This is a genomic window from Streptomyces sp. G-G2, assembly GCF_030063135.1.
Classification (GTDB): Bacteria; Actinomycetota; Actinomycetes; order Streptomycetales; family Streptomycetaceae; genus Streptomyces.
The window spans coordinates 1-98473 of sequence record NZ_JASISO010000033.1; the positions used below are offsets into that span (position 1 = coordinate 1).

Below are 98473 nucleotides of genomic sequence, written 5' to 3' on the forward strand. Positions count from 1 at the left end.
CTGTGCCGGATCCTCGCACTCACGGCGGCGATCTGGCACAACGACAAGACTGGGCAGCCGGTCAAGCGGTCACTGATCGCCTACGACCACTGACCGCAACGACACCCCTTGGACTCATTCATCTAGAGTCGGAGCATGAGCTCCGTAGACGCAGTAGAGGTCGCAGGCACGAACGAAGACCGGGAGCTCCTCCCCTCGACACGGAGGGCGCTGCTGCACCGCATCGCCGTCGCGCAGCGCGAGGGACGGGCCCCGTCGCTCGTGGCGGCCGTGGCCCGGGGCGGCGAGATCGTCTGGGAGGGCTCCCGCAGCTGCGTGGACGGCCACGGCCCCGACGGTGACGTGCAGTACCGGGTGGGTTCGATCAGCAAGACCTTCACCGCGGTTCTGGTGATGCGGCTGCGGGATGAAGGCCTGCTGGACCTCGAGGATTCGCTGGAGAAGCACCTGCCGGGCACCGGGGCAGGTGAGGTGACCGTCGCTCAGCTCCTCGCCCACACGGCCGGGCTGGCCGCCGAGACGCCGGGCCAGTGGTGGGAGCGCACCCCCGGGTCGCTGCGGCCCGGGCTGGAGGACGTACTGGGTGATGAGCCGTTCCGGCACGTCACCGGGCGGCGTCACCACTATTCCAACCCGGGCTACGCCCTGCTGGGTTCGCTGGTGGAGGCGGTCCGCGGGAAGCCGTGGGAGGAGGTCCTCCGGGCCGAGGTGCTGGAGCCCCTGTCCCTGGAACGGACCACCGTGGAGCCCCGGGCACCGCACGCGGGCGGCTGGGCGGTGCACCCCTGGGCCGATGTGATGATGCCGGAGCCGGCCGAGCACCTGGGCCTGATGGCGCCGGCCGGACAACTCTGGTCCACCGCCCGGGACCTGGCCCGCTTCGCGGTCTTCCTCACCCGGGGCGACGAACGGGTCCTGGGCGCCGACTCGGTACGCGAGATGCGTACGGCGGCCTCGCCGCCGGAGCCGGGCGTCGCCGAAGGCGGGTACGGGCTGGGCATGCAGCTGACGACGGCCGGGGGCCGGGCCCTGGCCGGCCACAGCGGCTCGCTCCCGGGGTTCGTCGCGTGTCTGTGGCTGAGCGAGACGGAGGACGTCGCCGCGGTCGTGCTGGCCAACTGCACCTCCGGTCTGCCTGCCGCGGCGCTGGCGTCGGACCTCGTGGGGATCGTGGCGGAGGCGGAGCCGCGGATCCCGGAGCCCTGGAAGCCGTTCCGGGAAACCGATGAAGTGGCGCTGGAGCTGACCGGACCCTGGTACTGGGGGACGGCCCCGCACGTGCTCAGGTTGAACGCGGACGGGGACATGCTCCTCGCCACCGTGGCGGCGACCGGACGGGCGGCCCGGTTCCGGGCGGCCGGGGACGGCAACTGGACCGGGCTGTCCGGCTATTTCGCGGGCGAGACCTTGCGGGCGGTGCGGCGTGCGGACGGTTCGGTCGGCCACCTCGACGTCGGCTCCTTCGTGTTCACCCGGGAGCCCTACGACGCGGGCGCCCCGGTCCCCGGGGGCGTGGACCCCCAGGGGTGGCGGGGCATCGGCTGATCAGGCGACGAGTTCGCGCTCCAGCGGGGTGCGGAACCGGGGTGTGACACGGGCGTCGCCCACCCACCGGGCCAACTGCTGAGCCTCGGCGGAGATCACCTTGGCGGCATCGCCCCCGGGGTCGCCCAGCAGGCGCCAGACGATCTCCCCGTCGGCCCGCTGCGCCCAGCCGCCGACGATCTCGCCGTTCCACCACACTGTGGGGCCGACGTTCCCGGCGTAGTCGAAGAGGGCCGCCCGGTGAGCGGGATCGAGCTGGAAGCCGCGGTCGGTCCAGCCCATGGCACTGGGGTCCAGGCACGGCAGCAGGGCGGCCCAGGGTTCGGGCGGGAGTTCGGGCCCGGTATCCCCGGGGCCGACCAGTGCGGTGGCGCCGCCGTCGAGGCGGACCTCCTCGGCTCCGGCGGCGGCGAGGGCCTTGCGGACATCGGTGAGGTTCCAGCCCGTCCACCACTTGAGGTCGGCCTCGGTGGCCGGCCCGTAGGAGTGCAGCCAGCGCCGGGCCAGTTCGGCGCGGGCCTCCGCGGCGGGTACCGGGGCCCAGGGGGCGGTGTGGACCCAGCGGTACTGGCTGGAGGTCCAGGCGCCCCGGGGCCGGTCCCGGCGGATACGGCCGTCGGCCGCCAGCAGGCGGATGACCCGGGTCGCCACGCCGGTCTCCGCCTCGTACTTCTTGCCGCGCCCGATGGTGATCTTCTGCCGCAGGGCCGGCACCGCGGCGGACAGCTGGCTTCCGGTCGTCGGACCCTTCGCGTCCAGGGCGTCGAGGGCGTCGGCCTCCGCCCGGGCGAGCCAGTCGGCATCCAGACCCCGGCCGTCCTCCGCGAGGTGCTTGAGCAGGGTGCGCCGTTCCTTCAGCGCGATCGCCCGCGCGGTGGAGGAGTCGACGAAGGGAGCCGTCTCCCGCGAGACGGCGAAGAGGGTATTGCGCATGCTGAGCAGCCGGACGAGGCTCACATCCTGGTAGAGCGCCTGCTCGATGACGGCGGGGTCGCTGTCGGTGAGCCGCGCGCGGGCGGAGAGGAACACGGTCGCGGCGTCGGTGGCGTGCAGTGCCACGACCGCGTCGGCGGCCTCGGGCACGGTGGCTGCCCGGGCCGAGGGGGCCAGGCGGTGCCGACGGCCGAGCCGGTGACGACGGTCGGCGGTGGTGACGAGAGGGAGGCTGCGGCTCATCCTCCGGATCGTAGGCCGGGCCACTGCCAGTGGCCCGGCCCACGAGGCGATCCTGAGCGAATCAGAGCTGGAACTTGAAGCCGACGTGGGATGCCGTGAACCCGAGCCGCTCGTAGAACCGGTGGGCATCGGTACGAGTCACGTCGGAGGTGAGCTGCACCAACTGGCAGTTCTCCGCACGGGACGTCTCGATGGCCCACTCGATGAACCGGGTGCCCAGCCCACTGCCGCGCTCATCGGCGTGCACACGGACGCCTTCGATGATGGAGCGGGTCGAACCCTTGCGCGACAGACCCGGGATGATGGTCAGCTGGAGGGTGCCCACGACCCGGTCCCCGCGAACAGCGACCACGACATGCTGATGAGGGTCGTCGGTGAGCCGCTTGAGGGCCGCGACGTACGGGGTGAGGTCGTCCGGGGACTCGCGTGTGGCCCCGAGCGGATCGTCGGCGAGCATGGCCACGATGTCGGGCAGATCGGCCTCGGTGGCGGGGCGGATGTCCAGCTGGGGGAGGTCGGTCATGGGTGGTGTTCCTTTCTCAGCCCGCGGCCACGGTGAGCGGGGCCCAGCGGCGGGTCCAGTCTCCGGGGAGACCGGAGAGGTCCCGGGTCATGACGGTATTGAAGGTCACGGAGCCCAGTCCGCGTTCCTTGAGCCAGTCGAGCAGCTCTTCGTGGCGTACGTCGATGTCCGTACGCAGTGGCCGGCCGGTGGTGGCCGCGAGAGCGCTGATCAGCAGCTTGGCGACAGTCGTGTCGCGTGCGATCAGCGGTCCGACGACATGGGTCTCCATGTTGGGCCAGAGGGCGGCGTAGCCGACGAGTTCACCGGAGTGGTCCTCGGCGACGACCAGCCGGTCCGCGAAGGCGGGCAGTCGGGTGATCAGGTGGGTCCGGTCGGCACCGAAGGCCTCGGTATCCAGCCGCAGGATCCGCATGAGGTCCTCGGCGGTGGCGGGACGCACCGAGGCGGCATCGGACCCGGGGGCCGCGGGGCCGGGACGGAAGGTACCCCTGAGCATTTCGCCGCGGCCCGCGGTGTCGAAGCCGAGTTCCTCGTAGAGCGGGCGTCCGAACGGGGTGGCGTTCAGGGTGAGCGGGACGCCCTTGAGGAGGTCGTCGCACACGTACGCCATCAGGCGGCGGCCCAGGCCCTGGCGGGAGTACCGCTCGGCGATGAGGACCATGCCGATGGCGGCCAGTTCCGGGTGCTCGTACGAGTGCCCGTAGCGGGTGACGACGCAGGCGGCGGCGAGCCCGCGCCCGTCGGGAGCATCCACTCCGTAGCCGTCCCCGGCTGCGAGGAGCAAACCCCATTTGTGGTCCTCCCGGGGCCAGCCCCGGTCTTCGGACAGGTCGGCGCAGTGCCGGAGATCGTCCAGGGTCAGTGCGCGGATCGGTGAATCGCTGAGTTGTGGTGGTGTCACCGGCCCAGCCTGGATCACCGGCTGGGGTCAGTCCAGAGGTTTTGGAGGCGGATGTTTCACGTGAAACCGGCCGTTGTTTCACGTGAAACCCGCTGTTTCACGTGAAACCGACGGGCTAGCCTCGGCTCTCATGACGCGCCTGCACCTCTTCGACCTCGACGGCACACTGATGTTCGGTTCGGCCGCCCCGGTCGAGATCTCGAGGCAGCTGGGACTGAGCGCCGAGATCGCCGAGCTGGAGCGGGCCTTCAGCGCGCGGGAGATCGGGCCGCACGAATTCTCGGTGGGGGTGCACGCCTTGTGGGCGGAGCTGACGCCGGGGCACGTCCGAGCGGCGTTCGACGGCGCGCCCTGGGTGGCGGGTATCCGCGAGGTGTGGCAGGAGATCCGTGAACGCGGTGAATACTGCGCGGTGATCTCGCTGTCACCGTCGTTCTTCGTGGAACTGCTGCTGGAGTGGGGTGCGCACGCCGCCCACGGTTCGGTCTTCCCTGAGGTGCCGTTCACCGGGCCCGTCGATGTGGCGGGGATCCTGACCCCGGAGGGCAAGCTGGAGGTGGCGGACCGGCTCTGCGCCCGGTTCGGGCTGAGCCGGAGCGATTGCGTCGCCTATGGGGATTCCATGACGGACGCGGTGCTGTTCGGGGCGGTGCCGGTATCGGTGGCGGTCAACGCGCGGCCCCACGTGGCGGCCCTCGCGACGCATGTGTACGAAGGCCGGGACCTTCGGGAGGCGTACCGCCTCGCGGGGGTGCTCCGCCCGGCAGCCGAGGCATCTTAAGCGGAGCGTGTCTCGAACTGCGGATTTTCCGCATTTCCCCGCAAGCCGCTCCCCCGGCTGCCATGCTGCGAAGCCCGGAACCACGGATTCAAGGCCGTGGCGTGTGCAGACCGACCGAGATGCTCGAAGCGAGGCACCCCATGGACGCTCCGCCCACCAGATCGGACAGACGGAGGACCGCCCACATACCCTCCGGGGGCAGCGCGAACGAGCCCTCCCCCGATGCCGTGCTCATCCGTAAGACCCTTGCCGAGATCGGTCCCATCGCAGGCAAGGTCACCTCGTACTTCTACGCCCTGTTCTTCACCGGGCACCCGGAATTACGGGCGATGTTCCCCGTGGCCATGGACGTACAGCGGGACCGGCTGCTGAAGGCCCTGCTCACGGCCGCCGAGCACATCGACGATCCGCAGGTGCTCACTCCCTTTCTGCGGCAACTGGGCACCGGGCACCGCAAGTACGGGACGATGGCCGGTCACTACCCGGCCGTCGGTGAGGCCCTCATTGGAGCGCTGGCCCGGTACGCGGAGCAGACCTGGGGGCCGGCAGCGGAAGCCGCCTGGGTGCGGGCGTACACCGCGATCTCCCAGATCATGATCGACGCGGCGGCGGAGGACGAGGTGAAGTCCCCTGCCTTCTGGCAGGCCGAGGTGGTCTCCCACGACCTGCGCACCCCGGACATCGCCGTGCTGACGGTCCGCCCCGACCAGCCGTACGCGTTCCTGGCGGGCCAGTACACGAGCCTGGAGACCCCGTGGTGGCCGCGGGTGTGGCGGCACTACTCCTTCGCCTCGGCTCCGCGCGCCGACGGGCTGCTGTCCTTCCACGTCAAGGCGGTGCCCGCGGGCTGGGTTTCCAACGCCCTCGTACGCCATGCCCGGCCGGGAGACGTACTGCGCCTGGGGCCGCCCGCCGGGTCGATGGTGGTCGACCACAGTACGGACAACGGAATGCTGTGTCTGGGCGGCGGCACCGGGATAGCCCCGATCAAGGCGCTGATCGAGGACGTCGCCGGACACGGTCAGCGTCGCCCGATGGAAGTGTTCTTCGGAGCGCGCAGGGATGACGACCTCTACGACAAGGACACCCTGCTGGGCCTCCAGCGCTCGCACCCGTGGCTGTCGGTGCGGCCGGTGGTGTGCGACGGGCTGGCCGGACAACTCCCGCAGGCGGCTGGCGAGTACGGTCCGTGGAACTCGTACGACGCGTTCATATCGGGGCCGCCCGGGATGATCCGCAGTGGTGTGGACGCGCTTAAGCGGATCGGGATCCCCGGCGACCGGATCCGGTACGACGCGGTGGAGGGACTGGCGGGGGTCTCCGGCTGAACCGCAGTCCCCCGCCAGGTCGGTTCAGCCCAGGTCGGATGCGTGCATGGCGCGGACGCCCTCGATGTTGCCGTCGAGGTAGTGCCGCAGGGACAGCGGGACGAGATGGACGGCGGCGATGCCGACCCGGCTGAACGGCACCCTGACGATCTCGTACTCGCCTTCGGGCTGATCGATCTCGGGTCCGTGCCGCAGGCTGGTGTCCATCGATTCGAGGTGGCAGACGAAGAAGTGCTGCACCTTGACGCCGGTCACGCCGGCTTCGGCGATGTGCTCGACCGTGTCGACGAAACAGGGCACCACATCGGTGATCTTGGCTCCGAGTTCCTCGTGGACTTCTCGGTGCAGGGCGTCGACGACGGTGGCGTCCGAGGACTCCACACCCCCGCCTGGGGTGAGCCAGTACGGGTCGATACCGGGCTTGGTGCGCTTGATCAGGATCAGATCGCCACCGTCGAGCAGGATCGCGCGGGCGGTGCGTTTGACCACAGGGCGTTCGGTCATGGGAGAAGCGTGGCCCAGTACTCCGGTTCTGAAACGCGCACCGCGCAGAATCCGGTCACCATTGCGGCGCGGCGCGCACCAGCTGGCCTTGTCCGCGTGGTGCGTCACGCGGAACCCGGGCCGTCCGAACCGTCGGGGAGGGGCTCGGACCGCCCGGGCGTGAGCGGATCAGGATTCCGCCGCCGCGCGATCGAGGGCGCGCAGCACGTCCGCGACGAGGTCTTCGGTGTCCTCGGCGCCCGCGGAGAAACGGATGAAACCGTCCGGCACGGCGTCACCGCCCCAGCGCCCCCGCCGTTCGGCGGTGGAGCGGACGCCGCCGAAACTCGTGGCGTCCTCCACCAGGTGCAGGGCGCTCATGAACCGTTCGGCGTGTGCCCGGTCGGGCAGGGTGAAGGAGACCACCGAGCCGTAGCCGGACATCTGCCGGGTCGCCGTCTTGTGCGAGGGGTCGGTGGGCAGCCCCGGGTAGCGCAGCCCGGTGACGTCGGCGCGGTCCGTGAGGGCTTCGGCGAGCGCCAGGGCGTTGTCCCACTGCCGAAGGGTGCGCAACTGCAGGGTGGCCAGGGAGCGGTGGGCCAGCCAGGCCTCCATGGGCCCAGGGACCGCGCCGACGACCTTGCGCCACTGGCGGACCCGGCCGGCGAGAGCGGCGTCGCGGCAGGCGACGTAGCCGAGCAGCAGGTCGCCGTGGCCGGTGAGCCCCTTGGTCCCGCTGGCGACGGAGAAGTCCGCGCCGAGGGCCAGCGGCCGCTGCCCGAGCGGGGTGGCGAGGGTGTTGTCCACCGCGACCAGGGCGCCGCCCGCATGGGCCGCCTCCACCAGGCGCCGGATGTCGCAGACGTCGAGCCCCGGGTTGGAGGGGCTCTCGATCCACAGCAGCCGGGCCCCTTCGAGCACTGCCAGTTGGGCTTCCCCGCCGGTCGGGGCCGTGCGCACGTGGACTCCGTACGCCTCCAGCTGGTCCCGTACGAGCGGCAGGGCCTGGTAGCCGTCGTCGGGCAGGACCACGGTGTCCCCGGCCCGGGCCTGGGAGAGCAGGACCGCGGAGACGGCGGCCATGCCGGAGGCGAAGACGACGGTGTCCACGCCTTCCTCACCCGGCGCCTCCAGCTCCCCGATGGCCCGTTCGAGCAGGGTCCAGGTGGGGTTGGTGTCGCGGCCGTAGGTGTACGGCCCCTCGACATCGCCGGGCAGGTGGAAATGGGCGGCGAACACCGGTCCGGGCATGGTCGGTTCGTTCTTGACGGGGTCGGGCAGCCCGGCGCGTACGGCCCGGGTGCCCTCCCCGACGCGGGGGCGGTCGTCGGTGTCGTCGTTCACGCGGTGTGCTCCTTCAGCGCGGTGCGGACGGCCGCGAGCAGGCCGGGTCCGGCCGCCTCGACCAGCTCCAGGCACTCCTCGAACCCGTCCTGGGGGCCGTAGTACGGATCCGGTACGTCGAGGTCCGGACCGGCGGCCGGATCGTAGGACCGCAGCAGGCGGATCTTGGCGACGTCCTCGGGGGCCGGGGCCATCGCGCGCAGGTCCCGCAGGTGCTCGGCGTCCAGCGCGATCACGAGGTCGAGGTGCTCGAACCAGGACGCACGGAACCGGCGTGCCCGGTGGTCCTGTTCGTATCCGGCGGCCGCCAGTACGGAGGCGGCGCGCGGATCGGCGCCGTCGCCCTCGTGCCAGCCCCCGGTACCGGCACTGTCCACCTCGATCCGGTCGCTCAGCCCCGCCTCGGCGACCTGGGCGCGGAAGACGGACTCGGCCATGGGCGAGCGGCAGATGTTGCCGGTGCACACGAAGCACACGCGGTACATGGGCGGCCCGCTCAGTTCTTGTCGGGCAGGACCATGTTCATGGCCCAGGAGACGATGGAGATGATCAGGGCGCCGACGACCGCGGTCCAGAAGCCCTCGACGTGGAAGCTGAGGTCGAGCTTTCCGGCCAGCCATGAGGTCAGGAGCAGCATCAGGGCGTTCACGACGAGGGTGAACAAGCCCAGGGTGAGGATGAACAGGGGCAGGGACAGCAGCTTCACCACGGGCTTGACGATGAAGTTGACCAGGCCGAAGACCAGGGCGACCAGGATCAGCGTGAGGGTCCTGCGCCCCATGCTGCTGCCGTCGTTGAGGGTGATGTCAGCGACCAGCCAGATCGCCACGGCCAGGGCCGCCGCGTTGGCGAGCGTCTTGACTACGAAATTCGTCATGTGTCTGATCGTTGCAGAGAAGATCCCGCGGGGACATCGGCACAACAGCGGATGCCAGCGCACGCAAGAGCACAAGGGGCGTATCGACTATGAAGGCATTCCGGCTGGACGAACTCGAGGCCGAGCGGCTGGCCAATGACGGCGCCTATCTGCAGTTCCTGCGCGAACGGAACATGTCGGTCGGGCTGTACGCGCTGGACGCCGGACAGACCGACCCTCAGCAGCCGCACGCGCAGGACGAGGTGTACTTCGTCGTCAGCGGGCGGGCCTCGATCACCGTGGGAGAGGAGACGACGACGGTCGCCCGCGGTGGAGTGATCTATGTCCCCGCCGGGGCCCCGCACAAGTTCCACCACATCACCGAGGACTTGAAGGTGCTGGTGGTGTTCTCCCCGCCGGAGGGCTGACCGGCCAGGGGCGTCGGCGGTCCCCTGACACACGTGGCCCCTGTCCGGCTCCGCCCCCTAGGGGGTGGGTCAGGGGAGTCCAAGGGACTCAGGGCCCCCGTTCCGTTTCCCCGGCTCCTAGCATCGGAGTCAGGAAGCAACGGACCAGGAAGAGGTTGAGGACATGGACGGCATCCGGGAGATATTCGCAGGTATGCCTTGGTGGGTTAAGTGGGTTGCGGTTCCGCTGCTGGCACTGATCGTCTTCGGCGGTGTCATCGCCAGTGTCATCGGCACGCTGATCGGCCTGATCTTCAAGGTGCTGCTCTTCGCCGCCCTCGTCGGTGGTCTGATCTTCATCGTCAAGAAGGTCACCGGCAGCGGATCCAAGTCCTCCTCCAACGACTGGTAGGAGTCGGCGGCACAGGTGATTAACCCAGGCGGGGGAACATTGCGGGAAAGACCGCTCACATCGCTGGAATCGGTGGATAGAGTGGCATTCTGTGCCGCTCCCTGGGCACCGAAGCCGGTAATCCGCTCTGACCCGCGGTGATCACAAGCACCAGCCGAGCACGACCCCCAGGTGGCGCGGACGCGCGGGGGCGGCCCCCGCAGGCGGGCCCGCCCCACGGTCCGCCGTCAGGCCTGGGGGTGCGCTTTGCCATCGGTTCACAACGCCGGTGCGCCGACTCTGATCGGTTCGGTGCAAAGGGCGCTGAGGCTGCTCGAAGCGGTGGGTTCCCATAGTGCGGGGGCGCCGGCGAAGCAACTGGCACGAGAAGCCGGGCTTCCCCTCCCCACCGCGTACCACCTGCTGCGGACCCTGACCCACGAGGGCTATCTGCGCCGTGAGAGCGGGGTCTTCGTCCTGGGGGACGCCGCTGAGCGACTGGCCGGTGGCGCGCTTCAGCAGAAACGTCGCACCATGATCCTCGACTCGCTCGCGCACTTTCGTGAGTCGGTCGGGGCTCCGGTCTATTTCGCCGTGTACCGCGAGGGTGAGATCGAGGTCGTGGGCGTCTCGGACACCCCGGCCGGACCGGCCTGCGAGGAGTGGGCCGCTTTCCGCGAGACCGGCCACGCGCACGCCATCGGGCAGTGCCTGCTGGGCCAGCTCGACGAGAAGACGCGCAGGGACCACTATGACCGCCATCCGGTCGAGCCCGTCACCCCGTACACCGTTTCGGACATGCACGCTCTGGAGCAGCGGATCGGTGCATTGGGCCGGATGCAGCCGGTTACGGAGCGTCAGGAGTACTCTCTCGGCACCGTATGTGCCGCAATCCCCATTACGGCCGGGGATACCGCTGCAACCATGGCGATTTCACTACCTTTGCACCAAGAAGGTCGGTTGCTCTATGCGGTCAATCGACTACGGAGTGAAGTAGGCGCGCTGTTGAGCACCCTCTCGTTCTCTATCAGTATCTGAAAACTCACTCCTTGTGATCTGCAAGCGCTTACACCACTCTTGTCAAGAGGGCCTTGAGGGACCATTCCTGGCCACTTCCACTACAGCGGGGTAGTCAATGCGCGAGTCGGTACAGGCAGAGGTCATGATGAGCTTCCTCGTTTCCGAGGAGCTCTCGTTCCGGATCCCGGTGGAACTCCGGTACGAAGCACGGGATCCCTACGCGGTGCGCCTGACGTTCCACCTTCCCGGAGACGCGCCCGTGACCTGGGCGTTCGGCCGGGAGCTGCTCCTCGACGGCATCAACAAGCCGTGCGGTGACGGCGATGTTCACATCGCCCCCACCGACCCGGAGGAACTCTCCGACGTGCACATCAGGCTTCAGGTCGGCGGTGACCGTGCCTTGTTCCGGGCGAGCGCGGCGCCGCTGGTGGCGTTCCTCGACCGGACCGACCGGATCGTGCCGCTCGGTCAGGAGCGCAATCTCGGTGACTTCGAGGGAAACCTCGAGGAGGCCCTGGACAAGATCCTGGCCGAGGCCCGGCAGAACGAGCAGAACGCGGGCTGATCCGGCCGGGACACCGGCTCGGCCCGCCCCTGCTCTGCGCGTCAGCGCTTACGACGACGACCGCGCCCGCCACGCAGCGGCCCCTGGGCCGCCGCGGCGGACGGGGATCCGGGCCGGTCGGCGGAGACCACCAGCGCGGCGAGGGCCGTGGTCACCGGAACCGAGGCGACGAGACCGATCGAGCCCACGAGGGTCCGTACGATCTCCTCGGCGACCAGCTCGCTGTTGGCCACCGTCCCCACACTGCTGTTCGCGATCGAGAAGAGCAGCAGGAGCGGCAACGCGGCGCCCGCGTAAGCCAGTACCAGGGTGTTGACCACGGACGCGATGTGGTCGCGTCCGATCCGGATGCCCGCCCGGTACAGGGCGCGCGGTCCCATCGTCGGGTCGGCCTGGTGGAGTTCCCAGACCGCCGAGGTCTGGGTGACCGTCACGTCGTCGAGCACGCCGAGCGATCCGATGATCACGCCCGCGAGCAGCAGGCCGCTCATGTCGATGTGCGGGTACAGCCCGTGGATCAGTCCGGTGTTGTCGTCGGTGTTGCCGCTGAGGGACGCCCAGCTGATGAACACCGAGCCCAGCAGCCCGATCAGCAGCAGTGAAGCCAGTGTGCCGAGTACGGCGACCGAGGTGCGGGCGGTCAGGCCATGGCACATGTAGAGCGCGATGAGCATGATCGCGCTGGCTCCGACGACCCCGACGACCAGCGGGTTCGAGCCCTGGAGGATGGCCGGGAGGATGAAGAGCGTCAGGACGGAGAAACTGACGGCGAGCGCGATCAGCGCGAACAGCCCGCGCATCCGGCCCACCACGACCACCGCGACGGCGAAGATTCCGGCCAGCAACGCCATCGGGAACTTACGGTTCACGTCGATGACGGAGTACTGGAGATCGAGCGGGGCCTTGGGAGCGTAGGCGACCACCACGTCCTGACCGTCCTTCAACTGCCGTGGCGCGCCCGGCTGGATGATCTCCCCGAAGGTACGTCCCCGGTCCGGTCCGGTGGTGACCTTGATCGAGGCCTTCTTGCAGTCCCCGGCCCCGGCCCCGGCCGCCTTCGGCTCGCCGCCCTGGGCGGACGGCATCTGCGCGGCGTTGACCGATGCGCAGTCGACCTGCTCGACGGACACGACCGTGCCCTGCTGGGTCTGGCGGTCGAAGCCGACCCCGGTGCGCTCGTGCGCGGGAGCGCCGCCGGGCCAGAGGACCACCATGCCGACGAAGACGGCGGCGGCGAAGGGGATCAGGACAGCCGCGATGACCTTGCGCAGGTGCTTCGAAACCGGGGCTGCCGGCCCGTGGCTGTGGGAGTGGGAGTGCCCGTGGGACGGCTCGGGAGGCGACCCGTGGGGGGAGTGTCCATGACCCGTGTGATCGGTGGGATCCGTGGGACCGGTGGGGGGCTGCGGCGAGGACGTCACCGACTGATCATCGCAAGAGATGAGGGGGCCCACTGTTCAGCACGCCAGGGATGACGCTAGCGTGGGGGCACCTTTGCACAACGCGGGAGCTCGGAGCACCGGGCTGAGAGGGCGCTGATCACCGTACGTGGACACGTACGGGAAGAGGCTGCGCCGACCGCCGAACCTGTTACCGGGTAATGCCGGCGTAGGGAGATAGGTCTTATGACCATTCAGGACGCACAGACGCCTGCCGTCAGCCAGGACAGCGACAGCCAGGAAAAGCGCAAGCCCGGTTGGCACAAGGGGTACGTTGCGGGCTCCCGCCCCGACCTCCGTGTGCCGGTTCGCCAGGTCCACCTCACCAACGGCAAGGACGTCACGCTCTACGACACGTCCGGCCCGTACACCGACCCGCTGATCGAGACCGACGTCCGCCGCGGCCTGGCGCCGCTGCGCGAGAACTGGATCATCGGCCGTGGGGACACCGAGGAGTACGCGGGCCGTCCCGTGCGCCCCGAGGACGACGGCATCAAGCACACCTCGCCGCGCGGCGGGCTCAAGAACCTCGACGCGGTGTTCCCGGGCCGTCCCCGGCAGCCCCGCCGGGGGCGCGGCGGTCAGGCCGTGACCCAGCTCGCGTACGCCCGCCGCGGTGAGATCACCCCGGAGATGGAGTACGTCGCGATCCGCGAGAACGTCTCCTCCGAGATCGTCCGCGAGGAGATCGCGGCGGGTCGCGCGGTCCTCCCGGCGAACGTGAACCACCCGGAGATCGAGCCGATGATCATCGGCAAGCGCTTCCTGGTGAAGGTCAACGCCAACATCGGCAACTCCGCCGTCACCTCCTCGATCGAGGAGGAGGTGGACAAGATGACCTGGGCCACCAAGTGGGGCGCGGATACGGTCATGGACCTGTCCACCGGCCGCAACATCCACACCACCCGCGAATGGGTGCTGCGCAACTCCCCCGTCCCGATCGGGACCGTCCCGCTCTACCAGGCGCTGGAGAAGGTGGACGGCCGCGCCGAGGAACTGACCTGGGAGATCTACAAGGACACGGTCGTCGAGCAGGCCGAGCAGGGCGTGGACTACATGACCGTCCACGCCGGCGTGCTGCTGCCCTACGTGCCGCTGACCGCGCGCCGCAAGACTGGCATCGTCTCGCGCGGCGGTTCGATCATGGCCGCCTGGTGCCTCGCGCACCACAAGGAGAACTTCCTCTACACGAACTTCGAGGAGCTCTGCGACATCCTGGCCGCGTACGACGTCACGTACTCGCTGGGTGACGGCCTGCGCCCCGGTTCCATCGCCGACGCCAACGACGCGGCGCAGTTCGCGGAGCTGAAGACGCTGGGCGAGCTGAACACGATCGCCAAGCGCCACAACGTGCAGACCATGATCGAGGGCCCGGGCCACGTCCCGATGCACAAGATCAAGGAGAACATCGACCTCCAGCAGGAGATCTGCGAGGAGGCCCCGTTCTACACCCTGGGCCCGCTGACCACGGACGTCGCGCCCGCCTACGACCACATCACCTCGGGCATCGGCGCCGCGATGATCGCCTGGTGGGGCACCGCGATGCTCTGCTACGTGACGCCCAAGGAGCACCTGGGCCTGCCCAACCGTGACGACGTCAAGACCGGCGTCATCACGTACAAGATCGCCGCGCACGCCGCCGACCTGGCCAAGGGTCACCCGGGCGCGCAGGAGTGGGACGACGCGCTGTCGGACGCGCGCTTCGAATTCCGCTGGGAGGACCAGTTCAACCTGGCCCTGGACCCCGACACGGCGCGTGAGTTCCACGACGAGACCCTCCCGGCCGAGCCTGCCAAGACCGCGCACTTCTGCTCCATGTGCGGTCCGAAGTTCTGCTCGATGAAGATCTCCCACGACATCCGCCGCGAACACGGCGGGGATCTGAAGGCCGACGAGATCCAGGCGGGCATGGCGGAGAAGTCCGCCGAGTTCGCGGCCGGGGGGAACCGGGTCTACCTGCCGCTGGCCGACTGATCCGGCACGGAGGTGCCGTTCCGGAGGGCCGTCCCCCTCCAGGACTGCTCCGCGTGCGGATCAGACCGGGGCGGGGGCTCGGCGCCGTTCCCGGGCTGGTGAAATCGGGCGGGCTGTACCCGAGTTGGGGGATCCTCCTGGGCTGGCGGCGCGCCACCGGGGATCCACCTCCGGCGCTGGGGTCGGCCAGCGCGTCCCGCAGGAACGGCATGATGCCCCGCTCCAGCAGGGCGTGCCGCCATGCCTCGCGAGCCCGCTGGACCTCGTCCGGAACGGCTTCCGCCACGTTCACCGTCACCTCGGTCGCGCTGTTGCGTACGGCGGTGACCAGGAGTCCGATGGCGGCGAACAGGATCGCCACCACCGTGAGGCCGCCGAAGAGCCAGCCCGCCGTCAGCATGGTGTTGGCGAAGGCCGGTTCGGGTTCGATCATCTTCAGGATGTAGCCCACCAGCAGGAAGATCAGCATGGCGGTACCGGCCAGGACCGGCGCGAGGACCGCCACCACGGCGCTCACGCCCGCGCCGCCGACGCCCGGGTCGTCCTCACCCATGGTCTCGGAGCCGGCCACTGTCCCGTCGCGCAGTTCCTCGCGGACCTTGACGTAGTGGTCGTACTCGGCCGCGGCGGCGGCCGTGAGCAGTGCGCCCGCGTCCATGGCCATGGTGCGCAGCTGTTCGGCGTTCAGCCGTTCGCCCAGAGTCGCGAGTTCGGGCCGTTCGTGTGCGGTGCGCAACGCCTCGTCGAGGAGCCGGTCGAACTCCGGCCGGTCTTCGGTCAGCAGGTGCGGAGCGCTGGTCATGTGCATCCCCCGATGCTCCGTGCAGACCGGTTGGCCCGCGTAGACCGGGCACCGGCACAAACGGAGGAGAGCCTGCTACGGATAGTGCGATGGTAGAACGCCCACGGCACGCGGTGACAGGGGCTTTCCGGAAATACCCCGCCCCAGGACCGCTCAGTCGTTCAACGGGAGTTGTACGACCAGCAGTTTCCCGGCCATAGTGACCCCGCCGTCCATCGCGATGGCGAGGCCGTTGGCGTACACGTGGGGGCCGTCGATGGCCTCCGGACCCTGGGTGTTCTCCCCGTCCTCGGTGCCCACGTCGCCCAGCAGGTACGGGATGGGGCTGTGCCCGTGCACGACGCGGCTGCCGCCGTAGGTGTCGAGGAGTTCGCGCACCGCTTGCGGGCCGGTCTCCTGGTCGCGGAAGGCGAAGCGCTTGGTGAACTTGCGGAACAGGTCCCAGGTCTCGTCGGCGTCGTGCTGGTTGAGCAGCTCGTGGACCTTGTCGTTGACGTCCTCGATGGAGTCGCCGTAGTCGAGGTAGGCGGTGGTGTCGGAGTGGAGCAGCAGGTGCCCGTCTTCCAGGGCGGTCGCGTCCAGCCGGGACATCCACTGCAGGTGTACGTCCTGCAGGCGCTCCATGTCGGTGCGCTGGCCGCCGTTGAGGAGCCAGGCGGCCTGGAAGGTGGCGGTGCCCGCGCCGGAGACGACGGGAGTGTCGCCGAACCGCTTGGCGCCGATGAGCAGGAGTTCGTGATTGCCCATCAGGGCCTTGCAGTAGCCGCCCGCGGCGGCGGCCTCGGCGGACAGCCGCATGACGAGGTCGATCACCCCGATGCCGTCGGGTCCGCGGTCGGTGAAGTCACCGAGGAACCAGAGCCGGGCATTGCCCGCCGCCCACCGGCCGTCGGCGTCGATGAGGCGCTGGGCGTGGAGTTCGGTGATCAGCTCGTCGAGGTAGCCGTGCACGTCGCCGACCACGAAGAGCGGCCCGGGGCCGTCGGCGGGCGCGTCCTGGGGGACGTACTGGACCTGGACGGTGTCGCCCGGGCCGCCGCGGCTGATGATGGGGAGGTCGCGCTGGGTGGGGGTGTAGTCCTCCGACCCCCCGGCAGGATCGGCGTAGCCGGGGTGCTCGGCGGGCTCGGGTTCGGTCGTGCCGAGTGGCACGCCGGGGCCCGGTACCTGCGCCGGTGAGGGCGCGTAGGCGGGCCGCGGTGGGGGCACGGGTGCGCCCTGGTCGTAGTACGCGGGGTACTCGCCGTAGACGGGTACGTCCCCGGGGACCGCGGCCGCGGCCGTGTCCGTGACGTACGGGACGGGCTCGACGACCGGTACTCGGAAGTCCCGCAGCGTCTCCGTCCGCATCGCGGGTCCCTGACCGGCCCCCTGAGTCATCGACCCCTCCACCACCGTCGCGCTGCCGTACATCTGCGGACCCTCCTGACCTCCAGGGTTGGAGGGTCCGTGATGTCGTGCGCCCATCATAGGAATGCGGCTCGCGCTCTGTGACGCACCAGGGGTGGTGAATCCTGGCCGGGACCGACTCTTCCTACCATTTTGTGCCGATATGGGTGTTGCTGAATCCTCGGAGGTCAGTCTCCTGCCGGGGATCGGGGCGGGCTGACGGTGGTGCGCGGCTGCCTGCGCTGTGAGGAAGTCCTGACGATCAGTTCGGTCGGAACCACTTGTTCGAGGGGACCTTCGGTGTCCACACCCTCGATCGCGTCGATGAGAAGCTGGACGACGGCCGTGCCGATACGGCGCGGTTTGAGGGAGAGGGTGGTGATGGGGGGTTCGGTGGTGGCGTACACGGTGGACTCGCTGCAGCACACCAGCAGCAGGTCCTCGGGGACCCGCAGCCCGTAGCGCCGGGCGGCGGCGAGCAGATCGGTGCCGTTGGGGTCGAAGAGCCCGTAGACGGCGTCGGGGCGGTCGGGCCGGGCGAGCAGCCGGTCGGCGGCCACGGCTCCGGCGCAGGGGTCGTGGGCGGGGTAGGACTCGTAGACGGGATCCTGCCCGACCCGTTCGCACCAGCTGAGGTAGGCGGTGGTGGAGAGGCGGGTGTAGGTGTCGGTGGTGGTGCCGGTGAGGAGGCCGATCCGGCGGGCCCCCGCCGCGGCGAGGTGGTCGAGCAGGTTGAGTACGGCGGCCTCGTGGTCGTTGTCGACCCAGGCCGTGACGGGGAGGGACCCGGCGGGACGCCCGTCGGAGACCACCGGCAGGCCCTGGCGGACCAGCTCGGTGACGACGGGATCGTGGTCGGAGGGGTCGATGACGACAGTGCCGTCGAGGGCGACGTTCGACCACACGTCGTGCCGGGAGGTGGCGGGGAGGATGACCAGGGCGTAGCCGCGCGCGAGCGCGGCGGAGGTGGCGGCCCTGGCCATTTCGGCGAAGTACGCGAATTCGGTGAAGGTGAAAGGTTCATCCCCGTACGTCGTCACCGTCAGGCCGATGAGGCCCGACTTGCCGGTACGGAGGGTGCGGGCGGCTGCGGAAGGGCGATAGCCCAGCCGGTCGGCCACCTCGCGGACATGGCGGCGGGTGGCGTCCGGGAGCCGCCCCTTGCCATTGAGCGCGTCGGAGACGGTTGTGATCGAGACGCCGGCCGCGGCGGCCACATCCCTGATACCCGCTCGGCCCGGACGGCCCGCGGTCCGCCGGGGGGTCTCGGTCCGGCTCACCTGATGCTTCCCTGCTGCTGTCATGGCGAGCCGATAGTAGGGCTCGGTGGGGTGGTTGGTCCGGATGCATATGCAGGCGTTGACAGGCACGATTCTGCACGGTTCGCCACCCCCAATGACCTTGGAAACAAAGGCATTTAGTGATCAAGATCAGCCATGGGGCTTGTCGTCGGGTACGTGCATGCCAAAGTGATGAGGTCTCGGGCCGGTCTCAACTCACACGTACGGGGGACGCGCGCCACGGCGCAGGCCACCGGCGCACGCATATATGCAGGCGCTCCCCCTCATTCCTGGCGCCCTCCATTCTCGGGAGCGAGGAATCCTCATAAGGTGAGCAGTATTGAGTTGGACGGGACGGTCGAGGAGGACCTGCGGTGAGCGAGAAGAGCCCGAGGCTGCGTGCCGAGCTGGATGGCATCCCCACCTACAAGCCGGGGAAGCCCGCTGCCGCCGGAGGCCCGGTGGCGTACAAGCTGTCCTCCAACGAGAACCCCTACCCGCCCCTGCCGGGCGTCCTCGAGAGGGTCGTCGCGGCCGCCGGTGACTTCAACCGCTACCCCGACATGGCGTGCACGGGGCTGGTGAACGAGATCGCCGAGCGCTTCGGCGTCCCCGTGGAGCACGTGGCCACCGGCACCGGCTCGGTCGGGGTCGCGCAGTCGCTGATCCAGTCGACGGCCGGTCCGGGCGACGAGGTCATGTACGCCTGGCGCTCCTTCGAGGCGTACCCGATCATCGCCCAGATCTCCGGCGCCACCTCGGTGAAGGTGCCGCTGACCTCGGGTGATGTGCACGACCTGGACGCGATGGCCGACGCGGTCACCGAGCGGACCCGGCTGATCTTCGTCTGCAACCCCAACAACCCCACCGGTACCGCCGTGCGGCGCGCGGAGCTGGAGCGGTTCCTGGACCGGGTGCCCTCGGACGTCCTGGTGGTGCTGGACGAGGCGTACCGCGAGTTCGTGCGCGACGCCGAGGTCCCGGACGGGATGGAGATCTACCGGGACCGGCCGAACGTGGCGGTCCTGCGGACCTTCTCCAAGGCGTACGGTCTGGCCGGCCTGCGGGTCGGGTTCGCCGTGGCGCACGAGCCGGTGGCCGCGGCGCTGCGCAAGACCGCGGTTCCCTTCGGTGTCAGCCAGCTCGCCCAGGACGCGGCGATCGCCTCGCTGCGCGCCGAGGACGAGCTGATGGGCCGCGTCGGGTCGCTGCTCGGCGAGCGCGCGCGGGTGTACGAGACGCTGGTCGCGCAGGGCTGGACGGTGCCCGAGACGCAGGCGAACTTCGTGTGGATGCGGCTGGGGGAGCGCACCGCCGACTTCGCGGCGGCCTGCGAGAAGGCCGGTGTGGTGGTCCGGCCCTTCGCGGGTGAGGGCCTGCGGGTCACGATCGGTGAGACCGAGGCGAACGACCTGTTCCTGCACACGGCAGAGGCGTTCCTCAAGGAGCTGTAGCTCGGGTGCCCGTGGGGGAGCTGTTACGCCAGCTCCACGCGGATGGGGTCGCCGTCGCGGACGGTGGCCAGCAGGCGGGGGTCGCCGTCGAACGAGCCGAGGACGTTGCACGGGCTCGCCAGGCGGCTCTCGCCTCCCCGCGATATGGGGGTCGGGCCGTAGGGGAGCGCGAGCGCGTCGCCCTCGGTCCAGAAGGCGACCGTGCCCGGGTCGACGACCTGCTGGGCGTCGTCCTCCAGTGCCACCGAGACGCCGGTGTCGAAGTAGACCTCCTCGCCCCAGGTGTTGGCGGAGGCGGATATCGGCAGGGCCTCGCCCAGGGCCTTGGCCGTCGGCGTGTCGCCGAGGGTCGCGGTGAGCTGGCCGGAGGGCCAGGAGATTCGTATCTGCATGGCCCGCATTCAACAATCTGTTGAATGTCTTGGCTAGGGGGACCCCGCCCGGATGACGCCGACAGCGGTAGGACATAATGCTTGTGAATGTGAACGCGTTCACAAGCGTGCCCATTTCATCCCTGATTGGGTGGGTTGTAAGGGGCAAACTGCGGCTGTGACCACGGCGACGCGAAGGAGAAGACGACGTGGACCTCGCTTTGGCGCCAGAGACCCTGGCGCGATGGCAGTTCGGCATTACCACCGTCTACCACTTCCTCTTCGTCCCCCTGACGATCTCGCTCGCCGCCCTCGTCGCGGTGCTGCAGACGGCCTGGGTGCGGACGGAGAAGGAGAAGTACCTCAAGGCCACGAAGTTCTGGGGCAAGCTCTTCCTGATCAACATCGCGATGGGTGTCGTCACCGGCATCGTCCAGGAGTTCCAGTTCGGCATGAACTGGTCCGACTACTCGCGCTTCGTCGGTGACGTCTTCGGGGCGCCCCTGGCCTTCGAGGCCCTGATCGCCTTCTTCTTCGAGTCGACCTTCATCGGTCTGTGGATCTTCGGCTGGGACAAGCTGCCGAAGAAGATCCACCTCGCCTGCATCTGGATGGTGTCGATCGGCACCATCCTCTCCGCCTACTTCATCCTCGCGGCCAATTCCTGGATGCAGCACCCCGTCGGGTACCGCCTCAACAAGGAGACCGGCCGCGCCGAGCTGACCGACTTCTGGCTCGTACTGACCCAGAACACGGCGCTCGCCCAGGTCTTCCACACGCTGACGGCCGCCCTGCTGACCGGTGGCGCCTTCATGGCGGGCATCGCCGCCTTCCACCTGCTGCGCAAGAAGCACATCCCGGTGATGCGCACCTCGCTGCGGCTCGGGCTGGTCGCCGTGCTCATCGGCGGACTGCTCACCGCGATCAGTGGCGACACCCTCGCCAAGGTTATGTTCAAGCAGCAGCCGATGAAGATGGCCGCCGCCGAGGCCCTGTGGGACGGCGAGAAGGGCGCGCCCTTCTCGATCTTCGCCTACGGAGACGTCGACAAGGGCCACAACAAGGTCGCCATCGAGGTCCCCGGAATACTGTCCTTCCTCGCGGACAGCGACTTCAACTCCTTCGTTCCGGGCATCAACGACGTCAACAAGTCCGAGCAGGAGAAGTACGGCCCCGGCGACTACCGGCCCGCGATCCCCGTCGCGTACTGGGGCTTCCGCTGGATGATCGGCTTCGGCATGGCCTCCTTCGCCATCGGTGCGCTGGGGCTGTGGCTGACGCGGCGGAAGTTCCTGCTGCCACCGGGGCTGCGGACCGGCGAGGACGAGCGGCCCCACCTGGTGCTGTTCAAGAGCGCCCTCAGTCCCCGGCTGACCCGCCTGTACTGGCTCACCGCGATCTGGACGGTCGGCTTCCCGCTGATCGCCAACTCCTGGGGCTGGATCTTCACCGAGATGGGCCGCCAGCCCTGGGCCGTCTACGGCGTCCTGCGCACCGCCGACGCCGTCTCGCCCACCGCCTCCCAGGGCGAGGTGATCACCTCGATGGCCGTGTTCACCGCCCTTTACGCCGTGCTCGCCGTGATCGAGGTCAAGCTCCTCGTGAAGTACGTCAAGGCGGGTCCGCCGGAGCTGACCGAAGCCGACCTCAACCCGCCCACCAAGATCGGCGGCGACGACACTGACGCCGACCGGCCGATGGCCTTCTCGTACTGAGGCTGGGGAGACCACATCATGCAACTCCACGACGTCTGGTTCGTGCTCATCGCCGTCCTGTGGATCGGCTACTTCTTCCTGGAGGGCTTCGACTTCGGAGTCGGCGTACTCACCAAGCTGCTGGCCCGCGACCGCAAGGAGAAGCGGGTCCTGATCAATACGATCGGCCCGGTCTGGGACGGCAACGAGGTCTGGCTGCTCACCGCGGGCGGCGCGACCTTCGCCGCCTTCCCCGACTGGTACGCCACGCTCTTCTCCGGCTTCTACCTGCCGCTGCTGCTCATCCTGGTCTGCCTCATCATCCGGGGCGTGGCCTTCGAATACCGGCACAAGCGGCCCGAGGACAAGTGGCAGAAGAACTGGGAACACGCCATCTTCTGGACCTCGCTGATCCCCGCCTTCATGTGGGGCGTCGCCTTCGCCAACATCACGCGGGGCGTGAAGATCGACGCGCACAAGGAGTACGTCGGAAACCTCTTCGACCTGCTCAACGTCTACTCGATCCTCGGCGGCCTGGTCACCCTCACCCTCTTCACCTTCCACGGCGCGGTGTTCACCTCGCTCAAGACGGTCGGTGACATCCGGGACCGCTCGCGCAAGCTGGCCACCCAGCTCGGCGTGGTGACCGCGGTACTGGCGCTGGTCTTCCTGATCTGGACCCAGGTCTCCAAGGGCGACGGCAGGAGCCTGGTCGCGATGGTCGTCGCGGTACTCGCTCTCGTCGGAGCGCTCGGCTTCAACCTGGCGGGCCGCGAGGGATGGTCGTTCGCGCTGTCCGGGATCACCATCGCGGCCGCCGTCGCGATGCTCTTCCTGACGCTCTTCCCGAACGTCATGCCCTCCTCGCTGAACGAGGCCTGGAACCTCACGGTCACCAACGCCTCCTCCACCCCCTACACCCTCAAGATCATGACCTGGTGCGCGGGCGTGGCGACTCCGGTCGTCCTGCTCTACCAGGGCTGGACCTACTGGGTGTTCCGCAAGCGCATCGGTACGCAGCACATCGCCGACGCGCACTGAGACCGGGCCGTCCGGATCATCCGGGCGACCCTCCCGTCCGACCCTGCCCTGGGGGATGTTTCACGTGAAACCGATCGACCCGCGCCTGCTCCGGTACGCCCGTGCCACCCGCCTCTTCCTGGGGGCCGTGGTGGCCCTCGGGCTGGCCGGGGCGGGGCTGGTCGTCGGTCAGGCGATGCTGATCGCCGAGATCGTGGTCGGCGCCTTCGAGGACGGGCTGGACGGCCATGCCCTGCGGACTCCCCTGCTGCTGCTCGGCGCGGTCGCTCTGGGGCGCGCCCTGGTGGCCTGGCTCACCGAACTGGCCGCCCACCGGGCCGGCGCCGCGGTCAAGTCCGAGCTGCGCGGCCGGCTCCTGGACCGGGCCGCCGACCTCGGCCCGTCCTGGCTCAGCGGGCAGCGGACCGGATCCCTGGTGGCCCTGGCCACCCGGGGCGTGGACGCGCTCGACGACTACTTCTCCCGGTACCTGCCGCAACTCGGACTCGCGGTCGTCGTCCCGGTGGCGGTCCTCGCCCGGATTGTCACGGAGGACTGGGTGTCGGCGGCCATCATCGTCCTCACCCTGCCGCTGATCCCCCTCTTCATGATCCTCATCGGCTGGGCCACCCAGTCCCGGATGGACCGCCAGTGGCGGCTGCTGTCCCGGCTGTCGGGGCACTTCCTCGACGTGGTCGCGGGGCTGCCGACCCTCAAGGTCTTCGGCCGGGCCAAGGCGCAGGCCGAGTCGATCCGGACCATCACGGACGACTACCGGCGGGCCACCCTGCGCACGCTGCGCATCGCATTCCTCTCCTCCTTCGCGCTGGAACTGCTCGCCACCCTGTCGGTGGCCGTGGTCGCCGTCACCATCGGCATGCGGCTCGTGCACGGCGACCTCGACCTGTACACCGGCCTGGTCATCCTCATCCTGGCGCCCGAGGCGTACTTGCCGCTGAGGCAGGTCGGGGCGCAGTACCACGCGGCCGCCGAGGGACTCGCGGCCGCGGAGGAGATCTTCGAGGTCCTCGAAACACCGGTACCCGGCACGGGCGGTACGGCGGCGGTGCCCGCCGCGCAGTCCGCCGGGCTGAGCTTCGAGGGCGTCTCGGTCCGCTACCCGGGCCGCGCCGAGTCCTCGCCGGGATCCGTCTCGCTGACGGTCGCACCGGGGGAGTGCGTGGCGCTCACCGGACCGAGCGGGGCCGGCAAGTCCACCCTTCTGCAGGTGCTGCTCGGGTTCGTGGCGCCGACCGGAGGCCGGGTGCGGATCGGCGGCGTGGACCTGTCCGAGCTCTCCCTGGAGCAGTGGCGCGAGCGGATCGCGTGGGTACCGCAGCGGCCGCACCTGTTCGCCGGGACCATCGCGGAGAACGTACGGCTGGCCCGCCCGGAGGCCTCGGACGCGGAGGTCGCGCGGGCGCTGCGGGACGCGGGCGCCGGGGAGTTCGTGGACGCGCTGCCGCGCGGGGCGCGGACCCGGCTGGGCGAAGGCGGGTCCGGGCTGTCCGCCGGACAGCGCCAGCGGCTCGCGCTGTCCCGGGCGTTCCTGGCGGACCGGCCGGTGCTGCTGCTGGACGAGCCGACGGCCGCGCTGGACGGGGAGACCGAGGCCGCGGTGGTGGAGGCCGTACGGCGACTGGCCGCCGGGCGGACGGTGCTGCTGGTGGTGCACCGGCCCGCGCTGCTGGCCGTGGCGGACCGCGTGGTGGCCGTGGGGGTGGGGGACGCCGACGCGGCGGGCGTGGAAGGGCTGCTCCCCCACCCGGCCCCGGCCCCCGCTGGAACCGGCGCCGCGCCGGAGCCCGCGACCCCGGCGCCGACGGAGCCGCACAGCGAACCCGGGGGCTGGATCCTGGGTGAGTTCGCTGAGAGCGACGCGACGGGCCCGGCCCGCCGTGGCAGGGGCGGAAGGCATCCGCTCACCCGGGTGCGGGCGACCGCCGCGCGGTGGCAGGGCCGGTTCCGGCTCGGGCTGCTGCTCGGAGCACTGGCCGTCGGGTGCGGGGTCGGCCTGATGGCCGTCTCCGGCTGGCTCATCTCCCGGGCCTCCGAACAGCCCCCGGTGCTCTATCTGATGGTGGCCGTCACCGCGACCCGGGCCTTCGGGATCGGACGCGCCGTCTTCCGTTACGCGGAGCGGCTGGTCTCGCACGACGCCGTGCTGCGGATGCTCGCGGAGCTGCGGGTCTCCGTCTACCGGCGGCTGGAGCGGATCGCGCCCGGGGGGCTGCGCGAGCGGCGCCGCGGGGACCTGCTGACCCGGCTGGTCGCCGACGCCGACGCCCTGCAGGACTACTGGCTGCGCTGGCTGCTGCCGGTCGGCACCGCCGTGCTGGTCGGGCTCGGCTCGGTCGCGTTCACGGCCTGGCTGCTGCCGGAGGCCGGGGCCGCGCTCGCCGTCGGGCTGCTCACGGCGGGGATCGGGGTGCCGCTGATCAGCGGGGCCTGTGCGCGCCGTGCGGAGCGCAGGCTCGCGCCGGCCCGGGGCGAGCTGGCCACCCGGGTGGCCGACCTGCTCTCCGGCACGGCCGAGCTGACGGTCGCGGGCGCGCTGGCCGGACGTAAGGAACGGGCCCGGGAGAGCGACGGGGTCCTCACCCGGATCGCGGCCCGCGGGGCCGTGGCCACCGGCATCGGCGGCGGGCTGTCGGCCCTGATCTGCGGGCTGACCGTGGTGGCCGCCGCCGCGGTCGCCGCGGACGCGGTGCACGACGGGCGCCTCGGCGGAGTGGCGATGGCCGTCGCCGTGCTCACCCCGCTGGCCGCGTTCGAGGCGGTCAACGGGCTGCCGCTGGCCGTCCAGTACCGCCAGCGGGTCCGGCGCAGCGCCGAGCGGGTCTACGAGGTGATCGACGCTCCGGTGCCGGTCGCCGAACCGGAACGGCCCGCCGGGGCCCCCGCCTCTCCCTTCCCGCTGCGGCTGACCGGGCTCACCGCCCGGCACCTCGGGCAGGATCGGGACGCGCTGCGGGGCATCGACCTGACCCTCGAAGCGGGCCGCCGGGTCGCGGTGGTGGGGCTCTCCGGTTCGGGCAAGACCACCTTGGCGCAGGTGCTGCTGCGGTTCCTGGACCCGGGTGAGGGCTCCTACACCGTCGCGGGGGCCGACGTACGCACGCTGGACGGGGACGACGTACGCCGGTTCGTGGGCCTGTGCGCCCAGGACGCGCACATCTTCGACAGCTCGGTGCGGGAGAACCTGCGCCTGGCGCGGACCGGGGCGGCCGAGGGCGAGCTGCGCGAGGCGCTCGCCGCCGCCCGGCTGCTGGACTGGGCGGACGGGCTGCCCGACGGGCTGGACACGCTCGTCGGCGAGCACGGCGAACGGATCTCCGGCGGCCAGCGCCAGCGGCTGGCCCTGGCCAGGGCGCTGCTGGCCGATTTCCCGGTCCTGGTCCTGGACGAGCCCGCCGAGCACCTGGACGTGGTGACGGCGGACGCGCTGACGGCGGACCTGCTCAGGGCCACCGAGGGACGGACCACGCTGCTGATCACGCACCGGCTCGCCGGTCTCGACGCGGTGGACGAGATCCTCGTACTGGACGGGGGCAGGGTCGTGCAGCGCGGTCCGTACGAGGTGCTCGCGGGCGCCGAGGGGCCGCTGCGGCGGATGCTGGAACGGGAGCGCGTAGGCGACCTGGCCGGAGCGGACCGGCGCGCGGTCGCCGCGCGTAAGTAGGAGCCGGTGCGTACCGCTGGGAGCCGGTGCCCACGCTGGGGATCGGCGTGATCGGGTGGCGGGAAGGCTGGTTCCGACTTTCCCCAGCAAAAGGGACTAACTAGTCTCAAGGGCATGTCAGTGCAGGAGTCGCAGGAATCGCCGGACCCGCTGGACGCCGCCACTCAGGCCACGCGGAGTCTCCAGGGTCTGTCCACCGAGCTCACCGCCCGTGTGCCGCAGCTGCTGGAGGCGATGCGGTCGGTCGGTACCGGTCTCGAGCTGCACTCCACGCTGGACCGCATCTGTGAGACCGCCGCGGAGCTGGCGGACGCCCGGTACGCGGCGATCGGTGTCGTGGACACGGAGGGCCGCGGGCTCTCCGATTTCGTCACCTACGGCGTCGACGCCGAAACCGCCCTGCGCATCGGGCACCGTCCCGACGGGGAACGGGGCCTGCTCGGAGCGCTGATCCAGCACCCGGACACGGTCCGGCTCACCGACCTGACGAAGGATCCGCGCTCGGCCGGGTTCCCGGCGGGGCATCCTCCGATGAAGACCTTCCTCGGGGTGCCGATCCGGGTGCAGGGCGAGATCTTCGGCAATCTGTACCTCGCCGAGAAGCACGGTGGCGTCCAGTTCAACGATTACGACGTCCACATGGTCCGGGTCCTGGCGACCGAGGCGGGCATCGCGATCGGCAACGCCCGCCTCTACGAGGCCGCCACCCAGCGCGAACGCTGGATCGACGGCTCCGTGGCCGTCACCACCGCGCTGCTGTCGGGCGGGGACGCGGACGACGCGCTCGCCGTCGTCGCCGAACAGGCCCGGCGGCTGGCCGACTCGGCCGCGGGGATCGTGATGCTGCCCGCCGAGGACGGCGGCATGGAGATCGTCGCCGTCTCCGCCGAGAATCCGGCCACCTCGCTCGGCGTACTCATCCCGGGGGAGAGCCCGGTGGTGGAAAAGCTCCTCCAGGGCGAGCCCGTCTTCGTGGACGACGCCTCCTCGGACCCCCGCATGATAAGCCGCCTGACCAGCCAGTACGGGCCCTGCATGATGCTCCCGCTGCACAGCGGCGGGCGGGTGCTGGGCGCGTTGGTGACCCCCCGGGCGCGCGGGAAGCGGCCGTTCACCGAGGCCGAGCGGACCCTGGCCACGCAGTTCGCCTCGCAGGCGGCGCTCGCGCTGATGATGGCCGAGGCACAGCGCGACCGGGAGCGGCTCGCGGTGTTCGAGGACCGTGACCGGATCGCCCGCGACCTGCACGACCTGGTCATCCAGCGGCTGTTCGCCACCGGGATGATGCTGGAGGGCGCGCAGCGCCGTTCCATCGTTCCCGAGGTCCGCGACGGGGTCGGCAAGGCCGTCGACGAGCTGGACGTGACGATCCAGGAGATCCGGACCGCGATCTTCGCGTTGCAGCAGGGGCCGGCCGAGGCCCCGTCCGGGCTGCGCACGCGGGTGCTCCGCGAGATCAACATGGCGGCGGTGCCACTCGGGTTCAAGCCCGCGCACCGGTTCCTGGGGCCGATCGACGCGGTGGTGGGCGAGCTGGTCGGCAAGAACCTGATCGCCGCGCTGCGCGAGGCGCTGTCCAACGCCTTCCGGCACTCCGAGGCGGCCCGGATCGAGGTGGTGGTGGACTCGACGATCACGCTGGCGGACGGGCGGCCCGGGGTCCGCCTTGAGGTGGCCGACGACGGGGTGGGCATCCCCGAGGGCGGGCGCCGCAGCGGTCTGCGGAACCTGCGGCGCCGGGCGGAGTCGCTGGGCGGATCGAGTTCGTACGGGCCGGGCATCGGGGAGGGCGGTGGCGGGACGACTCTGGTGTGGGAGGCCCCGCTCTAGGCCGTCCCTGTCCCGTCGGGCCCGGGCCTTCCCGTATGTTCGGGCTCCCTCGTCGGTTCGGGATCTCCGGTCGACTGGGGATCTCCCGTCGGTTCGGGATTTCCGGTCGGCTCCGGCTCTCCCGTCCGTTCCGGATCCCGCCCGGCCACGGGGTCCGGTGTCAGGACCGGAGGTCCGCCAGGATCCGTTCGATGACGACGGCGACCCCGTCCTCGTTGTTGGCGGCCGTACGGGCGGACGCCGCCGCGATCACATCGGGGTGGGCGTTGCCCATCGCGTACGAGGTGCCCGCCCAGCTCAGCATCTCGATGTCGTTGGGCATGTCCCCGAAGGCGACCACCTCGGCCGGGGAGATGCCGCGCTCGGCGCAGCACCGCTCCAGCGTGCTGGCCTTGGACACACCGAGACCGCTGACTTCGAGGAGCGCGGTCGGGCTGGAGCGGGTGATGGAACCGTGTACCCCCGCCGCGGCGCGGGCCAGGGTCAGGAACGCGTCCGGCGCCAGCTCGGGGTGGTGGGCGAGCAGCTTCAGCGCGGGCGCGGCCAGCCCGGTCGGGTCCTCTTCCAGGAGCTTCTCGGCGGTGGCCACGGTGGCACCCGGGTCCTGGTAGAAGGGCGGGTACGTGGGCTCGTAGTGGATCCCGGTGGTCAGCTCCACGGCGAACGAGGAGCCGGGGGCGGCGGCGCGCAGGGCGTGTACGACGGCCAGGGCGTCGGCCCTCGGCAGCTCCCGGACCTGGACGAACTCCCGCCCCGCGTGCAGGTCGACCACCGCGGCGCCGTTCGCGCAGATGGCGAGGCCGTGGCCGTGCACGTGCGCGCTGACGACGTCCATCCAGCGGGCCGGACGGCCGGTGACGAAGAAGACCTCGATCCCTGCCTCCTCGGCGGCGGCGAGCGCGGCGACGGTGCGGTCCGACACGGACTTGTCGTCGTGCAGCAGCGTGCCGTCGAGGTCGGTGGCGATGAGGCGGGGCGAGGGGGTTGGCCCGTCCGGGCGCTGGGGAGCCGAGGTCACGGCTCCATCTTCGCCCATGGGCCCGGCCGACCAGACCAGCGCGGGGGGCGGGGGCGCGGAGCCGACGGTGGGCGGGGACGCGGAGCCGAACGGGGTGAGGACGCGGAGCCGAGGGGGGTGGGGGCGCGTGGTTGCGTGTACGGGGCCGTTACCCGGTCCGCCGTAGGCTCTGGGCATGAGTCTGCGCCTGAGCACTGTGATTCTTCCGGTACGTCGTTGGCACGAGGGCGGCCGCGACCAGTGGGTACGAGCCGAGGAACTCGGCTTCCACACCGCCTACACCTACGACCACCTCTCCTGGCGGACCTTTCGGGAGGGGCCGTGGTTCGGCGCGGTGCCCACCCTGACGGCGGCCGCCACCGCTACCCGGCGGATGCGCCTGGGCACCCTGGTGACCTCGCCGAACTTCCGGCACCCGGTGACCCTGGCCAAGGACCTCATGTCGCTGGACGACATCTCCGGCGGCCGGATCACCCTGGGCATCGGCGCGGGCGGCAACGGCTTCGATGCCACTGCGCTCGGCCAGGAGGCCTGGACCCCGCGCGAGCGGGCCGACCGCTTCGCCGAGTTCGTACCGCTGCTGGACCGCCTGCTGACCGAAGAGTCCGTGACGCAGGAGGGCACTTTCTACTCCGCCGACGAGGCCCGGAACATCCCCGGCTGCGTCCAGCGGCCGAGGCTGCCGTTCGCCGTGGCCGCGAACGGGCCGCGCGGGTTGAAGCTGGTCGCGCGCCATGGCCAGGCCTGGGTGACCACGGGCGACCCGAAGCTGTTCGCCGAGGGCACCCCGGAGCAGTCGGTCGAGGCGCTCCGGATCCAGATCGAGAAGCTGGGCAAGGCGTGCGCCGAGATCGGCCGGGACCCGGGGTCGGTGGAGAAGATCCTCCTGACCGGGTTCACCCCGGAGGCCAACACGCTCCTGCGCTCCGTCGACGCGTTCGTGGACTTCGTGGGGCGCCACCGCGAGCTGGGCTTCGAGGAACTGGTGATCCACGCGCCGATCCCGGACTCCGACTTCGCCGCCGACCAGGACGTGTTCGAGAAGGTCGCCACCGAGGGGCTCGCGCAGCTGGCGTAGCCGGTGGCGGGTGGCGGGTGGCGGGTGGCCGGTGGGTCGCGGCGCGGCTGGGGGCCGGGGGGCCGGGAGCTGGAGACGTCCGACTCCCGCCCCCGCCCCGCCCGCGGTCAGCCCGTCAGTTCGCCCAGCGCGGTTTCGGCCTGGCCCAGCAGCCAGTGCGGCGCCGCGCCTTCCGGCAGGACGCGGACCTCCTCGATCAGCGCGCTCATGCGCGCCCCGGCCCGCTCCACCCGGCCGACCTCGTGGTCGGCGAAGGAGGCACCGCTCACGCACCAGAAGCGCTGGCTCAGGTGCTCGGGGCCGAGGTCGGCGTAGCGCGCTCCCGGTCGTCCTGCGCAGCTCCAGCGCCCGGTGTACGCGGCGGCCGCCTCCTCGCGCATTCCGGCACCCGACAGGGCGTCGGCCGCGACTGCGCGAGGTGGGCCCGGGCCCGCTGGTCCGCCCGGTCCTTGGTGAGGTCGGCGGCCAGCAGGTACTGCTCGGCCGCTCCCGCTGGGTCGTGCAACTCGGCCGGCAGATCACCGAGCAGCTCCCGGGCCTGCACCTCCATGTGCTCCCCGTGCCCGGCCAGGTCCGCCAGCGCCGACTGGAGCACCTCCAGCGCCTCGGCCTGGCGCCCGGTCGCCGCGTAGGCGCGCGAGAGCAGCAGCCTGGCCCGCGCCCCGCCCGCTCGCCTCGCGTGTGCAGGGATGGTCGCGCTGATCGTGAGGTGCCCCCTCACCGATCGTGCGTACCAGGTTAGGCGTCGACTCTGACAATCTCCCCTGGAACGGGCGTGTTTCGTGGGCGCCGCCCGGGTCGCCCCGCCCCGCTACCGCAGGCGCAGGAACCGCGGCGGTACGGCGTCCACCAGCCACACCCCGTTCGCGCTGATCCGGAACACGTGTCCGGCCGCCCGCATCGCCCCCGCGTCCACGCTGATCACGACCGGCCGCCCGCGGCGCGCGCCCACCCGGGTCGCGGTCTCCCGGTCGGGGGACAGGTGCACGTGGTGGCGGCGCATGGGGAGCAGTCCCTCGGCGTGGATCGGGTCCAGGGCCGCGGCGACGGTGCCGTGGTAGAGGTACGCGGGCGGCTCGGCCTCGGGGAGGTCCAGATCGACCGCGACGGTGTGGCCCTGGCTGGCCCGGATGCGGGTGGCCTCCACCGCGAAGCGCTGCTTGTCGTTGGTGGCGACGACGTGGTCGAGTTCGGCCCGGGTGAAGGGGAACCGGTGGTCCGCGGCGGCGCGCAGGAGATCGTCGATCTCCACCCAGCCGTGCGGATCGAGCACCAGTCCGATTCGTTCCGGCTGATGTCTGAGGTGTTTCGAGACGTATTTGGACACCTTCACGGTGCGTTTCGCGTCCATGGACGTCAGCGTGCCTGGCGGAGAAACGGAAGCCAAAGGCTTTACGTTCCCTTGGATCTTGCTGAGGCCCCTCTACCGTGTTTTCGGTATACGGAATATGTTTTCCGTTCCACTCGACCTGGGGGAGAACCATGACCGCATCAGCCATAGCCGACGCCTCTCTGCCACGCCGCGCGGCGGCCGAACTCATCGGCACGGCCGGGCTTCTCGTCGTCGTGATCGGCTCCGGAATCCAGGCCGCCGCACTGAGCCGGGACGCGGGCGTCGCTTTGATCGCCAACTCGCTGGCCTCGGCGATCGGTCTCGGTCTGATCATCACCTTGCTGGGCCCGCTGTCCGGGGCGCACCTCAACCCCGTGGTCAGCCTGACCTCCTGGTGGGCCCGGCGCACCGGGGGTGAGGGCCTGGGCGGGCGTGAGGCGCTCGTCTACACGGCGGCCCAGACCGTGGGCGCGATCGGTGGCGCGGTGCTCGCCGAGACCATGTTCGGGCGGATACCGGGCACGTTCGCCACCCAGGTCCGCGGCGGCGGGCACCTGCTGGTGGGTGAGGTCGTCGCCACCGCCGGGCTGGTCCTCGTGATCCAGGGGCTCGGGCGGATCGGGCGGGCGAGGCTGATCCCGGTCGCGGTCGCCGGGTACATCGCCGCCGCGATCTGGTTCACCTCCTCGGGGTCCTTCGCCAACCCGGCCGGAACCGTCGGGCGCGCCTTCAGCGATTCCTTCACCGGAATCGCGCCGCAGTCACTGCCCGGGTTCGTCGCCGCGCAGCTGGTCGGCGGCGGGCTCGGCCTGGCCCTCGCGGCCCTGCTCTACGGCGGCCGGCGCGCTGCCGCCGCGCCGGCGGACCCGGCCCCCGAGGCTCTCGCCGGGGTAGCCGCCGTAGCCGCTGTCGCCCCGGTGAACGCGACCGCCGTCACCGACCCGGGCCCCGGCTACGTGCGCGCCGGATGACCTGTCCACAGGGAAAGCCCACTTGTCCACAGCTGGTTCGGTGGGGTTTGTCGGCAAACGGGTGACTGCCCTGTGGAAACTAACCGCCGCGCCGTGCGAGCTCGTTCATCGTCCGCGCCTGCAATTCCCTCTCCGTCGCGGCCCGTACGAACGCCGCCACGTTCTCGGCGCCGACCAGCTCCTGCACCGCCCGTACGGTCTCGGCGGGCAGCGCCACCGGAGAGGGCCCCGGCGGCTGCGGCGGACCGGCCGCCCCCAGGTGCCGTTGCAGATGCCGGGTCGCCAGCACCCGCATCGCCCGCGCCAGCTCCGCGTCCACGGTCTGCTGGGCCAGCGGGCGCAGCCGGCGCACCATCGCGGCCGCGGCGGTCGCCGCCGCGTCGGTCAGTGTCAGCTCCACCGCGCACGCGGGATCGATGGCGGCGGTCGCCTCGGTGTGGTGGCCGAGGTAGCGGGCGAAGACGTGCTCGGTGGTGAACTCCAGGAAACGCGAGGCGATGTGCTCCACCTGACCGCGCAGCTCGCGCAGGTGCCCGGTGATCGCCGCCAGCGGGACCCCGGCCGCGTACAGCTCCGCGGCCACCGCCAGCTCCTGGGGCGACGGGACCAGGAACTCGTCCTCGCGCCCCGGGATGCGCTCCAGCACGCCCAGTTCGCAGGCCTCGTCCACCGCCGTGTCGTCCGATGTGCCGCCGAACCGCTCGTTCAGCTCGGCCCGGCTGATCCGGTCCGCCTCCTCGTCCGTCCACGGCCCGTGCACCTCGGCGACCAGCCCGAGTACGCCGCCCAGCCCGCGCCCGGCGTCCCAGGCCTCCAGCAGCTCCTTGATGGAGGCCAGGGTGTAGCCGCGGTCGAGCAGGTCGGCGATCTGGCGCAACCGCGCCAGATGGGTGTCCCGGTACACGTTGGACCGGCCGCGCCGCTCCGGCTTCGGCAGCAGGCCGCGGTCCTGGTACGCCCGGATCGTGCGCACCGTCGCCCCGCTGTGGTGCGCCAGATCCTCGATCCGGTACTCGGCTACTGCCTGATCGGACAAACCCACTCCCTACGACAGGCCCTGCGCGGGGCCCGCAACAGGCCCTACGACATGGCGGCTCGGCCGACCGCGCCCGCCGCGGCGCGAGCGGCAGGCGAGGTCGTCAGGTACTCGACCGCCCTGCGCAGCGAGCCCTCCTGCGAGGGATGGTACGACCGCCGGAAGTAGCGGGGTATGGCCGCGCCCAGCTCTCTCCAGGTCGGCAGCAGCCCCTTGGCCACGGCCTCGTTGTGGGAGCGCAGCGAATAGCGGGCCCGCCCGGCGAGTTCCGGGTCGTTGCGTATGAGGTACGCCGTCCCCCACACCCACAGCCCGGCCAGCACCGGGGCGACCACGGCCATGCCCTCGATCCGGCGCGCGTACCGGGCGGCGCCGGTGCCCCCGCAGTGCTGGTACATGTCGAAGGCGACGGAGCGGTGCTCCACCTCCTCCGCGCCGTGCCAGCGCAGCAGGTCCAGCATGACCTCGTCCGCGCCCGCCCGGTCGAGGCCCTCGGCGCGCAGCACCCAGTCCCCGAGCACCGCGGTGAACTGCTCGATCGCGGCGATCAGCGAGAGCCGGAAACGCAGCCACTCCTGGGCGGGCACCGGTGCGCCGAGCGGTGGGCTCTCGCCGAGCAGCTTCTCGAAGAGGAAGTCCACGTACTTCGTGAATTCCTCGGTCGGGAGCCGCTGCTCGGCGAGGTGGTCCAGTACGTAGGAGTGCTGGACGCTGTGCGTGGCCTCCTGGCCCATGAACCCCTTGACCTCCTTGCGCAGCCCGGGGTCGGTGACCTGCGGCAGGGCCTCCTTGAAGACCTTGACGAACCACCGCTCCCCGGCGGGCAGCAGCAGATGGAGCACATTGATCACATGGGTGGCGGTGGGCTCGTCCGGTATCCAGTGCAGCGGGGTGGTCCGCCAGTCGAAGGCCACCCGGCGCGGGGCGATCGCGTACGCCCCGCTCACAACCGGGGCTCCAGCTTCGCGAAGGCCCGCAGCGCGCCGGGCGCGAAGCGGGACATCCACAGGGCGCCCTTGGACTCGGGCGTCACCGGGACCACCGCCTGGTTCCTCACCACGGCCAGCAGGATCGCGTCGGCGACCTTCTCCGGCGGGAAGTTGCGCAGCCCGTAGAGCCGTGAGGACTTCTGCTGGCGGCGCTTCTCCTCGGCCGCGTCCACCCCGGCGAACCGGGAGGTGGCGGTGATGTTGGTGTTGACGATGCCGGGGCAGATCGCGGAGACCCCGATCGACTTGCCCGCCAGCTCGGCGCGCAGGCACTCGGACAGCATCAGGACCGCCGCTTTGGAGGTGCTGTAGGCGGGCAGGGTCTTGCTGGGCAGGTAGGCGGCGGCGGAGGCGGTGTTGACGATGTGTCCGCCCTGCCCGCGCTCGGCCATCTGCTTGCCGAAGATCCGGCAGCCGTGGATGACGCCCCACAGGTTCACGTCGAGGACCTTCTTCCAGTCCTCCGAGGTGGTCTCCAGGAAGGGCCCGGACAGGCCGATGCCCGCGTTGTTGACCAGCACGTCGACGATGCCGTACTCGGCGGCGACCTTCACCGCGAGCTTCTCCATCGCCTGCTCGTCACTGACGTCCACGCATTCGCCCCAGGCCTGCGGGGCGCCCACCAGACGGGCCATCTCGGCCGTCCGGACGGCCCCTTCGCCGTCGCGGTCGACGGCCACCACCCGGGCGCCCGCCTCGGCGAACGCGAAGGCGGTGGCCCGCCCGATGCCGCTGGCGGCGCCGGTGACCAGGACGAGCTGTCCGCCGAACCGGTCGGCGTGCCTGCCCGGGGCGCGGTGCTCCGGCACCCGGGTCGCGGGCTCCTCCCGCGCGGTGACGAACTCCCCGATCCACGCGGCCAGCTGGTCCGGCCGGGAGCGGGGTACCCAGTGCCGGGCGGGCAGCGTCCGGCGCAGCAGATCGGGGGCCCACCGCTCGATGTCGTCGTAGAGCCGCTCCGACAGGAACGCGTCCCCGGTCGGCGTGATCAGCTGGACGGGTACGTGCGCGTACGCGTCGGCGCGCGGGTGGCGCAGCCTCGCCCGGACGTTGTCCCGGTAGAGCCAGGCCCCGTGCGCCGCGTCCGAGGGCAGCGAGGCCGTCGGGTAGTCGTCGGCCGGAACCCCCTCCAGCCGCTCCAGGATCCTGGGCCACCGCTTGCCGAGCGGCCCGCGCCAGGCCAGCTCGGGCAGCACGGGGGTGTGCAGCATGTACACGTACCAGGACTTGACGCCCTGCCCCAGCAGCTGCGCGGCGCGACGCGGGGTCGGCCGGGTCATCCGCTTCTTGATCCAGTGCCCGAAGTGGTCCAGGGACGGCCCCGACATCGACGTGAAGGAGGCGATCCGCCCCTCCGTACGCCGGACGGTCGCGAACTCCCAGCCCTGTACGGAACCCCAGTCGTGCCCGACCACGTGCACCGGCCGGTCCGGGCTCACGGCGTCCGCCACCGCGAGGAAGTCATCGGTCAGCTTCTCCAGCGTGAACCCGCCGCGCAGGGGGACCGGCGCCGACGACTTGCCGTGCCCGCGCACGTCGTAGAGCACCACGTGGAAGTGCTCCGCCAACTGCTCGGCGACCGCCGTCCAGACTTCCTTGGAGTCCGGGTACCCGTGCACCAGCACCACCGTCGGCCGGTCCGGCTCGCCCAGCTCCACGACGCACAGCTCGACCCCGCCGGTGCCGACCCGGCGCTCCCTCGCTCCTGCCAGTCGCATCTCGCTCACGCCGCCCTCTCCTCCGCCCAGCGCCGCACGTGCGGCAGATCGTCATCAAGCCAGAACGCGCTCTCCTCGGGATCCCGGGAGTCGGTGACGACCAGGATCTCCTCGAACTTCGCGCCGGTGCCCCGGAACCCCAGGTGCGGCTCCACCGCCCACAGACCGGGCTGCGGCGGATGGTCGGAGAAGCCGTAGGGGCTCCACAACGGGGACCATCCTTCACGGTGCCCGTGCAGGACGTCACCGGCCAGCCCCTTCAGGGCCTGGGTGCCGAAACCGAAGGCGGTCGGCGACCAGCGCCGCTCGGCGACCCGGTCCACCTTGTGGGCGATCACGCCGAAGGGATAGGCGCGGTGCCGGTTGGCGTACCCCTGCCGGATCATCAGCCGCTCGACGTCCTCGTAGATGTCGCGCAGCGAACGCCGCGCGCGCACCTGTTCCAGGATCAGCTCGCGGTGCGCCCGGAGATCGGCGAGCAGCCGGTCGTGCACGGGGTTGAGCCCGAGACAGCCGGAGTACCCGATGTCGGCCGTGTACCCCTTGTAGACGGGCGCCATGTCGAGGATGAACGGCATCCCCGGCTCCAGCTTCCGGTTCGTGGGGAAGAACTGGAGCGGTATCCGGAAGTTTACGAACGCCGTCCGGTCCCCGAACCAGGCGAACGGCAGGTGGAACCAGTCCCGCACCCCGCGCTCGCGCAGCCACTCGCGCTGCATCCGCGCCGCCTCGCGCTCGGTCACCCCCGGCCGCAGCTGCGCCGCGACCGCCTCCGCGCATGCGTAGGACAGGCGCTGTACTTCCCTGAAACCGTCGAGGTCGGCGGCCCCTCGGCCGACCGCTCCCGCGGTGCCCCGTCGCTTGGTGTCCCCTGCCATGCCAGCCGTCCGTCCGTGTAGCCGTACGCGTCCGTAACTTGACACTGATGAATGTGACAATGCTTGGAGATCACGTCAAGGGCCGTGCACCGACCTGTGGAAAAGTTCTGGGATGTGGATACTCGCGTCAGCCTTCCGGCAGGGCCCGTACGCCTGAAGGCGGAGACAGGAGCACGCTCCAGGTCTGACGATCCGCGCGGCCCCGCGCACTAACGTCGCTTCCGTGACTGTCATCGCGACCGAAAGCCTGAGCAAGCGGTACCCCCGAGTGACCGCCCTCGACCGGCTCTCCCTGGACATCGGGCCCGGCGTAACCGGACTCGTGGGCGCCAACGGAGCCGGCAAGTCCACGCTGATCAAGATTCTGCTGGGACTGTCCCCCGCCACCGAGGGCCGTGCCGCCGTGCTCGGGCTCGACGTCGCCACGCATGGCGGTGCCATCCGTGAACGCGTCGGCTACATGCCCGAACACGACTGCCTGCCACCCGACGTCTCGGCCACTGAGTTCGTCGTGCACATGGCCCGCATGTCGGGGCTGCCGCCGACCGCCGCCCGTGAGCGGACCGCCGACACCCTGCGCCACGTCGGGCTCTACGAAGAGCGCTACCGGCCCATCGGCGGCTACTCCACCGGCATGAAGCAGCGCGTCAAGCTGGCCCAGGCGCTGGTGCACGACCCCCAGCTGGTCCTCCTCGACGAGCCCACCAACGGCCTCGACCCGGTCGGCCGCGACGAGATGCTCGACCTGATCCGCCGCGTCCACACCGACTTCGGGATCTCCGTCCTGGTCACCTCCCACCTCCTCGGAGAGCTGGAGCGGACCTGCGACCACGTGGTCGTCATCGACGGCGGCACGCTGCTGCGCTCCAGTTCCACCAGCGACTTCACCCAGACCACCGCGACCCTCGCCGTGGAGGTCACCGACACCGAGACCCACCCCGACGGGACCGCCACCCTGCGCAAGGCGCTCACCGAGGCGGGCCTCACGCTCCACGCGGGCGAGGAGCAGGGGCTGCCCGGCGCGGGTCACATCCTGCTCGTCGAGGCCACCGGCGAGGAGACCAACGACGCCATCCGCGACATCGTGGCCGGTCTCGGCCTCGGCCTGGTCCGCATGGAGCAGCGCCGCCACCACATCGCGGAGGTCTTCCGCGACCACGACCAGCAGAAGGGAGCCGGTTCCGATGGCGCCTGACACCTCGACCCAGATCCACAACATCGGCTACCGGTCCTACGAGGGCTCCCGGCTCGGCCGCGCGTACGCGCGCACGTCGCTGTACTCGCAGTCCCTGCGGGGTTCCTACGGGCTCGGCCGCTCCGCCAAGTCCAAGGTCCTCCCGATGATCCTCTTCGCGGTGATGTGCATTCCCGCGCTGATCATCGTCGCGGTCGCGATCGCGGTGCCGGGCAATACCGACCTGCCGATCAAGTACACGACGTACGCCCTCACCACTCAGGTGATCATCGGGCTGTACCTCGCGTCGCAGGCCCCGCAGTCGGTCTCCCGGGACCTGCGCTTCAAGACGGTCCCGCTGTACTTCTCGCGGCCCATCGAGCGCGTCGACTACGTCCTCGCGAAATTCGCGGCGATGGCCTCCGCGCTCTTCATCCTCACGGCCGTCCCGCTGCTGATCATGTTCATCGGCGCGCTGCTGGCCAAGTTCGACTTCGCCCACCAGGCGAAGGGATTCGGGCAGGGTCTGGTGTCCGTACTGCTGCTTTCGCTGCTGTTCGCCGGTCTCGGACTGGTCATGGCAGCGCTCACCCCGCGGCGCGGGTTCGGCGTCGCCGCCGTCATCGGGATGCTGATCATCCCCTACGGCGCCGTCACCGCGGTGCAGGCCGTCGCCTACAACACCGGTTCCACGGACGCCATCCAGTGGATGGGGCTGTTCTCCCCGATCACCCTCATCGACGGCGTGCAGACCGCGTTCCTCGGCGGCGCCTCGGCCTTCCCCGGCAACGAAGGACCCACGGCGGGCATCGGCTTCGTCTACCTGTTGGTCGTACTTGGCCTCATCGCCGGCTCCTACGCCGCGCTGATGGCCCGCTACCGGAAGGCCGGGCTGTGAGCATCATCGACATCGACCACACCTCCCGTTGGTTCGGGAACGTCGTCGCCGTGAACGACGTGACCATGCGCATCGGTCCCGGCGTGACCGGGCTGCTGGGCCCCAACGGCGCCGGGAAGTCCACCCTCATCAACATGATGGGCGGCTTCCTCGCCCCGTCCACCGGCACTGTCACCCTCGACGGCGCACCGATCTGGCGCAACGAGCAGATCTACAAGAACGTCGGTGTCGTGCCCGAGCGCGAGGCCATGTACGACTTCCTCACCGGCCGCGAGTTCGTCGTCGCCAACGCCGAACTGCACGGCCTGGACGACGCGGCCGCCCAGCGGGCCCTGGCCACCGTCGAGATGGAGTCCGCCCAGGACCGCAAGATCTCGACGTACTCCAAGGGCATGCGCCAGCGCGTGAAGATGGCGTCCGCCCTCGTCCACGACCCGTCGGTCCTGCTCCTCGACGAGCCCTTCAACGGCATGGACCCCCGTCAGCGCATGCAGCTCATGGAGCTGCTGCGGCGCATGGGCCACGAGGGCCGCACCGTCCTCTTCTCCTCCCACATCCTGGAGGAGGTCGAACAGCTCGCCTCCCACATCGAGGTCGTCGTCGCCGGCCGGCACGCCGCCTCCGGCGACTTCCGCAAGATCCGCCGTCTGATGACGGACCGCCCGCACCGCTACCTGGTCCGTTCCTCCGACGACCGGGCGCTCGCCGCGGCCCTGATCGCCGACCCGTCCACGGCCGGGATCGAGGTCGACCTCAAGGAGGGCGCCCTGCGCATCCAGGCCGTCGACTTCGGGCGCTTCACCGAGCTGCTGCCGCGGGTCGCCCGTGAACACGGCATCCGACTGATGACGGTCTCGCCCTCCGACGAGTCCCTCGAATCGGTCTTCTCCTACCTCGTCGCGGCCTGAAAGGAGCTGGCACCCGATGTACAACCCCACCGTTGCCCGGCTCACCTACCGAGCCCTGCTCGGCCGCCGCCGCGCGCTGATCCTCTTCGCGCTGCCCGCCCTGCTGATCGTCATCTCCATCGCCGTCCGCTCCTTCACGGGGGTGGACGACAAGGTCGCGGCCGACCTGCTCGGCGGCTTCGGCCTCGCCACGATGGTGCCGCTGATCGGCGTCATCGCCGGTACCGGTGCGATCGGCCCGGAGATCGACGACGGCTCGATCGTCTATCTGCTCGCCAAGCCGGTGAAGCGGCCCACGATCATCATGACCAAGCTGATCGTGGCGATCGCCGTCACCATGGCCTTCTCCGCGATCCCCACCCTGATCGCCGGGTTCATCCTCAACGGCAACGGCCAGCAGATCGCCGTCGCCTACACCGTTGCCGCGCTCGCCGCCTCGATCGCCTACAGCGCGCTGTTCCTGCTGCTCGGCACCGTCAGCAGGCACGCGGTCGTCTTCGGCCTGGTCTACGCCCTGATCTGGGAATCGCTCTTCGGCAGCCTGGTCTCCGGCGCCAAGACCCTGAGCGTCCAGCAGTGGGCGCTGGCCCTGGCCGAGAAGGTGAGTGGTCCCGGGTTCGTCGACTCCTCCGTCTCCCTGCCCACCGCGGTCACCCTGCTCGCCGTCGTCACCGTCGGCGCCACCCTCTACGCGGGCCAGAAGCTGCGCCGTCTGACCCTGGCGGGCGAGGAGTAGGAACCGCCGCCACCAGCACGACGATCCACGTGCCCCGCCCGGCCCACATGCCAGGCGGGGCACGGCTTTGCGCGTCATGATCGGGGCATGCTGCCGCACACCGAGCCCGAGCCCTCCAGGCCTTTGCGGTCCTGGATACGGGCCTCGCCCGGCACTCACATCTGGTTGCTGATCATTGCCGTCACCAGCGTGATCGTGGCCCTCGCCCCCGAAGGGGTCGACCACTTCCTCTTCCACCGCAACAGCAGCAACATCCAGCAGCTCGTCAAGCACCCCTTCCAGGCGCTGGTGGGCAGCGCCTTCTGGATCGAGAACCCGGCTTCGCTGGCCCTGTACGCCGTGCTGTTCGAGGTGTTCCACGCCTCGGTGGAACGCTGGCTCGGCACCGTGCGCTGGCTGGCGATCGTCGCGAGCGCCCATGTCGTCGCCACCCTGATCAGCCAGCGGCTCGTCCTCGCCGCGATCCAGGACCACCGGGCGCCGCGCAGCATGGCGCACGTGGTCGACATCGGCGTCAGCTATGGCCTCGCCGCTGCCGTCGGAGTCCTCACCTACCGGCTGCCGAACCCCTGGCGGTGGTTCTACCTCGCCGGAGCCGTCGCCTTCTTCGGCATCCCGCTGGCCACTGGAGGGACCTTCACGGACGCGGGCCACGCCATCGCGCTCTCCATCGGCCTGCTGGCCTGGCCGCTCACCCGCCACCCGCACCCCCATCACCACGAGTACGACGAGCACTACGGACAGGACGACGAGCACTACGGACAGGACCACGAGCACCACGGACAGGACCACGATGGTCATGTTTCACGTGAAACGTGACGAGGGCCGTCCCGCGGCGGGCCGAGCGAAATTCGCTGGTAAGGGCCTCGGCACGGGGGCAGAGTGAGGGGTGCGGGGAGCAACAAAAAGGTCGGGGGCGGCCACTTCGAGCGCGCCTCGCGGCGCGGGCCGTCCCGGACCTTCCCTCAGATCGTCGCGCTCAGGCGGCGCCGAGCAGACGCTCCAGCACCACGGCGATCCCGTCGGCCTGGTTCGACGTCGTCACCTCGTCGGCCACCGCCTTCAGCTCCGCATGAGCGTTGGCCATGGCCACACCGTGCGCGGCCCATCCGAACATCGGGATGTCGTTGGGCATGTCTCCGAAGGCGATCGTCTCCGCCGCCTTCACCCCCAGCCGACGCGCGGCCAGCGACAGGCCGGTGGCCTTGCTCAGCCCGAGCGGCAGGATCTCCACGACACCCGGCCCGGCCATCACCACGTCCACCAGGCTGCCCACCGTAGCCCGCGCCACCTGGACGAGTTCGTCGTCGTCGAGCCCCGGGTGCTGGATGTAGAGCTTGTTCAGCGGAGCCGTCCAGAGCGCGGCGGTGTCCTGCAGGTACACCGCGGGCAGGCCCTCCTGCACCCGGTAACCCGGGCCGAAGAGCACCTCCCCGTCTATCCCGTCGCGGCTCGCCGCGAGGGCCAGCGGTCCGACCTCGGCCTCGATCTTGGAGAGCGCGAGACCTGCGAGCTGCCGGTCCAGCGTCACCGAGGTGAGCAGCCGGCGCGATCCGGCGTCGTAGAGCTGAGCACCCTGCCCGCACACCGCGATCCCCTTGTAGCCGAGGTCGTCCAGCACGTGCCGGGTCCAGGGCACGGACCGGCCGGTGACGATGATGTGCGCCGCACCCGCCGCGGTCGCCGCGATCAGTGCTTCGCGGGTGCGCTCCGAGACCGTGTCGTCGTCACGCAGGAGCGTGCCGTCGAGATCGGTCGCGACGAGCTTGTACGGGAAGGGTGCCGCGCTCACTTGTTGATCGGCTCCAGCACTTCACGGCCACCCAGGTAGGGACGGAGGACCGGAGGCACCCGCACCGTGCCGTCGGCCTGCTGGTGGTTCTCCAGGATCGCCACGATCGTGCGGGGTACGGCGCACAGGGTGCCGTTCAGCGTGGACAGCGGCCGCATGACCTTCTTGCCGTCCTTGGTCTCCCGCATGCGCACCGACAGGCGGCGGGCCTGGAACCCGTCGCAGTTCGAGGCGGAGGTCAGCTCGCGGTACTTGCCCTGGGTCGGGATCCAGGCTTCGCAGTCGAACTTGCGGGAGGCCGAGGAGCCGAGGTCGCCGGTGGCGACGTCGATCACCTGGAACGGCAGCTCCAGGCCGGTGAGCCACTGCTTCTCCCACTCCAGGAGGCGCTGGTGCTCGGCTTCGGCCTCCTCCGGAGCGACGTACGAGAACATCTCGACCTTGTCGAACTGGTGCACGCGGAAGATGCCGCGGGTGTCCTTGCCGTAGGTACCGGCCTCACGGCGGAAGCACGGCGAGAACCCGGCGTAGCGCAGCGGCAGCTGGTCCGCCTCCAGGATCTCGTCCATGTGGTATGCGGCGAGGGGCACCTCGGAGGTGCCGACGAGGTAGTAGTCGTCCTTCTCCAGGTGGTACACGTTCTCCGCGGCCTGGCCGAGGAAACCGGTGCCCTCCATGGCGCGCGGGCGGACCAGCGCGGGGGTGAGCATCGGGATGAACCCGGCCTCGCCCGCCTGCGCGATCGCCGCGTTCACCAGCGCGAGTTCCAGCAGGGCGCCGACGCCGGTGAGGTAGTAGAAGCGCGAACCGGAGACCTTCGCGCCGCGCTCGACGTCGATGGCGCCGAGGGACTCGCCGAGTTCCAGGTGGTCCTTCGGCTCGAAGCCCTCGGCGGCGAAGTCGCGGATCGTGCCGTGGGTCTCCAGGACGGTGAAGTCCTCTTCCCCGCCGACCGGTACGTCCGGGTGCACGATGTTGCCGAGCTGGAGCAGCAGCCGCTTGGCGGTCTCGTCCGCCTCGTTCTGCTCGGCCTCGGCGGCCTTCACATCCGTCTTCAGCTGCTCGGCCTTCTTCAGCAGCTCGGCGCGCTCTTCGGGAGAGGCCTTGGGGATCAGCTTGCCCAGGGACTTCTGCTCATTGCGCAGCTCGTCGAATCGGGAGCCGGAGGACCTACGGCGCTCGTCGGCGGAGAGCAGTGCGTCGACGAGGTCGACGTCCTCTCCACGGGCGCGCTGCGAGGCGCGGACACGGTCAGGGTCTTCACGGAGCAGCCGAAGGTCAATCACCCCACCAGGCTACCGGGCTGGGTTCCGGCCCTCGAACCGATATAACGCTGCGTGTCGCTATGTCCCAATTGCCGCGAATGGAAAACTACGCGGGCGTGGCCGGAACTGGTCCTTCCGGTCGGGCCGGTCCGGGCCCGACCGGGAGTCGATCCAGCGGCGATAAGCGTGTCTGAATCCCGGAAAAGGGGCACATCGTCCGGCGCGGGACGGCGGGCTGAGCAGCGGTGAAGCGCTCCTTTGTCCACAGGAATTGGGATCCTGGCGGGCTTATCCACAGGCTGTGCGTCGTATCTGTGGACACGAAAAGAGATCATTACCGAGCGCTTCGAGGGCGGAGCGTTTCAGGGTTCAAACCGCCCTCACACACTCATTCGGGTGGGAATGACTCGCCCCAAAGAGTTGATCAGCGATACAGGGGTGACGCCGTTCACCTTCCGCTCCCCAGCGCGAAACCTGGGTCGCCCGACCGATTTGTCGACCTTGTCGTGCCGCACTGTCGACTTGTCCCCAGGTCTCCACGGCTGCCTGTGGATAACTATGTGGATAGTGGGCGCCGCCCCGGGGCCGTGGCCGGACCAGCGCTAGGCCCGGCCGTCCAGGCAGCGGGTCAGCCAGTCGGAAGCGGCTGTGAAATCGCCATCGGAGGTGCCCGGCCGGGGGGCGCGAATCTCACTCAGAGCGACGCCCGCCCGCGGATAGGAACCGAGGAAGCGGACCTGCGGGCAGGTGCGCTTCAGCCCCATCAGGGCCTCGCTGACCCGGCGGTCGGAAATGTGGCCTTCGGCGTCCACCGCGAAGCAGTAGTTGCCGATGCCCTCGCCCGTGGGCCGGGACTGGATGAGCATCAGGTTGACCCCGCGCACGGCGAACTCCTGGAGGAGTTCGAGGAGGGCACCGGGGTGGTCCTCGCCGAGCCACAGCACCACGGAGGTCTTGTCGGCGCCGGTGGGAGCGGCGGGCCGGGCCGGGCGGCCGACCAGCACGAAACGGGTCTCCGCGTTCTCCGCGTCATGGATCTCGGTGACCAGCGGCACCAGCCCGTAGGTGGCGGCCGCGAACTCACCCGCGAAGGCGGCGTCGTAGCGGCCCTCCTGCACGAGCCGGGCGCCGTCCGCGTTGGAGGCGGCCGATTCCCACACCGCGTCGGGCAGGTTGGCGCGCAGCCAGTTGCGGACCTGCGGCTGGGCGACCGGGTGCCCGGTGACGGTCTTGACGTCCGAGAGCTTGGTCCCGGGCCGTACGAGCAGCGCGAACGCGATGGGCAGCAGCACCTCGCGGTAGATCATCAACGGCTCGCCGGAGGACAGCTCGTCCAGGGTGGCGGTGACCCCGCCCTCCACCGAGTTCTCGATCGGCACCAGTGCCGCCGCCGCCTCCCCGCTCCGTACGGCGTCGAGTGCCGCCGGAACCGACACCATGGGAACGAGTTCCCGGGTCGCGGCTTCCGGCAGCGTGCGGAGGGCGGCTTCGGTGAAGGTGCCCTCGGGACCGAGATAGGTGAAGCGAGTGGCCGACATGTGATCAGCCTAATGCCGCTGCCCCGTGCCCCGAAGGGCTGTTCATCCTTCGAGCAGCGGCTGTCCCACGTACTCCTCGGTGCGCGGTCCGCGCGGCACGGCGTACAGCCCGCTCGTCTCGTGACGGATGAAGGCGGACAGGGCGTCACCGCGGTCGAGCTTGCGCTGGACGGGGACGAATCCGCGCAGTGGGTCGGCCTGCCAGCAGATGAACAGGAGACCGGCGTCGGGGACGCCGTCGGGTCCGATCCCGTCGTGGAAGGAGAAGGGACGGCGCAGCATGGCGGCTCCGCCGTTCTGCGCGGGGGCGGAGATCCGGGCGTGAGCGTTGGAGGGGATGACCGGCTTCCCGTCGGCGCCGAACGCGTCGAGGTCGAGCTTCGTGGTCTCGGTCCCGCCGCTCAGGGGCGCCCCGCCGGCCTTCTTGCGGCCGATGACCTGCTCCTGCTTGGCGAGGGGCTGCTTGTCCCAGTCGTCGAGCAGCATCCGGATGCGCCGGACGACCGCGTACGAGCCCCCGGCCATCCACGCGTGCTCGGCGGGCCCGGGTCCGCCGTCGGGAACGAAGATCCGCTTGTCGAAGTCGGCTTCGGTGGGCTTGGGGTTGTTGGTGCCGTCGACCTGGCCCATCAGATTGCGGGCCGTCATCGGGGTGGCCGTGGCCCCCGGGGTCCGGTTGAAGCCGTTCATCTGCCAGCGCACGCGGGCGGCCTCCCCGGCCTCCTTCTGCAGGGTGCGCAGCGCGTGGAAGGCGACCAGTCCGTCGTTGGCGCCGATCTGGACCCACAGGTCGCCGTTTCCGCGCTGCGGGTCGAGCCGGTCGGCGGAGAACTCCGGCAGCGGGTCGAGCGCGTCGGGCCGCCGGGCGGTGAGCCCCGTGCGGTCGAAGAAGGAATGACCGAAGCCGAAGGTGACGGTGAGCGAGCACGGTCCGGAGTCCAGGGCGATCCCGGAGTCGGCGGCCCCCGCGGCTTCACCGGCCATCAGCCGACGGGCGCTGTCGGACCAGCGCCGCATCAGGGCGACGGCCTCCTTCAAGCCCGCGCCGGGGGCGAGGTCGAAGGCCATGACATGGCCCTTGGCCTGGAGGGGCGTGGTGATGCCCGCCTGGTGCCCGGCGTGGAACTCGACCGCGGTGGAGCCGAGGGCGGCCGGAGATCCGGGTGCGCCGCCGCTCCCGTCCGATCCGGCGATCGCGGAATGGACCAGGGCGCCGCCGGTGGCGCCGAGGGCGAGCCCGGCGGCGCCAGCGGCACCTACGGTGCCCAGCAGTCGGCGCCGGGAGATCTCGATGTCGGGGTTGCTGTCGGTCACGCTGTTCAGCCGATCTTGACGGTCTTCTGGACGGTCGTCTGGTCGATGTCGGAGGTCCGCACGCTCACGTCGATGCGCCATTCGCCCGACAGTGGCAGCTGGACGCCGGAAGCGCTCCAGTGTCCCGGGGCGGCGTGATCGGGGGCGAGCGGCAAGGGCCCGATGTCCTTGGCGGGGAGGGTGAAGGCGACCTTCACCTCGGGGATGTCGAAGGGCTGCCCGTCCGGGGAGTCCACCCAGACATGGAGGGTGTTGGCGCCCACCCGGCCCGGGTCGAGTCCGATCCGGACCGTGCCCTTGCCGTTCGGGCCGCCGGTGTCGAACGGCAGGGTGATCTTGACGGCCCGGTTCGGCACGGCGGTGACCGCGCGGCCGCTCTCCAGCTCGGCGGCCCGTCCCGGTTCCGTGCCGGTCAGCAGGGTGGCGACGGCGAGCAGGACGACGGCGACCCCGGCCTCGGCGAGGACGGAGCGACGCAGTCCCGCCCGGTCGGGATCGGCGTCCCGCACTCGCTGTTCGCGGGCGCTCTCCCGGGCGGCCCGCTGCCGGGCGAGCTGGGCGGCCCGCTTGGCACTCGGGGGGACGGTGACGGCAGCTTCTGTTTCACGTGAAACATCGCGTTGAGCGACGACGGGCGCGGTCCGCGCCACCGTGCTCTCGGCCAGCCGGCCGGTCCACTTCCGGGAGACCGAGGCGATCGCGATCAGCACGGCGACCAGGCCCACCTTGACGAGCAGGTACCGCCCGTACTCCGTCCCGGTCAGCGCGGACCAGCTGCCGAGCTGGCGCCACGACTGGAAGACCCCAGTGGCGGTGAGGGCGAGGACGCTGACGAAGGCGACTCGGGAGAACCGCCGGATCGCCTCGCGTTCGATGTCCGGGACCTTGTGCAGAGCGACCAGCAGCGCGGCCAGCCCGCCGAGCCAGGTGGCGACGGCCAGCAGGTGGACGATGTCGACCGGCATGGCGATGCCCGGCTGGATCCCGGTGGAGGCGTGCTCGGACAGCGACCAGGTCGCCGCGATGCCCGCAGAGACCACCGCGCCGCCGATGGCGAGTCCGAAGGTCAGGTCACTGGTGTCCTTGGCCTCCTCCTCGCTTCCGTCGCCGCCGCGCACCTTGCGGGCGAAAGCGCCGAAGAGCACTGCCATGAAGAGGGCGACGGCGCCCAGCAGGAGCAGGCGGGAGACCAGGGAGGCGCCGGTCTTCGTCGCCAGGACGGCTTTGAGCCCGCTGAGGTCGAAGACGTCGGAGAAGTTGCCCGACCCGGTGTAGGCGTTGCGCAGCACCAGCATGGCGAGGGTGGCCGCGGTCAGCGTGACCCAGGCACGCAGGACGAGCTTCTGCAGGGGCCGCTCGCCGGCGCCTCGGCGCCAGCACCCCAGGATGAAGGCGGCGCCGCCGACGAGCACGGTGAAACCGCCGTACGCGGCGTAGCGCGCGATGTTGTAGGCGATGCCCACGGGCCCGCCACCCGCCACCTGGGAGGGCAGCGAGACATTGGTCGCCGAGGGGGCGCCGATGGAGAAGGTGAAGGCACCGGAGACCGGGTGGCTGTCGGCCGAGACCGCCTGCCAGGCCACCGTGTACGTGCCGTTGGGCAGCCCGGTGTGCAGCGCGGTGCCGTAGCGGATGGTGGAGCCGCTGCACATGTCGCGCAGCTCTCCCGTGTCGACCCGCTTCCCCTGGGGGTCCATGACCCGGATGGAGTCGCCGTTCAGGGCGACGGCTTCGGAGAAGGAGAGGGTGACCTGGGCGGGAGCCGTGGCGACCACCGCCCCGTCCTTGGGGTCGCTCGCGGTGAGCGCGGCATGTGCCGCGGCCGGACCGGCCGCGGTGAACAGGGCCGCGACCAGGGCCGCGAGGACCAGCAGGAGCCGCGGCAGCGATGCCGTCGCGGCCGTGCGGGCCGTGGAGGGGGCGGGGGCGGTGGCCGTCATGGCGTGTCAGTACCTCGGTCCGTCAGCGGGCGTTCTGCGGGTTGTACGTGCGTTCCTTCACGTCCAGCTCGACCTTGACGGGCTCGGCCTTCTCGAAGCGCAGCTCGACGGTGACCTTGTCGCCGACCTTCGGCTGGTTCTTCAGCCCCATGAACATGACGTGGTCGCCGCCGCGTGCCAGCTTCAGCTCGCCGTTGGCCGGTACGTCCAGAGCCTGGACCTGCTGCATCTTCTGGTCTTTGGTCTGGTGGATCGTCACGTCGCCGGAGAGTGCGCTCGTGACGGCGGTGAGCTTGTCCGCCGTCTTGGACGCGTTCTTGATGACCATGAAGGCGCCGGCCATCTTGTCGTTGACCGGTTCGGGCATGTAGCCGCCGCTGACGGACAGCTGGGGCTTGCCGTCGTCCGGGCCGGAGTCCGAGGAGCAGCCGGATATGGCGAGCGCTGCCGTCAGGGAGAGAGCGGCGGCGAGGGTGCGGGTGGTGCGGCGGTTCACGGGTTCTCTCCCTTGATGATCTTCGGCAGATCCTTGGTGTAGTCCTCGGCGGTGGTCGACTCCCCGTAGAGGACGTAGCCCTCGTCGGTCTTCGGGGAGAAGGCGATGACCTGCGCGCCGTGCATGGAGACGACGCTGCCGTCGGCCTCCTTCTTGGCGGCCTCGATGCCGATGCCGAGGGTGCGGGCGCCCGCCTGGATCGTGGCGAAGTCCCCGGTGAGCCCGATGAAAGCCGGGTCCTGGGCCTTGAGCCACTTGCCGAGGGACTCGGGAGTGTCCCGGTCGGGGTCGGTCGTGACGAAGACGACCTGGAGGTTGTCCTGGTCCGCCTTGGACAGTGCCTTCCTGGCGACGGCGAGATTGCTCATCGTCAGCGGGCAGACGTCCGGGCAGTTGGTGTAGCCGAAGTAGATGAGCGTCGGCTTGCCCTTGGTCTGCTCGCGCAGGCTCCACGGCTTGCCGTTGGTGTCCGTGAGCACCAGGTCCGGCTTGTCGAAGGGGCGGTCGAGGACGGTACCGGGCTTGGTGCTGGCGGGGGCGTTGACCTCCGCGAACGGCTTGCTCTTGCCGGTGTCGCCGCCACAGGCGGTGAGGGCGAGCGAGGCCGCCGCCACGAGGGCGGCGACCGTCACACGTGCGATGCGCATGGGGTGTCCCTGGGATCGGGGGTGGTTCGGATGGCTGCGGACGGCGGTCAGGACGTACGGCGGCGCGAGGCGACGCCGAAGGCGACACCGCCGAGGCCGACGACGATGCCCGCGATGCCGAGGGCACGCGCGGTGTTGTCGGAGCCGGACGCCGCGGTGTTCTTGGCGCCGTCCTCGTGCTCGGTGTTCTTGGCCTCGCCCGAATTCTTGTCGGCGTCGTCGTCGTGGTGGTCGTCGGCGGACGCGGCGGCGGTCAGCTTCAGCACGGGCGCCGGGTTCTGCGGCTCCGCGGCGCCGTCCTTGGCCTCTTCGATCCAGCGGACGACCTCGTTGTTGTCGTACGTCTGGATCGCCTTGAAGACCAGCTTGTCGGTGTCACTGGGCAGCTGACCGATCGAGAGCGGGAACTGCTGGAACTTGCCGGCCTCGATCTTGCCGCCGGTCCAGGTCACCTTGGTGACGGCCTCGTTGATCTGCTTGCCGTGGACCGTGAGCGGCTTGTCGAGCTTGCTCTTCTCGACGCTGACCGTCCAGCCCGGGACGTCCTGCGGCATGACGGACGAGAGCGGGTGGTCGGTCGGGAAGCTGACCTCGAGCTTGGTGGTCGAGGCGTTGTCACGCTCGTTCGGGACCTTGAAGTTGATGGTCGCGTAGCCGCCCTTGGCGGCCTCGCCCGGCTGGATGCCCACGTGGGCGAAAGCCGTGCCGGACAGAACGAGGACGCTACCGGCGGCCAGGGCGGCGACGAAGGAGACGCGAGAGGTCTTCATGGCAGGAACACTCCACGGGAAGCAGGGGTGACGGTGGCTCCGGGCACAGGCGCGCGCGGAGTTCGCGGCACCGGTGCTCCCGTGTGTGTCCTGGGGAGTCGAGGTGCCGCGTCAGGCGGCGAGGGCGAAGGTCACCGGTGGCCCACGCCTGATCACCGTGTGCTGGAGTGCCTCCCGGCCGGGGGCCGCGGCCCGGTCGGGGGTGGTGCGCCGCGCCCGCGGGGTACGTCCGGGCGCACCCGGAAGTCCGCTGCCCAGGGCGCGTACGAGGGCCAGGGCCGTGCGCAGCGCGCGGACCGGCGCGGCCGGGCCGGAGCGCCGTGACAGTTCGACGAGCCGGAACAGGGCCGCGTCGCCGCGGCTCAGCAGCCAGCCCGCGGCCAGCGCGGCCAGTACGTGCCCCAGCAGCATCGGCAGGCTGAACAGACCGCTCGCGGGTTCCGCCGCGGCCTGCGCCATGTGCGCGTGGGCTTCGTGTGCCGGAGCGCTCATCGCGGCCGGGTTCAGCCCCGCGGTCTCCAGGACCCGCCGGGCATCGGCCGGGCTGAGCGGAACGGAGTTGCCCCCGCAGATCAGCCGGGCGGCGAGGGCCGCGAGCGAGGTGTCGGAGCCCGGCTGCGCGGAGACGGCCGAGGAGGACGCGGCGGCGCCGTGCTGGCCGAGGCCGAACAGCGCGTGCAGCGCCAACTGCCCCACGGTGAGCCCGGCGGCGAGGCCGGGCAGGCTGCGGCGTCGGCCCGCGAGCGGGGCGGCGACCGCGAAGACGGCCAGGAAGCCCGCCGCGAGCGTCCACCAGGGCACGGTGGCGCAGGAGGCCAGGGCGTGTCCGAGGGCGGACAGCACGACACAGACCGCGGTGAACACCGCGGTCCGCAGGAGCCGGAGCCCGGTTCCTGCACGCATCGTGTGGGGGGCAGTCATGGCCGGGCCATCATCGCACTGCGCTTAGGCCTTCCATACGGCAGGTCCGGAAGGTCCCTTGAGTCCCCCTGGACGCAGTCCTGTCGGCACGGCCCCGGCCGCGGCGCGAATGCCGCGCACCACCGCATACACCGGTGTCCGGGCGGGTCGCATCGGCCGAACGAGCGCTCTGGCGGCCGCTGGGGGCTTACACCGGGCCCAAGGCGGCAATAGGTATCGGTATGAGCATCTGGTGGTCTCTCCACTTGAGGCGCGAGGCCGCGAGCGTCCCGCTCGCCAGACGGCTGCTGCTGGGGACGATGGAGACCGCGGGGGTGGACCCCGACATCTCCTTCGACCTGTCGGTGGCGCTGAGCGAGGCGTGCGCGAACGCGGTGGAGCACGGCGGGCCGGTGGCCGAGGCCCCGGCCACCGGCGGCGTCGAGGGCGACGGTCCGGCTCCCCCGCATTCGGCGGCCTGTGCGGCGTACCGCGTCACGGCATATCTCGACGGCGACCGCTGCCGGATCGAGGTGAGCGACTCGGGGCCGGGTTTCCCGCCCGCGACGGTCGCCCGGCGCAGACCGGTGCTGGCGGAGCACGGCCGGGGCCTCTCGCTGATCGTCGAGCTGGCCGATCACGCCCGGTTCCGCAACCGGCCCGGCCGGGGCGCCGTGGTCAGCTTCGACAAGATCCTCAAGTGGCGCGACGGAGCGCTGCTGAAGGTGTCCTGAACGGCCGATGGGCGGGGTCCCGGTACAGGGGACCCCGCCCATCGGCGGTGGCAGGCCGCCGCGCGGCGGCGTACGGGCGGCGCGGATCAGCCGTTCAGCGCGGCCATCCAGCTCTCGACCTCGTCGGACCGGCGCGGCAGGGCCGCGGACAGGTTCCGGTTGCCGTCCTCGGTGACGAGGATGTCGTCCTCGATCCGTACGCCGATGCCGCGGTACTCCTCCGGCACGCTCAGGTCGTCGGCCTGGAAGTACAGACCGGGCTCGACGGTGAGGCAGACGCCGGGCTCCAGGGTGCCGTCCACGTACGCCTCGGTGCGGGCGGCCGCGCAGTCGTGGACGTCCATGCCGAGCATGTGACCGGTGCCGTGGAGGGTCCAGCGGCGCTGGAGGCCCAGCTCCAGGACCCGCTCGACCGGACCTTCCACCAGGCCCCACTCGACGAGCTTCTCGGCGAGCACGTGCTGCGAGGCGTCGTGGAAGTCGCGGAACTTGCCACCCGGCTGCACGGCGGCGATGCCGGCCTCCTGGGCCTCGTACACCGCGTCGTAGATCTTGCGCTGGATCTCGGTGAACCGGCCGTTGATCGGCAGGGTGCGCGTGACGTCGGCGGTGTAGAGGGACTGGGTCTCCACGCCCGCGTCCAGCAGCAGCAGGTCGCCCGAGCGGACGGGGCCGTCGTTGCGGACCCAGTGCAGGGTGCAGGCGTGCGGACCGGCGGCGCAGATCGAGCCGTAGCCGACGTCGTTGCCGTCGACGCGGGCGCGCAGGAAGAAGGTGCCCTCGATGTAGCGCTCACTGGTGGCCTCGGCCTTGTCGAGGACCTTCACGCAGTCCTCGAAACCGCGGACGGTGGAGTCGACGGCCTTCTGCAGCTCGCCGATCTCGAAATCGTCCTTGACCACGCGGGCCTCGGAGAGGTTCACGCGCAGCTCGCCGTCACGCTCGGCGGTGACCTTGTCGGTCAGGGCCGCCTCGACGACCGCGTCGTGGCCGCGGACGACCCGGACCGGACCGGTGGCCTCGGTCAGGGCCTCGGCCAGGGTGCGGACGTCCTTCGCCGGGATGCCCAGGAGCTGCTCGGCCTCGGTCAGGGAGTGGCGGCGGCCGACCCACAGCTCGCCCTGGCCGGACAGCCAGAACTCGCCGTTCTCGCGGTCGGAGCGCGGCAGCAGGTAGATGGTCGCGGTGTGGCCCGTCCCGCCGGTGGGCTCCAGGACCAGGACGCCGTTCTCGCTCTGGTCGCCGGTCAGGTAGGCGTACTCGGTGGAGGCACGGAAGGGGTACTCCGTGTCGTTCGAGCGCGTCTTGAGGCGGCCCGCGGGGATGACGAGGCGCTCACCGGGGAAGCTCGCGGACAGCGTCGCGCGGCGGGCGGCCGTGTGCGCGGCCTGGGCGATCGGCTCCAGACCGTGCAGCTCGGTGTCCGCCCAGCCGGTGCGCATGTTCTCGGCGAGTTCATCGCTGAGGCCGGGGTAGAGCCCGTTCTTGCGCTGTTTGTGCGTCTTCTTGGGCTGCTCTTCTTCCGGGGTCTCCGGGGTGAGCTCGTCAGCCACGTCATCTCCTCAGCTACGACAGGACCGGGTACGGACCCCGTCCATCGTATGTGCGAGAGGAAGTGGCCCCGACGGGCTGTGACAAATCAGTCGAAACGGGCGGCCAGTACGACGATGTCCTCGGCGGACTCCGCGGTGAAGTCCTCCTCCGGCAACACCATCCGCAGCACGTGATCGACGATCGCGGCCGGGTCCTCGCGGGCGGCGCGCGGTACGCCCGCGGCGGCCGCGTGCAGCCGTGCGTAGGCGCGGTCCATGGCGTCCCCGGTGCGGCGCAGCAGTCCGTCGGTGTAGAGCAGCACCGTTTCTCCGGCGGCTGGCTCGATCTCCACACTGGGCGCTTCCCAGCAGGCGAGCATGCCGAGCGGCGCGGACAGCGTGGTCTCGATGTACTCCGTGCGGTGCTCGCCGATGAGCAGCGGCGGGGTGTGTCCGGCGCCCGCCAGGATGATCTTTCGGGAGCCCGGCTCGCAGTAGGCGAACAGAGCTGTCGCCGACCGCGCGGGTTCGGTGAGCCGCAGCAGCAGCTCCAGGTCGGAGAGGACCGCGACCGGGTCCTCGCCCTCCATCACCGCGTACGCGCGCAGCGAGGCCCGCAGCCGTCCCATCGCGGCGATCGCGCCGGGACCGGCGCCGGTGACCGAGCCGACGGCCAGCCCGAGGGCGCCCTCCGGCAGCGGCAGGGCGTCGTACCAGTCGCCGCCGCCGAGCGGTCCGGTGTGGTGACGGGCGGCCAGCTGGACCCCGGGCACCCTTGGCAGCCTGCTGGGCAGCAGCTCCTCGGCGACGGTGGCCAGCCGGGTCCGGGCGCGCTGGGCCTCCAGTACGCGGGCCAGGTGCTCGGCCGCGTGCCGTACGTAGAGGCCGACCAGGTCGCGCTGGCGCTCGCTGGGCTCGACCTGGTCGTCGTAGAGCCAGACCACGGCGCCGAGTCTGCCGGGAGCCTGGGCCGTCAACGGGAGCGTGTAGCTGGCGCAGTAGCCCAGGCGCGCGGCCACCTCGCGGTGGCGGGGGTCGATCGGGGCCGTGCAGCCGCCGGAGGCGGGCTCTTCGCCCGCCCGGGGCAGGATCTCGGAGCCGCCGACGGCGTCGGCCAGTCCGTCGAGGATGCGGCCGTACGAGGTGGAGCCGCGCGGCACGGTCTCGATGTGGCCCAGGTCGGCGCGGCCCAGGCCCAGCCCGAGGGTGGTGACCGGGCCGAGCCGGTCGGCGGGTTCCAGCACGATCAGACCGCGCCGGGCGCCGACGAGTGCGGCGCCCGCGCGCAGGAATTCCTCCAGGCAGGAGTCGACGTCGACGGATCGGGCGAGGCGTTCGGTCAGCTCGTTGAGGGTGGTCAGGTCGGAGACCATGCCCGCCAGCCGGTCCTGGATCAGGGTGCTGGGGGCGGGTACCGGGGCCGGTGCGGGAGCGGTGCGCGGGGGCACGGGTGCCGCAGTGTGCAGGGAAGCCGTAACTACTGAATCGATTCCAGCCACTTTCGGCGGATGCGGGGCGCTCATGGCGTCCGGCTTTCCACCTGGTGCGATTCGCCGAATAGCATCGCAAACCCCCAGATCGTTCTGCGCCGCCATCAATGGATCCACATCTACACGCACACATGGAGCGATGTCCAGCATTGCCCAGGTGGGAATCCTGGTGTCCGTGGGACGACAACTCACCGTCCAGCCAAGGGTAAAACTTGGCCGGAAAAGGGTGGAAGGGATCCCTTTTTGCGGTCGACTGGGCGGGCGTCACCGTGGGTCCGGGTACGTAATCGGTGGTGCACGGGGTGAGTTGGCGCCATCCCGGACCCGCCGGGAACCGCCCGGTACGGCTCGCCGTCCTTAACGGCGGCGGCCGGGCCCGGCCCGTCGCGGGTGCGTACCACCTCTGCCGGACGTTCCATGGACCCGTACGAAAACTGCACGAACCGTGTGAACCTGCTTCTAGCGGACAGTGACGCGAAACGTGTACGTGTGGTGAAACACCGCATACATGGTGTGATGTGGCCCTCGGCGTTCAACGGAAAGGAACGAGCGCTCATGCGCGAGATCCTCGGAAGGCGTCTCCAGCGGCTCCGTAGTTCCCTCCAGTCCCTTCAGCCTCTCCAGGCCCTTCAGTCCCTCCACCCCCTCCGGTTCGCTCAGCGGCGTGCCGGCATCAAGCCCGGCGCCGCCCCCGCCCTCCCGCAGCCCCTCGACGCCGCGTTGACCTGTGCCACCGCCTGGGAATGGCCCGTGCTCCCCGGCGTGGGCCGGGCGGGCGCGGACAGCGCTCGCTGCGCGTGCCCCGACCCGGACTGCGTGGTTCCCGGTGCGCACCCCTTCGACCCGGGCCTCCTCGCGGCCACCACCGATCCCCGGATGGTGAGCTGGTGGTGGGCCAACCGGCCCGCCGCGCCGCTGCTCCTGGCCACCGGCGGGGCCGCTCCTTGCGCGGTGAGCCTGCCCGCCACCGCGGCGGCGCGGGCGCTGGTCCGGCTGGACCAGCGGGGCATGCGCCTCGGCCCGGTGGTCGCGACGCCCACGCGCTGGTCGCTGCTGGTGGCGCCGTACTCGCTCGAACGCCTCGGTGAACTCCTCTACGCCAAGGACCACGTGCCCTCCTCGCTACGGTTCCACGGCGAGGGCGGCTATCTGCTGCTGCCGCCCTCCGCCGCGTCCGGCGGCGGTCAGGTGCGCTGGGAGCGGGAGCCGTCGGCGGCGGCCGGGCGGCCCTGGCTGCCGGAGATCGAGGCGGTCGTGGACGCGTTGGTGGAGGCGAGCAGCGGAGCGCCGGGCGGCGGAAGCCGACTCGCGTACTGACGCCCGTACCGCCCCGTCAGTTCTCCCGGATCACTCGAACGGGTGTCACCGGGGCGGGTTTCCAAGGGAATTGGGCGCGGGGATCTCCGCGCCCCATTCCCGCGTCGCTATCGTCGGCGAATGAATCTCCGCCTGATCGGTATCGGTGCCGGTGTACTGATCATCTTGTCGCTCCCCCTCGCGGGCGCGATCGCCGGACCGGATTTCGCCGTTCGGGACGACGGCAAGGGCGGCGGACTGCTTACCTCGCTGGGCCTGTCGGAGTCCTCCGGCCGGCCCTCCGGGGCGAAACCGGCGCCCCCGGGTCCCCCCGAACAGCCCCGCACCGACGCGCGCTGCGGCCCCGAACTCTCCTCCCCCCAGGGCGTCGAGGCGCAGACGTGCGTCCTGACGGGCGACGGGCAGAGTTGGGGGCGGAGCTACTACCGCAACACGAGCGGGCGGCCCCTGGAGTCCGTACTGACCGTGATGGGTCCGGCCGGCCGGACCGTGCAGATCCGTTGCGCGATCGGGGCGGGGGACGAGCCGGGACTGTGCGAAACACCCCGTGAGCACTCCATGGGAACCCCGGACCGGTACGCGGCAGTAGCGGAGTTTGCAGTTCCGGATGCTGAAGGGCCCCTGCTCCTGCGGTCCGGGAGCAACTCACCGGCACCGACCGGCGGTTGAGCACCGCCGGAAATGGAAGGGCCCGGTCGCTGGCGACGGGGGATGCACCAGCGACCGGGCTACAAGAACGGTAACAAGAGATCGCCTGTTCGCAAATTCGATCTCTGATATTCAGACAGCGATTTGCAGACGATTAGCGGGAGTTGTGACTCCGGTCACCCGCCGTGGCGGGGGTCCGGACCGGCCCGGCGGGCGGCCGGGGGCCGGGGGCCGCCCGGGGCCGGTCGCCCGTCAGTTGAGGGTCACCTGGCGGTTGGTGAGCCCGCCGCGCGCCCGGCGCTCCTCCGTGGTCAGCGGAGCGTCCATGGCCAGAGCCTTGTCGAGGCGCTCCGCGAGCCGGGCCGCGGGCTCTTCCACATCGGCGGCCGAGACGCCGACGGGCAGGTCCCAGACCGGGACCATCAGCCCGTGCGCGCGGAAGGAACCGACGAGCTTGGTGCCCTCGCCGAGCGAGGACTCGCCCGCCGCGGTCAGCCGCGCGAGGGCGTCGAGGAGCTTCTCCTCGGGGTGCGGCATGACCCAGCGCAGGTGGTTCTTCTCCGGGGTCTCGCACCAGTAGGCCGCGTCGACGCCGGTGAGTTTGACCGTCGGGATGGCCGCCGCGTTGGCGCGCTCCAGCGACGCGGCGATCTCCGGGGAGGCGGCCTGAGCGCTCTCCGTATCCGGAATCCAGAATTCGAAGCCGCTGTGCACAACAGGCTCGAAAACGCCGTCCGGGTCCAGGAGATCCTGAAGCCGGGTGCCCTCGGCGGGCACACGACGGGCCGGCACCGGATTGCCGGGCTCCGCGACGAGCGCGCGCTCCAGGGTGTCGGCGAGGTCGCGGGCGAGGTTGCCGCTACTGGACTCGTTCTGCAGGCCGAGGAGGACGGAGCCGTCCTCGCGGCGCAGCGCGGGCCAGGCCATGGGCAGTACGGTCACCAGCGTGACGGACGGTACGCCCTCGGGCAGACCGCCCTTGAGGGTGAGCGGGATGGTGGCCGCGGGCACCAGTTCGCGCAGCGCCACCCAGTCGCACTCGGAGGGCAGACCCTCGAAGGGGCGCTGCACGTGGTCGGTGACGGCGTGCGAGGCGGCGGCGCCGTGGCAGGCCTTGTAGCGGCGCCCGGATCCGCAGGGGCAGGGCTCGCGGGCGCCCACCACGGGGATCTCCCCGTCCTTGAGCTGCGGCTTTGCAGTCTTCGCTGCGGGGCGCTTCTTGGCCATCGTGGGTGTCTCCCGGTTGCGGCGGTGCGTACGTCGTTACGTGACGGCGAGCCTAGCCGTTCGTACCGCCGGAACCGGGTGGGTGCGGCCGGGAGCGCGGTCGGCGTGCGCTCCCGGACGGCCGCGGGTGTCGTCGATGGCCGGTCGTCGGGTCGGGGATCCGGTCCGGGACCGTGGTCGGGATCCCGTCAGGGATCCAGGTCGTCGAAGGGGGCGCTGAAGTCGATCGCCGGCGCGGCGACGCGCGTAGCGAAATCGTCGTACCGGGCCCCGCACGCGACCGTCACCCACACGGTGACCTCGCCGCCCGCTCCGTCCCGGACACCCCAGTCCTGGGCGAGGGCGCTGATGATGTTCAGCCCCCGGCCGCCGCGCGCGGTGACGGAGGGCGTGGCCGGAACTGGACGGGTGGGCCCGCCTCCGTCCGTGACCTCGACCGTCAGTCGCCCCGCCTTGTCGACGCGCCACGCGGCGCGTATGTCTCCGTCGCCGATCTCCCGCGCGCCCAGGGGCCTGCCGTGTCGGCAGGCGTTGCTGAGCAGTTCGGAAAGGATCAGGACGGCATCGTCCACGATAGATTCGGGCACTCCGCTGATACGCAACTGCTCACGCATGCGATGCCTCGCCGCGCCCACGCCCGCAGGGCCATGCGGTACAGCCATGCACGACGACGTGGGCAACTCCTGTGCCACCACCAACGCCACCCCCGGAACCTCCTTAGCCCCACGCCATGGTCTGAATGCCCCATTGGCCTGGACCGGAAACCGCCACGGCGGGGCCCTCTGACGCATTCATGACGACTGAATGCGGAACGGATGCGCCGGTGCACACCCTGTAACGGGAGGTGAAGGGGTGTCGGATGGGCAAACCGGGGCGTCAGCGCCCAAGTTGTGACAGAACTTGGCGCGGTCGGTTCGTGATGATCGCTTCTACACCCAGATCAGCGCAGAGCTGAACGTCTTCCGGCTCGTTCACCGTCCACACGTGGACGGGGTACCCGGCCGCCTGGAGTTTGCGGATGAAGCCCGGATGGCTACGGACGATCCGCATGCCCGGTCCGGCGATCCGCACACCGGCGGGCAGCCGCCCGTCCCGCATCCGGGGCGAGACGAACTGCATCAGATAGACGGTCGGGATCGTCGGCGCGGCCGCGCGCACCCGGTGCAGGGAGCGGGCCGAGAAGCTCATGATCCGCACCGGGTGGGGGCCCTCGGTGGACGGCGAGTCCAGCCCGAAGCGCTTGAGGAGGAAGAGGAGCCGCTCCTCCACCTGCCCGGCCCAGCGGGTCGGGTGCTTCGTCTCGATCGCGAGTTCCACCGGTCGGCCGGCGTCCGCGACCAGCTCCAGCAGCCGCTCCAGGGTGAGCACGGCGGTGCGCTCGGGATCGGGCTCCTTGCCGTACTCGCCCGCCGCTCCCGCGCCCGCGTCCCAGTCCGGGGACTCGTCGCGGTCTTTCCAGGACCCGAAGTCGAGGGCGGCGAGGTCGGCCAGTTCGAGGGCCGATACCGCGCCGCGGCCGTTGGAGGTGCGGTTCACCCGGCGGTCGTGCACCAGCACGAGATGGCCGTCGGCGGTGAGCCGGACATCGCATTCGAGGGCGTCGGCGCCGTCCTCGACGGCTTTGCGGTAGGCGGCCAGGGTGTGCTCGGGGGCGTCCTCCGAGGCGCCGCGGTGGGCGACGATCTGGATGGGGCGCGGCGTTGCGTGGGTCACCGGGTCATGGTGCCATCGCGCGGGCCCCCGCAGTGGGGGCGGATCCTGAAGACGCGTCCGAAATGCCCGGGATAAAGGATGGGGTGCGGACGCACAGGTCCGGCTTACAGTGCTCTGACGGTGAATGGGAAAGGCTTGCCCAGGAACTTGTATGACCGGTCGAACGTTCACCCGGACCGATATCCCGCTGGATGTCCCGTCCGACATCCAGCACGTCGTGTGTGACGAGGAGAGAGCGCTGTGAGCACCGAGAACGAGGGCACCGCGGCCCCGAAGCCCCCCGCGGCCCCGTCCGCACCTCCCGTGCCGGTGGCCGCGCCGACCCCCGAGCCGGTCGCCGTACCGGCTGCTCCGGTCGACGCGCGCCGGGCGGACGCGCCCGAGGCCGGCGCGCGCGAGAGCGCCGCGCCCGCCGTGGAGATGGGCAAGGCGCCGGGCGGTGCCGACCATGGGTACGTCGCCGCTTCCGCGCCGGCCGAGCACGTGACCCGGCAGCTGCCGACGACCTCGGCGCCCGGCGCCGAGGCCGCCCAGCAAGTGCCCCCGACTCCCGCGGCCCCGTACGGGGCGCCGCCTGCCACGACCGGGTACGAATCCCCCGGCGCTGCTCCGTACGGCGCTCCGGACGAGGGCGCGCCCGCGCTCTCGTACGGCGCTCCGGCCGGACCTCCCCCGGGCCACGGCGCGCACGGCGCACCCGGCGCCGAGGCCTGGCCGCCGCCCCCGCCCGCGGTTCCGGCGTACGGAGCCCAGGGACACGAGGGCGGCAACGGCGGCGGTGTCTGGGGCGCGCCCCTGGCCGCCGACGCCCCGCAGCCCAAGCCGAAGGGCCGGGGCGGCCTGATCGTGGCCGTGCTGGCGGCCGCCCTGCTCGCGGGTGGCGTCGGCGGCGGCATCGGCTACAAGCTCGCCGACGGCGGGTTCGACGGCTCCGGCTCGACCACGGTCAGCTCCGGTGAGACGCCCAAGGACCTCAAGCGCGAGTCCGGCTCGGTCGCGGGCCTGGCCGCCAAGGCACTGCCGAGCGTGGTCACCATCGAGGCACAGGGCGGCGACGGCGAGGGCGGTACGGGCACCGGCTTCGTCTACGACCAGCAGGGCCACATCCTCACCAACAACCACGTGGTGGCTTCCGCGGCGAGCGGCGGCAAGCTCTCCGCCACCTTCTCCAACGGCAAGAAGTACGACGCCGAGGTCGTGGGCCGGGCCCAGGGCTACGACGTGGCGGTACTGAAGCTGAAGAACCCGCCGGCGGGGCTCAACCCGCTCGCACTGGGCGACTCGGACAAGGTCGCGGTCGGCGACACGACCATCGCGATCGGCGCCCCCTTCGGTCTGTCGAACACGGTGACGACCGGCATCGTCAGCGCCAAGAACCGCCCGGTCGCCTCCGGTGACGGGGCCAGCAACAAGAACTCGTACATGAGCGCCCTCCAGACGGACGCCTCGATCAACCCGGGCAACTCCGGCGGTCCGCTGCTGGACGGGCGCGGCGCGGTCATCGGCATCAACTCCGCCATCCAGTCGGCGGGCAACGGCGGCTTCGGCGGCGGCCAGGCCGGTTCCATCGGCCTCGGTTTCGCCATCCCGGTCAACCAGGCGAAGAACGTCGCCGAGCAGCTGATCAAGACGGGCAAGCCGACCTACCCGGTGATCGGTGTCTCCGTGGACCTCCAGTCCAAGACGGACGGCGCGAAGATCTCCGAGCAGGGCGCCGCCGCCAACGAGCTGGTCGACCCGGCCGGTCCGGCGGGCAAGGCGGGCCTCAAGCCCGGCGATGTGATCACCCAGTTCGGCGACAAGCCCGTCGACAGCGGTCCGACCCTCATCAGTGAGATCTGGACGTACAAGCCCGGCGACACGGTGAAGCTGACCTACCTGCGGGGCGGCAAGCCGACCACGGTCGACATCACGCTCGGCTCGCGCGTCGGCGACAAGTAGTTCCACCGACGGTTAGTCCCACCGACGGGTAGTTCCACCGACGAGTCGCTCCACTCGGCGGGTAGTTCCACGGGCTCGGCGGGTGGTGCCACGGGGCGATGGGGAGGGGCCGTAGACGGGATTCCGGCTACGGCCCCTCCCAACGTCCGCTTATGCTTCGCAGGTGTTCGATTCGCGGCACATACGGACGTTTCACGAGGTGGTCGCCTCCGGGTCGTACTCGGCGGCCGCCCGCGTCCTGGGATATACGCAGCCCGCGATCACTCAGCAGATGAAGGCCCTGGAGCGGGCCGTCGGCACTCCCCTGTTCACCCGGGTCGGCCGCCGTATGCAGCTCACCGAGGCGGGCAACTCCCTGGTCCGGCACGCGGAGTCGATCCTCGGCAGCCTTTCCGCCGCCGAGGCGCAGATGAAGGCGTACGCCCGGCTGCGGGCCGGTCGGGTGCGGCTGTGCGGGTTCCCCAGCGTCAACGTCACCCTCGTCCCGGAGGCCCTGAGCGGGCTAGCCAAGGACCATCCCGGGGTCCAGGTGGAGCTGCTGGAGGGTGAGCCCCCGGACTCGTTGCGCAGGCTGGAGCGCGGGGAGTGCGACATCACCCTCGCCTTCACCTATCCCGGGCTGCACGAGGAGATACCGGACGAGGTGGCCGAGGTGCGGCTGCTGGAGGACCAGCTGACGGTGCTGCTGCCGACCGGCCACCCGCTGGCTCGGCGCCGGGCCGTGCACCTGGTGGACCTGGCCGAGGAGCGGTGGATCGCGGGCTGTCCGCGCTGCCGGGCGAACCTGCTGCACGAGTGCGCCGAGCTGGGCTTCGTCCCCGACATCCGGTTCTCCACCGACGACAACCTGGTCGTGCAGAGCCTGGTCGCGCAGGGGCTGGGGGTGGCGATGATGCCCGCGCTGGTACTGCCGTCACTCTCCCTGAGCAAGGTCTGCGGGCGGGCCCTGGAGCCGGTCGCCCGCCGCCACATCGCCGCCTACGTCTACCGCGACCATCTGCGGATCCCGGCGACCGTCGCCGTTCTTGACGAACTGAAGCGGGTGGCGGCCAACCGCGTCGGCTGCTGACCGACCCGGCGGCCCTTCTCCCCCATCCATAAGACAGGCTTGGGATTTCGGGTCAAAACTGTCGTTGGACGTGATGGATCGGCTGCCGGACGCTGCCGGTATGACCACCACCACACCGGCCCGAACCACCGCGAGGATGGCCGCCCTCGTCGCTGAGATCCGTACGGTCGTGGACCGGGGTCTTGCCCCCGACCTCACCGCCTACCTGATCGGCGAGCGCGTCGCGCCCCAGCTGGGTACGCCCGACCTGCTGACCGCCGAACAGTGCGAGGGTCACCCGGACCGGTACCGGCAGCACGTCCTGCACGCCGAAGCGGACGGCAGCTTCTCGGTGGTGGCACTGGTGTGGCTGCCCGGCCAGGAGACGGCCATCCACGATCACGTCTCGTGGTGCGTGGCCGGGGTGCACGAGGGTGCGGAGAGCGAGCTGCGGTACCGGCTCGCCCCGGCCACGGGTAAGGAGGGCGCCCGTCTGGTGGCCACCGAGCAGATCGTCAACGGCCCCGGGGACGTCTGCGGGTTCGCACCCCCCGGAGACATCCACAAGGTCCGCAACTCCTGTCGCACGAAGGCGATATCCCTGCACGTCTACGGCGCCGACGTGGAGCGCCTGGGCAGCAGCGTCCGCCGGGTCTACACGCTCCCCACCGACTGATGGCGCTGCTGCACCGGTCCACTCCGCGTACGGGTGGGGACCGGCCTGTTTCACGTGAAACATCCGCCCCGTGGCCCGGACTGGCCACCACCGTGCTCGGCGCGGCGATCGCATGGGCCGTGCACTGGGTCGTGCCCGCCGTGCCCTGGCTGACGGCCTCGGTGGTGCTGGGTATCGCCGCCGCGCACCTGCCCCGGATACGCACCTTCGTCCGCGGCGCGGCGAGGCCCGGCCTGTCGCTGGCCGGGCGGCGGCTGATGCGGATCGGCATCGTGCTACTGGGCCTGGGACTGGGCCTCGACCAAGTAATGGGCCTGGGCTGGGCCACGGTGGCCATGGTGGTCGCCGTGGTGGCCGCGACCTTCTTGGGGACGCTGTGGCTGGGCCGACGGCTCGGGCTGCGTGGTGACCAGCCGCTGCTGATCGCCACCGGGTACTCGATCTGCGGTGCCTCGGCGATAGGTGCGGTCAGCGAGGTCTCCGGCAGCGACGAGGAGGACGTGGCGGCCTCCGTGGCGCTGGTGACCCTGTGCGGGACCCTCGCGATCGCGGTACTCCCGCTGCTCCAGGGCCCGTTGGGGCTCACCGACCCGGAATTCGGGCGCTGGGTGGGGGCCAGCGTGCACGATGTCGGCCAGGTGGTGGCCACCGCGCAGACCGCCGGTCCCGACGCGCTCGGGGATGCCGTGCTCGTCAAGCTGATGCGGGTGGCGCTGCTGGCCCCGTTGGTAGCCGCGGTGGCGTTCTCGGTACGGGCCCGGCGGCGCGGGGTGCGGACGGCCTCGGGGCGGCGGCCGACCCCGGTCCCGCTGTTCGTAGCCGGCTTCCTGGCCGCGGCCGCGCTCCGGGCCACCGGGGTGATCCCGGACGCGGCGCTGGAGTGGGCGCACGCCGCCCAGGAGGCCCTGCTGGCGGCGGCGTTGTTCGGTCTGGGGAGCGCGGTGCACCTGCCGACCCTGGCCCGGACGGGCGGCCGGGCCGCCGTGCTCGGGCTCAGCTCCTGGGTGGTGGTGGCGGGAGTCTCGTACGCGGGAGTCCTGCTGACCATGTAGCGCACCCCGCCCCGCCCAAGGCCCCCGCCCGCCCCACCTGCCCGGTACTCTGTACCCGCCAGGTGGGTTGCCCGAGCGGCCTAAGGGAACGGTCTTGAAAACCGTCGTGGCAGCGATGTCACCGTGGGTTCAAATCCCACACCCACCGCCGGTGGGGCTCAGGCCCTGCGGAAGAGGGTGCCACCGACGCGGTGGCACCCTCTTCGGCGTATGTGGGGGGCAGCTATCCGTCCCGACCTCGGCGAGCGAGGCTGTGGGGTCGCCGCAGCGGTAGGGGACGCGCTTCGTGAGGCCGTGCGGGCTCCGGTTGAAATCGACGCGCAGGATCTCGGCGTCATCGCCCTCGCGGGTACCGAGGTGTCGCCGTGCACAGGGGTGGCCTGCTTGCCCGCGGCGTTGACGATGGGGCTGTCCCGGCTGCTCCGCAAGCGGGGATGGGCCGACCGAGTGGTGTTTGTCGGAAGAACGGCGCGGGCGTGGGGCTCGGCGCGGTTGCGGTCACATCATGACGAATGTATGCAGATCCGCCCGTCGGAACATCCCGGAATAAGGGGTCGTCATGGCTAGCAGCAACACCTTCACGTCGATCTGGACCACTGTCCTCGCCACCCTGGTGGCACTGTTCGCAGCTCTCGGTTTCGGCGGCGGCGCCACCGTCGCGGCCGCCGCTTCCACGGCCGCCCCCGCTGCTCCCGCCGTGCCGGCCGGTTCCGTGGCGAGGAGGATGGCCGTGCAGGCCCGGCGGAGCTGGAGGGCGATGATGCGCGGCGGTGCGCTGCCGCCCACGATCGCCCAGCGGATCCGCGCCGAGGCCCACGGCTCGACCCCGTCCGTACGCCGCCGCTCCACGACCGCCGCCGCCCACGCCCAGTCGGGCCACTCCTTGGACGAGCTGGATCTCGCGGCCTGAGGTTCCCCAGGCATCTGGCATTCGGCAGGTCCGAGGAGCAGCAGGTTCGCGGCTCAGCAGCTCAGCAGCTCAGAGAGTCAGCAGCTCAGAGAGTCAGCAGGTCAGAGGGTCAGAGGGTCAGAGGGGCATCAGGGCAGAGGCTCAGAGGCTCAGAGGGTCATCAGGTCAGAGCGTCAGAGACTCGGCAGGTCAGAGGGTCAGTAGATCGTCAGTACGTCAGTACATCAGTACGTCGGTTCGTCATCGGTACGTCGGTATGCAGGTACGCCCGTAGGGCAGTCGGTTCGGCTGTTGATCGGTTCATTGGTTCGTTGGTTCGTGGGTTCGTTCGCTGGTTGGTGAGTAGGCCCGGCACGGTTCCGGGTGGCGGTGCGCGGACAAGCCGTCGTTCAAGCAGAGGTTCGTGAAGAAGTCAGGTCGGCGAGAGCGCCCATGGGGGCGTACCGCTCGGCCGCCCCGGCGAGCGCCGGGGGCGCGCAAGGGGCGCGCAGGCGTGTGTGCAGGACCGCAGGCCCGGGAGACGGTGGGGTTCCCGGATGGAGCGGTCCTCTTTGGCATGCCCGGGACCGGTGGGATTGGTGGAACGCTTCGCCTCTTGTGCGCCAAGGGTTTCGCCTGGGGTGCGTGGGGTGAGCTGGGGCATTGGGGGCGCGAATGAGGTTTATCAGATGTTGCTCATGCTTGCGGGGGAATTGCCTGATGCAGGGTGGTTCGCCGGGGATTCGGTGGGCAACTCTGGTGCAGCGACGTCGTCACCACCGAACGACCGAGGCGGTCGGCCAACTGCCTGGGCAACACCCCTATTTCGGGTTCTCTGGAGGATTCAGACATGGCAAGCATTCGTACCGCCCGCGTCATCGCCACCGTCGCCGCGCTCCCCTTCGCCCTCGCGCTCTTCGGCGGAGTGGCCCAGGCGGACAATGGCGGTCTCGCGAACGGCGGATCCAATACGAGCGTGGCCAGCATCATCGGCAGTGGTGTGGGCGGGAACAACAACGGCAATTCCGCCACTACGCAGCAGGTGGCCACCGGTGCCGGTGCGTCCAACCAGAACAACTCCGCGCAGGCCAACGGCTCTGCCTTCACGCAGATCCATCAGTCGAACAGCAGCATCGCGGTCAACTTCCATCCTTGGTGGTAGATGTTCCTCAGTGATGAGGGCGCCTGTGCGACCGGACCGGCTGGGGTCCGGTAGCGCAGGCGCCCTCGCGCGTTCCCGGCCTTGACATCGACACGGAATCTGACGGACAGTCAGGTTCACTTGATGATGTGATGCCGGGAGGCCCGCACCGTGCACCTCGCCCCCACCGACGAGCAGTTGAGACTCCGCGCCGAACTGCGTTCCTACTTCGCGGACTTGCTGCCGGACGGAGCGCCAAGAGATCCTGACGACCAGCGCGCGGTGCTGCGCCGGATCGGCGCGGACGGCCTCCTCGGGCTCGGCTGGCCCGTCGAGTACGGCGGCCAAGGCCGCGGCCCTGAAGAGCAGTTCGTCTTCTTTGACGAGGCCTACCGGGCGGGCGCCCCGGTCTCGATGGTCACGCTCAACACCGTCGGCCCCACGCTGATGCGCTACGGAACCCAGGAGCAGAAGGACTTCTTCCTCCCCCGGATCCTCAAGGGAGAGATCGTTTTCGCGATCGGCTACTCGGAGCCCGAGGCCGGGACCGACCTCGCCTCCCTGCGCACCAAGGCCGTACGCCGCCCCGGTACGGGGGACCCGGAAGGTGACGGTGACTGGCTGGTCGACGGGCAGAAGATCTTCACGTCGAACGCTCAGAACGCCGACTGGATCTGGCTCGCCTGCCGCACCGACCCCGAGGCGCCCAAGCACAAAGGCATTTCGATCATCCTCGTCCCCACCGACGCGCCGGGCTTCTCGTGGACACCGATCCATACCGTCGGCGGCCTGACGACCACCTCGACGTACTACGACGGCATCCGCGTCCCCGCCGGGAACCTCGTCGGACCCGAGCACGGTGGCTGGGGCCTCATCACCAACCAGCTCAACCACGAGCGGGTCGCCCTCGCCGCCATCGGCATGCAGGCCGAGGACTTCTACGATGCGGCCCTCGCCCACGCCCGCACCCCCGACCCCGCTACCGGCGAGCGCCCGGCAGACCGCCCCTGGGTGCGGTCCCGGCTCGCCGAGGTGCACGCGCGGCTGGCCGCCGTACGCCTCCTGAACTGGCGCCTCGTTCAGGACGTGGGCGCGGGCAGCCTCGCCCCGGGCGACGCGAGCGGGGTGAAGTTCCTCGGCACCGAGTCCACCGTCGAGGTGTACCGGATGTGCCAGGAGGTGGTGGGCGAGGAGGCGCTGGTACGGGGCCCCACGGCCTTCGCGGGCGGTGAGCTGGAGCGGATGAACCGGGCCGCGCAGATCAACACCTTCGGCGGCGGGGTCAGCGAGGTCCAGCGCGAGATCGTCGCCATGATGCGGCTCGGGATGAAGGGGAGGAAGCGGTGACCGCTACACCACGGGGCGAGGGCCGGGGCCCGGCCGGGGCGCACGGCCCCGACGAGCTGTACGCCCTGCTCCAGGCCTTCGAAGGGCGGGCCGCGGCCACCTCGGGCCTCGGCAAGGATCCCGTCAACGAGCCGATGATCCGCCACTGGTGCGAGGCCATGGGCGACGCCAACCCCGCCTACAGCGGCCCGGACGCGATCGCTCCTCCGACCATGCTCCAGGCCTGGACGATGGGCGGGCTCTCCGGTCACACCGACCGCTCCTCCGCCTACGACCAGCTGTTCGTCCTCCTCGACGGCGCCGGATACACCTCGGTGGTCGCCACCGACTGCGAGCAGGAGTACCTGCGCCCGCTGCGCCCCGGAAACAAGGTCACCTACGACGCCGTGATCGAGTCGGTGTCCCCCCGCAAGACCACCAAACTGGGCACCGGCCACTTCGTGACCACCCGCATGGACGTCCACGCCGACGGCGAACTCGCCGGAACCCACCGCTTCCGCATCCTCAAGTACGCCCCCGCCGCACGCGCCCTGGCCGCCCCGGAAACCGGGGAGGAGCAACCCCAAGCCCCTGCGAGGCCGAAGGCCGCCCGGCGCCCCCGCCCCGTCATCAACCGCGACAACCAGGGCTTCTGGGACGGGGTCCAGGACCACCGGCTCCTCATCCAGCGCTGCGCCTCCTGCGGGGCCCTCCGCTTCCCGTGGCTCCCGGGCTGCAACGACTGCGCCTCCCTGGAGTGGGACACCGTCGAGGCCTCCGGCGCCGGGACGGTGTTCAGCTACGTGGTGGTGCACCATCCGCCCTTTCCGGCCTTCTCGCCTCCGTACGCGGTGGCGGTCGTCGAACTCGCCGAAGGCGTCCGGATGGTCACCAACGTCACCGGCGTCCCCCACGACGAGGTGCGCATCGGCATGCCCGTCCAGCTGGAGTTCCTGCGCGTGGACGAGGAACTGGAACTGCCCGTCTTCCGTGGGAGCGCAGACTGATGGACTTCCGCCCCACCGAGGACCAGGCGGCCGCCGCCGGTCTCGCCGCGCAGATCTTCGGCGATCTGGCCACCCACGAGCGTCTCACCGCCGCGGGCGGCGGCACCGACGCCGAACTATGGAAGGCGCTCACGGGCTCCGGCCTGGTCGCCGCCGTCGAGGACATCGGCCTGCTGGGCCTGGTACTGCTGCTGGAGGAACAGGGCCGCACCACCGCACAGGTCCCCTTCGCCGCCACCTGCGTGTACGGGCTGCTCGCGGTCGCCGCCCACGGCACCGAGGAGCAGCGGGCCAGGCTGCTGCCCGCGTTCGGCTCGGGTGAGGCCGTGGCCACCGGCGCCTTTCCGGCGCGCGGCCGCTTCACGGTGGACGCGCGCGGCCGTCTCACCGGTACGGCCCCGGTCGTCCCGTGGCTGCGCGACGCCACGCACGTCCTGGTCCCGGACGCGGACCGGGCGCTGTGGCTCGTACGGACGGACGCGCCCGGGGCCGCCACGGCGGAGGTGGACACCACCGCCCCGTGGTCGGCCGGACACCTGACCCTGACCGGCGCCGAGGGGGAACGCCTCGCGTCCGCGGACGGCCGGGCCTACGCAGAGGTGCTGGCCGGGGCCCGTACCGCCTTCGCCGGACTCCAGGCGGGCGTCTGCGCGGGCTCCCTGTCCCGGGCCGTCGACTACAGCGGCACCCGCGAGCAGTTCGGCCGTCCTCTCTCCACCAACCAGGGGGTCATGCTGCGCGCCGCCGACGCGTACATGGACACCGAGGCGATCCGGGTGACGGCGTACGAGGCGGCCTGGCGGATCGACCAGGGACTCCCGGCGGCCGAGCACGCGCTGACCGCCGCCTGGTGGGCATCGGAAGCGGGCAAGCGGGTCGTGCACGCGGGCCAGCACCTGCACGGCGGGATGGGGGCCGATCTGGACCACCCCGTCCACCGGCACTTCCTGTGGGGGCGCCAGCTGGACGCGTACCTCGGCTGTGGCAGCGAACTACTGGCGGAACTGGGCGCCGTACTGGCGCGGGAGGTCTGAGGGATGAGAGCCGACGGGATCAAGGCGGGCGACAGCCTGCCGCCGCTGGAGATACCGGTCACGCGCACGCTGATCGTCGCGGGCGCGATCGCCTCCCGTGACTACCAGGACGTGCACCACGACGCGTCGCTGGCGCGCGAGAAGGGCTCCCCGGACATCTTCATGAACATCCTGACCACGAACGGGCTGGTCGGCCGGTACATCACCGATCACTTCGGGCCGCGGACGGTGCTGCGCAAGGTCGCCATCCGCCTCGGCGCACCCAACTACCCGGGCGACACGATGACCCTGACCGGCACCGTCGAGTCCGTCGTCGGATCCGCGGCCGGGAACACCGTCGAGATCAGGGTCGTCGGTGCCAACCGCATCGGCCATCACGTGACCGGCACTGTCACGGCCACCCTGGCGCCCGCGGCCCGGCCCGAGCCGGGAGCCGTGGCTCCCACCGCGCTCCGGGCCGGTCAGGAGGGCGGGGCATGAGCGTCCGGACCCGTGATGCGCTCGGCGGCCGCGCCGCCATCGCTGGGATCGGCGCGACGGAGTTCTCCAAGGACTCCGGCCGCAGCGAGCTGCGTCTCGCCGTCGAGGCCGTGCAGGCCGCCCTCGCCGACGCCGGGCTCACCCCTGCCGACGTCGACGGCATGGTGACCTTCACGATGGACACCAGCCCCGAGATCACCGTCGCTCAGGCCGCCGGGATCGGGGACCTCTCCTTCTTCTCCCGCATCCACTACGGCGGCGGCGCGGCCTGCGCCACCGTCCAGCAGGCCGCCCTGGCCGTCGCCACGGGCGTCGCCGAGGTCGTCGTCTGTTACCGCGCCTTCAACGAGCGCTCCGGCCGGCGCTTCGGCTCCGGGGTCCAGCAGCGCGAAGCCTCGGCGGAGGGGGCGGCCCTCGGCTGGTCGCTGCCCTGGGGGCTGCTCACCCCGGCCTCCTGGGTGGCGATGGCCGCCCAGCGTTACCTGTACGCCTACGGTCTGACCCCCGAGGCCTTCGGGCACGTGGCCGTCACCGGGCGCCGGTACGCCGCCACCAATCCGGCCGCCTGGTTCCACGGCAAGCCCATCACCCTCGCCGATCACGCCGCATCGCGGTGGATCGTCGAACCACTGCGGCTCCTGGACTGCTGCCAGGAGACCGACGGCGGTCAGGCCATCGTCGTCACCAGCGTCGAGCGGGCCCGGGACCTGCGCCGGGCACCCGCCGTGATCACGGCGGCGGCTCAGGGGGCGGGGCGCCGCCAAGAGGCGATGACCAGCTTCTACCGCGACGACCTGACCGGGCTGCCGGAGATGGACGTGGTCGCCCGCCAGCTGTGGCGGACCAGCGGGCTGCGCCCCTCCGACATCGACGTCGGCATCCTCTACGACCACTTCACCCCCTTCGTGCTGATGCAGCTGGAGGAGTTCGGCTTCTGCAAGCCGGGCGAGGCCGCCGACTTCGTCGCCGCCGACGCGCTCCCCCTCAACACCCACGGCGGCCAGCTCGGCGAGGCCTACCTGCACGGTATGAACGGCATCGCCGAGGCCGTACGCCAACTGCGCGGCAGCTCGGTCAACCAGATCGCGGGCGCGGCCCATGCCCTGGTCACAGCGGGGACCGGGGTGCCGACCTCCGGTCTGATCCTGGGCGCCGACCGCTAGGGGGAGTCCGCCCGGCGAGCGCCCGGGCGGGCCCGCGGTCCCTCCGCCCCCTCCACCTTCAGGAGGTGGGGGAAACCCCCGTCCTACAACCTGAGAGGGACGCGGTGTCGGCACCTGCGGCCGATCCCCGACGCCATCACCGCTCCTAGCGTGGAGGCATGACCACGCCAGTGTGCACGTACGCGTCGAACCAGTCGCCGTACCCCTCTTCGTACCCGTCGTTCTCGTCGTACGTACGGACACGAGGGACCTCGCTGCTGCGCACGGCACGCTCACTGACCGCCAACCCCTGCGACGCCGAGGACCTGCTCCAGACGGCTCTCGCCAAGACGTACGTCGCCTGGGACCGGATCGAGGACCACCGGGCCCTCGACGGTTACGTCCGGCGGACCCTGGTCAACACCCGCACCTCCCAGTGGCGCAAGCGCAAGATCGACGAGTTCGCCTGCGACGAGCTGCCGGAGACGGACCAGGCTCCCGCCGCCGACCCCGCCGAGGCGCAGGCACTCCACGACGCCATGTGGCGTGCGGTGACCCGGCTGCCCGACCGGCAGCGGGCCATGGTGGTGCTCCGCTACTACGAGGACCTGAGCGAGGCCCAGACCGCCGAGCTGCTCGGGGTCTCGATCGGCACGGTCAAGAGCGCCGTCTCCCGTGCCCTGGTCAAGCTGCGCGAGGACCCGGAGCTGAACCCGGTCCGCTGACCCTCGGCCCCTCTGCTGTGTTTCACGTGAAACACGCCCGGGTGTTTCACGTGAAACACCCATGTTTCACGTGAAAGAGGGTCAGTCGCCTGCGAGTCGGAACCCCGAGGTAGTGACATGCCGAGCGGTACGTGAGCAGAATCGGCAGCATCCGAAACCGCCGCAGCGCCGCAGCGCCCACCGGGAGGACGCTTTGCTGAGTACCATGCAGGACGTACCACTGCTCGTCAGCCGCATACTTCGACACGGTATGACGATCCACGGAAAGTCCCAGGTCACGACCTGGACCGGGGAGGCCGAGCCGCATCGCCGCAGTTTCGCCGAGATCGGTGCCCGGGCCACCCGCCTGGCGAACGCCCTGCGCGACGAACTGGGCGTCCAGCAGACCGACCGTGTAGCGACTCTCATGTGGAACAACTCGGAGCATGTCGAGGCATACTTCGCGATTCCCTCCATGGGTGCGATCCTGCACACGCTCAACCTGCGGCTGCCCCCCGAGCAGCTGGTCTTCATCGTCAACCACGCCGTCGACCGGGTCGTCCTCGTCAACGGCAGCCTGCTGCCCCTCCTGGCGCCGCTCCTGCCGCACCTGCCCACCATCGACCACGTCGTGGTCGTGGGCATCGGCGACCGCTCCGTGCTCGACGGACTGGACGTCCGCGTCCACGAGTACGAGAACCTTCTGGCAGGGCGCCCGGAGACCTACGACTGGCCCGAGCTGGACGAACGCCAGGCCGCGGCGATGTGTTACACCTCCGGCACCACCGGGGACCCCAAGGGCGTCATTTACTCCCACCGCTCCATCTACCTGCACTCCATGCAGGTCAACATGACCGAGTCGATGGGCCTGACCGACCGCGACACCACCCTCGTCGTGGTCCCGCAGTTCCACGTCAACGCCTGGGGCCTGCCGCACGCCACCTTCATGACCGGCATCAACATGCTGATGCCCGACCGCTTCCTCCAGCCCGCCCCGCTCGCCGAGATGATCGAGCGCGAGCGCCCCACGCACGCGGCGGCCGTGCCCACCATCTGGCAGGGGCTGCTCGCCGAGGTCACCGCCCACCCCCGCGACCTGACCTCGATGAAGCAGGTCACCATCGGCGGCTCGGCCTGCCCGCCCTCCCTCATGGAGGCCTACGACAAGCTCGGTGTCCGCGTCTGCCACGCCTGGGGCATGACCGAGACTTCTCCGCTCGGCACCATGGCCCACCCCCCGGCCGGGCTGAGCGCCGAGGAGGAATGGCCCTACCGCCTCACCCAGGGCCGTTTCCCCGCGGGCGTGGAACCGCGCCTCATCGGCCCCGGCGGCGACGTCCTGCCCTGGGACGGCGAGTCCGCGGGTGAGCTGGAGGTGCGCGGTACCTGGATCGCGGGCGCCTACTTCGGCGGCGCCACCGGGGAACCGCTGCGCCCCGAGGACAAGTTCAGTGCCGACGGCTGGCTCAAGACCGGCGATGTCGGCGTGATCAGCGCGGACGGCTACCTGACGCTCACGGACCGGGCCAAGGACGTCATCAAGTCCGGCGGAGAATGGATTTCCAGCGTTGAGCTGGAAAACGCGTTGATGGCCCACCCCGAGGTCGCCGAGGCGGCGGTCGTGGCCGTCCCCGACGAGAAGTGGGGTGAGCGCCCGCTGGCCACGGTGGTGCTCAAGGAGGGCGCGACCGTGGACTACGAGGGGCTGCGCGCCTTCCTCGCCCGGTCCGTCGCCAAGTGGCAGCTGCCGGAGCGCTGGACGGTCATCGAGTCGGTACCGAAGACGAGCGTCGGCAAGTTCGACAAGAAGGTGATCCGCAAGCAGTACGCGGACGGCGCGCTGGACATTACCAAGCTGTCCTGACCGTCGCGCCGGGGGCCCTGGCTCAGCCCCGGGTCAGCCATGGCCGCAGCAGCTTGCTGACCGCGGGCATGGCCACGTACGTCATCAGGGTGCTGAAGACGACGGCGAAGGCAGCCGTCCGCAGCACGAAATGCACGTTCACCAGGTACGGCCCGAGCACCGCGTTGCCGAGCAGCGAGATCGGGAAGATGGCCAGCCCCGAGCTGACCGCCATCTTCCAGCGCGGCGGCGCGGGCCGGGTCGTACCGGGCTTGGCGAACCACGTCTCCATGCCGTGCAGCTCGCGCCGGGCTATCTCGCTGTGGTGGTGGCCGTGACAGTTCGCGAACCACTCCGCCCGCTCCGCCGAGTCCTGCCACCGCTGGAAGGCCGCGTGATCGCGGAAGCGGTGCACCAGGAACCACGGGCCGCCCTCGGTCGCCGGACGGAACAGGCCGTACCCGAGGTGGTCCGGGAACGTCGCCGCGGTCTCCAGGATCCCGCGCGCCCAGACCTCGAAGGCCTCCTCGTGCCCCGGCTCCACCTGCCGGGCGATCAGCAGGCTCACCTCCCCGTTGTCGGCGGGGACGGTGCGCTCGGTCGTGTCAGTGATGGCCATCGGACCAGAGTCGCTAATTGGTCCCGATCTTCGCCAGGAGGTCCACGATGCGGCCCTGCACCTCGGGGGTGGTGGACCGCTCCGCGAGGAACAGCACGCTCTCGCCGGAGCCGAGCCGCGGCAGGTCGGACGGGTCGATCCCGGCGGTCGTGTAGACGACCAGCGGGGTCCGGTTCAACTGCCCGTTGGCACGCAGCCAGTCCACGATCCCGGCCCGCCGACGGCGTACCTGCATCAGGTCCATGACCACCAGGTTCGGCCGCATCCGGGTGGCGAGTTCCACCGCGTCCGTATCGGCGTTCGCCCGCGCCACCTGCATGCCGCGCCGCTCCAGGGCGGCGGTCAGGGCGGTGGCGATCTCGTCGTGCTGCTCGATCAGCAGGACGCGGGAGGGGTGCTGCTCACTGTCGCGGGGGGCGAGCGCCTTGAGGAGTACGGCCGGATCCGCGCCGTACGCCGCCTCACGCGTCGCGTGCCCCAGCCCGGCCGTCACCAGGACGGGCACCTCGGCGGCCACGGCCGCTTGGCGCAGTGACTGCAGGGCCGTCCGGGTGATCGGCCCGGTCAGCGGGTCCACGAACAGCGCGGCGGGGAACGCGGCGATCTGCGCGTCCACCTCCTCCCGCGAGTGCACGATCACCGGGCGGTAGCCGCGCTCGCTGAGGGCCTGCTCGGTCTGTACGTCCGGGGCGGGCCACACCAGCAGTCGCCGCGGGTTGTCCAGCGGCTCGGGCGGCAACTCGTCGTCCATCGGGCGCGGCGCGGGCCGGTTGACCACCTCGACGGCGCCTCCGGGCCCGTCCAGCGGCTCGGGCCCCTCCGCGGCGCCCGCCTCGGGAGCCCCTATGGCGAAGGCGCGCCCTTGGGGCGCGGGCTCGGACAGCCGGCGCCTGCGGCCGGAACCGGAGTCCACGGCGATGCCCTGGCCGAGGGTGCTGCCCAGGGGGTGCACGCTGATCGGCTGGGCGGCCGGTGCGGGGGCCGCTGCCTGGGCCGCTCCGGGCAGTTCCTGGGGCCGTCGGGCGCCGGGGAGCGCGACCGGGGCGGCCGCCCCTTCGCTCTCGGGAGCGGTCCGTGCGGCGGGGACCGGCCAGGCGGGGGTGGCGGGCAGGGCCCGGCGCCGCCCGGTGGGCGACTCGGGGGACCCGTCGGGCTCTTCCTCGGCCATCGGGTCGGCCGCGGGCCGCGCGGGTGCCGCGGTGGCGGCCGGGGGGCCGCCCAGCGCGCGCCGGACCCCGGCGCTGCTGGTTCCGGTACCGGGCGCGGCGGACACGGGTGCCAGACCGGTGGCCGGCACGGGCTGTTGCGGCCGGTCCGCGGTGTCGCTCCCCTGCGCGGGGCCCAGTGCGCGGCGCCGGCCCGCGGGGGCCTCGCCGGACGGTCCCCGCACCGGAACGGGCGGCAGCGCGGGCATGCCCTGCGGAGGCACCGGCCGCCGGGCCGGAACGGCCTCGGGACCGCCGCCGTTCACGCCGCCGAGGGCGGCAACACCGCCGCCACCACCATCGCCGTCGTCACCGGCACGGCCGCGCCTGCGCCCCGTACCGAGGCCGGCAGGGTTCACCGGGGACTGCGCCAGCCCGCCGCCCGCCGGGGCGTCGGCCGCCTCGGCGGCATCGCCCCCGCGGCGCCGCCCGGACGGCAGGGCGAGCGCGCCGCCACCGGACCCGGAGCCCGCGGCCGGGCCGGACCCGGCCTCGTCGTCGAGGAAGGCGTCCACACCGCGTCGGGCCCGACGGCCGCCGGAGCGTTCGTCGGCGCTCCCGGCCCCGGGCCCGTTCTCGTCCTTGCCCTCGTCGCCGCCGGATCCCTTCGGACCGGCGTCGGGGGCCGGTTCGGGCAGGGTGACCGTGCCCGCCCCCGACCCCAGCGGGAGTTCCAGTACGAAGGCTCCGCCGGGTGCCCCGGGCACCTCGACGGTCTGCAGCACACCACCGTGCGCGGCCACGATGCCCCGCACGATCGGCTCGTGCACCGGATTGCCCCCGCTGTACGGGCCGCGCACCTCGATCCGTACGACATCTCCGCGCTGCGCGGCCGCGACCACGATCGTCGAGTCCGTGTACCCGCTGCCCTGGGGGGTCTTGCCGGTGGCGTCCACCCCGGCCACGTCCGCGATCAGGTGGGCCAGCGCCGTCGAGATCCGGGCCGCGTCCACCTCGGCCTCGATCGTCGGGGCGTGCACGGCGAACTGCGCGCGCCCCGGCCCGATCAGTTCGACCGCGCCGTCGACTCCGGCCGCCACGACCCCGTCGATCAGCACCTTCTTCTTCGTGAGCTTCTCGCTGCCCGCGTCCAGCCGCTGGAAGCTGAGCACGTTGTCGACCAGCGTGGTCATCCGGGCGTAGCCCGCCGCCAGATGGTGCAGCAGCTGGTTCGCCTCGGGCCACAGCTGCCCGGCGTCATCCGCGGCCAGCGTCGCCAGCTCGCCCCGCAGCTCCTCCAGCGGTCCGCGCAGGGAGTCCCCGAGCACTGCCAGCAGCTGCGCGTGGCGCGCCGCCAGGGCGTCGTAGGGCCTGCGGTCGGTGAAGGTCATGACGGCGCCCACCAGCAGCTCCCCGTCCCGGACCGGTGAGGTGGTGAGGTCCACGGAGACGGGCTTGCCCGCCTTGTTCCACAGGACCTGCCCGCGGACCCGGTGCTTGCGGCCGCTGCGCAGGGTGTCGGCGAGCGGCGACTCGTCGAAGGGGAACGGCGAACCGTCGGCGCGCGAGTGCTGGATCAGCCCGTGCAGTTCGCGGTTGCCGAGGTCGGTCGCGCGGTAGCCGAGGATCTGGGCGGCGGCGGGGTTGACCAGCACCACCCGTCCGTCGGTGTCCGTTCCGACGACGCCCTCGGCCGCGGCCCGCAGGATCATCTCGGTCTGGCGCTGCGAGCGCGCCAGCTCGGCCTCGGTGTCGAGGGTCCCCGTGAGGTCCCGTACGACGAGCATCAGCAGCTCGTCACCCGTGTAACCGGGGTACGGATCACGGTAGGCGTCCCGGCCGTCGAGATTGGCGCTGGTGACCTCGACGGGAAACTCGGTGCCGTCGGTCCGGCGCGCGACCATCCGCATCGGCGTGGCGCGCTGGTCCTTGTCCTCGTCGGGACGGCGCATGGAACCCGGGATCAGTTTCGAGTCGAACCCGGGCAGGAGGTCGAGCACTCCACGCCCCACGAGTCCCGTTCCGGGACTCTCCAGCACCTCGAGCGCGATCGAATTGGCGTTGACGACTGTGCCGTTGGCGTTCACGAGCAACAGTGCGTCAGGAAGAGCATCGAGTATTGCTGCGAGGCGAGCAGCGCCTCGGGATGGCCTGCTGCTCACGACGAGCTTCCTCCCTGACCAGGACTACCGGCATGTCACGGGAGGAGTCTAAGGCCACCTCCCCTCGGCGGGACGGCGGATGGGGCTGCGGAATCGGGCATATCCCGCATCCTGGCCGCATCTGCCCTGGTCAGGAACGCGCACTCGGAAGCAGAGGTTCCAGGTCGTTCCACCGGGCGATCTCGCACCCGTTGCGGCGGTCGAAGCGTGCGTTCACCTCGCGTCCCTGCCAGGTTCCGGTGACCCGGGCGGTGGCGGGACCGCCGTCCTGGAGCGTGCACAGCTGCCGCTTGGAGACCGCCGCGAAGGGGTCCCTCTTCTTCTTGGCGAACTCGGCGAGCCGCTCGCAGGCCTGCGCGGCCTCCGGGTGCGTACCGCCCGGGGGGTCGCACTCCAGCCGGTACTCCCCGTCGGCGCGCGGATTGCCGGTGGAGGAGACGGTGATGGTGAGCCGGTCCGGTGCGGCGAGCAGCCCCAGGGGCAGCGGCGGCAGCGGTCCGGCGGCCGCGGCGGCCAGGGCGGACGTGGTGACGGCGAAGGCGGCGAGACGCAGCATGGGGCACTCCAGGTCGTCCGTACGTCGTACGCGTACCCAACGACGTTTCGGCCCCGACGTTCCGTGCCCTTAAGGCTTTGCCCTCGGGGCGTGCTGCCTAGTACCGTGAGAGCGGATTGGTGAGCGGCCCTGCGCCTGTGTCATCATCTGCACGCACCTTCGTACGCGAAGGTGTGCTGGAGGCGTCGCCTAGTCCGGTCTATGGCGCCGCACTGCTAATGCGGTTTGGGGCTTACCCCCCATCGAGGGTTCAAATCCCTCCGCCTCCGCACCTCACCGAAGCCCCGGTCCTCACGGACCGGGGCTTCGGTGCGTTCCGGGCACGGAACCGCCTTCGAGCCCCCGCCGGAGCATCGCGCCGACCCTTGGGGAATCCCCCGTTCCGGGGTGTTTCCACAGGTCAGGCGGGGTTTGCCTAATGGATTTCGCGTCCCGCCGGGGTCCATGTATTGTTGTTCTCGCAAGGCCAACGGGGCGCAAAACCCCGGGAAGCACAAGCACTCGTAGCTTAACGGATAGAGCATCTGACTACGGATCAGAAGGTTGCAGGTTCGAATCCTGCCGAGTGCACAGCCCAAGAGGCCCCCAGGAGAAATCCTGGGGGCCTCTTGCGTTGAACCTGTCACCGGAACGAGGGGGGCTCTCATGGGTCTGTTCGGGAACGCGCACACGGTCGATCCTGTGTCGGCGCAGCGGGACTACGCGCGGCTGCTGGGGCACGGGGAGCAGGTGCACGCCGCGTACCTGCTGATACGCGACACGATCCTCTTCACCGACCGGCGGCTGGTGCTGGTCGACAAGCAGGGGCTCACCGGCAAGAAGGTGGAGTACCACTCCGTCCCGTACCGCAGCATCACGCACTTCTCGGTGGAGACGGCCGGGCACTTCGATCTCGACGCCGAGCTGAAGATATGGATCTCGGGCACCGCCGCGCCCCTGCAGAAGACCTTCACCAAGGGCGTCGACATCTACGAGGTGCAGGCGATCCTGACGCAGTTCGTCGCCCGCTAGTGCCGTGACCGGAAAGGCGCACCGGGTCGCGCCGCCGGGCACGGCGCCTGGCGGCGTTGTCGGACCGCGCCGGTAGGCGCCGTACGAGCAGCGGTCCTCCGCCTTGCGGAACCGATTGTCCAGGATCTCGTGCAGGCCATCTTCCGCGATGGGTGACACGCTTCTCCCTGACTGTTTCCTGGCCGAATGAAGTTCGGGTTTAGGGTGGGATTGCAGGATGCGGTACCGTCTCCGCAAGAGATCGTGTGGATCTTCGTCGACAGTCGGGGCAGAGGCGGGGCGGGCAGAACACGTGGACGACATCGACCGGGCGCTGGTCCTGCGGCTGCAACAGGACGCCGGACAGTCCTACGCCGCCCTCGGCGCCGCTGTCGGGCTCTCGGCCGGGGCCACCCACGAGCGGGTGCGCAAGCTGCGCGAGCGCGGGGTGATCCGGCGGACGACCGTCGACGTGGACCCGGAAGCCGTCGGGAGCGGGGTGCTCGCCTACGTCCACGTCGATTCCACGGCCTGGATGGGTGACTCCGCGGCCGCTTTCGCCGCGATCCCCGAGATCCAGGAGGCCCACATCATCGCGGGCAACGCCTCCGTCCTGGTCAAGGTGCGCACGGCCACGACCGAACGGCTCCAGGACGTCCTGCGCAGGCTCTACGCCATCGACGGTGTGAGCGGTACGCAGGCGACCGTGGTCCTGGAGACCTTCTTCGAGCGCCCGCTCCCGCTGTGACCCGGCCTGCCGCGCTCTGGCGGTGCACCGGTGCGGGGTGGGGCGGCGGGGAGCCCTCCATCGGCTGGTACGCCGAGCGGCCGGGGGAGCGCGGGCGGGAGCGCCGGAGCGTCCTCGCGTACGGTCGCCGGCTGGCCTTCGCCGGCGAGGGCGAGCGGCGCTGTCTGGGTGTCCGCCGGGCCGGGAAGCGGACCTCCTGTCCCACCGCGGCCACCGTGCCAGGCCGGGCGGGCAACGCCCAGTGCCCCGAATGCGCCCGCCTGGACCGATCCTTCTCGGTGGCCGCCGACACCAACGCGGCGGATCCCCGTACCTACCGCGTCTACCTGGCCTGGTTCGGGCCCGGCCTGGTCAAGGTCGGCATCACCGCCGAGGAACGCGGCCCGGACCGGCTGCGCGAGCAGGGCGCGGTCACCTGGAGCTGGCTGGGGCGCGGGCCGCTGATGGCGGCCCGGCGCACGGAGGAGCTGCTCCGGTCGGCCCTCGGGGTGCCCGACCGGATCGCGTACGCCCGCAAGCGCGCCGTACGGGCATCGCTGCCGCCCGCCGTTGAGCGGGCCCGGGAGGTCGCCGAGCTGCACGCGCGGGCCGCCGCCCTCTCCGGTTGGCCCGAATCGCTGGAGCGCCTCGGCTGCGAAGTCGCCGACCACGCCGGGCTGTTCCGGCTCGACGGGCTGCCGGAGCCGGTGCGGAGGGTCACGGAGATGACCTCCGGCGGGACCGTCGCGGGGCTCCTCGTCGGAGCGGCCGGACCCGATCTGCACTTCGCCGACGGGCTCGTCCTCGATACCCGGCTGCTGGCCGGCTGGGCGCTCGCCGCCCCGCCGACCGGGGCGGACGTCACCTCGGTGCCGTGGACGGACCTCGGGCCGCCGCCCGCGGGGTCCGCCGCCGCACAGGACGGGCTCTTCTGACCAGCCGGTTCCTCGGATCGACCCAGGGGATCCCAGGTCAAATCTTGGATCCCGTTGGGCTCCGGGGCACCTTTCCGGTGGACACGCGAGGGTGCTCCCGCCGAGGGTGGTGGACATGAGCATCCAGCCCGTACCCGCTTTCGAACCGCCTTATCTGATGGCCGTGTTCAGCAATGTCCGTACCCCCGACGACACCGGATACGGCGAGACCAGCACCCGGATGCACGAGATCGTGAGCGAGAACCCCGGCTTCCTCGGCTACGAATCCGCCCGCGATCCCGGCGGCCTCGGCATCACCGTCGCCTACTTCCGCGACCACGACGCGCTCACCGCCTGGCGGCGCGAACTCGAACACCAGGCGGCCATGCGACGGGGCCGCGACGAGTGGTTCGAGAGCTACACCCTCCATGTCGCGAGTGTCGAGCGGAGCCACGGCTTTGCCCGCAACGGCTGAAACGGCCCGGACGGTTCGCGCGCTCCGGGCCTTCCGGGAGCGGCTCGGACTCCCCGCGCTGGTCGACGTACACACCCACTTCATGCCGGAGCGCGTCATGGCCAAGGTGTGGGACTACTTCGACTCCGCCGGACCGCTGACCGGCGTGGAGTGGCCCATCACCTACCGGCACGAGGAGCGGCAGCGGGTCGAGCTGCTGCGGGAGTTCGGGGTCCGAGCCTTCACCGCCATGCTGTACCCGCACAAGCCCGCCATGGCCGCCTGGCTCAACGCCTGGTCCGCGGACTTCGCCGCCCGCACTCCCGACTGCCTGCACACCGCGACCTTCTTCCCCGAGGAGGAGGCCGCGGGATACGTGCGCCGGGCCGTCGAGGACGGAGCCCGCGTCTTCAAGGCCCACCTCCAGGTCGGCGCGTACGACCCCAACGACGACCTGCTCGACCCGGTCTGGGGCCTCCTCGCCGAAACCGGAATCCCCACGGTGATCCACTGCGGGTCCATGCCCGCCCCGGCCGAGTTCACCGGATCCGGACCCGTCGCCCGGCTGCTCGCCCGGCATCCGCGGCTGCCGCTGATCATCGCGCACATGGGGATGCCCGAGTACGTGGACTTCCTCGCCCTCGCCGACCGGTACCCGGGCGTACGGCTCGACACCACCATGGCCTTCACCGACTTCGCCGAGCGGACCGGGGTCTTCCCTGCTGGGGAACTCGGGCGGCTCTTGGACCTCGGCGACCGGATCCTGTTCGGCACCGACTTCCCGAACATCCCCTACCCCTACGAGCACCAGCTGGACGCCCTCGAACGGCTCGGCCTCGGCGACGACTGGCTGCGCGCCGTCTGCCACGACAACGCCACCCGGCTCTTCGGCCTGCCGGACCCGTCGGCGCTGCCGGACCCGGCCCGGCCGTCCCCGCTGCCCTGAAGCGGATTCTCAGGAGAATCACAGGAAGGGCCAAGGGGGCTTTCACCGGCGCGGGCGAGCGTGGTCGCCATGACTGCGACGACCACCTCTCACGCGTCCACGTCCACCAGCAACCCCACGGCCCTCGTCCGGCCCGACGGCGGCCCGTGCCGGGTGCTCGTCGTGGACGACGAGGCCTCGCTGTCCGAGCTGCTGTCCATGGCCCTGCGCTACGAGGGCTGCGAAGTCCGCAGCGCGGGCGACGGAGCGGGCGCGGTCCGGATCGCGGCCGAGTTCCGGCCCGACGTGGTGATCCTGGACATCATGCTTCCGGACATGGACGGCCTGGCCGTCCTCGGCCAGCTGCGCCGCCGCCTCCCGCAGGTCCCGGTGCTCTTCCTCACCGCCAAGGACTCGGTCGAGGACCGCATCGCCGGTCTGACGGCGGGCGGCGACGACTACGTCACCAAGCCGTTCAGCCTGGAAGAGGTGGTGGCCCGGCTGCGCGGTCTGGTCCGCCGCTCCGGTGCGGCCCAGGCCGCGCGCGGCGAGTCCGTCCTGGCCGTCGGGGACCTGCGGCTCGACGAGGACAGCCACGAGGTCAGCCGGGCGGGCCGGGAGATCCACGTGACCGCCACCGAGTTCGAGCTGCTGCGCTACCTCATGCGCAACCCGCGCCGGGTGCTCAGCAAGGCGCAGATCCTCGACCGCGTCTGGTCCTACGACTTCGGCGGTCAGGCCAACGTGGTCGAGCTGTACATCTCCTACCTGCGGCGCAAGCTGGAGAGCGGCCCCGGCCTGGCTCCGATGATCCACACCCGGCGCGGCGCCGGTTACCTGATCAAGCCGAGCGAATAGTGCGGCTCCGGATGCCGGGTCGACGGCCCTGGTCCCTGCGGACCCGGCTCGTCGTCTCGGCCGTGGCCCTCATCGCGGTGGTCGGCGCGGCCATCGGCACCGTCACCACCCTCGCCCTGCGCTCCTACCTGGTGGGCCAGCTCGACAACCAGCTGCGCACCTCCGTGAGCATGGCCGTCCGCGGCCCCGGATCCGTGAAGTCCGGCCGGGACACCCTCGCCTTCGTCCTGGGTCCCGGCAGCCCCTTCGGCGCCGCCGGGGTCCGCCTCGACGCGGACGGCAAAGTCACCGCGGCGGCCCGCAGCGCACCCGATGACGGGCCCGCCCCGGACCACCGCCAGGCGCTCACCGACGCTCAGACGGAAGCCCTCGTGACCGCTGCCGGGGACGCCCGCCGAGGCGAGGAGCGGCCGGTGGACGTCCATCTGCACGGGCTGGGCACCTACCGCGTCCTCACCGCGGCCGACGGCAGCCTCGTCTTGGGCTTCCCGCTCGCCGGGGTCGAATCCACCGTGAACACCCTGATCGCGGTGGAGGTCTGTGTCACCCTCGCCGGGCTGATCGCCGCCTCTCTCGCCGGACAGGCCCTGGTCGGGGTGGCCCTGCGCCCGCTGCGCCGGGTGGCCGCGACCGCCACCCGGGTCTCCGAACTCCGCCTGCACAGCGGCGAGCCCGCCCTCGACGAAAGGGTCCCGGACGCCGAGGCGGACCCCCGCACCGAAGTGGGCCAGGTCGGCGCCGCCCTCAACCGGATGCTCGGCCACGTCTCCTCCGCGCTCACCGCCCGCCAGCAGAGCGAGACCCGCGTCCGCCAGTTCGTTGCCGACGCCAGCCACGAACTGCGCACCCCGCTCGCCTCCATCCGGGGCTACGCCGAACTCACCCGCCGGGGCCGCGAGGACCCCGGCCCCGACACCCGGCACGCGCTCGGCCGGATCGAGTCCGAGGCGACCCGGATGACCGGCCTGGTCGAAGACCTGCTGCTGCTCGCCCGGCTCGACGCGGGCCGCCCCCTCTCCTGCACCCCCACCGACCTGGCACCGCTGGTCGTGGACGCCGTCAGTGACGCCCGCGCCGCCGGGCCCGAACACCACTGGCGCCTCGAACTGCCCGCCGAGGCGGCCCTGGTCGCCGCTGACTCCCCCCGCATCCAGCAGGTCCTGGTCAATCTGCTGGCCAACGCGCGCACCCACACCCCGCCCGGGACCACCGTCACCGCCCGTGTTTCACGTGAAACATCCTCGGTCCGGGTGGAGATCGAGGACAACGGCCCCGGTATCCCGCCCGAGTTGCTCCCCCACGTCTTCGAGCGTTTCGCTCGCGGTGACGCCTCCCGTTCCCGCAACGCGGGCTCCACCGGGCTCGGGCTCGCGATCGTGCAGGCCGTCGTCTCCGCGCACGGCGGACTGGTCGGCGTACGCAGTGAACCGAAGCGGACCCGCTTCGAAGTCCGGCTCCCCCTCCACACCGAGCGGGACCACGCCGAACGGGCCCACGCCGAGCCCCAGCGGGACCGCGCCGAGCCCCAGCGACCGAAGCCGCCGCACTCACGGCCGCCGCACTCACGGCCCCCGCACTCACAGTCGGGCCACAGCCTCACCACACAGCCGTGACAGCCCGCCCCGCCAGAGTCGGTACATGCCAACCGACGTCTCTCCCGGGGCCGGGACCCTGCCCGCCCGGGCGCCGCTCGCACCCGTGCCCGGTGAACCCGTACTCGATGTGGTCATCCCGGTCTTCAACGAGGAGAAGGACCTCGGCCCGTGCGTGCTCCGCCTGCACGAGCACCTGACCCGCACCTTCCCGTACGCCTTCCGCATCACCATCGCCGACAACGCGAGCACCGACCGCACCCCCGAGGTCGCGGCGGACCTCGCGCGGTCCTTCGAGGGCGTCCGCAGCACCCGCCTGGAGGAGAAGGGCCGGGGCAGGGCCCTGCGCACCGTCTGGTCCGCATCCGACGCCCCCGTCCTCGCCTACATGGACGTCGACCTCTCCACCGACCTCAACGCGCTGCTGCCGCTGGTCGCCCCGCTGATCTCCGGCCACTCCGACCTCGCGATCGGCACCCGGCTCGCCCGCTCCTCGCGGGTGGTGCGCGGAGCGAAGCGCGAGTTCGTCTCGCGCGCCTACAACCTGATCCTGCGCTCCTCGCTCTCCGCCCGCTTCAGCGACGCCCAGTGCGGGTTCAAGGCCATCCGGCGCGAGGTCGCCGAGCGGCTGCTGCCCCTGGTGGAGGACTCCGGCTGGTTCTTCGACACCGAACTGCTCGTGCTGGCCGAACGCGCCGGGCTGCGCATCCACGAGGTGCCCGTGGACTGGGTGGACGATCCCGATTCCACCGTCCACCTCGTCCGTACCGCCACCGAGGACCTCAAGGGCGTCTGGCGGGTGGGCCGCGCCCTCGCCGTCGGCACCCTCCCGCTCGACCGGCTCACCCGCCCCTTCGGCGACGATCCGCGCGACCGCTCCCTGACCGGAGTCCCCCGGGGCCTGGCCCGCCAGCTCATGGGCTTCTGCGCCGTCGGCCTCCTCAGCACCCTGCTCTACCTGGCGCTCTACTCGGTCTTCCGGTCCGGCGCCGGACCCCAGCCCGCCAACGGCGCGGCCCTGCTGTTCTCCGCCGTGGCCAACACCGCCGCCAACCGCCGCCTCACCTTCGGCGTCCGGGGCCCCGACCGGGCCGTGCGCCACCAGGCCCAAGGACTGGTGGTCTTCGCCATCGGGCTGGCCCTGACCAGCGGTTCCCTCGCCGCCCTGGCCCTCGCGGGCGGCGGCGCCCCGGCCCACGGCACCGAGCTGGCCGTACTCGTCACCGCCAACCTCGCCGCGACCGTGCTGCGCTTCCTGCTCTTCCGCGCCTGGGTCTTCCCGGACCGCGCCACCCCTGTGAAGGACGACCTCCGATGACCACGGCCGTACCCCTGCTGGACTCACCCTTCCCCGAACGGGCCCCGACCGACGCGATCGCGCTGCGGCCCCGCTGGGAACGTCCCGCGCTCGCCGCCCTCCTCCTCACCACCGCCGTCCTGCTGCTGTGGAACCTCGGGGCCTCCGGCTACGCCAACTCCTTCTACTCCGCCGCGGTCCAGGCGGGCAGCGAGAGCTGGAAGGCCTTCTTCTTCGGCTCGTCCGACGCCGGCAACTCCATCACCGTCGACAAACCCCCGGCCGCCCTGTGGCCGATGGCGCTGTCCGTACGGCTCTTCGGCCTCGGCGGCTGGCAGATCCTGGTCCCCCAGGCCCTCATGGGCGTGGGCACCACCGCCGTCCTGTACGCGGCGGTACGCCGCCAGTTCGGGCCGGTGGCGGCGCTGCTCAGCGGTACGGTCCTCGCCCTCACCCCGGTCGCCGCGCTCATGTTCCGCTTCAACAATCCCGACGCTCTGCTCGCCCTGCTGATGACCGTCACCGTCTACTGCGTCCTGCGCGCCCTGGACGGCGCACACACCAGGTGGCTGGTCTGGGCGGGGGGCGCGGTCGGCTTCGCCTTCCTCACCAAGACCCTGCAGGCCTTCGTCATCCTGCCGCCGCTCGCCCTCCTCTACGCCGTCTGCGCGCCCACCCGGCTGCGCCGCAGGCTGGGCCAGCTGCTCCTGTCCGGGCTGGCCATGGTGGTCGCCGGGGGCTGGTGGGTGGCCGTCGTCGAGCTGTGGCCCGCCTCCTCCCGCCCGTACATCGGCGGTTCCCAGAACAACTCCTTCCTGGAACTGACCCTCGGCTACAACGGCCTCGGCCGGATCAACGGCGACGAGACCGGCAGCGTCGGTGGCGGCGCGCGGGCCGGTGGCGGCGGCGCGGGGGGCGGCGGCTGGGGCGAGACCGGTATCGACCGGATGTTCTCGGCCAACATCGGCGGTCAGATCTCCTGGCTGCTCCCGGCGGCCCTGGTGCTGCTCATCGCCGGACTGGTGATCACCTGGCGGGCCCGCCGGGCCACCGACTCCCTGGAGGGCATGGCCCGGGCGTCGTTCCTGGCCTGGGGCGGGTCCCTGCTGATCACGCTGCTCGTCTTCAGCTACATGCAGGGCATCTTCCACGAGTACTACACGGTGGCGCTGGCCCCGTACCTGGCCGCGCTGACCGGGATGGGCGTGGCGGTGCTGTGGGAGGAGCGGGGCTCCCGGGCCGCCTCGCTCACCCTGGCCGCCACCCTCGCGCTGACCGCGGTGTGGTCGTACGCACTGCTCGGCCGGGCCGAGGGCTATCTGCCGTGGCTGCGCTGGACGGTGCTGGTGGCCGGACTGGCCGCCGCCGTGGGGCTCGCCGCCGGGGTCCGGCTCGGCCGCCGGGCGGCCCTGGGCGCGGCGGCGCTGGGGGTCGGGGCGGCCCTGGCCGGGCCCTTCGCGTACACCCTGAACACGGTGGACACCGCGCACGCGGGCTCGATCATCACGGCGGGACCCGCGGTCGCGGGCGGCCGGGGCATGGGCATGGGCGGGCCGCGGTTCGCCGGGACGGAAGGCGCCCCTGGGCAGGGCGGCTTCCCGCAGGGCACGGGCCGACGGACGGGACAGGGCGCCGGACAGGGCGCACAGGGAGCCGGGCCGGGCGCGCCCCAGGGCGGCCCGGGCGCGGTGCCGCCGGGTGCGGCCCCGGGCGGTACGGGGGCCAGGGCCGGGGGCGGCTTCGGCGGCGGGCCCGGTGGGGGCGGCGGCATGGGTGGTCTGCTCGGCGGGACGAAGGCGAGCGCGGCGGCCACGGCGGCCCTGCGCGCGGACGCGGACCGCTACACCTGGGCGGCCGCGGCCGTCGGTGCGCAGAACGCGGCGAGCTACCAACTGGCCTCCGGCGAGCCGGTGATGCCGATTGGCGGCTTCAACGGCAGTGACCCGTCACCGACGCTGGAGCGGTTCCAGGCGTACGTGAAGGCCGGGAAGATCCACTACTTCATCGGCCAGGGCACGGCCGCAGCGGAGGGCGGCCAGGGCGCGACCCGTGGCGGCGGCGGTCCGGGCGGCGGCGCCAGCAGCGCGATCGAGACCTGGGTCAAGGCCACCTACCAGTCCACCACGGTGGGCGGGGCCACCTTCTACGACCTGTCCCCGTCCTGAACCGACCACAACGCGAGGGGCACCCTCTAGCGCCGCGTCAGGCAGCGTTCGCCCCGTCGCGACGCCCCGCACGCACGCCGCTCCTTGACGGGCCAACATTGCCTGACGCGGCACTAGCATCATCAAGAGGGCGGACCGGGCATTCCGGGCCGATCCACCTGTCTTGAGGAGGGTGCGTCCATGGCCACCACGGCGGACCCCGTGACCATCCGGACCAGTGTGTGGCTGGCCGCGCGGCCGGCCTCCGGGGCCAGACGCCGCAGCGTGGGCCCCGCCGGACTGGACCGCGAGAGGATCACCCGGGGCGCGGTCCGGCTGCTCGACAGCGGGGGACTCGCCCGCTTCTCGATGCGCCGTCTCGCGGCCGGGCTCGGGGTCACTGCGATGTCCCTGTACTGGTACGTCGACACCAAGCACGACCTGCTGGAACTGGCCCTGGACAGCGCTCTGGGCGAGCTGGCCCTGCCCGCCGCACCGGCTCCGGCGGGGTGGCCGGACCGGCTGCGGTCCCTGGCCTGCGGCTACCGGGGGCTGCTGGCCGCGCGCCCGTGGGTGGCGACCCTGGCGGCCGAGTACCCCAACATCGGCCCGCACGCCCGGGCCTTCGACGAGGCGCTGCTGCGGCTCCTCGACGCGACCGGGCTCAACGACGCGAGCCGGACCGGAGCCCACCTCGCCGTGTCGCAGTTCCTGCACGGCTGTGGGGGTCCGGTCCGGCGGGCGCCGGAGGGCGATTTCCGCTTCGCGCTCGACGTCCTGGTCGCGGGCATCGAGGCGAAGACGGCCTCCTAAGCGGTCGTCGAGGACGAGGACGAGGACGAGGACGAGGACGAGGACGAGGACGAGGACGAGGACGAGGACGAGGACGAAGCCGGGGCCGCGGCCTGGGCCTCCGCGACGGCGGGGACAGCGGCCGGAGCGGCCGCCGGGGAAGCCGCCGCCGGGGCGTCGGCCATCGGCTTCGACCGCAGAGCGACCTCCTTGATGAATACGACCAGCACCAGGGCGAGCAGCGCGGTGGGGGCGGCGTAGAGGAAGACGTCGCCGACACCGTGCCCGTACGCCGATTCGATGACCGTACGGAGGGGCGCGGGCAGTTCGCGCAGGTTCGGGATGGCTCCGCCGCCAGCGCCTCCGTGACCCATCGCCGCCGCCTTCGGGCCGAGTTCGGCCAGCCCGTCCTTGACGTAGCTCGTGACCCGGTTCGCCATCACCGCGCCGAGCGCCGAGACGCCCACGGCGCCGCCGAGCGAGCGGAAGAAGGTGACGACGGAGCTGGCCACGCCCAGGTCCTCGGGGTCCACCTGGTTCTGGGTGGCGAGGACCAGGTTCTGCATCATCATGCCGAGACCGAGGCCGGTCAGCGCCATGTAGATCGCGATGTGCCAGTACGGGGTGTCGTAGCGCAGGGTGCCGAGCAGGCCGAGGCCCGCGGTCAGCAGCACGCCGCCGGAGACCAGCCAGGCCTTCCACTTACCGGTCTTGGTGATCACCTGACCGGAAAGGGTCGAGGAGACGAACAGGCCGCCGATCATCGGAATCGTGAGGATTCCGGACATCGTGGGGGTCTCACCCCGGGCCAACTGGAAGAACTGGCTGAAAAACACCGTGCCCGAGAACATCGCGACACCGACGAACAGCGAGGCCGCCGAGGCCAGGGTGATGGTCTTGTTGCGGAACAGCCGCAGCGGGATGATCGGGTCGCTCGCCTTGGACTCGACGAGGACGAAGAGCAGGCCGAGGGCCACGGACCCACCGGTCATCGCCCAGGTCTGCCAGGAGATCCAGTCGTACGAAGTGCCCGCCTGGGTCACCCAGATCAGCAGCGTCGAGACGGCGGCGCTGATCAGGAAGGCGCCGAGCCAGTCGACCTTGACGTCCCGGCGTACGACGGGGAGCCGCAGGGTCTTCTGGAGCACGATCAGAGCGATGATCGCGAAGGGCACGCCGACGTAGAAGCACCAGCGCCAGCCGAGCCACTCGGTGTCGGTGATGACGCCGCCGAGCAGCGGGCCGCCGACGGTGGCGACGGCGAAGACCGCGCCGAGGTAGCCGCTGTAACGGCCGCGTTCGCGCGGGGAGATCATCGCGGCCATGACGATCTGGGCCAGGGCGGACAGACCGCCGACGCCGATGCCCTGGACCACGCGGCAGGCGATGAGCATGCCGGTGTTCTGCGACAGGCCCGCGACCACGGAGCCGAGGACGTAGATGACCAGGGATATCTGGACCAGCAGCTTCTTGCTGAAGAGGTCGGACAGCTTGCCCCACAGCGGGGTGGCGGCGGTCATCGACAGCAGGGCGGCGGTGACCACCCACGTGTAGGAGGACTGCGTGCCGCCGAGATCGCTGATGATCTGCGGCAGGGCGTTGGAGACGATCGTGGAGGACAGGATCGCCACGAACATGCCGAGCATCAGCCCGGACAGCGCCTTCATGATCTGCGGGTGCGTCATCGGTGCGCCGTCGGGCATGGGCTCCGGCTGGCCGCCTCCCCGCACACCGGTGGGTGTGGTCGTAGCCATGGATTTCCTTTGTTCTAGAAGCTCGATCGGAGTCGGGCCAGCAGGGTGGTCAGTACGGTGATGTCCTCGGCGGACCAGTCGGCCAGGGTGCTTTCCAGCGCGGCCGAGTAGCGTGCGCCGAGTTCGAGGAGCACGGTCCGGCCCGCCGGGGTGAGGCGCAGGATCCGGCACCGGCCGTCGCCGGGATCGCTCTCGCGGACGATCCAGCCGCGGTCGGCCACGTGGGCGACGTGGCGGCTGGTGACGGAGATGTCGACGGCGAGCAGCTCGGCGAGGCGGCTGAGCCGCATCTCGCCGTGCCGGTCGAGGACCGTGAGGACGGCGGCGGCCCCGGGCGGGCAGTCGGCGGGCAGGGTGCGGGCGAGATCGCGCTTGACCGCGCCGATGCCGGCGAGCTGGCGGGCCAGCTCCTCGTACAGGTCGTACCGGATGTCGTCCCGCGTGTCGTCCCGCGTGTCGTGCTGAGTGCCGTTTCGCGTGAGCACCGCGCCCCCTCCCCCATCTTGTTGCTTTGAGCAACCATATAAGCAGATGGTTGCTACAGGCAAATGAATGCGGACCGAGGGGCGGTAAAGGAATCGGAAAACCCGCTAGGGTCCTGAGCCATGGCTGCACACACCAACTCCCAGGGCCCCGAGGGCAACTACGACCCCGCGGGCAACACGCAGATGTTCCGTGCCTTCGTGGACGACGCGGAGACCGCCCGCCCGGCGGCCGTCGCCGCCTCGCACCGCCAGCAGTCCTCGAAGGCGGGGCTGTGGCTCGCCGTCGTGGTCGCGTTCGTGGTCGTCGTCGGCGCGGTGGCCTGGCTCGCGCTGGGCTGACCGGGCCGGGCGGGGCCGAGGGGCCTGTCGAGTCCGCAGGTCCGGCCCGGCCCGGTCAGCTCCAGGTGGCGGTGACCCGCTGGGTTTCGATGTGCATGCCCAGCGGTACCCGCCAGGACTCCACGCACACCGTGTAGGTCTGCGTCGTCGCCGACCCGCCCGCGATGGGGGCGGGCAGCGGCTGGGCCGACGTGATGGTGGCCCAGTCGACGCCGAGCGCGCCGATGATGTGGGTGGAGAAGGTCACGGTGCCCGAACGGGCCGCCGTTCCACCGGTGTTGGCGAAGGTGACGCCGACCCGCTCGCACCAGCGGTCCGCCGCCGCCGACCGGGCGGGGGCGCCGGTCTGGATCCGGGCCGGGGTCGCCACCGGAGGCGGCGGGGTCGACGAGGCGGGGGGCGGCGGGGTGCCGGATCCGCCCGAGCCGCCGGAACTTCCGCCCGAGCCTCCCGTGCTTCCGCCCGAGCCTCCCGTGCCGCCCGAGCCGCCGGAGCTTCCGCCCGGAGGGCTCGGGGGCGGGTTGGTGCCCGGGGTGCCGGAGGTGGCGCCCGCTGAAGGGGATCCCGGGGCGCTCGCGGAGCCCGCGGGGGCGCCCGGGACGGCTCCGCCCGCGCCGGAGCCGCCGGGAGGTGGGTATCCCGGCGCGCTGGGCGACGTACTACTGGAACGGGCGGAAGCGCCTCCGGGCGCGGGGCCGCCGAGCGACTGGTACTCCACCACGCCCTGGGGCGCCACGGTCTCCCCCGCACCCCGTTCGGGGCCCGGGGCGGCAGCGCCCACCGCCACGTAGCCGTCGCGCGGCGGGCCGCCACAGCCCGAGAGGGTCGCGGCGGTCACGCACACGGCAAGCAGAGCGAGCGGTCCCTTTCGCATCGCGCCAGTTTTGCTGACGCATCGTCAATTGGGAAGCGGGTCGCGGTGGTCGGGTCGGCCGGTTACTCGCCGATCAGACCCTGGCGCAGCTGCGCCAGGGTGCGGGTCAGCAGCCGGGAGACGTGCATCTGCGAGATGCCGACCTCCTCGCCGATCTGCGACTGGGTCATGTTGGCGAAGAACCGCAGCATGATGATCTGCCGTTCCCGGGGCGGGAGTTTGGCGAGCAGCGGCTTGAGCGACTCCCGGTACTCCACGCCTTCGAGCGCGGTGTCCTCGTACCCGAGGCGGTCCGCGAGCGAGCCCTCGCCGCCCTCGTCCTCGGGTGAGGGCGAGTCGAGGGAGGAGGCGGTGTACGCGTTGCCCACGGCGAGGCCGTCGACGACGTCCTCCTCCGAGACCCCGAGTACGGCCGCCAGTTCGGGGACGGTGGGCGAGCGGTCCAGCTTCTGGGCCAGCTCGTCACTCGCCTTGGTCAGCGCGAGGCGCAGCTCCTGGAGCCTGCGAGGGACGCGGACGGACCAGGAGGTGTCACGGAAGAAGCGCTTGATCTCGCCCACGACCGTCGGCATCGCGAAGGTCGGGAACTCCACCCCGCGCTCGCAGTCGAACCGGTCGATCGCCTTGATCAGGCCGATGGTGCCGACCTGGACGATGTCTTCCATCGGCTCGTTGCGGCTGCGGAAGCGCGCGGCGGCGTAGCGGACCAGCGGCAGGTTCAGCTCGATCAGGGTGTCGCGTACGTACGCCCGGTCGGGACTGTCCGCGTCCAGTGCGGCGAGCCGGTGGAACAGGGAGCGGGAGAGGGAGCGGGTGTCATTGGGCGCTGGCGGGGCTTCCGTGCGGTCGGATACAGCCGGCGTTTCACTCTTGACGAGTGTGAGCACCTTGGAGCTGCCCTGTTCTACGGACATGCCACCCCCTTGGGATCGCGGACGGTCGCGGTGGGTGCGCCCGTCGGAGGAACGCAGCCTCCACCTGAATACCGGAGGCGGGGCTGCGGCAAACGCGGTTCAAGCAGAATGTCACATGTCGGCAACACGCTGTAGCGCCATGTCGACATATAACTCCAGCGACAGAAGGGGTGTGGGCGGCTCTGTCGGTAAAGCGTCCGGACGAAGTCACTCGTTCCGGTTACGCCTCGATCCTGTTTGCGGACCGCAGTCTCGCGAAGCTCCGGGCGAGCAGTCGGGACACGTGCATCTGGGACACCCCCAGCTCCGCGCTGATCTGCGACTGCGTCAGATTGTTGTAGTAGCGCAGGAGCAGGATCCGCTGCTCGCGCTCGGGCAGCTGGACGAGCAGGTGGCGGACCAGGTCGCGGTGTTCCACTCCGGTCAGCTCGGGGTCCTCGTAGCCGAGCCGGTCGAGCAGGCCGGGCATGCCGTCGCCCTCCTGGGCGGCCTCCAGGGAGGTCGCGTGATAGGAGCGGCCCGCCTCGATGCAGGACAGCACCTCGTCCTCGCCGATGCGCAGCCGCTCGGCGATCTCGGGGGTCGTGGGCATGCGTCCGTGGAGCGTGGTGAGGTCCTCGGTGGCCGCGTTGACCTGCACCCACAGCTCGTGGAGGCGGCGCGGGACGTGGACGGTGCGGACGTTGTCGCGGAAGTACCGCTTGATCTCGCCCACGACGGTCGGCATCGCGAAGGTGGGGAACTGGACCCCGCGTTCCGGATCGAACCGGTCGATCGCGTTGATGAGCCCGATCGTGCCCACCTGGACCACGTCCTCCATGGGCTCGTTGCGGCTGCGGAAGCGGGCGGCCGCGTACCGGACGAGGGGAAGGTTGGCCTCGATCAGGGCCCCGCGGACCCGGCTGTGCTCACTGGTGCCCGGTTCCAGACCCTTGAGCCGCCCGAAGAGCACCTGGGTGAGGGCCCGGGTGTCGGCGCCGCGGGTGCTCGGCGGCCGGGTGGCCACCGCTACCGCCACCGAGGACGTGGCCGTAGCCGTGGTCACGTCCTCGGCGGGCGTCGTTTCCGTCGCGGGAGTCGTGGTGGGGGCCGCCGCGGGCGCCGCTTCCGTCCCCACGGTGGGCTCCGCCCCCGCCGCCGTCTCTTCCGACGGCGGGTCCTGCTGGAGTGGCACCTGAGGCGCAGTACTGGCCGGCACGGTCACGCCACCCCTTCAGTCAACCAATCAGTCAAAAGCGGTCATAGCATCACAAGACATGTGCACTGTGTGCAAGCACCGTATATGGCCGTGTTGAGGGCAAGTTGGGCATTTAGCGCGCATTCAGCGGCAATTTAAATCGAACGGGAACGCAAAAATCCCCCACCCGTCGGAGTGGGGGGCCGGAGGTCCGGAAACGCATCGGTGTACGGGTTCAGCGCACCAGTTCGGTCATGAACTGGCCGATGCCCGACGCGGCATCCGAGATGCCTTGGAAACCGATTTGGACGAATTCGGCCGCTTTGACCGGCTGGGTGATGATCACATAGAGCACGAAGACGACGAGTCCGCCCATGACGATCTTCTTGATGTCCACGAGCGGGTACGGCCTTCCCTGCCAGTCCTATCAACGTCGAGTGAGTCTAACCGGTCGGGTTCGATCACTCACCTGTCCTTTAAGGACCAATGACCCGGAGTTCCGGGCCCTTTGCCGCCGTGGCGGTGGAGGCGGGGGAGGCAGTATTGAAGACGAGCCCACCGGTTCTGGCAGGAAATCGGTGGGTATGGGACAGGACCTCACTGCGGGGTCCGAGCCGCAAGCTTCCCCCCTGACTGCGGCTCGGGCTGGCAGGTCCGTCGTCGTCGGGGGAAGTGACTTGTCCCCCCGATGTCACTTCCCCCGTCCCCACCGTATGAAGGCCCCGACCTCGGTCGGGGCCTTCTACGCGTTTTCCGGAGCTGATTCGAGGCTATTCGAGGCCGGTCGCGAGGTTGGTCACCGGCGACACCGTGTCCGTCAGCGGCGAGAGCTGGTCGGGGATGGTCATCACCTGGTTGAGCTGGTTCAGGCCGTCGTTGAGCTTGGCCCCGATCTCCTGGACGGACCCCGGAGTCGCGCCCGCGGGCATGCCCGGAGCGGCGGTCGGCAGGTCCGGCAGGGTGATCGGAGCGGCCGAGGCGAGGGGAGCGGTGGCGGCGGTGAAGCCGACGGTGGCGCCCGCGAGGGCCAGGGCGGCGAGCATGCGCTGGGTCTTGGTCATGACGTGACAACGGCCGAGCGCGCGGCCGGTCACGCACGCCGGGTCCGACGCGGCCCGGGGCTCACCGGAGCGGAGTACGTCAGGAGCGCCGAAGAAGGACGCCGGGAACGCCGAGAGCCCCCGTCCCTTGCGGGGCGGGGGCTCTCGGATCAGAGCGGTAGCGGTGGGATTTGAACCCACGGACAGCTTGCACCATCACACGCTTTCGAGGCGTGCTCCTTCGGCCGCTCGGACACGCTACCGAGAGAGAGCTTAGCCCACGGTGGGCCGTGCTCTGAAATCCATGGGGCGTCGCGGACGCCCGCGGCTCACCGGTTCCGGAAGAAGTCCGTGAGCTGCCGGGCGCACTCGTCGGCGAGCACTCCGGGGATCACCTCGGGCCGGTGATTGAGCCTGCGGTCCCGCACGAGGTCCCAGAGCGAGCCCGCCGCGCCCGCCTTCTCGTCGCTCGCGCCGTAGACGACGCGGGCCACCCGGGACTGTACGAGCGCGCCCGCGCACATCACGCACGGCTCCAGGGTCACCACGAGGGTGCATCCGGGCAGCCGCCATGCGCCGAGCCGCGCGGCGGCCCGGCGAATGGCGACCACCTCGGCGTGCGCGGTCGGGTCGCCGGTCGCCTCGCGTTCGTTGAACCCGGTCGAGAGCAGGCTCCCGTCCGGGCCGAGCACGACGGCGCCGACCGGTACGTCACCGGCGGGCACCGCCCGGGCGGCCTCCGACAGCGCCAGGCGCATGGAGGTCCGCCACGGGTCCCGTACCGGGTCGGATCCGGTCGCGGGATCGGTTGCGGGATCGGCCGAGGGTCCGTCGGCCGCGGGTTCGGCCGCGGGGTGGTGCGCAGAGGCCACTAGCGGACGGCCTCCAGCACCTCGGTCGCGCCGAGCGACTCGGCGATCTGCGAGAGTGCGTCCCCGTCGAGGTCCAGCAGTTCCTTGTGGCCCACGCCGAGGTCGTCGAGGAGCCGGGGGTCGCCGAGCGGCCCCGCGGGCACCGGTTCGGCGCCGGTCTCCTCCTCTTCCCCGTCGAGGTCCTCGGTGGAGGTCCCTTGCTCGAATACGGCGACCACGTCCTCGCCGTCCTCGGTACCGTCGAGGTTCAGCTCGTCGAGTTCGTCTTCCTCCTCGTCGCTGCCGAGCAGCTCGTCGGTGAGCATCGAGCCGTAGGAGCTGCGGGAGGCCGCGGCGGCGTTCGAGACGAAGATCCGCGGGTCCTCCTCCCCGTCCACGCGGACGACGCCGAACCAGGCGTCCTCCTGCTCGATGAGGGCGACCACCGTGTCATCGTCGACAGCGGTGGAACGGGCGAGATCGATCAGATCGGTCAGCGACTCGACGTTGTCGAGATCCGTGTCGCTCGCTTCCCACCCGTCTTCGGTGCGCGCGAGCAGTGCGGCGAAGTACACCGTGACTCTCCCACTGGTCATAGGCGTGCCGGTTGGAGGTCCCCCCGGCCGGAGGTTGGGGAGGAACGGCCGTCGTGCGTACCGATCCTGCCCCGCCCAATCGGCATCGTGGCAGAAACAGCGGCTTTGCGAGAGGTCTTCCGCGCTGCCGCGTGCCGTGCCGTGTCGCCGGTGGGCCGCTTGGGCGGTGCCCGGGGGCCGCCCGGGGGCGTACTCGCGGGGTCCTGGAGGTCTCGTGAGCGGCGTGCGCGCGGGCGTGGCGGCGCGCTACGGGAGGGCGGGGAGGTCCGGGAAGCCCGTACGGGTCACCAGCGGAACGTACGCATCCGCATCTGCTGGCGCATCCGGGCCGCGCGGGCGCGGCGCGGCTGCACCCGTTCGCGCAGCTCGCGGGCCTCGTTCAGATCGCGCAGGAACTGCGCGCGCCGGGCTCGCCGCTGCGCGGCGCTCTCCTGCGCCTGCGGATCCCCGTCTCGGTCCTGTTCGGTCGGCTGAACGTCGGGCATCGGCCACCACCCAAGGCTGGTGCGGTCGTCCTCCTCCGCGTCGCGAAGCAGACCCCCCGCCACTCACCTTCCCCCGGACCCCGGAGTTGATGCCCGTGCGGCCGGGCATTTCGGCAGGTCACCGAGCGGGCCGCCGCGGGAGGGTGCGGGTCGGGCGCCGTCGGACGGGGGCGGGCGGGGGC

Annotated in this window: 92 protein-coding genes, 4 tRNA genes and 2 pseudogenes; 50 read left to right on the top strand and 48 right to left on the bottom strand. The window is 71.2% G+C overall.

All coding sequences use genetic code 11. The features are described from left to right. The first annotated feature begins 135 nt into the window (after window positions 1-135). Window positions 136-1545 carry a serine hydrolase domain-containing protein gene (locus QMF80_RS24475; RefSeq protein ID WP_283456761.1) on the top strand — a complete coding sequence of 470 codons (1410 nt, stop codon included), beginning with the start codon at window positions 136-138 and terminating at the stop codon, window positions 1543-1545. On the opposite strand, the gene QMF80_RS24480 is transcribed toward QMF80_RS24475, so the two are convergent. The 3 genes from QMF80_RS24480 to QMF80_RS24490 all read right to left on the bottom strand — a co-directional run bounded on the left by QMF80_RS24480 (window position 1546) and on the right by QMF80_RS24490 (window position 4148). Continuing rightward, window positions 1546-2721: a winged helix DNA-binding domain-containing protein gene (locus QMF80_RS24480; RefSeq protein ID WP_283456763.1), complete on the bottom strand. Its 1176-nt coding sequence runs from the start codon at window positions 2719-2721 to the stop codon at window positions 1546-1548. Window positions 2722-2782: 61 nt separating this feature from the next. Beyond that, a complete protein-coding gene (locus QMF80_RS24485; RefSeq protein ID WP_283456764.1) occupies window positions 2783-3244 on the bottom strand; it encodes a GNAT family N-acetyltransferase in 462 nt (153 codons plus the stop codon). A 16-nt stretch (window positions 3245-3260) separates the two neighbouring features. Beyond that, the gene (locus tag QMF80_RS24490; protein ID WP_283456765.1) at window positions 3261-4148 is read right to left on the bottom strand and encodes a GNAT family N-acetyltransferase; all 888 of its coding nucleotides are present in this window, start codon (window positions 4146-4148) and stop codon (window positions 3261-3263) included. A gap of 130 nt (window positions 4149-4278) precedes the next feature. On the opposite strand from QMF80_RS24490, the gene QMF80_RS24495 reads away from it, so the two are divergent. Next, window positions 4279-4929: an HAD family hydrolase gene (locus tag QMF80_RS24495; RefSeq protein WP_283456766.1), complete on the top strand. Its 651-nt coding sequence runs from the start codon at window positions 4279-4281 to the stop codon at window positions 4927-4929. Further along, entirely contained in the window at window positions 4923-6257 is a 1335-nt protein-coding gene (locus tag QMF80_RS24500) for a globin domain-containing protein (RefSeq protein ID WP_283456868.1), read from the top strand. Before QMF80_RS24495 ends, QMF80_RS24500 begins: the two co-directional genes overlap by 7 nt. A 24-nt stretch (window positions 6258-6281) precedes the next feature. Here the strand turns inward: QMF80_RS24500 and QMF80_RS24505 are convergent, their stop codons facing one another. The 4 genes from QMF80_RS24505 to QMF80_RS24520 form a co-directional block, all read right to left on the bottom strand. After that, on the bottom strand, window positions 6282-6761 hold the full coding sequence (locus QMF80_RS24505; RefSeq protein WP_283456767.1) for an NUDIX domain-containing protein: 480 nt from the start codon (window positions 6759-6761) through the stop codon (window positions 6282-6284). A gap of 168 nt (window positions 6762-6929) precedes the next feature. Next, complete coding sequence (locus tag QMF80_RS24510; RefSeq protein ID WP_283456768.1) at window positions 6930-8084, bottom strand: cystathionine gamma-lyase; 1155 nt, start codon at window positions 8082-8084, stop codon at window positions 6930-6932. Next, the gene (locus tag QMF80_RS24515; protein WP_283456769.1) at window positions 8081-8569 is read right to left on the bottom strand and encodes a low molecular weight protein-tyrosine-phosphatase; all 489 of its coding nucleotides are present in this window, start codon (window positions 8567-8569) and stop codon (window positions 8081-8083) included. Before QMF80_RS24515 ends, QMF80_RS24510 begins: the two co-directional genes overlap by 4 nt. A gap of 11 nt (window positions 8570-8580) precedes the next feature. Beyond that, window positions 8581-8961: a phage holin family protein gene (locus QMF80_RS24520; protein WP_283456770.1), complete on the bottom strand. Its 381-nt coding sequence runs from the start codon at window positions 8959-8961 to the stop codon at window positions 8581-8583. 89 nt (window positions 8962-9050) lie between these two features. Between QMF80_RS24520 and QMF80_RS24525 the strand changes: the two genes are divergently transcribed. The 4 genes from QMF80_RS24525 (at window position 9051) to QMF80_RS24540 (ending at window position 11323) form a co-directional block, all read left to right on the top strand. Continuing rightward, window positions 9051-9368, top strand: coding sequence for a cupin domain-containing protein (locus tag QMF80_RS24525; protein WP_283456771.1), 318 nt, complete (start codon window positions 9051-9053; stop codon window positions 9366-9368). Window positions 9369-9540: 172 nt separating this feature from the next. Next, window positions 9541-9759: a DUF5326 family protein gene (locus tag QMF80_RS24530; protein ID WP_283456870.1), complete on the top strand. Its 219-nt coding sequence runs from the start codon at window positions 9541-9543 to the stop codon at window positions 9757-9759. 246 nt (window positions 9760-10005) lie between these two features. After that, the gene (locus QMF80_RS24535; RefSeq protein ID WP_283456772.1) at window positions 10006-10776 is read left to right on the top strand and encodes an IclR family transcriptional regulator; all 771 of its coding nucleotides are present in this window, start codon (window positions 10006-10008) and stop codon (window positions 10774-10776) included. 97 nt (window positions 10777-10873) lie between these two features. Next, window positions 10874-11323, top strand: a complete 450-nt coding sequence (locus QMF80_RS24540; RefSeq protein ID WP_283456773.1) for an SsgA family sporulation/cell division regulator — start codon at window positions 10874-10876, stop codon at window positions 11321-11323. Between the two features lie 41 nt (window positions 11324-11364). On the opposite strand, the gene QMF80_RS24545 is transcribed toward QMF80_RS24540, so the two are convergent. Beyond that, window positions 11365-12744 (bottom strand): YibE/F family protein, encoded by a 1380-nt coding sequence (locus tag QMF80_RS24545; protein WP_283456774.1) that lies wholly within the window; start codon window positions 12742-12744, stop codon window positions 11365-11367. 204 nt (window positions 12745-12948) lie between these two features. Between QMF80_RS24545 and thiC the strand changes: the two genes are divergently transcribed. Continuing rightward, window positions 12949-14736 (top strand): phosphomethylpyrimidine synthase ThiC, encoded by a 1788-nt coding sequence (gene thiC / locus QMF80_RS24550; protein ID WP_283456775.1) that lies wholly within the window; start codon window positions 12949-12951, stop codon window positions 14734-14736. A 10-nt stretch (window positions 14737-14746) separates the two neighbouring features. On the opposite strand, the pseudogene QMF80_RS24555 reads toward thiC, so the two are convergent. From QMF80_RS24555 to QMF80_RS24565, 3 genes and pseudogenes are all read right to left on the bottom strand, one after another. After that, a pseudogene (locus QMF80_RS24555) lies at window positions 14747-15544 on the bottom strand (hypothetical protein); the annotation flags it as partial. 147 nt (window positions 15545-15691) lie between these two features. After that, window positions 15692-16951: a metallophosphoesterase gene (locus tag QMF80_RS24560; RefSeq protein WP_283456776.1), complete on the bottom strand. Its 1260-nt coding sequence runs from the start codon at window positions 16949-16951 to the stop codon at window positions 15692-15694. Between the two features lie 164 nt (window positions 16952-17115). After that, entirely contained in the window at window positions 17116-18231 is a 1116-nt protein-coding gene (locus tag QMF80_RS24565; RefSeq protein ID WP_283456777.1) for a LacI family DNA-binding transcriptional regulator, read from the bottom strand. 350 nt (window positions 18232-18581) lie between these two features. On the opposite strand from QMF80_RS24565, the gene hisC reads away from it, so the two are divergent. Beyond that, the gene (hisC, locus tag QMF80_RS24570) at window positions 18582-19661 is read left to right on the top strand and encodes a histidinol-phosphate transaminase (protein WP_283456778.1); all 1080 of its coding nucleotides are present in this window, start codon (window positions 18582-18584) and stop codon (window positions 19659-19661) included. A gap of 23 nt (window positions 19662-19684) precedes the next feature. Here the strand turns inward: hisC and QMF80_RS24575 are convergent, their stop codons facing one another. After that, on the bottom strand, window positions 19685-20053 hold the full coding sequence (locus QMF80_RS24575; protein ID WP_283456779.1) for a cyclophilin-like fold protein: 369 nt from the start codon (window positions 20051-20053) through the stop codon (window positions 19685-19687). A 188-nt stretch (window positions 20054-20241) separates the two neighbouring features. Here QMF80_RS24575 and QMF80_RS24580 point away from each other — a divergent pair, with 188 nt between their 5' ends. The 4 genes from QMF80_RS24580 (at window position 20242) to QMF80_RS24595 (ending at window position 28258) form a co-directional block, all read left to right on the top strand. Continuing rightward, complete coding sequence (locus tag QMF80_RS24580; protein WP_283456780.1) at window positions 20242-21747, top strand: cytochrome ubiquinol oxidase subunit I; 1506 nt, start codon at window positions 20242-20244, stop codon at window positions 21745-21747. An 18-nt stretch (window positions 21748-21765) separates the two neighbouring features. Next, window positions 21766-22767, top strand: a complete 1002-nt coding sequence (gene cydB, locus QMF80_RS24585) for a cytochrome d ubiquinol oxidase subunit II (protein ID WP_283456781.1) — start codon at window positions 21766-21768, stop codon at window positions 22765-22767. A 64-nt stretch (window positions 22768-22831) separates the two neighbouring features. Next, window positions 22832-26428 (top strand): thiol reductant ABC exporter subunit CydD, encoded by a 3597-nt coding sequence (gene cydD, locus QMF80_RS24590; protein WP_283456782.1) that lies wholly within the window; start codon window positions 22832-22834, stop codon window positions 26426-26428. 114 nt (window positions 26429-26542) lie between these two features. Continuing rightward, complete coding sequence (locus tag QMF80_RS24595) at window positions 26543-28258, top strand: sensor histidine kinase (protein ID WP_283456783.1); 1716 nt, start codon at window positions 26543-26545, stop codon at window positions 28256-28258. A 160-nt stretch (window positions 28259-28418) separates the two neighbouring features. Here QMF80_RS24595 and QMF80_RS24600 read toward each other — a convergent pair whose 3' ends face one another. Beyond that, a complete protein-coding gene (locus QMF80_RS24600) occupies window positions 28419-29294 on the bottom strand; it encodes an HAD family hydrolase (RefSeq protein WP_283456784.1) in 876 nt (291 codons plus the stop codon). A gap of 157 nt (window positions 29295-29451) precedes the next feature. On the opposite strand from QMF80_RS24600, the gene QMF80_RS24605 reads away from it, so the two are divergent. Continuing rightward, entirely contained in the window at window positions 29452-30354 is a 903-nt protein-coding gene (locus tag QMF80_RS24605; RefSeq protein WP_283456785.1) for an LLM class flavin-dependent oxidoreductase, read from the top strand. 107 nt (window positions 30355-30461) lie between these two features. Here the strand turns inward: QMF80_RS24605 and QMF80_RS24610 are convergent, their stop codons facing one another. The 3 genes from QMF80_RS24610 to QMF80_RS24620 form a co-directional block, all read right to left on the bottom strand. After that, on the bottom strand, window positions 30462-30623 hold the full coding sequence (locus QMF80_RS24610; protein ID WP_283456786.1) for a hypothetical protein: 162 nt from the start codon (window positions 30621-30623) through the stop codon (window positions 30462-30464). Between the two features lie 17 nt (window positions 30624-30640). Beyond that, the gene (locus tag QMF80_RS24615; RefSeq protein WP_283456787.1) at window positions 30641-31075 is read right to left on the bottom strand and encodes a hypothetical protein; all 435 of its coding nucleotides are present in this window, start codon (window positions 31073-31075) and stop codon (window positions 30641-30643) included. A gap of 90 nt (window positions 31076-31165) precedes the next feature. Beyond that, a complete protein-coding gene (locus QMF80_RS24620; protein ID WP_283456788.1) occupies window positions 31166-31705 on the bottom strand; it encodes an RNA 2'-phosphotransferase in 540 nt (179 codons plus the stop codon). Between the two features lie 131 nt (window positions 31706-31836). On the opposite strand from QMF80_RS24620, the gene QMF80_RS24625 reads away from it, so the two are divergent. After that, entirely contained in the window at window positions 31837-32658 is an 822-nt protein-coding gene (locus tag QMF80_RS24625; protein WP_283456789.1) for an aquaporin, read from the top strand. A gap of 79 nt (window positions 32659-32737) precedes the next feature. On the opposite strand, the gene QMF80_RS24630 is transcribed toward QMF80_RS24625, so the two are convergent. The 4 genes from QMF80_RS24630 to QMF80_RS24645 are packed head-to-tail and all read right to left on the bottom strand — an operon-like array spanning window position 32738 to window position 37279. Continuing rightward, entirely contained in the window at window positions 32738-33694 is a 957-nt protein-coding gene (locus QMF80_RS24630) for a MerR family transcriptional regulator (protein WP_283456790.1), read from the bottom strand. Window positions 33695-33738: 44 nt separating this feature from the next. Then, window positions 33739-34641 carry a metal-dependent hydrolase gene (locus QMF80_RS24635; protein WP_283456791.1) on the bottom strand — a complete coding sequence of 301 codons (903 nt, stop codon included), beginning with the start codon at window positions 34639-34641 and terminating at the stop codon, window positions 33739-33741. Then, window positions 34638-36401: an SDR family oxidoreductase gene (locus QMF80_RS24640; protein WP_283456872.1), complete on the bottom strand. Its 1764-nt coding sequence runs from the start codon at window positions 36399-36401 to the stop codon at window positions 34638-34640. The genes QMF80_RS24635 and QMF80_RS24640 overlap by 4 nt, the downstream gene beginning before the upstream one ends. A gap of 5 nt (window positions 36402-36406) precedes the next feature. Continuing rightward, the gene (locus QMF80_RS24645) at window positions 36407-37279 is read right to left on the bottom strand and encodes a M24 family metallopeptidase (protein WP_283456792.1); all 873 of its coding nucleotides are present in this window, start codon (window positions 37277-37279) and stop codon (window positions 36407-36409) included. A gap of 223 nt (window positions 37280-37502) precedes the next feature. On the opposite strand from QMF80_RS24645, the gene QMF80_RS24650 reads away from it, so the two are divergent. The 5 genes from QMF80_RS24650 (at window position 37503) to QMF80_RS24670 (ending at window position 41814) form a co-directional block, all read left to right on the top strand. Beyond that, window positions 37503-38474 carry an ABC transporter ATP-binding protein gene (locus tag QMF80_RS24650; protein ID WP_283456793.1) on the top strand — a complete coding sequence of 324 codons (972 nt, stop codon included), beginning with the start codon at window positions 37503-37505 and terminating at the stop codon, window positions 38472-38474. After that, window positions 38464-39351 (top strand): ABC transporter permease subunit, encoded by an 888-nt coding sequence (locus QMF80_RS24655; protein WP_283456794.1) that lies wholly within the window; start codon window positions 38464-38466, stop codon window positions 39349-39351. Before QMF80_RS24650 ends, QMF80_RS24655 begins: the two co-directional genes overlap by 11 nt. Then, window positions 39348-40259 carry an ABC transporter ATP-binding protein gene (locus QMF80_RS24660; protein ID WP_283456795.1) on the top strand — a complete coding sequence of 304 codons (912 nt, stop codon included), beginning with the start codon at window positions 39348-39350 and terminating at the stop codon, window positions 40257-40259. The genes QMF80_RS24655 and QMF80_RS24660 overlap by 4 nt, the downstream gene beginning before the upstream one ends. Window positions 40260-40275: 16 nt before the next feature. Beyond that, entirely contained in the window at window positions 40276-40995 is a 720-nt protein-coding gene (locus QMF80_RS24665) for an ABC transporter permease (protein WP_283456796.1), read from the top strand. An 87-nt stretch (window positions 40996-41082) separates the two neighbouring features. Beyond that, window positions 41083-41814 (top strand): rhomboid-like protein, encoded by a 732-nt coding sequence (locus tag QMF80_RS24670; RefSeq protein ID WP_283456797.1) that lies wholly within the window; start codon window positions 41083-41085, stop codon window positions 41812-41814. Between the two features lie 160 nt (window positions 41815-41974). Here QMF80_RS24670 and QMF80_RS24675 read toward each other — a convergent pair whose 3' ends face one another. From QMF80_RS24675 to QMF80_RS24715, 9 genes are all read right to left on the bottom strand, one after another. After that, the gene (locus QMF80_RS24675; protein WP_283456798.1) at window positions 41975-42787 is read right to left on the bottom strand and encodes an HAD family hydrolase; all 813 of its coding nucleotides are present in this window, start codon (window positions 42785-42787) and stop codon (window positions 41975-41977) included. After that, on the bottom strand, window positions 42784-44073 hold the full coding sequence (gene serS, locus QMF80_RS24680; RefSeq protein WP_283456799.1) for a serine--tRNA ligase: 1290 nt from the start codon (window positions 44071-44073) through the stop codon (window positions 42784-42786). The genes QMF80_RS24675 and serS overlap by 4 nt, the downstream gene beginning before the upstream one ends. A 581-nt stretch (window positions 44074-44654) precedes the next feature. Then, window positions 44655-45590 carry a prephenate dehydratase gene (pheA, locus tag QMF80_RS24685; RefSeq protein ID WP_283456800.1) on the bottom strand — a complete coding sequence of 312 codons (936 nt, stop codon included), beginning with the start codon at window positions 45588-45590 and terminating at the stop codon, window positions 44655-44657. A gap of 42 nt (window positions 45591-45632) precedes the next feature. Further along, a complete protein-coding gene (gene efeB / locus QMF80_RS24690) occupies window positions 45633-46985 on the bottom strand; it encodes an iron uptake transporter deferrochelatase/peroxidase subunit (RefSeq protein ID WP_502962909.1) in 1353 nt (450 codons plus the stop codon). Beyond that, window positions 46910-48844, bottom strand: a complete 1935-nt coding sequence (locus tag QMF80_RS24695) for a copper resistance protein CopC (protein WP_283456802.1) — start codon at window positions 48842-48844, stop codon at window positions 46910-46912. The genes efeB and QMF80_RS24695 overlap by 76 nt, the downstream gene beginning before the upstream one ends. 22 nt (window positions 48845-48866) lie before the next feature. Continuing rightward, window positions 48867-49340, bottom strand: coding sequence for a copper chaperone PCu(A)C (locus tag QMF80_RS24700; RefSeq protein ID WP_283456803.1), 474 nt, complete (start codon window positions 49338-49340; stop codon window positions 48867-48869). Beyond that, window positions 49337-49987, bottom strand: coding sequence for an SCO family protein (locus QMF80_RS24705; protein WP_283456804.1), 651 nt, complete (start codon window positions 49985-49987; stop codon window positions 49337-49339). Before QMF80_RS24705 ends, QMF80_RS24700 begins: the two co-directional genes overlap by 4 nt. Before the next feature lie 47 nt (window positions 49988-50034). Beyond that, window positions 50035-50757, bottom strand: coding sequence for a YcnI family copper-binding membrane protein (locus QMF80_RS24710; RefSeq protein WP_283456805.1), 723 nt, complete (start codon window positions 50755-50757; stop codon window positions 50035-50037). 111 nt (window positions 50758-50868) lie between these two features. Continuing rightward, on the bottom strand, window positions 50869-51678 hold the full coding sequence (locus QMF80_RS24715; protein WP_283456806.1) for a hypothetical protein: 810 nt from the start codon (window positions 51676-51678) through the stop codon (window positions 50869-50871). A 221-nt stretch (window positions 51679-51899) separates the two neighbouring features. On the opposite strand from QMF80_RS24715, the gene QMF80_RS24720 reads away from it, so the two are divergent. Then, window positions 51900-52391: an ATP-binding protein gene (locus QMF80_RS24720; RefSeq protein WP_283456807.1), complete on the top strand. Its 492-nt coding sequence runs from the start codon at window positions 51900-51902 to the stop codon at window positions 52389-52391. Between the two features lie 86 nt (window positions 52392-52477). On the opposite strand, the gene QMF80_RS24725 is transcribed toward QMF80_RS24720, so the two are convergent. Beyond that, window positions 52478-53944, bottom strand: coding sequence for an aminopeptidase P family protein (locus QMF80_RS24725; protein ID WP_283456808.1), 1467 nt, complete (start codon window positions 53942-53944; stop codon window positions 52478-52480). 86 nt (window positions 53945-54030) lie between these two features. Further along, window positions 54031-55563, bottom strand: a complete 1533-nt coding sequence (locus tag QMF80_RS24730) for a PP2C family protein-serine/threonine phosphatase (RefSeq protein ID WP_283456809.1) — start codon at window positions 55561-55563, stop codon at window positions 54031-54033. A gap of 405 nt (window positions 55564-55968) precedes the next feature. Between QMF80_RS24730 and QMF80_RS24735 the strand changes: the two genes are divergently transcribed. Further along, window positions 55969-56730 carry a bifunctional DNA primase/polymerase gene (locus tag QMF80_RS24735; RefSeq protein ID WP_283456810.1) on the top strand — a complete coding sequence of 254 codons (762 nt, stop codon included), beginning with the start codon at window positions 55969-55971 and terminating at the stop codon, window positions 56728-56730. A gap of 120 nt (window positions 56731-56850) precedes the next feature. Then, window positions 56851-57399 (top strand): hypothetical protein, encoded by a 549-nt coding sequence (locus QMF80_RS24740; RefSeq protein ID WP_283456811.1) that lies wholly within the window; start codon window positions 56851-56853, stop codon window positions 57397-57399. A 231-nt stretch (window positions 57400-57630) separates the two neighbouring features. Here the strand turns inward: QMF80_RS24740 and QMF80_RS24745 are convergent, their stop codons facing one another. The 3 genes from QMF80_RS24745 to QMF80_RS24755 form a co-directional block, all read right to left on the bottom strand. Next, window positions 57631-58605 carry a DUF5926 family protein gene (locus QMF80_RS24745; protein ID WP_283456812.1) on the bottom strand — a complete coding sequence of 325 codons (975 nt, stop codon included), beginning with the start codon at window positions 58603-58605 and terminating at the stop codon, window positions 57631-57633. 188 nt (window positions 58606-58793) lie between these two features. Further along, entirely contained in the window at window positions 58794-59396 is a 603-nt protein-coding gene (locus tag QMF80_RS24750) for an ATP-binding protein (RefSeq protein WP_283456813.1), read from the bottom strand. A gap of 85 nt (window positions 59397-59481) precedes the next feature. Further along, the gene (locus QMF80_RS24755) at window positions 59482-60318 is read right to left on the bottom strand and encodes a glycerophosphodiester phosphodiesterase (protein WP_283456814.1); all 837 of its coding nucleotides are present in this window, start codon (window positions 60316-60318) and stop codon (window positions 59482-59484) included. A 240-nt stretch (window positions 60319-60558) separates the two neighbouring features. Here QMF80_RS24755 and QMF80_RS24760 point away from each other — a divergent pair, with 240 nt between their 5' ends. The 14 genes from QMF80_RS24760 (at window position 60559) to QMF80_RS24825 (ending at window position 74622) form a co-directional block, all read left to right on the top strand. Then, window positions 60559-62259, top strand: coding sequence for a S1C family serine protease (locus tag QMF80_RS24760; protein WP_283456815.1), 1701 nt, complete (start codon window positions 60559-60561; stop codon window positions 62257-62259). Window positions 62260-62422: 163 nt separating this feature from the next. After that, entirely contained in the window at window positions 62423-63328 is a 906-nt protein-coding gene (locus tag QMF80_RS24765) for a LysR family transcriptional regulator (RefSeq protein ID WP_283456816.1), read from the top strand. Window positions 63329-63428: 100 nt separating this feature from the next. Continuing rightward, complete coding sequence (locus QMF80_RS24770) at window positions 63429-63983, top strand: cysteine dioxygenase family protein (protein WP_283456817.1); 555 nt, start codon at window positions 63429-63431, stop codon at window positions 63981-63983. After that, window positions 63983-65035 carry a YeiH family protein gene (locus tag QMF80_RS24775; protein WP_283456818.1) on the top strand — a complete coding sequence of 351 codons (1053 nt, stop codon included), beginning with the start codon at window positions 63983-63985 and terminating at the stop codon, window positions 65033-65035. Before QMF80_RS24770 ends, QMF80_RS24775 begins: the two co-directional genes overlap by 1 nt. A 61-nt stretch (window positions 65036-65096) precedes the next feature. Next, window positions 65097-65183, top strand: a tRNA-Ser gene (locus tag QMF80_RS24780). A 411-nt stretch (window positions 65184-65594) separates the two neighbouring features. Then, window positions 65595-65945: a DUF6344 domain-containing protein gene (locus tag QMF80_RS24785; protein ID WP_283456819.1), complete on the top strand. Its 351-nt coding sequence runs from the start codon at window positions 65595-65597 to the stop codon at window positions 65943-65945. A gap of 829 nt (window positions 65946-66774) precedes the next feature. Continuing rightward, window positions 66775-67086 (top strand): hypothetical protein, encoded by a 312-nt coding sequence (locus tag QMF80_RS24790; protein WP_283456820.1) that lies wholly within the window; start codon window positions 66775-66777, stop codon window positions 67084-67086. Window positions 67087-67236: 150 nt separating this feature from the next. Next, window positions 67237-68412, top strand: coding sequence for an acyl-CoA dehydrogenase family protein (locus QMF80_RS24795; protein ID WP_283456821.1), 1176 nt, complete (start codon window positions 67237-67239; stop codon window positions 68410-68412). Beyond that, complete coding sequence (locus QMF80_RS24800) at window positions 68409-69398, top strand: bifunctional MaoC family dehydratase N-terminal/OB-fold nucleic acid binding domain-containing protein (RefSeq protein ID WP_283456822.1); 990 nt, start codon at window positions 68409-68411, stop codon at window positions 69396-69398. Before QMF80_RS24795 ends, QMF80_RS24800 begins: the two co-directional genes overlap by 4 nt. After that, window positions 69398-70432 (top strand): acyl-CoA dehydrogenase family protein, encoded by a 1035-nt coding sequence (locus QMF80_RS24805; protein WP_283456823.1) that lies wholly within the window; start codon window positions 69398-69400, stop codon window positions 70430-70432. The genes QMF80_RS24800 and QMF80_RS24805 overlap by 1 nt, the downstream gene beginning before the upstream one ends. A gap of 18 nt (window positions 70433-70450) precedes the next feature. Further along, entirely contained in the window at window positions 70451-70912 is a 462-nt protein-coding gene (locus QMF80_RS24810) for a MaoC family dehydratase (protein WP_283456874.1), read from the top strand. After that, window positions 70909-72075 carry a lipid-transfer protein gene (locus QMF80_RS24815; RefSeq protein WP_283456824.1) on the top strand — a complete coding sequence of 389 codons (1167 nt, stop codon included), beginning with the start codon at window positions 70909-70911 and terminating at the stop codon, window positions 72073-72075. The genes QMF80_RS24810 and QMF80_RS24815 overlap by 4 nt, the downstream gene beginning before the upstream one ends. Before the next feature lie 158 nt (window positions 72076-72233). Then, entirely contained in the window at window positions 72234-72779 is a 546-nt protein-coding gene (locus QMF80_RS24820; RefSeq protein WP_283456825.1) for a SigE family RNA polymerase sigma factor, read from the top strand. Between the two features lie 193 nt (window positions 72780-72972). Next, window positions 72973-74622, top strand: coding sequence for a long-chain fatty acid--CoA ligase (locus tag QMF80_RS24825; protein WP_283456826.1), 1650 nt, complete (start codon window positions 72973-72975; stop codon window positions 74620-74622). Between the two features lie 22 nt (window positions 74623-74644). Here QMF80_RS24825 and QMF80_RS24830 read toward each other — a convergent pair whose 3' ends face one another. The 3 genes from QMF80_RS24830 to QMF80_RS24840 all read right to left on the bottom strand — a co-directional run bounded on the left by QMF80_RS24830 (window position 74645) and on the right by QMF80_RS24840 (window position 79083). After that, window positions 74645-75220: an antibiotic biosynthesis monooxygenase gene (locus QMF80_RS24830; RefSeq protein WP_283456832.1), complete on the bottom strand. Its 576-nt coding sequence runs from the start codon at window positions 75218-75220 to the stop codon at window positions 74645-74647. A 13-nt stretch (window positions 75221-75233) separates the two neighbouring features. Next, the gene (locus QMF80_RS24835; RefSeq protein ID WP_283456834.1) at window positions 75234-78527 is read right to left on the bottom strand and encodes a PAS domain-containing protein; all 3294 of its coding nucleotides are present in this window, start codon (window positions 78525-78527) and stop codon (window positions 75234-75236) included. 130 nt (window positions 78528-78657) lie between these two features. Continuing rightward, entirely contained in the window at window positions 78658-79083 is a 426-nt protein-coding gene (locus tag QMF80_RS24840) for an SSI family serine proteinase inhibitor (RefSeq protein WP_283456836.1), read from the bottom strand. 178 nt (window positions 79084-79261) lie between these two features. On the opposite strand from QMF80_RS24840, the gene QMF80_RS24845 reads away from it, so the two are divergent. The 12 genes from QMF80_RS24845 to QMF80_RS24900 all read left to right on the top strand — a co-directional run bounded on the left by QMF80_RS24845 (window position 79262) and on the right by QMF80_RS24900 (window position 89797). Beyond that, a tRNA-Ser gene (locus tag QMF80_RS24845) sits at window positions 79262-79352 on the top strand. A gap of 228 nt (window positions 79353-79580) precedes the next feature. Further along, window positions 79581-79653, top strand: a tRNA-Arg gene (locus tag QMF80_RS24850). A gap of 75 nt (window positions 79654-79728) precedes the next feature. Next, complete coding sequence (locus tag QMF80_RS24855; RefSeq protein WP_283456838.1) at window positions 79729-80094, top strand: PH domain-containing protein; 366 nt, start codon at window positions 79729-79731, stop codon at window positions 80092-80094. 292 nt (window positions 80095-80386) lie between these two features. Next, window positions 80387-80821, top strand: a complete 435-nt coding sequence (locus QMF80_RS24860) for an Lrp/AsnC family transcriptional regulator (RefSeq protein WP_283456840.1) — start codon at window positions 80387-80389, stop codon at window positions 80819-80821. After that, window positions 80818-81735, top strand: coding sequence for a DUF2797 domain-containing protein (locus tag QMF80_RS24865; RefSeq protein WP_283456842.1), 918 nt, complete (start codon window positions 80818-80820; stop codon window positions 81733-81735). The genes QMF80_RS24860 and QMF80_RS24865 overlap by 4 nt, the downstream gene beginning before the upstream one ends. Before the next feature lie 115 nt (window positions 81736-81850). Continuing rightward, window positions 81851-82189 (top strand): antibiotic biosynthesis monooxygenase family protein, encoded by a 339-nt coding sequence (locus QMF80_RS24870; RefSeq protein ID WP_283456844.1) that lies wholly within the window; start codon window positions 81851-81853, stop codon window positions 82187-82189. Next, complete coding sequence (locus QMF80_RS24875; RefSeq protein ID WP_283456846.1) at window positions 82173-83114, top strand: amidohydrolase family protein; 942 nt, start codon at window positions 82173-82175, stop codon at window positions 83112-83114. The genes QMF80_RS24870 and QMF80_RS24875 overlap by 17 nt, the downstream gene beginning before the upstream one ends. 69 nt (window positions 83115-83183) lie before the next feature. Beyond that, window positions 83184-83951: a response regulator transcription factor gene (locus tag QMF80_RS24880; RefSeq protein WP_283456848.1), complete on the top strand. Its 768-nt coding sequence runs from the start codon at window positions 83184-83186 to the stop codon at window positions 83949-83951. Window positions 83952-83962: 11 nt separating this feature from the next. Next, window positions 83963-85564 carry a sensor histidine kinase gene (locus QMF80_RS24885; protein WP_283456850.1) on the top strand — a complete coding sequence of 534 codons (1602 nt, stop codon included), beginning with the start codon at window positions 83963-83965 and terminating at the stop codon, window positions 85562-85564. Between the two features lie 25 nt (window positions 85565-85589). Next, complete coding sequence (locus QMF80_RS24890) at window positions 85590-86861, top strand: bifunctional glycosyltransferase family 2/GtrA family protein (RefSeq protein ID WP_283456852.1); 1272 nt, start codon at window positions 85590-85592, stop codon at window positions 86859-86861. Then, window positions 86858-89005: an ArnT family glycosyltransferase gene (locus QMF80_RS24895; RefSeq protein ID WP_283456854.1), complete on the top strand. Its 2148-nt coding sequence runs from the start codon at window positions 86858-86860 to the stop codon at window positions 89003-89005. Before QMF80_RS24890 ends, QMF80_RS24895 begins: the two co-directional genes overlap by 4 nt. Before the next feature lie 180 nt (window positions 89006-89185). Beyond that, window positions 89186-89797, top strand: a complete 612-nt coding sequence (locus tag QMF80_RS24900) for a TetR/AcrR family transcriptional regulator (protein ID WP_283456856.1) — start codon at window positions 89186-89188, stop codon at window positions 89795-89797. 83 nt (window positions 89798-89880) lie between these two features. On the opposite strand, the pseudogene QMF80_RS24905 reads toward QMF80_RS24900, so the two are convergent. Both QMF80_RS24905 and QMF80_RS24910 read right to left on the bottom strand, forming a co-directional pair. After that, window positions 89881-91461, bottom strand: a pseudogene (locus QMF80_RS24905) (MDR family MFS transporter); the annotation flags it as partial. Window positions 91462-91544: 83 nt separating this feature from the next. Continuing rightward, window positions 91545-91961, bottom strand: a complete 417-nt coding sequence (locus QMF80_RS24910; protein ID WP_283456877.1) for a MarR family winged helix-turn-helix transcriptional regulator — start codon at window positions 91959-91961, stop codon at window positions 91545-91547. A gap of 174 nt (window positions 91962-92135) precedes the next feature. Between QMF80_RS24910 and QMF80_RS24915 the strand changes: the two genes are divergently transcribed. After that, window positions 92136-92354 carry a hypothetical protein gene (locus QMF80_RS24915; RefSeq protein WP_283456858.1) on the top strand — a complete coding sequence of 73 codons (219 nt, stop codon included), beginning with the start codon at window positions 92136-92138 and terminating at the stop codon, window positions 92352-92354. A gap of 55 nt (window positions 92355-92409) precedes the next feature. Here QMF80_RS24915 and QMF80_RS24920 read toward each other — a convergent pair whose 3' ends face one another. The 9 genes from QMF80_RS24920 to QMF80_RS24960 form a co-directional block, all read right to left on the bottom strand. Then, on the bottom strand, window positions 92410-93228 hold the full coding sequence (locus tag QMF80_RS24920) for a hypothetical protein (protein WP_283456860.1): 819 nt from the start codon (window positions 93226-93228) through the stop codon (window positions 92410-92412). A gap of 62 nt (window positions 93229-93290) precedes the next feature. Beyond that, window positions 93291-94142: an RNA polymerase sigma factor SigF gene (locus QMF80_RS24925; RefSeq protein ID WP_283456862.1), complete on the bottom strand. Its 852-nt coding sequence runs from the start codon at window positions 94140-94142 to the stop codon at window positions 93291-93293. A 220-nt stretch (window positions 94143-94362) separates the two neighbouring features. After that, window positions 94363-95340 (bottom strand): RNA polymerase sigma factor SigF, encoded by a 978-nt coding sequence (locus QMF80_RS24930; RefSeq protein WP_502962910.1) that lies wholly within the window; start codon window positions 95338-95340, stop codon window positions 94363-94365. 214 nt (window positions 95341-95554) lie between these two features. Next, window positions 95555-95716 (bottom strand): hypothetical protein, encoded by a 162-nt coding sequence (locus QMF80_RS24935; RefSeq protein ID WP_283456885.1) that lies wholly within the window; start codon window positions 95714-95716, stop codon window positions 95555-95557. A gap of 373 nt (window positions 95717-96089) precedes the next feature. Next, window positions 96090-96380, bottom strand: coding sequence for a hypothetical protein (locus QMF80_RS24940; RefSeq protein ID WP_283456864.1), 291 nt, complete (start codon window positions 96378-96380; stop codon window positions 96090-96092). 155 nt (window positions 96381-96535) lie between these two features. After that, window positions 96536-96622: transfer RNA gene (locus tag QMF80_RS24945), tRNA-Ser, on the bottom strand. Between the two features lie 66 nt (window positions 96623-96688). Further along, window positions 96689-97117 carry a tRNA adenosine(34) deaminase TadA gene (gene tadA / locus QMF80_RS24950; protein WP_283456881.1) on the bottom strand — a complete coding sequence of 143 codons (429 nt, stop codon included), beginning with the start codon at window positions 97115-97117 and terminating at the stop codon, window positions 96689-96691. A gap of 113 nt (window positions 97118-97230) precedes the next feature. After that, window positions 97231-97785, bottom strand: coding sequence for a tRNA adenosine deaminase-associated protein (locus QMF80_RS24955; protein ID WP_283456883.1), 555 nt, complete (start codon window positions 97783-97785; stop codon window positions 97231-97233). 305 nt (window positions 97786-98090) lie between these two features. Further along, window positions 98091-98291 (bottom strand): hypothetical protein, encoded by a 201-nt coding sequence (locus tag QMF80_RS24960; protein WP_283456866.1) that lies wholly within the window; start codon window positions 98289-98291, stop codon window positions 98091-98093. Window positions 98292-98473: the final 182 nt, after the last annotated feature.

What these genes read in the sequence shown, in the direction of transcription:
- QMF80_RS24475 (WP_283456761.1), top strand. Translation starts at nt 136, where the DNA reads ATGAGCTCCGTAGACGCAGTAGAGGTCGCAGGCACGAACGAAGACCGG.
- QMF80_RS24480 (WP_283456763.1), bottom strand. Translation starts at nt 2,721, where the DNA reads ATGAGCCGCAGCCTCCCTCTCGTCACCACCGCCGACCGTCGTCACCGG.
- QMF80_RS24485 (WP_283456764.1), bottom strand. Translation starts at nt 3,244, where the DNA reads ATGACCGACCTCCCCCAGCTGGACATCCGCCCCGCCACCGAGGCCGAT.
- QMF80_RS24495 (WP_283456766.1), top strand. Translation starts at nt 4,279, where the DNA reads ATGACGCGCCTGCACCTCTTCGACCTCGACGGCACACTGATGTTCGGT.
- QMF80_RS24505 (WP_283456767.1), bottom strand. Translation starts at nt 6,761, where the DNA reads ATGACCGAACGCCCTGTGGTCAAACGCACCGCCCGCGCGATCCTGCTC.
- QMF80_RS24515 (WP_283456769.1), bottom strand. Translation starts at nt 8,569, where the DNA reads ATGTACCGCGTGTGCTTCGTGTGCACCGGCAACATCTGCCGCTCGCCC.
- QMF80_RS24520 (WP_283456770.1), bottom strand. Translation starts at nt 8,961, where the DNA reads ATGACGAATTTCGTAGTCAAGACGCTCGCCAACGCGGCGGCCCTGGCC.
- QMF80_RS24525 (WP_283456771.1), top strand. Translation starts at nt 9,051, where the DNA reads ATGAAGGCATTCCGGCTGGACGAACTCGAGGCCGAGCGGCTGGCCAAT.
- QMF80_RS24540 (WP_283456773.1), top strand. Translation starts at nt 10,874, where the DNA reads ATGCGCGAGTCGGTACAGGCAGAGGTCATGATGAGCTTCCTCGTTTCC.
- thiC (WP_283456775.1), top strand. Translation starts at nt 12,949, where the DNA reads ATGACCATTCAGGACGCACAGACGCCTGCCGTCAGCCAGGACAGCGAC.
- QMF80_RS24560 (WP_283456776.1), bottom strand. Translation starts at nt 16,951, where the DNA reads ATGTACGGCAGCGCGACGGTGGTGGAGGGGTCGATGACTCAGGGGGCC.
- QMF80_RS24565 (WP_283456777.1), bottom strand. Translation starts at nt 18,231, where the DNA reads ATGACAGCAGCAGGGAAGCATCAGGTGAGCCGGACCGAGACCCCCCGG.
- QMF80_RS24575 (WP_283456779.1), bottom strand. Translation starts at nt 20,053, where the DNA reads ATGCAGATACGAATCTCCTGGCCCTCCGGCCAGCTCACCGCGACCCTC.
- cydB (WP_283456781.1), top strand. Translation starts at nt 21,766, where the DNA reads ATGCAACTCCACGACGTCTGGTTCGTGCTCATCGCCGTCCTGTGGATC.
- QMF80_RS24595 (WP_283456783.1), top strand. Translation starts at nt 26,543, where the DNA reads ATGTCAGTGCAGGAGTCGCAGGAATCGCCGGACCCGCTGGACGCCGCC.
- QMF80_RS24600 (WP_283456784.1), bottom strand. Translation starts at nt 29,294, where the DNA reads ATGGGCGAAGATGGAGCCGTGACCTCGGCTCCCCAGCGCCCGGACGGG.
- QMF80_RS24605 (WP_283456785.1), top strand. Translation starts at nt 29,452, where the DNA reads ATGAGTCTGCGCCTGAGCACTGTGATTCTTCCGGTACGTCGTTGGCAC.
- QMF80_RS24620 (WP_283456788.1), bottom strand. Translation starts at nt 31,705, where the DNA reads ATGGACGCGAAACGCACCGTGAAGGTGTCCAAATACGTCTCGAAACAC.
- QMF80_RS24625 (WP_283456789.1), top strand. Translation starts at nt 31,837, where the DNA reads ATGACCGCATCAGCCATAGCCGACGCCTCTCTGCCACGCCGCGCGGCG.
- QMF80_RS24640 (WP_283456872.1), bottom strand. Translation starts at nt 36,401, where the DNA reads ATGCGACTGGCAGGAGCGAGGGAGCGCCGGGTCGGCACCGGCGGGGTC.
- QMF80_RS24645 (WP_283456792.1), bottom strand. Translation starts at nt 37,279, where the DNA reads ATGGCAGGGGACACCAAGCGACGGGGCACCGCGGGAGCGGTCGGCCGA.
- QMF80_RS24655 (WP_283456794.1), top strand. Translation starts at nt 38,464, where the DNA reads ATGGCGCCTGACACCTCGACCCAGATCCACAACATCGGCTACCGGTCC.
- QMF80_RS24665 (WP_283456796.1), top strand. Translation starts at nt 40,276, where the DNA reads ATGTACAACCCCACCGTTGCCCGGCTCACCTACCGAGCCCTGCTCGGC.
- QMF80_RS24670 (WP_283456797.1), top strand. Translation starts at nt 41,083, where the DNA reads ATGCTGCCGCACACCGAGCCCGAGCCCTCCAGGCCTTTGCGGTCCTGG.
- pheA (WP_283456800.1), bottom strand. Translation starts at nt 45,590, where the DNA reads ATGTCGGCCACTCGCTTCACCTATCTCGGTCCCGAGGGCACCTTCACC.
- efeB (WP_502962909.1), bottom strand. Translation starts at nt 46,985, where the DNA reads ATGGCGCATCGACGTGAGCGTGCGGACCTCCGACATCGACCAGACGAC.
- QMF80_RS24695 (WP_283456802.1), bottom strand. Translation starts at nt 48,844, where the DNA reads ATGACGGCCACCGCCCCCGCCCCCTCCACGGCCCGCACGGCCGCGACG.
- QMF80_RS24705 (WP_283456804.1), bottom strand. Translation starts at nt 49,987, where the DNA reads ATGCGCATCGCACGTGTGACGGTCGCCGCCCTCGTGGCGGCGGCCTCG.
- QMF80_RS24710 (WP_283456805.1), bottom strand. Translation starts at nt 50,757, where the DNA reads ATGAAGACCTCTCGCGTCTCCTTCGTCGCCGCCCTGGCCGCCGGTAGC.
- QMF80_RS24715 (WP_283456806.1), bottom strand. Translation starts at nt 51,678, where the DNA reads ATGACTGCCCCCCACACGATGCGTGCAGGAACCGGGCTCCGGCTCCTG.
- QMF80_RS24720 (WP_283456807.1), top strand. Translation starts at nt 51,900, where the DNA reads ATGAGCATCTGGTGGTCTCTCCACTTGAGGCGCGAGGCCGCGAGCGTC.
- QMF80_RS24730 (WP_283456809.1), bottom strand. Translation starts at nt 55,563, where the DNA reads ATGCTGGACATCGCTCCATGTGTGCGTGTAGATGTGGATCCATTGATG.
- QMF80_RS24735 (WP_283456810.1), top strand. Translation starts at nt 55,969, where the DNA reads ATGCGCGAGATCCTCGGAAGGCGTCTCCAGCGGCTCCGTAGTTCCCTC.
- QMF80_RS24740 (WP_283456811.1), top strand. Translation starts at nt 56,851, where the DNA reads ATGAATCTCCGCCTGATCGGTATCGGTGCCGGTGTACTGATCATCTTG.
- QMF80_RS24745 (WP_283456812.1), bottom strand. Translation starts at nt 58,605, where the DNA reads ATGGCCAAGAAGCGCCCCGCAGCGAAGACTGCAAAGCCGCAGCTCAAG.
- QMF80_RS24750 (WP_283456813.1), bottom strand. Translation starts at nt 59,396, where the DNA reads ATGCGTCAGAGGGCCCCGCCGTGGCGGTTTCCGGTCCAGGCCAATGGG.
- QMF80_RS24770 (WP_283456817.1), top strand. Translation starts at nt 63,429, where the DNA reads ATGACCACCACCACACCGGCCCGAACCACCGCGAGGATGGCCGCCCTC.
- QMF80_RS24775 (WP_283456818.1), top strand. Translation starts at nt 63,983, where the DNA reads ATGGCGCTGCTGCACCGGTCCACTCCGCGTACGGGTGGGGACCGGCCT.
- QMF80_RS24785 (WP_283456819.1), top strand. Translation starts at nt 65,595, where the DNA reads ATGGCTAGCAGCAACACCTTCACGTCGATCTGGACCACTGTCCTCGCC.
- QMF80_RS24790 (WP_283456820.1), top strand. Translation starts at nt 66,775, where the DNA reads ATGGCAAGCATTCGTACCGCCCGCGTCATCGCCACCGTCGCCGCGCTC.
- QMF80_RS24805 (WP_283456823.1), top strand. Translation starts at nt 69,398, where the DNA reads ATGGACTTCCGCCCCACCGAGGACCAGGCGGCCGCCGCCGGTCTCGCC.
- QMF80_RS24815 (WP_283456824.1), top strand. Translation starts at nt 70,909, where the DNA reads ATGAGCGTCCGGACCCGTGATGCGCTCGGCGGCCGCGCCGCCATCGCT.
- QMF80_RS24820 (WP_283456825.1), top strand. Translation starts at nt 72,234, where the DNA reads ATGACCACGCCAGTGTGCACGTACGCGTCGAACCAGTCGCCGTACCCC.
- QMF80_RS24830 (WP_283456832.1), bottom strand. Translation starts at nt 75,220, where the DNA reads ATGGCCATCACTGACACGACCGAGCGCACCGTCCCCGCCGACAACGGG.
- QMF80_RS24840 (WP_283456836.1), bottom strand. Translation starts at nt 79,083, where the DNA reads ATGCTGCGTCTCGCCGCCTTCGCCGTCACCACGTCCGCCCTGGCCGCC.
- QMF80_RS24855 (WP_283456838.1), top strand. Translation starts at nt 79,729, where the DNA reads ATGGGTCTGTTCGGGAACGCGCACACGGTCGATCCTGTGTCGGCGCAG.
- QMF80_RS24870 (WP_283456844.1), top strand. Translation starts at nt 81,851, where the DNA reads ATGAGCATCCAGCCCGTACCCGCTTTCGAACCGCCTTATCTGATGGCC.
- QMF80_RS24880 (WP_283456848.1), top strand. Translation starts at nt 83,184, where the DNA reads ATGACTGCGACGACCACCTCTCACGCGTCCACGTCCACCAGCAACCCC.
- QMF80_RS24885 (WP_283456850.1), top strand. Translation starts at nt 83,963, where the DNA reads ATGCCGGGTCGACGGCCCTGGTCCCTGCGGACCCGGCTCGTCGTCTCG.
- QMF80_RS24890 (WP_283456852.1), top strand. Translation starts at nt 85,590, where the DNA reads ATGCCAACCGACGTCTCTCCCGGGGCCGGGACCCTGCCCGCCCGGGCG.
- QMF80_RS24895 (WP_283456854.1), top strand. Translation starts at nt 86,858, where the DNA reads ATGACCACGGCCGTACCCCTGCTGGACTCACCCTTCCCCGAACGGGCC.
- QMF80_RS24900 (WP_283456856.1), top strand. Translation starts at nt 89,186, where the DNA reads ATGGCCACCACGGCGGACCCCGTGACCATCCGGACCAGTGTGTGGCTG.
- QMF80_RS24915 (WP_283456858.1), top strand. Translation starts at nt 92,136, where the DNA reads ATGGCTGCACACACCAACTCCCAGGGCCCCGAGGGCAACTACGACCCC.
- QMF80_RS24920 (WP_283456860.1), bottom strand. Translation starts at nt 93,228, where the DNA reads ATGCGAAAGGGACCGCTCGCTCTGCTTGCCGTGTGCGTGACCGCCGCG.
- QMF80_RS24925 (WP_283456862.1), bottom strand. Translation starts at nt 94,142, where the DNA reads ATGTCCGTAGAACAGGGCAGCTCCAAGGTGCTCACACTCGTCAAGAGT.
- QMF80_RS24940 (WP_283456864.1), bottom strand. Translation starts at nt 96,380, where the DNA reads ATGACCAAGACCCAGCGCATGCTCGCCGCCCTGGCCCTCGCGGGCGCC.
- tadA (WP_283456881.1), bottom strand. Translation starts at nt 97,117, where the DNA reads ATGCGCCTGGCGCTGTCGGAGGCCGCCCGGGCGGTGCCCGCCGGTGAC.
- QMF80_RS24960 (WP_283456866.1), bottom strand. Translation starts at nt 98,291, where the DNA reads ATGCCCGACGTTCAGCCGACCGAACAGGACCGAGACGGGGATCCGCAG.